Source organism: Paraburkholderia sp. J94, assembly GCF_905220285.1.
Classification (GTDB): domain Bacteria; phylum Pseudomonadota; class Gammaproteobacteria; order Burkholderiales; family Burkholderiaceae; genus Paraburkholderia; species Paraburkholderia tropica_A.
This window is the reverse complement of the sequence record NZ_CAJMZH010000010.1, coordinates 170876-286218: the sequence shown is the minus strand read 5'-3', so window position 1 is coordinate 286218 and position 115343 is coordinate 170876. Positions and strand designations below refer to the sequence as shown.

Below are 115343 nucleotides of genomic sequence, written 5' to 3'. Positions count from 1 at the left end.
GTCGTGCGGTAATTGATGCCGTCGTCCGCGCCCAATGCACGCGCACGCGCGAGCTTCTCATCCGACGACGATGTCACGATCACGCGCGCGCCCATCGCCTTGGCAATCTGCAACGCAATGATCGACACGCCGCCGGTGCCGAGCGTGAGCACGGTGTCGCCCGCTTTCAATTGTCCGTCGCCGACCAGCGCGCGCCATGCGGTCAGGCCGGCGGTCGTGATCGTGGCGGATTCGGCATGGCGCCAGCCGCGCGGCGCGTGCGTGAATGCGCTCGCGGGGCGCACCGCGTATTCGGCGGCGAATCCGTCGATGCCGTCGCCGGGCGTGCCCTGGAAATGGCCGACGTCGGCAAACGCAGGACCGGCAGGCCATTGCGGAAAGAAACACGACACCACGTGATCGCCGGGTTTGAATTCACTGACGCCCGCGCCCACGGCTTCCACGACGCCCGCGCCGTCGGCCATCGGCACGCGTCCGTCTGCGGTGGGAATGCCGCCGTTGGCGACCAGCAGATCGTGAAAGTTCAGCGAGGTTGCGTGCAGCTTCACGCGGATTTCACCCGCTGCCGGTTGGCCCGGATCGGGCAGGTCGGTCAGTTCCAGACGGTCGAGACCGCCCGGTGCGCGAACCACGATCGCTTTCATGTCTGTTGCTCCTTGCGCGCGACGGAAACGAATCCGTCGAGCCCGTCTTGATGACCGTCGATCATCGGATTGGGTTGGGTGTGATGCATTGCAGACGTTATCGGTGAAGCCGGACGTACCGCCTTCCGGCCAGACGATAGCATTCATTCGCATGGCATCTCGCCAATGTGTCCGCCCTCGCGGGGCCGGACGAGAATGACGCGAACCCGCAACGCACCGTATGGTGACACGTTGCCGGGAAGCGGGATGCCATGCTGGCCGCAGCGCTCAAATCGATTCAATAGCTGAATCGAATCGCCAGGGATAACGAATCAATTCAAAGCGCCGCGCAAATAAAAAACCCGGTTGCCAGGAAGGCAACCGGGTCGTCGAATCGCGGACGTCACATGGAATGTGGCACGCTCGACAAGCCCCTTACCGAGCGAGGTCATCGCTCGCGCAGGGCGACTCTCATGGTGCGATCGTTACCGATCAGATCGGCTCAGATCAGAAGCGGTGACGGATGCCGACCGTGCCAACGACCTGCGAGCTCGACGACGATGCCGAGAAGCCGACGATATCCGCGCCGATGCCCGAGTCGCCCGTGTTGCTCACGTGCTGGTAAGCCGCTTCCGCGTACACGTCGGTGCGCTTCGAGAGCGCGTAGTCCGACTGCAGCGTGATCTGGTGGTACTTCGGATCGACGCCCTTCAGGCTCGCGTCCGTGTACGTGTATGCGCCCGAGAACGTCAGCGCCGGCGTCAGGTTGTAACGCGCGTTGACTTCATAGTTCGTGAAACGCGCGCTGCCGTTGAGGCCGATGCCCGACGACGTGCCCGAGCTCGACGAGCCGATCAGCGTGGCGTTGCTCAGTTGCGTCTGCGTGAAGACGAAGCCAACGTTCGCTGCGCCGAACGCGTAGTTCACGCCCGCGCCGTAGGTGCGCTGGCGGCCTGCCGTGAAGGTGGCGTCGCTGCTGACTGCGCCGCTCGAGTTGCTCGACGAGCCCGAGCCGTTGACCTGCAGGTAGCCGGCGCCGAACTTCAGGCCGCCGAATGCGTACGAGCCGCCCACGCTGTAAGCGCGGTTGTCGGCGAAGCCGTCAGCTTCGTTCGAGAAGCCGTAGAGGGCGCCGAACTTGAAGCCGTTGTAATCGACGCTCTGGAACTTGACCGAGTTGCTGATACGGAACGAGTTGTTCAGGTTGTCGTTGTCGTACGGGTGCGAGGCGATCGTGCCGCCGTATTGCGTGCCGTTGAGTGCGAGCGGCGCGAGATAGTCGACCACGCTGTCGTACTGGCGGCCGAGCGTGAGCGAGCCGTACTGGTTGCTCGACAGGCCGACGAATGCCTGGCGGCCGAACATGCGGCTGTTCTGCTTGAGTGCGCCGCTCATGACGCTGAAACCGCTTTCGAGCGTGAAGATTGCCTTCAGGCCGCCGCCGAGGTCTTCCTGACCCTTCAGGCCGAAACGGCTGCCGTTCAGCAGGCCGCTCGCGGCTTCGAATTGGTGCGCGCCGCCCGAGTTGCTGCTATAGGCAACGCCTGCGTCGATCAAACCGTACAGCGTGACGGTGCTCTGTGCGTGGGCGACGCTGGCGAAACCGGCGACTGCGACTGCGAGAGCGGAAAGGGTAGTCTTTTTCATCGTTACTCCATGGAATTGTTATTCGCTCGATGAGAGCGAGCGCGGAGCATAACGCGATACACAAAATTGTTTTTTACGCTTGTGGCCTGTGCGCCACGATTGATATCACCGATTGTTCGTTCTTATTCCCGTTTGTTACGTGATTGCGCTTTTCGATAGAAATACGCCGTAAACAAAGGGAGTTTTCTGCGTAGATGGATAGACGAAAGCTCGCCGATGCGTGAATTTCACGTGCATTTACCCGAAATATTCGTTAATCGAGATTACGAATTATTGCGAAAAACGAATAAGGACAGGAAATGCTCGCTATTCGAAATGAACCAATCGGCCGTGCGATTTCGGCGGCGCTTTTCAATGAAATTTCGGGGAGCCTGGAGAGGGATGCAGGAGGGCTGCAAGAGGGTGGCAAGAGCGCGAATGCGCGTCGCGCTTGCGGGATGCAGCGGCCGCTGTGACTGCGGCGCAACAGGTGGCGGCATCTCGTATCGTCGTGAATTTTTACGCGCGTTTACGTGCTGATCGAGACGCTGATTCGCGCAGACGCTTGTCCCACAAGGCCCACCGGCTGGTCCCGTGCGCGCGCGGCGAATCGTAGCGCATTGAATTCTTACTGCGAGTTACGGCTTCCTCCGAATCTAACAAACCGCAAGGAGAATCATTCTCATTTGCAGTTATCATCGCGGCCTTTGATGCACATTGGGTCAATCGACCCGCCACCACGCTGCGGATAACCAACAATGAACCGAACCAACTCCTCACCCGCGCAGGCGTTTCGCCTGGCGCCGCTCGCCGCTGCGGCCATCGCCTTCGCGAGCCTGTCCGTGCAGGCCTATGCCGCCGACGCCACGACGAGCGACACCAGCAGCACGGACAACGCCCAGTCGTCGTCGGTGCTGCCCGCCGTGAGTGTGAAGGCGGATCGCGTCGCGTTGCCCAGCGACCTCGCGCCGGCGTATGCGGGCGGGCAGGTGGCGAGCGGCGCGTCGATCGGTGTGCTCGGCAAGCAGAAAATGCTCGACGTGCCGTTCTCGGTCACGAGCTACACGTCGAAGCTGATTCAGGACCAGCAGGCGCAGACGGTCGCCGATGTCGTCGCGAACGATCCGGCCGTGCGCACCGCGCTCGGCTACGGCAACTTCTCTGAGACCTACATCATCCGCGGCTTCCAGGTCTATTCCGATGACGTGGGCCTCGACGGCTTCTATGGCCTCACGCCGCGCCAGATGGTCGACACGGGCGCGATCGAGCGCGTCGATGTCTTCAAGGGCGCGAGCGCGTTCGTGAACGGCGCGGCGCCTGGCGGCTCGGGCGTGGGCGGCACGATCAACGTGCAGACCAAGGTCGCCGACGACAAGCCCATCACGCGCGTGACCGTGGAAGGCAGCGCGTCGGGCGAACTCGGCACGCACGTGGACGTGGGCCGCCGCTTCGGCGACAACGACCAGTTCGGCATTCGCGTGAACCAGACCATCGTGGGCGGCAGCACGGCCGTGCAGAATCAGGACAGCCACTCGCAGCAGACCGCGATCGCGCTCGATTATCGCGGCGACAAGTTCCGCCTGAACGCCGACTTCCTCTATCAGAAGAACAACATCACGGGCGGCCGTCCGGGCGTGTTCGTCACGGGCGACGAGATGCCGTCCACGCCTTCGGCCAGCTACAACTACGGGCAGCCGTGGTCCTACTCGAAGCAGGAAGACACGGTCGGCATGCTGCGCGGCGAATACGACATCGCGCCGAACTGGACCGTTTACGCGGGCGTCGGCTCGCGTCATACGACCGAACTCGGGCAGTACGAGACGCCCACCTACGATGCGGGCTCGACGACGGCGTACCGGATGAACACGCTGTTCAAGGAAAACGCGATCTCGGCGCAGACGGGTGTGCGCGGCAAGTTCAATCTCGGCCCGGTTTCGAACCAGGTGAATGCGGGCTGGCAGATCGAACGCATCGCGGAGTACGGCGCTTATAACTGGAGCTACGGCCTGCCGTGGTCAACGAGCCTTTACAACACGGCGACGGTTGCGATCCCGGGCACCACGTATGGCGCGGGCGACTTCTCCGATCCGGGCCTGACGAGCACGACGCTGATGCGCAGCTTCGTCGTGTCGGACACGCTTGGCTTCTTCCATGACCGCCTGCTGTTCACGGTCGGCGCGCGTCGTCAGAACATCGTCGAAAACGGCTACGGATACGGCACGGAAACGCAGGACTCGGCCTATAACGAATCGGCGACCACGCCGATTCTCGGCCTCGTCTACAAGCTTCAGCCGAATCTGTCGATCTACGCGAACCGCGCGGAAAGTCTCGTCGAAGGCGGCACCGCGCCGAGCACGGCGGCCAACGTCGGCCAGGTGCTCGCCCCGTATCGCGCGAAACAGTACGAAGCGGGCATCAAGTACGACGCGAATCATTTCGGCACGGCCTTCGCGATCTATCAGATCAAGCAGCAGGTCGCGTACACGAACAGCGTGACCAACATTTACGCGGCGGACGGCATTCAGCGCCATCGCGGCGCGGAGTTCTCGATGTACGGCGAGCCGCTCAAGGGCCTGCGCGTGATCGGCGGCGTGTCGTATATCGACGCCAAGCTGATCGACACCGGCGACGCCTCGGAAGAGGGCAATCGTCCGATCGGCGTGCCGGCGTGGACCTTCAACGCGAACCTCGAATACGACGTGCCGCAAGTGCAGGGCCTCACGCTGATGGGCCGCGCGATCTGGACCAGTTCGCAGTATCTCGACACGGCGAACACGCAGAAGATCCCGTCGTGGACGCGTTTCGACGTGGGCGCGCGCTACAAGACTCAGGTTCTCAAGCACGACACGAGCTTCAACGTGATGGTGACGAATCTCGCCAATCGCTCGTACTGGTCGTCGGCGCTCGGCGGTTATCTGACGCAGGCCGAGCCGCGCACGGCCTGGTTCTCGGTGACGACGGACTTCTAAGCGGAGCCATCCGGAGCCATCGCGCATGCCGCGCATAGCTGCTATGCGGCATGCGCGCGCCCAGCGTTCTGTGCGGTGCGGATAATTTCAGGCAATTCGAAGCGCGTGCGGCCCAGCGGCTGAGCTCGCGCGACACCTTGAACAGGGAGCCTGAACTCATGTCTGAAACCGCCCAGCCGCGCAACGGCGGCCGCATCCTCGTGGACGCGCTCGTGCGCAATGGCGTCGATACCGTCTACTGCGTGCCCGGCGAGAGCTATCTGCCGGTGCTCGACGCCTTGCACGACGCGCATGGCGTGCGCACCATCACCACGCGCCACGAAGGCGCGGCCTCGAACATGGCCGATGCCTACGGAAAGCTGACGGGCCGCCCCGGCATCTGCTTCGTGACGCGCGGCCCCGGCGCCACGCACGCGAGCAACGGCGTGCATACGGCGAGCGAAGATTCGACGCCGATGATCCTGTTCATCGGCCAGGTCGAGCAGGACTTCATCGGGCGCGGCGCGTTCCAGGAAGTCGATTACCGCCAGATGTTCGGCGGCATCGCCAAGTGGGTCACGCAGATCGAAAGCGTGGAGCGCATTCCCGAGATCCTCGCGAAGGCGTTCAGCGTGGCGCTGTCGGGCCGTCCGGGTCCGGTCGTGATCGCGCTGCCTGAAGACGTGCTGTTCGGCTCGGCCGCCGTGGCCGACGCGCCTGCCGTGCGTATCGCGCATGCCGCGCCCGAACCTCAATCGCTCGAGACGCTGCGCGAGTTGCTCGACGCCGCCGCGCGTCCGCTGCTGGTCGTCGGCGGCACGGGCTGGGATGGCGAGTCCACGGCCGCGCTCAAGCGCTTCGTGCACGCCAACAATCTGCCGGTCGCGGCTTCGTTCCGCCGCCAGGATCTGTTCGACAATCGCGATCCGCATTACGTGGGCCAGTTGGGCCTCGGTGTGTCGCCGAAACTTTCCGAGCGCGCGAAAGACGCCGATCTGGTGATCGTCGTCGGCTCGCGTCTCGCGGAAACGACTTCGTCGGGCTACACGGTGTTCGAAAGCCCGACGCCGAAGCAGACGATGGTGCACGTCCATCCCGACGCCGAAGAACTCGGCCGCGTGTTTCAGTCGCGTCTGCCGATTCACGCTTCGCTGCGCGCGTTCGCGCTGGCGCTCGACGGCGTCGCGCCGGTCGCGGCGGCCACGCAGCAGCGCTGGCAGGCATGGACCGAGTCGGCGCGCGCGGATTACGTCGCGCATTCGACGCCGCCCGCATCGAGCGGCGAGATTCAGGGCGTCGATCTCGCGCAGGTCGTCGCGCATCTGAACGACGTGCTGCCCGACGACGCCGTGATCTCGAACGGCGCGGGCAACTACACGGTCTGGGTGCATCGCTTCTATCGCTATCGCAGTCCGTCGACGGAACTCGCGCCGACCAACGGTGCGATGGGCTACGGCTTCCCGGCGGCGATTGCAGCAAAGATCAGGAATCCGGAACGTTCGGTGGTGTGCTTCGCCGGTGACGGCTGTTTCATGATGTATCCGCAGGAACTCGCCACGGCGGTGCAGTTCGGCGCGCCGCTGATCGTCATCGTCGTGAACAACAATATGCTCGGCACGATCCGCATGCATCAGGAGCGCGAATATCCGGGCCGCGTTTCGGCCACGCAATTCGTGAATCCCGATTTCGTGGCGATGGCGCAGGCCTTCGGCGCGCATGCGGAACGCGTCGAGCGCACCGAAGACTTCGCGGCCGCGTTCGAGCGCGCGCAGCGTGCGGGCGTGGCGGCGCTCATCGAGCTTCGCACCGATCCGCTGCAGATCACTCCCGCTAACCGTTTGAGCGCATGAGCATGACAATCGACATTCAAGGCATGATGGTCATCGGCGGCACGCCGGTGAAGGGCGCCGATGGCGTGACTTACGCGCACGCGGCGCTGACCGGCGAGGCGCTCGCGCCCGCATTCGGCTGCGCGACGGCCGACGACGTCGAGCGCGCCTGCACGCTGGCGGGCGAGGCATTCGACGCTTACCGCGCCTTGCCCGACGAGCGGCGCGCCGCGTTTCTCGAAGCGATCGCGCAGGCGCTCGTCGATCTCGGCCCGAGGCTGACCGAACGCGCGCACCTCGAAACCGCGCTGCCGATGGCGCGTCTCGAAGGCGAGCGCATGCGCACGGTGAATCAGTTGAAGCTGTTCGCGTCGGTCGTGCGCGACGGCCGCTGGCACGGTGCGATCATCGATCCGGCGTTGCCGCAGCGCGCGCCGCTGCCGCGTCCCGATCTGCGTCTGCGCCGCATCGGCCTCGGGCCGGTCGCCGTGTTCGGCGCGAGCAATTTCCCGCTCGCGTTTTCGGTGGCGGGCGGCGACACGGCTTCGGCGCTGGCCGCCGGTTGTCCGGTGGTCGCCAAGGCGCACCCGGCGCACCTCGGCACCTCGGAACTCGTGGGGCACGCGATTGCCCGCGCCGCGCGCGAAACGGGGATGCCCGAGGGCGTGTTCTCGCTGCTGATCGGCGAAGGTACGGCGGTGGGCGAAGCGCTCGTGCGTCATCCCGAGATTCAGGCCGTGGGCTTCACGGGCTCGCGTCAGGGCGGGCTCGCGCTGCAGCGCATCGCGCAGGCGCGCGCCGAACCCATTCCCGTCTATGCGGAAATGAGCAGCATCAATCCGGTCGTGCTGTTGCCCGCGGCGCTCGAAGCGCGCGGCGCACAGATCGCCAGCGAGTACGCCGATTCGATCGTGCTCGGCACGGGACAGTTCTGCACGAATCCGGGCATCGTGCTCGCGCTCGAAGGCGCGGCGCTCGACGCGTTCTGCGCGACGGCGGCCGAGGCGATCAGCGCGAAAGCCGCGACGACCATGCTCACGCCGAACATCCACGCCGCGTATTGCCGGGGCGTCGATCGTTTGAGCGCGCTGGCGGAGGTGACGACGCTCGCGAACGGCCGCGAAGCGGCGGGCGCGTTCGATGCGGTGCCTGCGCTGCTGCGCACCGATGCGCGCGCGTTCCTCGCGGAAACGGAGATGCAGGAAGAGATCTTCGGGCCGAGTTCGCTGATCGTGGCGTGCCGCGACCTCGACGAACTGTGCACCGTGCTGCGCCGCATGAGCGGCCAGTTGACGGCCACCGTGCATCTCGACGAAGCCGATCACGCGCACGCGAGCGCGCTGTTGCCGACGCTCGAACGCAAGGCGGGCCGCGTGCTGTTCAACGCGTTCCCGACCGGCGTCGAAGTCAGTCACGCGATGGTGCATGGCGGCCCGTTCCCGGCCACGTCGGACACGCGTACGACCTCGGTGGGCGCAACGGCTATCGACCGCTTCCTGCGTCCGGTCTGCTATCAGTCGGTGCCCGATACGCTGCTGCCGGAAGCGCTCAAGCAGGCGAATCCGCTCGACATCTGGCGTCTTTACGATGGCGATCTGACGCGCGATTAAGGTGCGACTGAAGCACGACTAACGCCACATTGATACGCCTGGATTCAGGCGTAAAAAGCAACGCCCGCGATGGCATCTCACGATGCGCTCGCGGGCGTTTTTCATTTTGACAGCGTGTTTTTAGCGCTGAATCGCGTCAGTCTTCCATAGGCGGCAGTTCTTCAGGCGCGCCCGGCGTCAACGTGGTGCCGGGCCAGTCGCCGGTCGTCACGAGATCCGCCGCGACGTCGCGAATCATCTGCGCCACGCTCCAGACGCCATCGGGCATCGTGCGGTTCTGCGGCCAGGCAATCGCCACGTCGCGCATGACGACGGGATTATCGAGCGGCACGCATTGCAATCGACCATCGGCGACTTCCTCGATCACGGAGGCGGCGGGCAGCACCGTGCAGCCGCATTGCGCGATCACGAGGCGTTTCGTGAGTGAGATCGAGCCATCGCATTCGAGCACGATGCGCGGCGTGAAGCCGTGGCGCGCCGCGAGCGATTCGACCAGCACGCGCAAGCCGTGATGCGTGCTCGGCAAAATGAGCGGCACCTGGCCGAGCATGCTCACGTCGATCGGACCTTCGGGCAGCGCGTAATTCGCGGGCGCGACGAGACAGATCTGTTCCGCGAGCAGCGTATCGAACTGCATCGCGCCGCGATGCTCGGGCACATACATGACGGCCAGATCGATTTCGCCGTCGCTCAGACGGCCGAGAATCTGGCTCGCGAGACCTTCGATAAAACGCACACGCGTGTTCGGATAACGCGCGCGCAGCCGATGGCCGAGGCTCGCGAACATGATGCGGGCGATGGTGGGTTGAGCGGCGATGACGAGACGCGTGGGACCGCTTTCGACGCCGCTGCGCATCGCGCCGCGCGCTTCGTCGAGCGTGCGTTCGAGCGCTTGGGCATAACCGAGCAGTTGTGCGCCACGCTCGGTGAGCCCGACACCGCGGCCGCTGCGGCGAAACAGGCGCACGCCCAGTTCGGCTTCGAGCACGGCGATGCGGCGGCTGACGGTGGACTGGTTCGCGCCCAGTTCCATCGCGGTGCGCGAAATGCTGCCGGTCTTCGCGACGTGGGCGAAGACGGCGAGGTCGTCTGAGTTCATGGGCGATTCACGAGCGGGTATCGGCGGTGCCGCGCGCCAGGCCGGGCGCGGCCGATACGGATTACGCAAGTGCTCGTTATATCACGCGCGAACCGGAAGCTGACGTTTTCCTTGATGCGCAAAGGGACGCGGCGCGTGGCCGGGAATCGTTCGGAGACCCAGGCACGCGCCGCTTTCAGGCGAGGCTAAGCAGCAGCAAATCAGGCTTGCCCTTCGAGTTGCTTGTTACGCGTTTCCGGCAGGAATACGGCGACGATGAACACCACCACATACGAAGCCGCCGCCCACACGCCGATCGACTTCGCCAATCCGACCGACGCGCTCGTGATGCCGACCGCGGCGGGCACCAGCGAGCCGATGCCGCGGCCGAAGTTATACGAGAAGCCGCCCGCCGAGGCGCGGATCTGCACCGGGAACAGTTCGGTGAAGCACGCGCCCATGCCGGAGACGATGCCCGACTGGAACAGACCGAGCGGGAAGCCCAGCACCAGCAGCGCGGACAGCGGCAGATGCAGTTGCGTGTAGGCCAGCACCGTGAGCGTCGCGCCCGCTGCCGACAGCGAGAAGGTCCAGCGGCGGCCGATTGCATCGCTCAGATAGGCCATGCCCACGTAGCCGCAGAACGAGCCGAAGATATTGACCGCGAGGTACATCGTCGTGAGGTTGACGGTCAGGCTTTGCGTTTCGCGCAGGTAGGTCACGAGCCACGTGAGGATCGTGTAGTTGCCGCCGAGCGCGCCCGCTGCCATCGCCGAAGCCAGCAGGGTGCGCGGCAACACGCTGGGCGCGAAGATACGGCCGAAGGTGTCGAACAGACCGCTTTGCGCGCGGAATTCTGCTGCCGATTCGAAGGCCGCCGATTCGTCCACATTGCGGCGCATCCACAGCACGAGCAGGCCCGGCAGAATGCCCAGCAGGAACAGCAGGCGCCACGCATATTGCTCGGGCAGCGCGCTGAACAGCACCCAGTAGAGCAGCGCGGCGAGCGCATAGCCCACGGGCCAACCGCTTTGCACGCAGCCCACGGCGCGTCCGCGAATGCGCTTGTCGACGACTTCGCCGATCAGGATCGCGCCCGCCGCCCATTCGCCGCCGAAGCCGAGGCCCTGAAGGCTGCGCGTGAACAGCAGTTGATGGAAGCTGTTCGTGAAGGCCGAGAGGCCGGTGAACAGCGAGAACCACAGAATCGCGAGCTTGAGCACACGCACGCGGCCGATACGGTCGGCGAGCACGCCCGCAATCACGCCGCCCACGGCCGAGGCAACCAGTGCCGAGGTGCCGATCACGCCGGCCTGTGCCTTGGTCATGTGCCAGGCGGTGAGCAAAGTGGGAATGACGAACGCGAAGAACTGCACGTCCATGGCGTCCAGGACCCAGCCGAGAAAACAGGCCCAGAAGGTGCGCCGCTGGGAGGAATTCATGGTGCTGTACCACGTCTGCATGAGGCTGATCTCCAGCGCAGGCTGCTGCCCGCTTTGTTCTATATCGAAGGTTGGGCCAAGGATGCCCGAACCGTGAAATAACTTGTGATGGTGATTATGCGGTCATGCCCGATTGCCGCCCTTGCGTATGACGCATAGCAGATATGCGAAAAAAGATAGAGTGCGCAACGATCGCTGTGGAATGCTCAAGTTTCAATCGATGCTGCCGTAGACGGAGGCAACGGCACGAATTTGAATTCCTCTGTTCTTTCAGCGATTTCACTTTGCGATATGTTTAAAAAAATTACAATCCGCGCGCGCCTGGCTCTCGCGATGGGGTTTCTCGGCTGCCTACTGGTCATTGGCGGCTCAATGGGAATTGCAGGCGTGAGTTATAGCAATCACGATTTGCAAACGCTTTATTCGAATCAACTCGGTTCGGCTGTGGCGCTGAGCGAAACGAGCGTCGCGCTGGCGCGCAGCCGGCTCTGGCTGTTTCGCATCGGCCTGACGCCCGACGCGCCGGACATTCCGCGTTCCGAGAAGAATTCGCGCGATCAGCTCGAACATGCGCAGCACTCGTGGGACAACTATCGCAAGCTGCCGAGTTATAACGACGAGGAAGCGCGCAAGGCCGACGAGATCGACGCCAAACTGAAGCTGCTTTTGCAGGACGGCTATGAACCCGTTTATCGCGCGATCGAAACGAAGGATAGCAATCAGATTCGCTCGGCAGTCCAGAATACTTCGTCGGCGGTCTATGGCGATGTCACGAGCAGTATCGACGCCTTGCAGAAAATGCAGGCCGGTTTTGCGGTCGCCACTTACGAGCGCGCGCAGCAGCGCTTTCACTTGTTCGTGACCGTGGCCGTCGTGGGCGTGCTGTTCGCGCTGTGCGCGGCCGGGTTCGCGTGGCTTGCCTTGCAGCGCGCGATTGGCGGTCCGCTTGCGCAGGCGCTCGCGCATTTCAAGGCCATCGCGAATGGCGATCTCACCGCGCGTATCGAAGTCAAATCGCTCGACGAAATGGGGCAATTGCTCGAAGGCGTCAAGGCGATGCAGACGAATCTCGTCGATATGATCGGCCGCGTGCGTGACGGCGCGAGCGCGATCAACACCGCCGCGCGCGAAATCGCCAGCGGTAATTCGGATCTGTCACAACGCACGGAAGCGCAGGCCGCGTCGCTCGAAGAAACGGCGTCGAGCATGGAAGAATTGACCGCGACGGTGCGCCAGAACGCCGAGAACGCGCGCCAGGCCACGTCGCTCGCGGGCGCGGCATCGGACACGGCGCAGCGCGGCGGCGTGGTGGTGGGCGAAGTCGTCGAGACGATGCAGGGTATCGCGGACAGCTCGCGGCGCATGAACGAGATCATCAGCGCGATCGAGAGCATTGCGTTCCAGACCAATATTCTCGCGCTCAATGCGGCGGTCGAAGCCGCGCGCGCGGGCGATCAGGGACGCGGCTTCGCGGTCGTGGCGTCGGAAGTGCGCACGCTCGCGCAACGCGTGGCCACGGCGGCGGGAGAGATTCGCGGGCTGATCGGTCAGGCCACGTCGCGCGTCGATGCCGGTTCGAAGCTCGTCGAGGAAGCGGGCAGCACGATCGCCGACATCATTCGCGACGTCTCGCGCGTGAACGAGATTCTGAGCGAGATCGCTTCGGCGTCCGAGGAGCAGAGCACGGGCATCGGGCAGGTGAACGTGGCGGTGTCGCAGATGGATCACGTGACCCAGCAGAACGCCGCGCTGGTCGAGCAGGCATCGGCGGCGGCGCAGGCGATGGCGCAGCAGGCGAGCGGGCTCGATGAAGTGGTCGGCGTGTTCAAGGTGCGAGGTTAAGCGCCGCTTCGTCGCTTCGTCGCGCGGATTGCGGGTTGAATCGCTCGCACCTTGCCGGGCGGTTGCTCGCGCGACGCGCTGATGCCGGAAGGGATTTACGCCGTCAAGGTTTCGATAGCGTCGACGGCTCCGTGGGCTTGCCCCACACGATCGATTCCGGGTGACGCTGAAGGTAATCTGCCAGCGCGTTCACGCTCGCGAGCGTCCGGCGCAATTGCGCCGTGGCCTCGCGCACATCGGATTGCAAAGGCGAATCCGTTTCGAGCGTGGCGCGAGCAGCGGCAAAAGACGTCTGCGCAAAAGCCAGCGTGGACTGCGTTTGTGGAACGGTTTCATCGTTCAGTGTCTTGAGTAGCGCATTCGCGCCTTGAAGCGACGCATCGACGTTCCGGCCGATTTCGGCGTACGGCACGCGATCGAGTTTCGTGACGATATCGGCGAGCGTGTCCTGAAGTTCCTCGATGGTGTTGGGCACCGTGGGCAGTTCGACCGAGGCGCTGGCCGCGTCGAAATGAACCGGCGGCGCCTTCGGAAAGAAGTCGAGCGCGATATAGCGCTGGCCGGTCAGCACGCTGCCCATGCGCACCTGCCCGCGCATGCCTTGAGCGATCAGATCGCGCAACAACGTGCGGCCGCCCGGACCTTCGCCGTCGCCGAGCGCCGCGCGATAGCGCCGTCCGAGCCGGAACGGGTAGAGATTCAGGCTGACGATCATGTCGAAGCCGCCGTGAGCCGTCTCGCTGTCGACATCGATGTGCGTGACGTTGCCGATCTCGACGCCATGAAAATCGACCGGCGCGCCAACGGCGAGACCGCGCAAGGATTCGCGAAAACGCATCTGTACGGGCGCGCTGAGACCGCTGGTGCTGCGCAGCGCGTCGGCCTCGTTGTCGGCGAGCGTGAAGGCGGTGTTCTTGCGCGCGGTTTGCGGCGGCGCGGCCGTGGGCGTGTCGAACTGCACGCCGCCGCGCAGCATCGCTTCGAGCGGTTGTAGATCGAGCTGGAAGCCGCGCGAATCGAGTTGAACGTCGATGCCGCTCGCGTGCCACCAGCGCGTCGACGCCGTGACATAGCGGTCGAACGGCGCGTTCACGAACACCTCGACATCGACGGCCTGACCGTCTTTCGGCAGCGTGTAGCCGAGAATCTGCCCCACGGCGATCCGATGAAAATAGACCGGCGAGCCCGCCTGGAGCGAACCGAGCGACGCGCCGCGCAAGGTGAAGCGGCTGCCGCGCTGATCGGCGCTCACGACGGGCGGCGTTTCGAGGCCGATGAACTGACGGCACCGTGCGGGCGCGGGGCGGGTGGTGTCCACGTCCACGTCGATATAGGGCGCGCTTCGCAAGGTCTCGATGCCCGAAATCGCGCTGCCGTCGAAGCGCGGGCGCGCCACCCAGAAGCGCGTCCCGCAGGCGGCGAGGCGGGCGGCGTTCGACATCAGTTGCACCACGGCGGTGACGTGCGAGCGGTCGCGCGACAGATGCAGCGCTTCGAGTTCGCCGACCTCCACGCTGCGGTAGCGCACGCGCGTCTTGCCCGCCTGCAAGCCTTCTCCGCTGGCGAAGTCGATCGTCAGTTCCGGCCCGTGATCGAACAGCGCATGAGCGAGCAGCAGGCAAGCGGCCAGCACGGCGATAACGGGCGCGATGCCGATCAGGATGCTCATCGGCAGCGATGTCGAGCGGAGCATTTACAGCTTCCCCGCAATGACATCGCCGAACGCGCGGCAAAAGCGGCGCAAGCGGCACAGGCAGCGCGCGCACAGTTCGCGCGCGCGCTGGCATCGATCGGCGGCGCTCATGAGCGGAACCCCAATATCAGCGTCAGATAAGCGAGCGCCGCGAAGACGCCCGCCATCGTCCCGTAGTAATCGCGCGCGCCGGGGCCGAGCAGGCAATGCGCGGGAATGCCGACCGCACAATACGCAGCCGCGAAGACGAGCGTGATAGCCAAAGTGGGATGGCCCGCCGACCACGCGAATTCCGCCAGACGATTCATCATCAGGCATCCTTATTACTTACGGTACGGTGAAGTATGCAAAATCGCGTGGCCGTGCAGGTACGTCAGTGCATCTGTGCGATGAGCGCTTGCGCACCTTTATCGAGGCCGGTTTTCGCGGCGCTCAGCGAGCCGAACGCAGCGGGCAGATTCATCGCGTTCGGATACTGCTTGGTGACATAGGCTTTCAGCAGGCGGTCATCGTTGCTGTCGTACACCTCGACGGCATAGGACACCGATCCGCTGAACGCGCCCTGACCGCCGCGCACGGCCTGCACGCCGTTGTAGAGATTGCCCGCGATATCGAAATGCATCGCCTGGCCCACGAGCAGCGTGGTGCTTTCCGCGCCGGTGAGCGTCACTTTCACGCGCAGCACGCCGGGGCCGGTCTGGTTCGTCATCTGGAAGCGTTTGCCGAGGTTTTCCGTGAACGCCTGTTGCGCGTAGTGGGCGAGCGCGGTTTTGTCCTCGTCCTTCATGTCGCCGAATTGCGCGTCGGCGCCGTGGTAGACGGTGACGGGATCGAGCACGACCTGGGTATAGCGTGCCCAGGACACGGGAATGCCGTAGGCGAGGGGCACCTTGTTGCGGTCGTCGCCGTGATTGGGTTGAAGCTGGTGCGTGGCGTCGATGCCGGAATAGGCGACCGGTTGAACGCCGGCGCAGGCGGCCAACAGGAGGGACAGCGTGCCCGTGACGAGGGGGAGTGCGAGGCGTTGGACGGACATCGGAAGATTCCTTGGATAAATGAAGCAGGCGCTGAAAGGAGATGGGAGACGCGGCGAGAACCGTGTTTCACCGCGAACGCAGCGTAACGGCAATCGCGAGAAATGTAAACCGTCTACCCGGTTTGTTTATGAGGCGAGCCGAAATTGGTTACAATCACGTCCGCACCCGACCGACCGTTCGAAAGGCGCGGCCTTTCACGCCGGACAGCCGCGCCCGTTCCCCCGCCGACGCAGTCAGCCCTCGACCCGACATGGATAACCCGACCCGCTCCGAACTGTCCCGCAAGAAAGCCATCGCCGCCGCGCTGGCGATTCTGACGAGGGAGGGCGCGGGCGCGTTGACGTTCGACGCGCTGTCGCGCGAAAGCGGCATCAGCAAGGGCGGGCTGCTGCATCAGTTCCGCACCAAGAACGGCGTGCTGGAGGCGCTGCTGGAGCATCAGCTCAGCGAGTTTCATCGGATTGCCGCCGATTATCTGAGCAAGGAAGGCGCGAAAAAGGCCGAGCCCACGCTCAACGCGCAGATCGAGATTTTTCGCGAGGCGGTGAATCAGCCGAATTCAGTCGCGCGCGCGATGCTGGCGGTGATGGTGGAGTCGCCCGATATGCTCGGGCGTGTGCGTAGCAGCGACGACCGCGTCACGAAGATCATCGAGGACGAGGCGCGCGACGAGGAACTCGCGCTGCTGCGTTATTTCGCGGCGAGCGGCATGGCGTTCCATACGCTCATCGGGCTGACCGAACTGGACGGCGCGCGGCGCAATCGTCTGTTCGACCGTTTGCAGGACGAGGCAAGCTGGACGCCGCTCGAAAAGAAGGGCAAGGCGGGTAAGTAAGCTGCGCGTAAGCGGCGCGGAGTTCAGGCCCGCGCGCTTCACTCGCCTTTTGCGCGTGACGTGGCTTCGCGGCCGATCTTCGCCTGCCGGCGCGCGCGTTCGTTGATGATCTGATGCCGCCGATGGTCGGTCATCTTTTTCCAGCCGCGCGCTTCCTCGCGCGTGCGGTAACAGCCCGTGCACAAACCGGTTTTGCCATCGAACGCACAGAGTTCGATGCACGGCGATTTCACGGCCATTGCTTACTTGAAATAGCTGTGGACGACTTCGATCAGCTGCTCGGTGCCGCTGCCGTGTTCGTCGTCAGGTTCGGCATCGACGAGATGCGTGCGGATGTGATCTTCGAGCACCACGGCGAGCAGCCCGTTCATCGCGCCACGGCTGCTGGTGATCAGTTGCAGCACGTCCATGCAGCCGCGCTCCTCTTCGAGCGCGCGCTCGATGGCTTCGACTTGCCCCTTGATGCGGCGCACGCGGTTGAGCAGCTTCTGTTTTTCGCGAATCGTGTGACTCATGTCTGACCTCGACGGATGGGGTGCCCGAGTATACCGCTGCGTATAGCGAGGGGGACTATCCTAAGCTCCGCGCCGCTCAGGCCGCGAGCGCGCTCAGCCCCTGATAGCCGACGATCAAACCGACGAGCAGGATCAGCGCGCCGGAAAAATACGGCGCCTTGCGGGCGAAATCGCCGAAACCGCTCCATTTCTTCGACACGTGCTTGACGCTCAGCGCGGCCAGCGTGCCCGAGACGACCATCGTCAGCGCGAGACCGATGCTGAAGCAGAGCACGAGCGACGCGCCCAGCGCGAAGCGCTTCAGTTGCAGACACAGCAGCAGCACGGTGATCGACGCGGGGCACGGCACGAGTCCGCCAGTCAGGCCGAACATGACGATCTGGCCGGTGGTGACGTCGCGATTCGCGAAGCGGCGGCGGATGTCGTTCGCGTGGGCGCGTTCGTGGGCGTCCTGATACTCGGACGAGGCGGCGTCGAGCAGGGCGTGGTCGTGGTCGTCGCCGTGATCGTGGTCGTGGTCATGCGCGTGATCGTGGCCGTGATGGTCGTGATCGTGATCGTGGTGATGATGGTGATGGCCGTGCACGTGTCCATGTTCGTGCGCATGCGCGAGCCGCTGCTCGCGCCAGGTGCGCCAGATCATCCACGCCGCGACGCCGACGATCAGCACCGCCGACGCCACCTGAAACCACGGCTCGCTGCTCGCGGCGTTCCAGTTGCGGCCGAAGTACATCCCGGCGAGGGCGATCGCCCACACCACGGCGGTATGCGAGAGCGTCGCCGACAAGCCCAGCAGCACCGCCTGCCCGACCGTGCCGCGAATCGCGACGATGAACGCGGCCATCATCGTTTTCGAGTGGCCCGGCTCCAGGCCGTGCAGCGCGCCCAGCAGGATCGCGCTGGGAATGAACAGCCACGCGCTGGATGCGCCCTGCGAAAGAAGATGCGAGAAGTCCATCATTGCTGCGTTTTCCTTGCGTGAAACTGGGAAGGACGGCGCGCGTCCGCCTTCCGTCTCATCGAGACGAGGTTCAAATACGGTAGGGGGGTATATTACTCGATATAGGGTGAGGGGGTATACTACCGATCGCGTGGATGTGCGTGCTCGCGTTCCTGCCCGTCTCGTTGCAGGCCATTTCTCGATGCGCTTATAATCCGGGCTCTTTTCGGGGAGTCGCCGCGTCTCGCGCGCACCCGCCGTCCCCGCAATCCCAACTCCGAGCGCGCGCCGCGCCATGACGCGAGGCCATCGGCGCCAGCGGCGCGCGTCGCATCGATGTGAATTCCATGAAGAAAAAACGCTGGATCGCGCTGCTGTGCCTGATTCTTTCGGCGGCAGCGGTGGCGCACTTCCTGCGCCCGCGCTACACGCCCGCCGAGCGCGACTACTACACCGTGCTGTTCTGCCATGTGATGAGCACCGGCAGCCACGATCCGCGCAAGGACATGCGCGATGTGGTCGAGAACGGCAATGCGGATTACGCGCTGCACAAGCTCGAATACAACGCGGCGGCAGCCAACGACACGCTGGCGCGCTTCGACAAGCTCAGCGGCGAGGAGCAGCGTGCGGCGGCCCAGAGCCGCCCGGAGTGCCAGCGTCTGCTCGGTTTGAGCGCGCAGCGCTAAGCGGGCGCAAGAAGAAAAGAGAAGGGAGAAGGCGTCCGCGCGATGCAGGCGCCCGTCGGCCAGATCGCCGTGATTTATCCCTGTGCCGTGGAGAGCGGCACCGACTGCGGCTTCGCCGCCTCGCCGAACTGAAGCGCGGCCAGTTGCGCATACAGCGGCGAGCTTTCGAGCAGATCCGCGTGACGTCCTTGCGCGACGATGCGGCCATGCTCGAGCACCACGATACGATCCGCCTGCTGCACGGTCGCCAGCCGATGCGCGATCACCAGCGTCGTGCGGTTCTGCGCGGCATTGTCGAGCGCCGTTTGCACGAGCCGTTCGCTGGCCGCGTCGAGCGCGCTGGTGGCTTCGTCGAGCAACAGAATGGGCGGGTCTTTGAGAATCGCGCGCGCAATCGCGATGCGCTGACGCTGTCCGCCCGACAGCCGCACGCCGCGCTCGCCCAGAAACGTGTCATAGCCTTCCGGCAATTGCTCGATGAACCCGGCGGCAGCCGCCATGTCGGCGGCGCGACGCACCTGTTCGAGCGTGGCGTCGGGCATGCCGTAGCGGATGTTGTCGAGCACCGTCCCCGAAAAAATCACCGATTCCTGCAGCACCACGCCGATTGCCTGCCGCAACGCGTCGAGCGAGACGTCGCGCGTCGACGCGCCGTTGATCAGGATGCGGCCCGACTGCGGATCGAAAAAACGCAGCAGCAGCTGGAACAGCGTGGTCTTGCCCGCGCCCGACGGCCCGACCAGCGCGACGTGCTCGCCCGGACGCACATCGAGCGAAAAGCCCGCGAGCGCCGCGATGCCCGGACGCGACGGATACGAAAAGCCCACGTTCTCGAAGCGGATGCCGTCACCTTGCGCACCTTGAGCGGGCAGCGGCACGGGCGTTTCGGCTTCTTCCACGGGCGAGCGCGCCGCCAGCAATTGCAGCAGCCGCTCGGTCGCGCCCGCGGCGCGTTGCAGATCGCCCCAGACTTCGGCCACCGCGCCCACGGCGCCCGCCGTGAACACCGCGTAGAGAATGAACTGCGAGAGCTGGCCGCCCGTCATGCTGCCGGCCAGCACGGCTTTCGCGCCCAGCCAGAGCACGAACACGATGGCCGCGAACACGAACACGATCACCACGGCCGTGAGGCTCGCGCGCGCCCGGATGCGTGTGAGCGCGGTGTCGAACGCGGCTTCCACCGCGCCGCCGAATCGCTTCGTCTCGTAGCCTTCCTGCGTGTACGACTGCACGGTCGGCATGGCGTTGAGCACTTCGCCCGCCAGCGCGCTTGCGTTCGCGACCTTGTCCTGACTCGCGCGCGAGAGCTTGCGCACGCGCCGACCGAACAGGACGATCGGCAGGACCACCACGATCAGCGTCGCGATGATGTAGCCCGACAGCACCGGGCTCGTCGCGACCAGCATCGTCACGCCGCCGACCGTCAGCAGCGCATTGCGCAAGCCGAGCGACAGGCTGGTGCCGACCACGGCCTGGATCAGCGTGGTGTCGGTGGTGAGACGCGAGAGCACTTCGCCGGTCTGCGTGGTCTCGAAGAATTGCGGGCTCATGCGCATGACGTGCGTGTAGACCGCGCGCCGCAGATCGGCCGTCACGCGCTCGCCGAGCCAAGAGACCCAGTAGAAGCGCAGCGCGGTCGCGGCGGCGAGGATCAGCGAGACGACGAACAAGGCGATGAAGTAGCGATCGATATGCGCGCGGTTACCGCTGGCGAAACCGCGGTCGATCAGGTACTTGAACGCGACGGGCAGCGCCAGCGTCGCGCCCGCCGAGGTCAGCAGCGCGAGAAAGGCGAGCGCCCAGCGTCCGGCATACGGACGCAAGAACGGCAGCAGGGCGAACAGCGGAGCGACGCGCGACGAGCGGACGGCGGCTTCTGGCATAAAAAGTCTCGGGGTCGAGCGAAAAAGTGAAGAAAGCGTGACGATACACGGCGCGGCGCCACGGACGGCGTCAGTCCGGCTGCGGCCCGTTGCGCAGTTGCTCGCGTTCTTGTGGCGTCATGCTTTGCCACTGCTTCCACTGGCGCCATTTACCGCGCTCGCGGCAGCCGCCGTGGCCGCGGAATCCGCCGAACAGAATCCGGCACAGCACGAGCAGGCCGATGGCGCGCGGATAGTCGATGGCGTGCGCATCGACGACGAGCGTCGGCACGATCCAGTTCCACAGGCTCATGACGATCCAGCCCAGCAGCGCGACGATGGCCGCGACCACGACCAGCTTCGCAAAAATCTTGCGGCGAAATTGCATTCCCTTCTCCTTCGGTTCAGATGTCATTGCCATCCCACGACGCGCGCAGGCGCTCGCGCAGATGCAGCACCGCGTAACGCTTGCGCGCCAGCAGCGTGTTCACGCCGACGCCGGTCGCGGCGGCCAGTTCCTTGAAGCTGCGCCCGTCCAGTTCGTGCGCGATGAAGACGTCGCGCTGGCTGGCGGGCAGTTCGTCGAGCGCATCGCGCAGCGTGTCGAGCAGCGCCGCGCGCGCATACGCGGCCTCCGGCCCGGCGTCGGCCGAGGGCAGCGCGAGGTCGAGGCGGTAATCGCTGGGATCGTCGCCAGGCTCGCCGTCGCGCGCGTCGCCGCCGCCGAGATCGGCGAGCGGCACTTCCTTGCGCTTTCGAAAGCGGTCGACGATGCGGTTGCGCGCCACGCGAAACAGCCACGCGCCGACCTGTTCGATCGGCTCGGGCAGCCGCCAGGCTTCGACCAGTTCCTCGAAAACGTCCTGAAGAATGTCCTCGGCTTCGTCCTGGTCGATCACGCGGCGACGGATGAAACTGCGCAGCCTCGGACGCTCGCGGGCGACGGTGTCGGCGATGTCGCGGTCAGAATGGGGCAGCGGGTTCGGGGTGAGCGGCGGTTCCATACCCGTGATGACGATTCGGGAAGGGAAATATTGTGACATCAGCCGAAGATTGCGGCGGACCGTGGGGTTGGCGCTGCTTGGCCCAACCCCGCGCGGCATGAGAGATTACGCGGGGATTACGCCGCCGCGAAGGTTGCGGGCGTCGCGGGCGCAAGCTGCGCCGCGCTGACGAGCTTGCGCGTATAGGCGTGCGCGGGCGCGTCGAGCACCGCGAGCGTCTCGCCCGCCTCGACGATCCTGCCGCCGTGCATCACCACGAGCCGGTGCGAAACGGCGCGCAGCACGTCGATATCGTGGCTGATGAACACGTAGCTCAGCCCGTGGCGGCGTTGCAGCGCCGTCAGCAGCGCGAGAATCTGCTGCTGGATCGAGACGTCGAGCGCGCTTGTCGGTTCGTCGAGCACGAGAATGCGCGGATCGACGGCGAGCGCGCGCGCAATCGCGATGCGCTGGCGCTGGCCGCCCGAAAACGCGGCGGGCAGGCGCGAGGCGGCGTCGGCCGGCAGGCCGGTTTCGGCGAGCAGCGCCGCCACGCGCGCGCGCCGCGCGTCGGCGGACAGGTTCGGATGATGGAGCGCGAGCCCTTCCTCGACGATCTCGCCCACGGTCAGGCGTGGCGCGAGCGAGCCGAACGGGTCCTGAAACACCATCTGCACGTGCGCGGCGAGCGCGCGGCGTGAGGGCGCGCGGGGCGTGCGGGGCGTGCCGTTGCGCCTGTCAAGCGCATCGAAATCATCGACACCATCGAGCCCATCGAAGCGGATCGCGCCCGCCACCGGCTGCACGAGCCCGACGATGGACGCCGCCAGCGTCGACTTTCCGCAGCCCGATTCGCCGAGCACGCCGAGCGTTTCGCCCGCACGCAGCGTCAGGTCGATGCCGTCGAGCACCGTGCTCGTGCCCGCGCGCAGCACGCCGCGCCAGCCCGGCGCGCGTGCGCGATAGCCCGCGCGCAGGCCGTCGACGGCGAGCACGCGCGGCGCGTCGTCGGCCACTGGCGCGAGCGCGCGGCGCGGCGCGCTGTCGAACAGCTTGCGCGTGTAAGGATGATGCTGCGCCGCGAACAGCGCCTCGGTCGCGCCTTGTTCGACGATTGCGCCATGCTGCATCACGGCGACGCGATGCGCGAAGCGCCGCACCAGATGCAGATCGTGCGTGATGAGCAGCACGGCGAGGCCGCGTCCGTCGGCGTCGGCTTCCTGAAGCTCGATCAGCAGATCGACGATCTGGCGGCGCACGGTCACGTCGAGCGCGGTGGTCGGTTCGTCGGCGATCAGCAGGCGCGGGTTGCAGGCGAGCGCCATGGCGATCATCGCGCGTTGACGTTGTCCGCCCGATAGCTGATGCGGATAGCAGTCGACCTTGCGCTCGGGCTCGGCGATGCCGGTGCGCCGCAGCAGCGCAATGGCGCGTTCGCGCGCGGCCGCGCCGCGCAGATTCGCGTGCAGGCGCAGGCTTTCGCCGATCTGGCGGTCGATGCTCCAGAGCGGATTGAGCGCCGTCATCGGCTCCTGAAACACCATGGCGATGTCGCGGCCACGCACGGCGCGCCATTGCGCCTCGCGCTTGCCGAGCAATTCCTCGCCCGCGAGGCGCACGCTGCCGCTCACCTGGGCGGCATCCGCGAGACCGAGCAGCGCGAGCGCCGTGAGACTCTTGCCCGAGCCCGATTCGCCGACCAGCGCCACGCGTTCGCCGCGTGCGATGGTCAGTTGGAGATCGCGCACGATGCTTCGTGAGCCGATTCGAATGCCGAGTCCGTCGACTTCGAGAACCGCTTGCGTCATGAACGCTCCTGAGTGTGGTCGTGCGCGCGATGGCGATCCGGTGAGAGCGCTTCGCGCAGCGCGTCGCCGATAAACGTCAACAGCAGCAGCGTGACGACCAGCGCGGCAATCGCCGTCGCCGAAATCCACCACGCGTTGAGATGATCCTTGCCTTCGGCCAGCAACTCGCCGAGGCTGGGCGCGGGCGGCGGCACGCCCAGCCCCAGAAAATCGAGGCTCGCGAGCGAGAGGATCGCGGCGCTCATGCGAAACGGCAGCCACGTGATGACCGGCGTGAGGCTGTTCGGCAGAATGTGCCGCCACATGATCTGCCAGTCGGAGAGGCCGAGCGTGCGCGCGGCGCGCACATAGTCGAGCGCGCGCTTTTGCAGGAACTCGCTGCGCACGTAATCGGAGAGCGTGATCCAGCCGAACGCGGCGAGCAGCACGAACAGCAGCGCGAGGCTCGGTTCGAAGATCGACGAGAGAATGATCAGCAGATACAGATCGGGCAGCGCGTTCCAGATTTCGATCAGGCGCTGGCCGAGCAGGTCGACGCGGCCCGCGTGATAGCCCTGCAACGCGCCCGCGAGCACGCCGATCAGCGCGCCGCTGAGCGTGAGCGCGAACGCGAACAGCACGGAGCTGCGCAGGCCGTAGAGCGCGCGCGCGAACACGTCGCGTCCATAGGCGTCGGTGCCGAGCCAGTTGTGCGCCGAGGGCGGCGCGGGAAACGGACGCGCGTCGTGATAGTTCACGGTGTCGTAGCGGAACGGGCACGGCGCGTAGAGCGCGACATTGCCGTCGCGCGAAAACTGGTCGCGAATGAAAGGATCGAGATAATCGGCCTCGGTGGGCAGCGCACCGCCGAAGTCGCGATCGGCGTAGACGTGCAGCGCCGGAAACAGCCAGTGGCCGTGATAGCGCGCGACGAGCGGCCGGTCGTTGGCGATCGCGCCCGCGAAGAGGCTGGCGGCGAACAGCACGGCGAACACGATCAGGCTCGCCCAGCCGAGGCGCTGGCGGCGCAGACGCTGCCAGAAACCCGGTGCGATGGGCTGGGCGGGCGCGTGATCCGGCGCGGCGGGCGTGTCAGCGTCGTGCGCGTGCTGCGCCTCGTCGCGCAATGGTGTGATGGCTTCCATGCAGAACCCCGAAGTCAGCGGCCGTTGCCGCCGAAGTGAATGCGCGGATCGATCAGCGCGTAGGCGAGATCGCCCGCGAGCCGCGCGACGAGACTCACCACCGTGAACACGAACAGCGAGCCGAGCACGACCGGATAGTCGCGGCCCACGATGGCGTCGTACGAGAGGCGGCCCACGCCGTCGAGCGAGAACAGTGTTTCGATCAGCAGACTGCCGCTCACATAAGCGGCGATGAATGCGGCGGGTAAGCCGGTGGCGAGCGGCAGCAGCGCATTGCGCAGCACGTGACGCCAGACCACGGCGCTGCGCGCGGCGCCTTTCGCGCGCGCGGTCAGCACGTACTGGCGCGAGAGTTCGTCGAGAAACGCGTTGCGCGTGAGCAGCGAGACCACCGCGAGACTGCCCGTCACCGAAGCCGTCACTGGCAGCACCAGATGCCAGAGCCGGTCGAGCACGCGCTGCGCGAACGGCAGCGCGTCGTGGCCTTCCGAGCCGAAGCCGCCGAGCGGAAACACATGCAGGAACAGGTCGCCGCCGAACAGCATCATCAGCAGCACGCCGAGCACGAAACCGGGAATCGCATAGGCGGCCAGCAACGCGGCGCTGGTGGCGAAGTCGAACGCGCTGCCGCGATGCAGCGCCTTCGCAATGCCGAGCGGCACCGAAATCAGATACGTGAGCACGAGCGTGAAGCTGCCGAGCGTGACCGTCACGGGCAGCTTGCTGCGTATCAGTTCCCACACGGATCGATGCTGGAAGAACGACTGGCCCAGGTCGAAGCGCGCGTAATGCGCGAGCATGCGCACGTAGCGCGTGAGCGGCGGCTGATCGAAGCCGAACTCGTGGCGGATCGCCGCGATCTGCGCGGGATCGACGCCCTCGTTGCCGTGATAGCCGCCGTTGCCGCCGCCGCCCTCGCCATGCATCGACGTGCCTTGCAGGCGCGCCATCACCTGCTCGACGGGACCGCCGGGCACGAACTGCATGATGATGAAAGTGACCGTGAGCACGCCGAGCAGCGTGGGGATCATCAGCGCGAGGCGCCGGCCGATATAGGCAATCATGATGCGCTTACTCCTGTGTCTGCGCGAAAGCGGGCGCTGTCTTTGCGGTCGGCGCGCTTTGCGGCGCGGCGTGCCACCAGCCGATCACCCAGTCCATCCACGGATATTGCTTCGGCACCTGTGCGGGCGGCGCGATGCGCCGGTTCCACGCGACGCGCGCGTGCGTGATGTGCCACTCCGGCACCATGATGCGTTCGCCGCGCAGCACGCGGTCGAGTGCGCGCGCCGCTGCGATCAACGCGTGCTCGCTCCGCGCGTGCTGCACGTCGGCGATCAGCGCATCGACGGCGGGCGAACTCACGCCCGCGTAGTTTTCCGAACCGGGCGTGCGCGCGGCCTCGCTGCCGAAGCGCCGCGCGAGTTCGCCGCCGGGCACGCTCGCGGCGCGATAGCCGAGCGTCGTCATGTCGAAATCGAAATGCTTGAGCCGCTCGTTGATGACCGTCTGGTCCATGATGCGCAGGCGCGCGTCGATGCCGAGCATCCGCAGATTGCGCACGATGACCATCAGAATGCGCTGCATGCCGGTGCCGTCGTCGAGCAGTTCGATCGTGAACGGCGTGCCCGATGCATCGCGCAGCACGCCATCGCGGTAATGCCAGCCTGCGCTTTCGAGCAGCGCCTCGGCGCGCGCGAGATTGCGGCGCAGGCCGTCCTTGCCCGTGGTTTGCGGCTGCGCTGGCACGTCGCCGAACACTTCGGGCGGGAGGCTCGCGCGCAGCGGTTCGAGCAGCGCGAGTTCGTCCGCGCCGGGCGTGCCGCGCGCGGCGAACTCGCTGTCGTCGAAAAAGCCCTGGCTGCGCTCGTACTGGCCGAAAAACATGTTGCGGTTGATCCACTCGTAATCGAGCGCGAGCCCCACGGCTTCGCGCACGCGCGGGTCCTGGAATTTTTTTCGGCGCAGGTTGAAGAACAGGCCTTGCGCGTCGCTGATGCCTTGCTCGGCGAATTCCTGTTTGTGCAGCGTGCCCGCCGCGAAGCCGGGGCCGCTGTAATTGCGCGTCCATTGTTCGGCGCTGCCTTCGAACATCGCGTCGATGTCGCCGGCACGGAATGCCTGGAGCGGCGCGGAGTCGTCGCTATAGAGGCGAAAGCTGATGGTGTCGAAATTGAACATGCCGCGCCGCACGGGCAGGTCCGCGCCCCAGTAATGCGGATCGCGCCGGTAGACGATCTCGCGGTTGCTCGCGCGCGAGTCGATCCGGTACGGGCCGCTCGCGATGGGCGGCACGGTCGCGAGTTGATCGAAACTGCGTGTGCCGCCTGCGGGCGTGCGCGCCCAGTCGCGCGAGAACACGTAAAGGTCGCCCGCATCGAGCACGGCGCGGCGCTGCGCCGAACGGAAGTCGAAGCGCACGGTCTGCGCGTCGAGCGCGCGCGCCGCGCGGATCAGCGCATAGCGGCCGCTGTAGAACGGCGACGTGGGCGCCTGGCTGAGGCAGTCGAACGACCAGACCACGTCGTCGGCGGTCACGGGTTTGCCGTTCGAAAAGCGCGCGGCGGGATTCAGATGGAACGTCGCGGAAAGACCGTCCGGTGCGATGGCGACGCGGTCGGCGAGCAGCGGATATTGCGTGCTCACGTCGTCGAGGCTGCGCTGCATCAGCGTCTCGAACAGCAGGGTCGGCGCGGCCGGCGCCGCGTTGCCGCGCAGCAGGAACGGATTGAGCGAGTCGTACGAGGTGACGATCGGCGTGGCGTCGATGTAGTTCGCGAGCCGCAGCGTACCGCCGCGCGGCGGCGTGTCGTCGGCGTAAGGCAGGCGCGCGGGCACGCTGGCGGGGCGCGCGTCGTCGAACAGCGCGAGCGTGGTTTGCCAGTGCGGGGCGTCGGGCGCGCTGTGAGTCGTCGGGCTCGCTGGGCTCGCGGCGAGCGTCGCCGCGTGCGCGGACGCGGACGCGGCGGCTTGCGCCAGCGCGATCGCGCACACGCCTGCCCACCGCCGCGCGCGCCGTTTTCCAGCATGTGCCAGCGCGATCATGACTGCGCCCGCTTCATGAGCGACAGCGTCGCGCGGCCCGCGTGCGCAATCGAGCGATTCGACACGGCCGCGCTCACAGGTCGAAGCGCGCGTTGAGCGCGACCGTGCGCGGGGCGCCGACGAACATATAGTCGCTCTGCAGGAAGCCCCAGTAATGGCGGTCGAAAATGTTGTCGACTTCGGCGCGCAGCGTCACGCCATGACCGGCGACCGTGGTGCGATAGCTGAGCCCGGCGTTGAAGAGGGTGAAGCTCGGCAGCACGTAGTTGTTGTTCGCGTCGGCCATCATGCTGCCGTAGTAGTGCGCTTCGGCGTTCGCGGTGAGGCCCGTCACGCCCGGAATGCGGTCGCTGAGTTGCAGCGTGGCCTGCCAGCGCGGAATGCCCTCGATGCGCTTGCCGATCAGATCGGCCTCGGTTTCGCTATACGTGCCCGCTTCCCACGCGGTGCTGGCGGCCACGCGGAAACCCGCGGGCAGATCGACGTGGCCGTCGAGTTCGAGACCGTTGATGCGCTCCTTGCCGTTCGAGACGTAGACGTTCTGCGCGTTGCCGTACTCCGCGCCGCGCTCGATGCGGAACAGCGCCGCCGACGCGCCCACATGGCGGCCGTCGTACTTCACGCCCACTTCATACTGCTTGCTCTTGATCGGATCGAGCACCTGGTTCGCGTTCGCGTAGCCTTCGGCCGCTGTGCCGCCGTCTTCGAGCGCTTCCACGTAGCTCGCGTAGAACAGCAGGTCGCTGCGCGGACGGAACATCAGCGCGAGCGTCGGCGTGACCGGATTCTGCGTGTAGCTGACCGGCGACGCGGACGGCGACGTCCACGATGTCTGGTGATAACTCGTGTAGCGAATGCCCGCGAGAATCGACCAGTATTTCAGGAAGCTCAGCGTATCGCTCGCGAAAATCGACTTCTGCTGCGAATTGAAATTGTTGTACTGCTGGCTGTAATCGTAGGTGCCGTCCCACGTGTGCTGCGTGATCGTGTCGTAGAGATTGTTCGAGCCGATATCCGTATAGAGGTAGCTGGGCACGGTCTTTTTCGTGAGCCATTGCTGGGACACGCCCAGTACGACCTGATGATCGACCGGGCCGGTCGAGAACTTGCCTTCGAGCGTGGCTTGCACGACGTCGTAAATCGACGATCCGCGCGAACGGTTCAGATACGTGTTGAAGTCGCCTTGCTCGTTGAGCAGGTCGAGCCATTGGCCGGAGTAGCTGCGCTCGTCCTTGCTATGGCTATAGTCGATGCTCGCTTTCCAGACCGGATCGATCTGCCAGTGCAGGCCGCTGCTCACGAAGTACACGTTCGAATTGAAGAACGTGTCGCCGTATGCGGAGAGATTCGTGCGGCCGCTCGGCGCGCGCGGCAGGCTCGTGCCCGTGTAGTCGCTGAGCATGACGTCCTGAATGCCGCCGTCGACCTTGCGCGACTGATAGAGGCCGTCGAAAGTCCACGTGAGCGAGCGCGTGAGGCGCGCGTCGAGCGAAAGCGACTCCGAATTGCGCAGCACGTGCGAATCGCTATACGTTTCGCCCTGTTCGTGCGTGATGTTGAAGCGATAGCCGAACATGCTGTCCGGCCCGAAGCGCCCGCCGGTGTCGATGTGCTGGCTGAAAACCGAGTCGGAGCTATAGCCCACGTCGGCGCTGAACGTGAAGGTGTCGGTCGGCTTCTTCGTCACGAAATTGATGATGCCGCCTGGCGCGCCGAATCCATACATGAAGCCCGATGCGCCCTTGAGCAACTGGATCGATTCGAACGATTCGACCGGCAATTCGACGGTCGTCATATAGAAAGGCAGGCCGTTGATCTTGTAGCCGTTGTAGTCGTCGAGCGGAATGCCGCGCACGTTGATCGAATAGGCGTTGAACGAATAGGTGTCGCCGAGCGACATCACCGCCGCGTCTTCCGCGAACACCTTGCCGAGCGATTTCACCTGGCGGTCTTCGAGTTCCTGCTGCGTGACCACGCGCGTCGAGAACGGCGTTTCCAGATCGGAACGCGTACCGAGCGCGCCGCTCGACACCTTCGGCGCCTGCTGGCGCGAGCCGTTGATCGTCACCGTGGCGAGGCTGTGGACCTTGTTGTCGGCGGCCTTGTTCGTGCCGGACGTGGCGTCGTTCGTCGCGTCGTTCGTGGCTTTTTGTGCGGTGCTGGCGGTGTCGTCGGCGTGAGCGAGGCTCGCGGTCAACGTCCCTGCGCCGATCAGCAAGGCCGGAATCACCCGCAAACGGAATATGCTTTTTCTCATACGTAGTAGTCCGATATATTTATATTGATTGCAGCCAGGCACGCCTTGGCGAGAAGGTCACATGCGACCGGGTATCAGGGAATCAGTGAATCAGGCAGTCGGCGAAGGAGCGAGCGCGAGCGGGCCTTCGATATGCGCGCCGAGCATTTCGATGAAATGCTCGAAGGCCTGATCGGGAACCGACGCATCGCGCACGAACAGTTCCTGCAGGCACAGTCCGCGAATGAAACACGCGATCACGTAGCGCGTGAGCCACGGCGCGGGCGACTGGTCGATGCGTGTGTTCGCGGGATGATGGCGCATGTCGTCGCCGATCGAATGCGTCAGCAACGCGGCGTTGAATCGCTCGCGCAGATCGGCGTCGCTGCGCAGCGCGCCGTAGAACTCCTGCGTCATCGGAAACGTCTCGCGCATTTGCGCGCGCCAGACGCGCACTTCGTCGCGCACGCTGGCGCCCGGTTCGATGCGCTGTTCAAGCGTGTCGAGCTTGCCGCTGATCCACGCCACGTAGGCCGCCACCAGCAGTTCGTTCTTGTGCGGAAAGTGATGGAGCAGGGCGCCGCGCGAGAGGCCCGCGCGCTGGCAGATTTCGCTGATCGACGTCTTCGCGAGACCGACTTCGGCGAGGCAGGCCAACGTGGCGTTGATGAGCGCGACGCGCGCCGCCGTGCTGCGTTCGTGTTGGGTGCGCCTGACGCGTGGTGCGGTATTCGGAGTGACGTTATTCATGGTGCGGGGCGGGACGGTCTCGCGGCGCGCGTTAAAGGATCGCTGCATCGCGGACATTCAAAAGGCGTTACAGCGAGATACAGTACGGTTGGTATGTTATTGACCGTGCATCACGGTGTCCAAGAAAATTCCCTCACATGCTTATCTGTTCGACAGGAACCGGCGTACGGTTTCGCACCGCGTAATCGCGTTAAGATCGTCGCCTGTCTGATTCGATGCTTCATGCCATGTCTTCGTCGCGCTCCATTCCTCCGCTACTGTCGCTGCGCGTATTCGAGGCGGTCGCGCGGCATTTGAGTTTCACCGCGGCGGCCGACGAGCTTCACGTCACGCAAAGCGCCGTGAGCCATCACATCAAGAAGCTCGAAGAGGATCTCGGGCGGCGGCTGTTCGAACGGCGCGTGCGTTCGGTGACGTTGACGAGCGACGGCCAGGCGTATTTCGAACACGTGCACGCCGCGTTCGATCTGCTACGGCGCGGCACGGACGCGATGCGTGCGCCGCGTCACGCGGCGGGCAGCTTGACGGTCGGTCTGCTGGCGTCGTTCGCGACGCGCTGGCTCGCGCCGCGTCTGCACGATTTTCACGCGGCGTTTCCCGATGTCGATCTGCGGTTGCGTCCCGATATCGCGCTCGCCGACTTTTCGCAAGGCGACGTCGACGTGGCGATTCGCTACGGACGCGGCACGTGGTCCGGCGTGCAAGCACGCAAACTGATGTCCGAGCGTCTTTCGGTGGTGGGCGCGCCGCGTTTGCTCGCCGCGCATGGTCCGTTCACGCGCGCCGACGACCTGCTGCGCCTGCCGATCCTGTTCTCGCACAGCAAGCAGCCGTTCGAATGGGATGCGTGGACGGCGCGCTTCGGCGTCGATCTGAGCGCCGCGCGCGGCGTGCATCTGCACGACTACAACATCGTCGTCGAGGCGGCGCTGGCCGGGCAGGGCGTGGCGATGGGCCGGCATCGGCTGATCGCGCCGCAGCTCGGCAGCGGCGCGCTCGTGCCCATGTTTCCGTCGATGACGCTCGACGATCCCGAGATCGGCTGGTGGCTCGTCACGCGGCCGGGCCCGCGCAGCGAAGCGGCCAGCGCGTTCTGCGACTGGCTGATCGCCGCCGCTGAAAACGACGATATCGGCGACGGCGACGCCACGCGCGCATCGACGCATTAGTTCCGCTCATGCACGGGCGGCAAGGATTGATTGGTCGCGGGCGAGGCGAATGGCTAGGATCGGTGCTCCCGAATCCAGAACCATGCATCACGAACCACGCATCGCGCAAGGAGCCTCGCCGTGAACACCGTCAACGCCTCGCTTGAATCCAGCATCGATTCGACCGTTTCTACTATTTCCGCTCGCGTCGCCGCGCTCGGCTTGACGCTCGAACCGGCCGCCGCGCCCGCCGCCAATTACGTCTCGTTCGTGCAGGACGGCCATCTGCTCCACATTTCCGGGCAGATCGCGCGACGCGGCAATGCGGTGCCGTACACGGGCCAACTGGGCGCCGACGTCACCGAAGCCGATGGCATCGAAGCGGCGCGCCTGTGCGCGCTCGGCGTCGTCGCGCAGATCGCCGCCGCGACCGGCGACCGGCTCGACCGCGTCGCGCGCGTGGTCAAGCTCGGCGTGTTCGTGGCGAGCGCGCCGGGCTTCAGCCGCCAGAGCGTGGTGGCGAACGGCGCCTCCGATCTGATCGTCGAGATCTTCGGCGAGATCGGACGGCACGCGCGCAGCGCCGTGGGCGTCGCGATGCTGCCGGCCGGCTCGGCGGTCGAAGTCGATGCCGTGGTCGCGCTGCGCGAACGTTGATCGCTGCCATCACCGGGGAGGCCGCATGACCAGACTACTGACCGATACCGACATCGACGCGCTGCGTGCCCAGACGCCCGGCACGCGCACGACGACGCATTTCAATCACGCGGGCGCATCGCTGCCCTCGTCGGCGACGTTGAGCGCGATTCACGCGCAGCTCGAACGCGAGGCGACGCGCGGGCCGATGGAAGCGGGCGTCGCCGCGAGCGCCATCACCGATGAAGCGCACGCGCTCGCCGCCACGCTGTTCAACGCGCAGCCCGACGAAATCGCGCTGACCGGCGGCAATTCGCAGGGCTGGGGCGCGGCGTTCGCGGCGCTGGGCGGCTGGAACGCGGGCGATCGCCTCCTCGTCGGACGCCACGAATGGGGCGGCAATCTGGCCGCGATGCAGTTCGCGGCGCAGCGCGCGGGCGCGACGATCGACGTGATTCCCTCGCGCGAGGACGGCACGCTCGATACGGCGGCGCTGGCGTCGATGATCGACGAGCGTGTGCGGCTGATCGCGCTGACGTGGCTGCCCGCGAACGGCGGGCTCATCAATCCGGCCGAGGCCGTGGGCGCGATTGCGCGGCGCTTCGGCATTCCCTATTTCGTCGATGCCGCGCAGGCGGCCGGACAGGTGCCGACCGACGTGCGGACAATCGGCTGCGACGTGCTCAGTGCCGCGCCGCGCAAGGCGCTGCGCGCGCCGCGCGGCACCGGGCTGCTGTATGTGCGGCGTGAGTTTCTCGAACACTTGACGCCCGCGTACGTGGACCGCTTTTCGGCGCCGCTCGACGCGCAGGGCGAGCCGCGTCTGCGCGACGACGCGGGGCGTTTCGAGTCGGCGGAAACGTCGCTGGCGCTGCGCGCCGGACTCGCGAACGCGCTGCGCGAGGCGCTGGCGATTGGCGTGCCGGCGATTCGTCAGCGTATCGATCAGGTGGCGACGACGCTGCGGCAGCGCCTGGCGCAGATCGGATCGGTCGTGTTGCTCGATGACGGTGTCGAGCGCTCCGGGCTGGTGGCGTTCAATCTCGCGGGGCACGAGCCGCAAGCGGTGCAGGCGGCGCTGGCCGGGCGGGGGATTTCGATCGGATTGAGCGGCGTGCCCTATACGCCGCTCGATATGCGGGCGCGCGGGCTCACGAGCGTCGCGCGGGCGTCGGTCAGCTATCTGACGACCGATGAGGAGATCGGGCGGTTGGTCGAGGCGATCATCGCAATCGCATAAAGCTTCTTATAAGAAGCACTTAAGACGCGCTTCACCTCTTTGTGCTACATTTATGAGGCATATAGGAGGTGAGCGGTGGAAAGCACCCTGCAGATATTCCTGGACGACCGGTGGATCGACTGCGCCCAGGTCGAATTCCGCGATGGCCGGTGCCAGTGGGAATTCCAGGTCATGTACGCCGTCGAGCATACGCACGACCCGCTGTCGCTCGTCGAACCCGTGGACACGGAATTCCGGTTCGGGCGTCAGCTTCCGGCGTTTCTGTACGACCTCGTGCCGCAGGGCGCCGGCCGGCGTTTCCTGCTGGGCGAGCTCAAGATGCAGGACGGCCCGGACGCGGACTTTCCGCTGCTCTGCGCGGGCGCGTTCAATCCGATCGGGCGCATCCGCGTCGCCGAGGCGGTCGATTACTTCGAGTCCCACGTGCGCCGACACCCGGACGCGCGTGGCTTGCCGGGCATGTCGATCGACGACGTGGTCGAGCGCAGCGCGGACTTCAAGGAGCGGATGTATCTGCACGGCATGCTCGGCACGGGCACGACGGGCGTGCAGGGCGCGGCGCCGAAATATCTGCTCACGCGCGACCAGAACGGCCTGCTGCACGGCGACGCGGTTCTGCCGGACGCGCAGGCGACCCAGCACCTGATCGCGAAGCTGCCGCGCGGCAACGCGCCCGCCGACATCAAGGTCCTGCACAACGAGGCGGCCTATATGCGGGTGGCCGCCGCGATCGGCATCCGCACGTATGAGCAGTTGCCCAGCCTGCACGGCGACGTGCTGCTGATTCCGCGCTTCGACCGGCGCGTGCGCCACGGGCGCGTCGAGCGGCTGCATCAGGAAAGCGTGGCCTCATTGCTCGGCCTTAGCGGCTTCGATCAGCGCCCGGATCTTTTCGAGGTCGTCGCGGCCATCCGCAGGGTCGCCACCGATCCGGCGGCCGAAACGCTCGAATTCATCAAGCGCGACGTGCTCAACCTGGCCATGCGCAACACCGACAATCATGCGCGCAACACGGCGATGCAACTTGTCGATGGCCGACAGCAGTTGACCCCGTTGTTCGATTTCGCGCCGATGTATCTCGACCCCGAACTGGTGCCGCGCACGCTCAGGTGGTATCGGCCGGATGCGACGCGAGTCGAACTGACGGAGTGGAGCGATGTGCTGGCTGCGCTGCCGGTTAGCGCGGATGAGCAACGGTTGCTCGGCGAGGCGCTGGGCAGGTTTGCCTCGCAGATCGAACGCCTGCCGGACATCATGCTCGCACAGGGTGTCGATCACGACATCGTCCAGTTCCTGATTCCGTCCATTGATACGCAGGTCCGGCAACTCAAGACCCTGCGTTCTGATTCCTGATTCCTTAGAGATCCAGTATGCCCCGACGTATACCGCCGAGCCGTGAGGAGCAAAACGCCCAGCGCCGGGAATTCTATGAGCGCATCGAACGCGGCGAGTTGAGCATCGCCGAAGCCATGAAGGCGATGCGCAAAATGACGGGCCTGACGCAAGCGGAATTCGCTGCCCATCGCGGCGTCAGCCGGCGCGTGATTCAGGACATCGAGCGTGGTACGGGGAATCCGACGGTGGAATCGCTAAATAGTATTGGAAAGCTGTTTGGGCTTCAGGTGGGGTTTGTGCGTTTGAGGCGGGGGGAGTCGGTTTCGAATACGGCGGAGTGAGGCGGGCTGGCCAATTTCGGCCGTTCGACAACGCCGCGTAGATCATCGACAATTCGCAGTTGTCGTGCGCTGATATTTGTAAGCTTTTAGGCGGAATCCCGAAAGGCTGACGACAAAACGCACTCAATACCGCTGCTAGTGAATCCTGCTGCGGATCTATCATACGGGGATGCACGTTTGATGTCCCGGCCCAACACAATGAATAAATTCGGGGAATTGGGATGCAGTTGAGTTCTTATCGCTGGATCGCTGCTCTCATCGTAATTCTGTCTGGGTGCACTTCAATTTCAGGTAGTTCCAGCCTGAGCAGCCGACCGTCTGTACCGGCTTCGCGCCTGAGTGTTCGGTACATTCAAAATACGTTCCGGGCAACCAACCCGCGTGCCCCCGGCATTTCCTATTCTCCTGCGGCTCTCCTCGAGAGGGATGGCTACTATGATCTTGGCAATGAAATAAGGTTTATCGCACCTGAAGTTGCAAGCGCCCGAGGCCTCGAGGCAGATGTCGACGTTTCGAATGCCGACATTCGGGGCAACAATCCATGGAACGGCGTGGGTCCCGATGCTTCCCGCGGAAACAGCACGGAACTCGTGCTATTTGTGAGGGGCGGGCAATCAACGCAAAATTCGGCCGATGTCCTGTTTGTGTTCCACGCGATTTTTCGCGACGTGCCGCGCGGCATCGAGTATTGGCATGCGGATTACCGCGTAAAGGTCAACACGCTCACTCCATGGGACCCAGCCTTTGATAGTGATACGGTGAGAAAACTTATCATCAGAGTGTTTGATGATCTTGAGAAGGATGGATTAATCGGCGGCGCGCAACAGAAAGTGACCAACGAATCTCAGCCTGAACCTCTGTTGGCGCCGTCGCAACCCATCATTTCGGAAGGCGAGGCGGCCGGTTCCCCTGAGCCGGTGCCATACATCGATGCGCGAGGACAAGAAGGCTACCGTAAATGGTTGGCCGGCGGAGCGCATGGGGCATTTGCAATATCGACTGACGGTCATTGGGGATACTCGCCGGGCGCGTCTGAAGCTTCTGAGAATGAACGGGCGGCGGAACAGCGCGCAATCTCCATTTGCCAGATATTGGCGACGACAGCGTGTTTCATCTATGCGCGGGACAGCCGGGTGATTTGGCACGGTGCCGATAGAAGCCCGGCTGCGTCAGTCAACCAGTGAGGCGGTGGGGATTCGAGGGGGATCCAGTTGACCTGGCTGGCCGCCCCCAGCTAATAGTGACGATTTCACGGTTTTCCCTCGACTGGCTTCGCAGCTAACGGCGGAGCGTTGTGTGCGTTTCTCCGCGGTCGCTTGTCGACGGAATCATAAGGCGGTACGCGGGCATCTCCCGTCGTTCGCACGCCGCATCGCTCGGCCCTTCAGACGTCGGCGCCGGACAAGCAAGCGGCCATCTGATTTGCAAAGGCGAGCACTGGCGCTCGGCCATTCCAGTCATTTGCGCTGGCTGTTACCCGCCGACCACGTATGACGTTTCGATACTTTTTTGACGTCCGGGTTGACTGTTCCATTTGAAGTAGAAAAGGTGAATTAATATCGTCCCGTACGTCAGGTTCGAGACGTCAACAAGTATGGGAAAGAAGAATGACAAACCGTTGGGACGAGACGTGGCACCGGCTTCGCGAATGGACGAACGGGCAAGCTCCATCGGAGCGCCTCGCCGCGCAAATTTTAATCAGCGAAGGTTTTTCCAACATCGACCCCAGTCACCCATTGGGCGGCAAGGATGGCGGTCGGGATGGGGCATGCACGCGGGACGGCAAGCCTTGGATCATGGCAGTCTACTTCCCTCGCGGCCAGCAGGCTATCAAGCACTTTCGAAAGAAGCTAAAGGGCGATTTGGCGAAGGTTCCTGCCGGTCAAGCCGTGGGCGTCGCGTTCGTGACAAACCAAGAACTGACGCTTTCCGAGAGACAGCGATTCATTGAAGAGGCTCGTCCCCTAGCCCTCGAAATATTCCACCTCGAGAGAATTACGGCGATTTTGGATAAGCCGAGCATGGCGGCAGTAAGAAAGCAGTTTCTGGACATCGATGTCGATTCCCACATCGTAAATTATCTCGGCGGACATGGCGGCAGCGCGCCTGGTGCGGGCGGTGGCGGCGGGGGCGCGACAGGGGAAAACGCGCAGGGTGGCGATGGTGGCCCCGGTGGAAAAACCATACACCTTCACGGATTGGACGCAACGGCGCCGGGCGCCGGCGGTGGCGGCGCTGGGGCTACTGGCCCGGGTTCGAAAGGGGGCGGCGGTGGAGGGGGCGGTGAGCATGTGATCGCCACAAATGTGCGTCTGACACCCGGCCAAACGATCCCGATCAAGATTGGGAGAGGTGGCAGACCAAACCCCACTGGGGGCGACGGCGAGGACGGCGAAGATACCGAGTTCGGCGACCTTATTCGGGCTAAGGGTGGAAAAGGCGGCAAAGCGGGATTCAGCACGTTCCAAGAGCGGGAAGTCACTGAGGTAGACCGGGCTAACGGTCTTCGCGTTAGCTCGTTGATTGCCGCGGAAGTCGTTCAAGTGCGAGACGGCCTCGGGAACCTACTTGCCGCCGGTGTCGAACACTTTTCGTTTAAAGAGCTTCCTAACGAGTGGACCTTTCCGCTATTCGGGACACTATCGGTAGGCAACGCTGCAGCAGATACGATGTTCAAGTTCGCCGCGATAATACTTGGGCCTGATGGTGCGGTGGTTTCGGAGCAAACATTCACGGTTTTTAGCGGCAACTCACGTGCAGTTTCACGCCCCACATTCGGCCTTGTCATCAATTTTCCAATTGAGCGTGAGGGAGTCTGGACTGTTTCGATTCAATCCGGCGGATTCGAGTTTGAGCGCTTGCCAATCGAAATCCGGATCACGAAAACTTGACGATACAAAATCGCGTGGGGTTCGCTTGGATTTGCCGTATGTAGACTAAGCGTGGTGAGCGGCTGCTGCAGCCGACCGCGCCAGCCAAAGCCCTGACTGAATGCCGGTTGTCGTTCGGACGCGGCCATCGGGGCCGCGCTGGGTCGAACGACGGCTCAGGGTCGGTTCCCGCCGACCGCGCCAAGTTCGGCCGTTCGCACGTAAGCTCGCACGCATTAATTCATCGGTTTCCGACGACGCTCCGTACCGTTGCACACCAATGTGTTCGGGATCTTGTGGTGTGTGGTCCAAGCCACTAATGGAGCGTCGGCGACGTCCTACGCTTGAAGCTTCTTTCAGCGCCTCAACCAAGGAGAACGACCATGCGCATGCTTTTGAACATACGAATTCCCCACGAGCCATTCAATACTTTTGTGCGCAACGGCACTATCGAGGAAGCGATGGCGAAAATACTCGAGGAGGCGAAACCGGAGGCAATCTATTTTACCGAGCAATGCGGAGGCCGCGGAGCGCTTCTCGTCATCAATCTTGACGAGCCCTCGCAGATTCCCGCACTCGCGGAGCCTTGGTTTCTCACGTTCAATGCTGACGTTGAGTTTCGCGTGGTGATGGTGCCGGAAGACCTGAAAAAATCCGGCTTGGGGACGATTGGATCAAAATGGAAATAGTGAGTAAATAAGTCCTGTTTTCATATTTTTTATATGCTTAGGAAACCGTACATCGCCCGCTTCGGCTTCCGCACTTGCACCGGCTCACAGGGCTTACGATCTGGATGACCAGGGCGTCGCACTCACTTGACACTGAGTTAATTCACGGATGCGCGGCGGCGCGTGTAGGTGACATGTGTCTTCTCCCACGCTGCCTGCCCGCTGGCACACGTGATCGGTGCACATTTCGAACCGGCCGTTCGTTGCCCGTTGATCGAACGACGGCTCCGGATCGCACTGAGCCATTCCGCCGCCGCGGCGCACGCCTCGTGGAATTCAGCGCGCAGTCATGTAGCCGTTAGCGATCTTTTACCCCTGATGCCTCGATCGCCTTACCGAGCTTGATCAGATAGTCTCTCGCTGCGTCGAGCTCTCCGCGCCAAAGCCATTTCAGGCAGTTGAAAAGCTCCCACGCCAATCCGCGGTCACCATATCGAAAAACAGTCATATTTCGATCGGCCGACGCATGCCGCTGTGAAACTCTAGACTCCAGGCACAGGCCTCGATTCACGATCTCCACGAAGGGTTGTTCTAATTCTAGTTTCGTATCAGGTGCGATCACGTGAAACTCAATCGAGGTCATATCTGCAAAAATGAGTTTCCGATAGGGGCTATCGGGACTATGTTTGCCGTCGACTGCGAAGAGTATTTCCGCTGGTGAAATTAGCTGACCTACCATGCGAAACAGCGAATGTCCTGTACCATCTGAGCAGAAAGCAATCAGGTCTATGTCGGACAGGCGATCGGCGCTTTCCTTTGCAAATGAACCGACGATGGCTGCACCGATGCATTCGGTCGACTCCTGAAGTGCAACGGCGATCCGCATAAGGAGGGCGATCTGCAGCGTCGTTGAAGGATTGCTTTCCCATCGATCGATGAATTCTTCGAATTGCATGAAGGTTGCGTTGGTAAACGAAGGGCTTGGGGGGACGCATTAATGATAAGTTTAAACAGCCCCGCTCTGCAAAGTGCCCGGTTAGAAATGCTCCATGCGATTCACATAAAACCATGCCGACAGGTTACTCACGGTTGGCGTGGCAGGCCGAAAGCGGCCACATCGACACATTCGTATGGAGTGCATCGATTGTTGGCGATCGTCACCTTCGAAATGTCAGAATCTCGTGTTTCCGACTGATGATAGGTTCCAGATGCAACCCACCTTCGAAACCCGCCGCCTGGTGCTTCGTCCCCGCACGCTGCTGGATACCGACGAGTGTCTGGCCATGGATTGCGACCCGGAGGTAACGCGTTTCGTGGACGGCCCGTGGGGTGACAGCCAACGGCATCGGGACTTCATTGAGACACGCACGCTCGCCTCTTACCCACCGGGAATGGGCTATTGGGCAATCAGGAATCGAAGCGACGCGTCCGAGTTCCTTGGGTGGATTCTTTTGATCCCCACGGATGCCCGTGACCCGGAAGTCGAAATAGGGTGGCGTTTGCCCCGCAAAGCCTGGGGATCGGGTATCGCCACTGAGGCAGCATTTCCGGTCCTTCAACACGCGACCGCAACACTCGGTTTGGTTACGGTGGTCGCAGAAATCGACATCTTGAACCTCGGATCGCTTCGAGTCGCCGAAAAGCTTGGTTTAACACGAAGGGGGGAGGTGATTGATCACGGCAGGCGAAGTGCTCGATATACGACGTAGCGGGGTTTGCCACAGAAGGAGGCTCCAGCACCCCGGTGTCGGACCTGTCGATTGAAGCGGACGATATGGACGCAGCACTTGACCGCATTAAGGCTGCGGGCTTTGCCATCGAATATGGTCCGGTTGACGAACCTTGGGGCGTCTGTCGGTTCTTCGTTCGCGATCCATTCGAGAAACTGGTTTCCGCTCAGCGCCGACCATATCCGAACGAGCAAAAAAATAGCCGGCCATAAGCAGCCACTTCCCCCCGCAACTGCCCGTCCACTCAGATGTCTGAATTACATCAATAAACAGCCAGCCCGTCTGTAACAACGAACGCAACACAGCGGTCGAGCAGGGCAGTTTCGCCAACGCATTTCCACAACGATCGGCCATCACCCTATTGGACCTAAGTCCTATTGCGCCACGCGCAAGTCTGCCAAATATTGTTGGCACGACGACGGACCAGACGCCTGACCGGATTGCAGGCCAATACCGAGGTGAGGCAATGAAACCAGCGGCTTCCGCGGGGGCTGCCCCGCATCGACTGCCCCTTTTGCAGGGGCTTTTGCCGTTCAGTTCAGCGCAACTCCCGCACGACATCGTGGCGGGGATCACGCTTGCGGCGCTCGGCATTCCCGAGGTAATGGGCTATACGAAGATCTCGGGCACGCCCACTGTCACGGGCCTTTACACCATCCTCCTGCCGCTCGTGGCGTTCGCGATCTTTGGTGCATCGCGCCAACTGGTCGTCGCCGCGGATTCCGCCACGGCCGCCATTCTTGCGGGTACGCTAACGGCCGTCGCCGCGCTGGGCAGTAAAGAATATGTCGGCCTGACCAGTACCGTCGCCTTGACGGTGGCCGTGATGCTGGTGTTTGCGCGAATCTTCCGTTTGGGCTTTCTTGCCGACTTTCTTTCTCGCAGCGCGTTAATCGGCTTTCTGACTGGCGTGGGCATCCAGGTCGCGGCAGGCGAGCTTGCGGGGCTGATCGGACTCGCGAAACAGGGACATGGTCCGCTGATGCAGATCGTGTCCGTGGTCCAGCGCGTTGCCGAGGCGAACTATCCGACCACGATACTTTCGATTGCCGTCCTGGCCGTCATCATCGGTTGCAAACGATTTGTGCCACGCGCGCCGGGAGCGCTGATCGCGGTTATCGGATCGATCGTGGCAAGTGGCGTATTCGACTTCGCCCGGCACGGCATTGCCATCACCGGTGAAGTTCCCGGCGGGCTTCCTTCGCTGTTTCTCCCGCCGCTGCATACCAACGAAATCAACCAGGTATTGGCGACCGCCGCCTCGTGTTTCATCGTCATCATCGCGCAGAGCGCCGCGACTGCGCGCGCATACGCCAACCGCTACAACGAGAAGGGCGACGACAATGCCGACATTATCGGGCTTGCGGCGGCGAACGCCGCTGCCGCGTTCACCGGCACCTTCGTCGTCAACGGGAGTCCGACCAAAACCGAGATGGTCGACGATGCTGGGGGCCGCACTCAGGTCGCCCATCTGACGACGGCGGTCATCGTGCTGCTGGTCCTGCTGTTCCTCACGAAGCCGCTGAGCCTTTTGCCGGCGGCTGTCTTGTCGGCCATCGTGTTCATGATCGGCGTGAAGCTGATCGACGTGAAGGGCATGACCGAGCTTTATCGCATGCAGAAGGACGAATTTATCGTCGCGCTGCTCACGGTGTGCGTGGTCGTGTTCGTCGATGTGATGCACGGCATTCTCGCTGCCATCGTGATGTCGCTGATCGCCCATGCCCGAAACAGCTACCACCTGCGCACACGCGTGCTCACCCGCAGTCCGGCCGGGCAGTGGGTCGCGCATCGTGTCGAACCGAATGTGCTGGCGGCGCCTGGCATGGTCGTCTACCGGTTCGAAGCCGATCTGTTCTATGCGAACGCCGGTCGTTTCTCGGAGGAAGTGCTCAGGCTCGTCAATGAGGCAAGCGCGCCATTGCGTTGGGTGATCCTCGATGCGTCGGAAATCAACAACATCGACTACACCGCCTGCAAGACCTTGATTCAGCTCGGAGGCGAACTCGACAGGCGCGGCGTGGGGTTCGCAACCGTTGCACTTCCAACTGGCGTTCGGCACGAGCTTGAACGGTATAAGGCGCTGCGCGCGCAGGACATTCATCGCGAGATCTTTGCAACCGTCGATGCCGCGATCGCCACGCTCAGCAATCGATCAGCAACGGCTCCGCCGTCCGCGCCGGGCGCCAGTGCCGGCTGAACCCACGCCTGTCGGCAACGCGCAGGAAAGCAGGAAAGGGGAGTCACACGTGTCTGAGATCGCCGCAGCGAAGCGCAAGCAATCCGCGAAAGAACCGGCCGATCCGGGAACATGGGCGGCGCATGAAGATCCGTCCGCCTTGTTCGCGGGACGCGGCTCGTTGGCCTCGCGCATCCAGCAGGGCAAAGCGGCGCGTGCGAAAGTGCCGCGTGCGAAGCTCGCTGAATGCAGGACGGATGGCCGCGATCCTCTCGTGTTGCTCGCCGCTTCCAATGTGGGGCGGGTGCCGGAGTTGATACCCATTCGCTACGGGCGCATGGTGGCGAATCCGTTCGCGTTCTATCGCGGCGCGGCGGCGGTGATGGCCTACGATCTGTCGAAACTGCCGCATTCGGACGTCAACGTCCAACTGGGCGGCGATACTCACCTGGCGAACTTCGGGCTGTTCGCGAGCCCCGAGCGGCGCATGCTGTTCGGCCCCAACGATTTTGACGAAACGCTGCCCGGTCCATTTGACTGGGATGTGCGCAGGCTCGCCGCCTCGTTTGTGATTGAAGCGCGCGAACGCGGACTCGCGATGCGTGAGCAGCGCGCGGTCGTGCGTCGGCTCTGCGAGACGTTTCGGCAACGGATCGCCGAGTTCAGCCGCATGGATACGCTCGACGTCTGGTACTACCAGTTCAGGGCAGCGAGCATGCTGGAGATTGCCGGTTCGCTGGAGGAAAGGAGAAAGGAACTCGCCGTCATTACCAAGGCTAGCCGGCAGTCGTCCCGATCGGTGATGACGCATGCGACCGAAGTCGTCAACGGTAAGCTGCGCATCAAGGACGTGCCGCCGCTCGTGTATCACATTCCCCTTGAGAGTCCGCACGATCATAAGCAATACGATGCAATGGTGAGGCGTTTTTTCGCCGACTACCGGTTGACACTGCCCGACGACAGGCGCGCGCTCTTTGATCGCTACGAGCTGGTGGATGTCGCCATTCGCGTCGTTGGCGTGGGGTCGGTCGGGACGCGCTGCTACCAGTCGCTTTTCATGGCCGATGGTGCATGTCCCTTGTTTTTGCAGTTGAAAGAGGCGCGAGCTTCGGTGCTGGAGGGATATTTGCCGCCCAGCCGTTTTCCCAATCACGGACAGCGCGTCGTGAATGGACAGCGTCTGCTGCAATCGGCCAGCGACATTTTTCTCGGATGGTCGAAAATGCGCCACACCGGCAATGACTTCTATGTGCGTCAACTGCGCGACATGAAGGGCGCATTCGATTTTTCCACATTCGATATCCATGATCTCGACGAATACGCCGTCTCCTGCGCTCACGCGCTGGCCCATGCGATGGCGAAAGCGGGCGACCCCGCGTTATTGCTCGGCTATATGGGAAAGTCGGACGCGTTCGACGAGGCCATCGAGCGATTCGCGCTCGCTTATGCCGAGCAAAACGAAGCGGATTGGACGGCTTTAAAGACGGCGGTCAAGTCGGGAGGTATCCAGGTCATTCGTGAGTGATGCGAGAGCGCACGGCCACCGGAGTCGGCTCGAAGACGGAGTCAATCATGTTGCACAACGTACTGGTCGCCACCCCGGTCATGCTGCTGTGCCTGCTGCTGCAAGGCGCGGTCGTGACCATCTGCCTGCGCCGTTACGCGGGACTGCGGCATGCTTACCAGGGCAAGGAGCCGCTGTGGATGGATGCGTTCCTGTTGTCCGCTGTGATGCTGCTGACCTTGCTCTGCAACTTCGCGCAGATGGCGATCTGGGCGGCGCTGTTTATGGTCCTTGGCGAGTTTTCCGACTTCGTCACGGCGCTATACCATTCCGGTGTCAATTTTTCCACGCTCGGCTATGGCGATATCGTCATGTCCAGACACTGGCGTATGCTCGGACCGATCGAAGCTGCGAACGGCATCTTGATGTTCGGTGTCTCGACCGCTGTGATGACGGCTGTGGTCATGGACGTGATCAAGTACCACGGGGCGCGTTTGAGGCAGGAATAGCGATGTAGACGCTACACAAAAAGTGCGCTAATTTATCTTATGTTAAATAAACCCACCGAATAACCCCCTCACCGATCCCCAGCATTTTGGCGTAACAGAACCCGGCAAAAATGACGGTAATATGTGTCACTTTTGCGACGGCGCGAGCGGCGCGCCGTTGAATCCGAGGTGATGCCCTATGTTCGGCCGGTTCATGCCCAGAGACGGTAATTTCTTCGAGATCTTCAATGCTCATGCGCGTTATATCGTCGACGGCAGTCATGCGCTCGAAAGACTGATCGAGCACATCGACGACGCGGAGAGACACCGGCGGAATATAAAAATCATCGAGAAATCCGCAGACAAACTGACCCGTGACTGCAACGACCTGTTGCACAAGACATTCATCACGCCACTGGATCGCGACCAGATCCAGCATCTGATCAATACGCTGGACGACATCATCGACGTGATTGAAGACGTCGCGAACACGATCACGCTGTACGACGTGCGAGCGCTGCCCGACGATGCGATCGAGTTTGCGCGTCTGAGCACACGAACGGCGATTCAGGTTCAGCAGGCAGTCAGCCTGCTTTCCGATATGAAACAGGCTGATCAGATCCTGCGCTGTTGCAAGCAAATCGACGAACTCGAATCGGAAGTCGACAGATTGCTGCGTATCGCGATTTCGCGGCTGTTTCGCGAGGAAGACGATGTCAAGACGCTGATTAAACTGAAAAGCGTCTATGAACTGCTCGAGACCATTACCGATAAATGCGAGGTCGCTGCCAAAATCATTCAGGGTATCGTGCTGGACAACGCCTGAAGGTATTTCCCGATACCGCTGGATCAATCGCCATTCCCCCGCTTCAACGCACCAGACGCCGATTTTTTATCCCCTCGAATAATCCCAATCTGTGTAACACTAGTGTCACATCCAGGCGCCAATCGCCAGGCGCCCTTCAACCGGGCCCATAAGTCATGCTGTAACGTCGCCTATCGTGTTGATCCTTCTGAATCTGCTTTCCGGCGTGTCGCTTCTGGTGTGGGGCACGCACATCGTCCGCACCGGCATTCTGCGCGTGCTTGGCGCCGATCTTCGCGCAATCCTCGGGCGCAGCACGGGTAGTCGGCTCAAGGCCTTCCTCGCCGGTCTGGGCGTCACCAGCCTCGTGCAAAGCAGTAACGCCACGGCGGTCATCATCTCGTCGTTCACCGCGCAAGGCATGGTGTCGCTGGCGAGCGGGCTGACCATCATGCTGGGCGCCGACGTTGGCACCGCGCTCATGGCGCGGGTGCTGACACTCGATCTCTCGTGGCTGTCGCCGCTGCTGATACTCGTCGGCGTACCGCTTTTTCTCACGCGCAAGCAGACGCGCGTCGGTCAAACGGGGCGCACGCTCATCGGCCTCGGTTTGATCCTGCTGGCCCTTCATCTGATTGTGGAAGCGGCGCAGCCCATGATGCAGGGCACCGGCGTCAGGGTGATGTTCAGCGCCCTGACCGGCGACACGATGCTCGATGCGCTGGTCGGCGCGGCCTTCGCGATGCTCTCGTATTCGAGCCTCGCCGCCGTGCTTTTGACGGCGACGCTCGCCTCTTCCGGCGTCATTTCGTTGAAGGTCGCATTGTGTCTCGTGGTCGGCGCCAATCTCGGCAGCGGTCTGCTCGCGCTGATGAGCGCGTTGCCTCAAAACGCCGCTGCCCGCCGCCTCGCCGCGGGCAGCTTCGCATTCAAGCTGCTCGGCGCGGTGATTATCCTGCCGTTCGCCTCGTTGCTCGCACGCGCATTGCCGGTCCTCATTGCGAATCCGCGCGAGGCCGTCGTCGGCTTCCATCTGATCTACAACACCGTGCGATGCTGCGCCTGTCTCACCATGGTCGACCGGGTCGCCGCCATCAGCCGTCGGTTGTTGCCGGACCGCCCATTGGTCACCGGCGAACTGCGCCCGCTGCATCTCGATCCCGCCGGGCTTGCGACGCCGGGCCTCGCGCTCGCCAACGCATCGCGCGAAGTGCTGCGGATTGGCGATATCGTCAGCGTGATGCTGGAGAACGTCTCGGAACTGCTCAGAAGCAACGATCTCGCCGTCGCGCGCGAAACGATGCGAATGGACGACGACGTCGACCAGTTGTACGCCGAAGTGAAAAACTATCTGACGCTGATCTCGCGTGAACAGCTGGATGAAGCCGAGAGCCGCCGCTGGACGGACATCATTTCTCTCACGATCAATCTCGAACATGCAGGCGATATCATCGAGCGCATCGTGAGCGACATCGAAGAGAAAAAGATTTCCCAACGGCTCGCATTCTCCGAGCAAGGTTTGGGAGAACTCGACGATCTGCACGCGCGACTGGTGAGCAATCTGCGGCTCGGGCTGTCGGTGTTTCTGAATAACGATTTGCGTTGCGCGGAACAGCTTCTGGCCGAGAAGGAACGTTTTCGCGATCTGGAGCGCGTGTATTCGCACAAGCATCTGGACCGGCTTGCGGGACAGTCGCTTCGCAGCGTGGAAACCAGCGCCTTGCATCTCGATCTGATCAGCAACATGAAGCGGCTGAATTCGCTGTTCTGTTCGACGGCCTATCCCGTACTCGACGCGGCAGGCGCCCTGCATGAAACCCGGCTGCGCAAGCGTTCGCTGGACAGTCTGCACACGAAGGAGTGACGCAGCGACCGTGCCGCGGGTACGCGCAGACGTACGTCATTCGCGTAGCACACGCGCCCTTGCGCGCGCTCACCGCGCCCGCGCAAACTCCACAAACCGGTCCGCCGCCGGGTTGTGCATCGTCGACGGATGCGCGAGATGCAGCGGTGCGCTGAGTCCATGCGCGCGGCTCAGCGGGCAAAAGACCACATTGCCGTGATCGTAGTGCCGCATCGACGCCGGGACCAGCGTCACGCCCAAACCGGCCGCGACCATATGAATGCCCGTAAGCATGCGCGGCACTTCGCGCGCGACGTGCGGTAGAAAACCCGCGCGCTTGCAGGCGGCGAGAAAATCCGCGTACATGCCGGGCGCGCCGGGACGCCGCACGAGGATGAAATCTTCGTGCGCGAGCGCTTCCAGCGGCAGCGCGGGCGGCTCGCCCTCACCGCTCGCGAGCAGCGCATGTCCGCGCGGCAGCACCACCACCATCGGCTCGTCGAGCAACTGGACGAACGACAGCTCGGCGGGCGTTTCCACGGGCTTGCGCAGAAAAGCCACGTGAATCTGGCGCGCGAGCAGACGCTCGATCAGCTCGGCGGCGTTGAGTTCCGCGAGTTCGATTTCGATGCCCGGCTGCGCCGCGCCGAACGCGCGAATGATCTGCGTCGTGAGCGGATGAAAGCCCGCCGAACTCGTCAGGCCGATCGCGATTGTCCCCAGTTCGCCGCGCGCGATCCGGCGTGCGTGCGATACGCCCTGCTGCAAGCTCTCCAGCACGAGCGTGGCGGTTTGCGCGAACGCTTCCCCGGCTGGCGTGAGTTCGACGCCGCGCGGCATCCGCACGAACAGCTCGCAGCCCACTTCTTCCTCCAGCAGCCGGATTTGCTGCGAAAGCGGCGGCTGCTGCATCGCCAGACGCTCGGCGGCGCGCGTGAACTGACGTTCCTCGGCGACGGCGAGGAAATACCGCAAATGGCGTAGCTCCATCGTTTCAGGCTTCCTGACTCTGTGACGGGATCGGCGGGCGGACCCGTGGCGTGGCTCCCATATTTTTAACGTATGGGAGGGTCATCGAATCGATATTTTACATCTATCGGACGCGCCACTACGATGCGTGGACTTCGCCCGAACGCACTCGCGATGCGGCGAAGACCAACCACGCAACGACGTCACAACAACAATCGGAGACCACCATGAAAAAGCACACCGCTGCCGCGGCCATTCTCATTTCGGGCTGGAGCGCGGCCCACGCGCAAGGCGAAATCGACGAGGCGCTGCAACTGGCGACCGGCGGCGCGGGCGCGAGCGCGGGCTCGGTCACGCTCTACGGCGTGATCGACGCGAACGTCGAGTTCCTCTCGCATGCAAGCGCCACAGGCGGCTCACTCGTGCGCGAAAACTCGGGCGGCATTCACAACTCGCGCTTCGGCGTGCGCGGCAGCGAGCCGCTCGGCGGCGGCAACAGCGCATGGTTCGTGCTGGAGTCGGGTTTCAACAGCAACGACGGCACGCAGGCGACGGCGGGCACATTGTTCAACCGCACCGCCGCCGTCGGCTTGTCGAACGACCGCTTCGGCTCGCTGTCGTTCGGCCTGCAATACACGGCGATGTACGACATTCTGTTGCGCTACGATCCGATGTCGTTTGCGCAGCAGTACACGTGGTTCCCGACGACAGGCTCGTCCGACGACTTCGCCTTTCGCGCGCGCAACAGCAATTCGGTCAAATACGTGGGCCGCCTGGGCGGTTTGACGGCCATCGCCGACTACAGCTTCGGCGGCGACGCCGACTCGTTCCAGAGCAGCGCCGCGTACGGCGGCGGACTCGACTACGATGGCGGCAGCTTCGGCGTCGCCCTCGCCTACGACTACCGCAACGGCGCGATCAATTCGAGCGGCAAGTGGACGAAGTCGCGCAACTACAGCGTGTCGGCGCGTCAGAGCATCGGCGCGATCGAACTGCTCGGCGGCTACGAACACTATCTGTACAACCCGACGAAAAGCGCATCGGAATCGCAGGCGCTGCTGTTCGCGGGCGCGCGTTATCCCGTGATGCGTCATCTCAAGTTGACGGCCGCGTATTACTACGACCTCAACAAGACGCCCGGCACCTCGAACACGTGGATGGGCGTGCTGAGCACGCAGTACGACCTGTCGAAGCGCACCTCGCTGTACGCGACCGTTGCCTACGCACAGGCGACGCGCTACGCGGATGGCACGTACACGCCGGTCGGCACCAGCGACAGCACGGCCTTCGGCCCGAACCAGACCGGCGTGACGCTCGGCATGTTTCATCGCTTTTGATGTTCGCGACGCCCGTGCAACGCGCGGATCGCACGCAACCGTTTGATGGAGTGGTACGCATGACACGAAATCCTGAGGGGCCGCCGCCGCGCGATGCGGCTGCGCAATCGCCCGCCCGCACCAAGGCGTTTGCGCGCATCGCGTTCGCCGCGGCGGCGTCGGTTGCCGTGGCGCTCGCCTTCACCGGCGCGCCCGCGCACGCGGCGCTGGCCGACGCCGCGCACGTTTATTCGCCGCATCTGCGCCCCGTCGCGCACATCTCGGACACGCGCATGCGCATCGACACGCCGGGCGGCCCCGCCGAATTCGCGCTTTACGTCTCGCGCGACTGGGACCAGCCGCAGCCCGGCGTGACGCGCGCGATCATCGTGATTCACGGCAAGCTGCGCAACGCCGACACCTATTTTCACAGCGCCGAAGCCGCACGCGACGCCGCGGCGGCCCAAGGCGCGAACACGGCCGGCACGCTGCTGATCGCGCCGCAATTCCTCGCGACGCTCGACTTCGCGGGCCGCGACGAACCCGTCGATCTGCTGCGCTGGGACGCCAACGGCTGGATGGCCGGCGACGCCGCCGTCGCGCCGCAAGCCGTCAGTTCGTATGCGGTGCTCGACGCCATCGTCGCGCGGCTCGCCGACCGCACGCGCTTTCCCAACCTGCGCCACGTGATCTTCGCAGGCCACTCGGGCGGCGGCCAGGTCGTGCAGCGCTACGCCGTCGCGGCGCGCGATCTCGGCGCGCTCGCGCAGGCAGGCATCGACGTGCGTTACGTGGTGTCGAGCCCGTCGACGTATGCGTATTTCGACGCCGAACGTCCCACGCCCGTCGACGCCCGCGCCTGCCCCGATTTCGACACCTGGAAATACGGCATGCAGCAACGCCCCGCTTACCTCGCCGACCGCACGCCCGCGCAACTCGAAGCCGCGTATGCGCGGCGCCGCGTGACCTATCTGGTCGGCGGCAAGGACGACGATCCGCAGCAAAAGGCGCTCGACCGCAGTTGTCCCGCCGAGGCGCAAGGCCCGCAGCGCGTCGCGCGCGCGCAGGCGTACTTTCGCTATTTGCAGGCGCGCCATCCGCAGGGCTTCGATCAGACGCTGCATGTCGTACCGGGCGTCGGTCATAACGGCGCGCGCATGTTGACGTCGGCGTGCGCGCTCGCGGCGATGTTCGATACGCCGGGGTGCGCGCCATGAGTTCACTTCGTTCTTCACCCACTGCGCCGGCTGCGCCCTCTGCGCTGAACGCGCTGTCTCCCACCATGGTCCGCCGCGCGATCTTTTCTTCGGTGCTCGGCAACGGACTCGAATGGTTCGATTTTCTGATCTACGCGTACTTCTCGAAGATCATCGCGCAGGTCTTTTTCCCGGCGGGCAGCGGCTTTCTCTCGCTGATGCTCGCGCTCGCGACCTTCGCGATCGGCTTCGTGGTGCGGCCGTTCGGCGGCATTCTGCTCGGCCTCTACGCGGATCGCGCGGGCCGCAGCCGCGCGCTCTCGCTGATCATCATCTCGATGGCGGTCAGCACGCTGCTGATGGGCCTCACGCCCGGTTACGCGCATATCGGCCTCGCCGCGCCCGCGCTGATCATCTGTGCGCGGCTGCTGCAAGGGCTCTCGGTGGGCGGCCAGTTCGCGACCGCCTCGGCGATGCTCGTCGAGTACGCGCCGCCTGGACGCAAGATGTTCTACGGCAGCTTCAACATGTCGGCGCAGTCGTTCGCGCTGCTGCTTTCCTCAGGCACCGGCTATCTGCTGACGACGCAGCTCACGCACGCGCAACTCGTCGCGTGGGGTTGGCGCGTGCCGTTTCTCTGCGGCGCGCTTGCGGGGCCGATCGGCTTTTATATCCGTCATCGCGTCGCCGAATCGCCGGAATTCGTCGAGCTGCGCGCGCACGAAGGCAAGCCGCCGCGCGTCACGTTGCGTCAGTTCTTCCGCGACAACGGCCGCGCCGCGCTCTGCGCGATGGGCGTGATCGCCGTCGGCGCCGCGACCAACTACGTCTGGCATTCGTATATGGCCGTCTACGTCGAGCGCGAGTTGCACTTGCCGCTCGCCGTTGCCTTGCGCGGCGCGTTCTTCTGCGGCGTGCTGAACCTGTTTCTGTTTCCGCTCGCGGGACGGTTGATGGACCGCTTCGGCGCGTACCGGCTGTTCTATCCGGTGACGATCGCGTGGATGGCGTGCGCGTATCCGCTGTTCGTCTACGTGGTCGCCGCGCCGTCGGCCGGACGGCTGTTCGTCGCGCAGGTGATCTCGACGGTCTTTCTCGCCGCGATGTCGGCCGGCCACCCCGGCATGCTCGCGACGCTCTTTCCGGTGCGCAGCCGCTCGTCGGGCGTCGCGCTCTCGTACAACGTCGCGGTGACGCTGTTCGGCGGACTCGCGCCGTTCACGATCACCGGACTCACGCGTCTCACGGGTTCGAGCCTCACGCCCGCGTTTTATCTGATTTTCGCGGGGCTGTTCTCGCTCGTGCTGGTGGCGGCGTCGCGACGCGGCCACCGTGGCGCCGACGACAGCCGCCTCGCCTCGCCACGGAGCCCTGCTGCATGACCTCGCCCACCGCTCACGACCGCGCCGAAGACTTCGCCACGGACAGCGCCCACGACGAACGCGCGCCCAACGAACGGCCCGTCGCCGTGATCGCGCCGCTGCATCTCGACGTCGACACCGCGCGCGGACGCGGCACGGTGCCGCTCTACGCGTCCGGCAACTGGGGCGCGCAGCGCAACGACGCCACGCGCGCCGTGATCCTGCTGCACGGCCGTTTGCGCAACGCCGACGCCTACTTCGAACTCGCGCAACGCGCGCGCGCGGGCGCGGCGGCGAGCGGCAACAGTACGGCGAGCGACACGCTGCTGCTCGTGCCGCAATTCCTCGCCGACGCCGACATCGACGCGCATCGCCTGCCGCCTTCGACGCTACGCTGGGACTGGACCAGCTGGATGGGCGGCGACGATGCGCATGGTCCCGCGCCGCTCAGTTCGTTCGACGTCGTCGATGCGCTGCTGGCCGCGCTCGCCGATCCGCTGCGCTTTCCGGCGCTGCGCGAAGTCGTGATCGCCGGGCATTCGGGCGGCGCGCAGGTCGTGCAGCGCTACGCGGTGCTCGCGGCTGGCGACGCGGCGCTTGCCGCGCGCGGCGTGGCGCTGCGTTATGTGATCGCGAATCCGTCGTCGTATGTGTATTTCGATGCGCAGCGGCCGGACGGCTCAGGCGGGTTCGCGCCGTTCGACGCCGCGCGCTGCCCCGGCTTCAATCGCTGGAAGTACGGGCTCGACGCGCTGCCGCCTTACGCGCACGCGACCCAGGCAAGCGGCGCGCCGCTCGATCCGCGCACGCTCGAAGCGCAGTACGCGCGCCGTCACGTGACCTTGATGCTCGGCGAGCGCGATTGCGATCCGGCGCATCCCGCGCTCGACCGTTCGTGCGAAGCGATGACGCAAGGCGAGCATCGGCTTGCACGCGGCCGCGCGTGGGCGCAATACATGCGCGCGCGGCATCCCGATGCGAGCGCGCACACGACTCACGAGATCGCGGGCGCGGGCCACGACGCCGATGCGATCTTCGGCTCGCCAGCGGGACGCGCGGCGTTGTTCGGCTGAGCGTGTTCACGCCGCGCCCGCTCGCTGATTCCACTCACACCTGCGCCATGAGCGCGCGCACGGCATCGCGCGCTTCGCGGCCGAGCGCCGCCATGTCGAGATCGGGAATGGCGTCGTCGACCACCACGGCCCGGCCCGCCGCGAACAGCGCCTTCAACGCGGGCCGCCCGCCGCTCGCGACCGGACCGATCGCCGGATCGTGCAGGCCAAAGTAGCGCGGATCGTCGAGCCGGTAGATCGCGAGGTCGGCCGGCGCGCCGGGCGCGATGCGGCCCAGCTCCGTCAAGCCCAGCACGTCCGCGCCGCCCGCGGTGCCCCAGTGGATCACGTCCTCCACGCTCGCCGCGTGCGCCCCGCCCTCGAAGCTGCCGCCCGCATACGCCGGGCGTGCCGCCATGCCCGCGCGGGCGCGCTGTGCGAGCCAAGTCATGTGCACCTCCGAGATCATGTCGGCGGCCTCGTTCGACGCCGCGCCGTCCACGCCGATCGAGACCGGCGCGCCGGCCTCCGCCAGTTCGGTCAGCGGACAGATGCCGCTGCCGAGCCGCCCGTTGCTCTGCGGACAATGCGCCACGCCCGTGCGTGTCTGGCCGAGCATGGCGATCTCGTCGGCGTCGAGTTTGACGAGATGGGCGAACCAGACGTCGTCGCCGAGCCAGTCGTATTCGCCGCAGAACGCCACCGGCGAGCAGCCATGCATCGACCGCGCGCTGTCCTGATACGAAACCGTCTCCGACAAATGGCTGTGCAGGCGCAAGCCCAGCCGCCGCGCGAACGCCGCGCTCTCGCGCATCTGCTGCGGCGAAATCGAATAGAGCACCGTGGTCGGCGCCATGACGACGCGCCTTGACGCGCGCGGCGACGGATCGTGATAGCGCGCGGCCAGCCGCTCGATGTCGGCGAGATAGTCGTCGAAGGACTCGGGGCGCAAGGCCGTCGGCAACTCGGCCTCGAGCTGACGCGTGCGCGTCGCGCCGCCGCGCAGCAGCACGAAACGCAGGCCCAGCCGTTCGGCCTCCTCGAAGAGAATCGCCGAGCTGTCGAACGGCATCTGCGGGTAATAGAGGTAGTTGTGGTCCGCGACCGTCGCGCAGCCCGAGCGCGCCAGTTCGATCAGGCCGATGCGCGCCGCCAGCCGGAACCGCGCTTCGTCGAAACCGGCGCGAAAGCGGTACGGCGTGGCCGCGAGCCAGGGCGTGAGGCTCGCGTCGAGCCCTTCGCGATCGCCCTTGAGCAGCGACTGGAACAGATGATGGTGGGTGTTGACCCACGCCGGATAGATCACGCAGTCGCTTGCGTCGATCACGCGCTCGCCGGGCAGCGGCGCGAGCGCGCCAATCGATTCGATGCTGTCGCCGCGCAGGCGGATGTCGGGGCCGGCGAGCCGCGTCGCTTCGCCCGCGCGCGGGTCGCCGCCCGTCATGATCGCGGCGGCATGGCGGATCAGCGTGGTGGGAATCGTGGATGTCATCGGGGACGCCTCATGAAATGGCCGTTGCGTTGATCGTTGTTCGTTGCTTGTGGGTTTACAGCTCGCTCTCGTGCCAGCCGCGCAGACACAGGCGCGACAGCCACACGGTCATGCCGAACAGCAGCACGCCGGTCACGGTGATCAGCAGCAGCGCCGCGAACAGACGCGGAATGTTGAGCTGAAAGCCCGCTTGCAGGATCTGGTACGCGAGCCCCGCCCCACTGCCGCCCGTACCCGCGACGAACTCGGCCACCACGGCGCCGATCAGCGAAAGTCCGCTGGAAATACGCAGCCCGCCGAAGAAATACGGCAGCGCGCTCGGAATGCGCAGGCGCACGAGCGTCTGCCAGCGCGTCGCGCGATGAATCCGAAACAGATTGACGAGCCCCGGATTCACGCTGCGCAGCCCGAGCGCCGTGTTCGAGATGACCGGAAAGAGCGCCACCAGCATCGCGCAGACGACCAGCGCCGCCGTCGTGTTCTTCACCCAGATGATGATCAGCGGCGCGATGGCTACGACCGGCGTGACCTGCAACAAGACCGCGTAGGGAAACAGGCTCGCCTCGATCAGCGGACTCTGCACGAACAGCAGCGCGATCGCCACGCCGAGCACCGTCGCCACGGCGAAAGCGAGCAGCGTGATCTTGAGCGTCGCGAGCAGGCTCGCGAACAGCATCGGCCAGTCCTGCACGAGCTGCTGCACGATCGCGGCCGGCGACGGCACGAGGTACGCCGGCACCGCGCCGAGCGTGCACCACGCCTGCCAGATGCCGAGCATCAACAGTCCCACGCACCAGGGCGCCAGCGCGCGCGCTACGCCAGGGCGACGCAGCAGCGGCACGCGCTCGCGCGCGGCGGATGTTGCGGATGTGGCCGTCGTGGCGATTTCACTGCCTGCGCGCGCCATGCGCATCGGCTGCACGGATTGTCCGCTCATGATTGCACCTCGCTGTCCTCGTCGATCTGCGACGCGGCGTGCGCGTCGGAAATGCGTTTCGAAAGCGCACACGTATGTTCGACGAACGGCGCGCTGATGCGCCAGGCGTCGTCGCGTGTGGCGGGTCCGTCGATCGGCACGTCGGCGATCACGCGGCCCGGCCGCGCCTGCATGACCACCACGCGGCTCGACAGAAACACCGCTTCCTGAATGCTGTGCGTGACGAACACCACGGTCATCGCGCGGCGCTGCCAGAGCGCGCGCAGATCGCTGTCGAGCCGGTTGCGCGTGAATTCGTCGAGCGCGCCGAAGGGTTCGTCGAGCAGCAGCAGATCGGGCTCCGTGACGAGCGCGCGGGCCAGCGACGCGCGCATCTGCATCCCGCCCGACAACTCGCGCGGCCGCGCGGCGCAGAACTTGCCGAGCCCCACGCCTTCGAGCGCCTCGCACGCGCGCGCCTGCGCTTCGCGGCGCGGCACGCCCGCGAGATCGAGCGGCAGCCGCACGTTGTCGGCGACCGTGGCCCACGGCATCAAGGTCGCTTCCTGAAACACGAACGAGAGCCGTCGCCCCGGTGCGCCCACCGTCTCGAACGGGCCGCCCCACCAGCGCAGATGGCCGTGCGTGGGCGTTTCGATGCCCGCGAACATCTTGAGCAAGGTGCTCTTGCCGCAACCCGACGGCCCCAGCAGCGAGACGAACTCGCCCGGCTCGATGTCGAGCCGCACGTCATCGAGCGCGACGGTGCCGTTCGGATAGCGCTTGTCCACGCGCTGCACTGCAAGCAAGGGAATCGACATGGTCACACCTCCGTTTCGATGCGGAACACTTCGCGCTCGCCATGCGTTTCGAGCAGTTTGAGCAACATGCGGCGCATCAGCAGGCCGGGCTGATCCGATTCCATGTGGCACTCCTGCTGACGCCGCACGTCGATGCAGGCGTCGTAATCGGTCGCTTCGAGAATGTCGCGGTCTTCGTCGGTGATCGGGCGGTCCCAGTCGATCAGCTCCTGCGTCGAGCACGCGTCCTCGGTGTCGTTGCGATAGAGCCATTGCGACAGCATGATCGTGCGGTCGTCGATCGGCGTCGCGCAGTTGTAGATGATGTGATGCACCCCGCTCGCCGGATACACGCAGCCGAAGCGCCGCGCGAACGGCATGAACCAGCGGTTCAGCAGATGGCGTTCGGTGATCTCCTCGGTCGTGCCGGTGATGCGATGGCTCGCGGCCGGATTGCGCACGGGCACGTGCGTTTCGGCTTCGAAGCCCCAGTCGTTGGGACGGAACTCGTATTTCGACGGCTTCGGGCTGCTGAACAGGCCGAAGTTCGCCTTGTGCACGAAGCTGAAATGCGAGTTGTCGAAGGAGTTCTCCATCATGCGCAGCGGGCTCGTTTCCCAGCGCTCGTAGAATTGCAGGATGCGCCGATAGCCGCCTGCGGTTTCCTCGGGAAAGTCGGGAATGGGCTGCAACGGTTCGTCGAGCGCGACCCACGCGTAGCCGTAGCGCGCCTCGCAGCGATACGCGGGCACGACGGCGCGCGAGGGAATGGCGGTGCCGTCGTTTTGCGGAATCTTCACGCAGCGGCCGCTGCAGTCGTAGGTCCAGCCGTGATAACCGCAGGCGATGTTGCCGTCGTCGTCGACGAAGCCTTTCGAGAGTTTCGCCGTGCGATGGCAGCAGCGGTCGCGCAGCGCGTGCGGCTGGCCGTCGGCGCCCTTCCAGAGCACGATCGGTTCGCCGAGCAGCGTGAACGGTTGCGGACCCGCGTCGAGTTGCGACAGCGGCATGATGGCGTACCAGAAGCGGCGCAGAACTTTCTGTTGCGTGACGAGCATGGGATTGTCCTCGTGTTGTTCTCTTGGTGTGCAAGACCGTCAGGGCATGACCTTGAGGGTGTCGACGAACTGGAGCGTGTAGGCGTTGCGGTAATCCGTATCGGACTTCAGCAGGCCCGCGTCGACCATGTAGTCGTAGGTGCGTTTCCAGCGCGCGTCGGTCATGGCGCCGATGCCGAGCGTCGCGGCGTCGCCGCCGGTGACGAGCCGCAGCTTCTTCATCTGCGCCACGCCGTAGGCGAGTTGCGCGTCGCTCATCTGCGGGTTGTCCTTCTTGATGAGCGCGTTGCCCGGCGCGGGATCGTTGAGATAGCTTTTCCAGCCTTCCATCGACGCCTTCACGAAACGCGCGACCAGCTCGGGCTTGTGCTTGAGCGTGTCGCGCATCGTCACGATCGTCGTGTTGTACGGCGGATAGCCCGCGTCGGCGAACAGGAAGAAGTGGGTTTTCACGTGCGCCGCGTCGGCCTGGAAGGTCTCCGAGGTGGGATAGGCCTGCATGGCCACGTCGCGGTCGGCGTAGAACGGTTGCAGGTTGAACGTGTAGGGGCGCGCCTGGGCGTCGCTGTAGCCGTACTTCGCCTTGAGCCACGGCCACCAGCTCGTGCGGCCCGAACCCGCGACGAGGATCGTCTTGCCCTTGAGATCGGCGAGCGTTTTCACGTCGTCGTGCGTGAGCATGCCCTGCGGATCGAACTGGAACGAAGCGGCCACCGTCGTGACGGGAATCTTCGCCTCGACGGCCGACAGCACCTGGAAGTCGTAGCCGAGAATGAAGTCGGCCTGGCCGCCCGCCAGCAGTTGCAGCCCGTTGACCTGCGGGCCGCCCATGCGGATCGTCACGTCGAGCCCGTACTTCTTGTAGATGCCGGTCGCGACGGCCTGATAGAAGCCGCCGTGCTCCGCCTGCGCATACCAGCTTGTGAGGAGCGTGACGTGATCGTCGGCACGCGCGAGGGTGGGCAAGGTCGTCATGAAAACCGGCGCAAAAACGCCGAGAAAACGCGCGAGCCGAAGCCAGCGCGCAACGCGAAGCAGATTGCTCATGGAGGCACTCCGGGTGCTGTGGGGAATGATGGAGCGAAGCCGATCCGCGGCGCGCGCAAGCGCCGGTTCGGCAACGTCGTGGTGATGAATCGTTTGGGGCCGTTGCATCGCTCGCTCCTTGTTGGCGGAACCCGACGGTTCCGGTCAAACGCCGATCGATGATCGGCGTGGGCGCACGATGCGCCCCAAGAGCAATGCCCCACGGTGCCGGCTGCCTCGAAGGCCGTGCCGGTCGCTAGCCGCTTCTACTCTGTACCGTGTTTCAAGCGAGCTTCGTGCCAGCTATGCACGAAACGTCGCACTCCTGCAATGACGGGGCGCAAAGCGCTGCGTGCGCAACGTCGTCGCCGCTGGCGGCACCTCGGCTGGGCATCGAAGCACCAGCGGCGTGCGTCCATGCCCGCTCATCCGCGAGGCTGCCGCCGCGTTCAATGCTCCGCATACACGCCCGCCATCGTCACGAAGCCTTCGAGACGCTTGATGCGCGTACACCATGTTGCCAGCGACGGATAGTCGATCGTGTCGATCTGCGCTTCGTCGAGCAGCACGACGGGCGCGAAGCACGCGATATCGGCGATCGTCGGCGTGCGGGTCGAACAGAGGAACGGCGCGCCCATCGCCTCGTTGAACCAGCAGGTTTCGTCGAGCAGGCGCAGCAAGGGCCGCGCTTCGCGATCCGCGCGAGGCAGCGGCGCGCCCACGTCGTGGAGCACGTGCTCGCGGCGCGTGAACACGATGTGCGAGAGCCGCGTCGCCACGCCGAGCCAGCGCTGGATCGCGGCGTGCGTTCGCGCGTCGTGTTCGGGCAGCCATGTGCGGTTCACGTCATACCGCGCCGCCAGCCAGACGAGGATCGCGTGGGCGTCGGCGAGCGTGGTGCCGCTGTCCTGCAACACCGGCAACGCGCCGAGCGGACTCAGCTCGCGAAACGCGGGCGCATCCTGCTGGCGCGACGGATAGCGTTCGACGCGGATGCGCTCCGCGTCCAGCCCGAGCAAGCCCAGCAGCAGTCGCGCCTTGTAGCTGTCGCCGCAGAGTTCGTCGTCGTGGAGTTTGAGCATGGGCGGCCTCACAGGTCGAGCGTCAAGGTGGGCGTGCGTGCGCGCGAGACGCACACGAGCATGCAGTCGCCAGCGGCGCGTTCGCGCGCGTCGAGCCACACGTCGCGATGCAGCGGCTCGCCGTCGAGCACGGGCGTCAGGCAGGTGCCGCAGACGCCCTGCTCGCACGACGTCGGCACTTCGACGCCATGAGCGCGCAGCGCGTCGAGCAGGCTCGTATCGGCGGGCACGTCGACGCTGCCGCCGCTGCGTGCGAGATGCACGGTGAAGGGGCTGTCTTCTTCGCTCGATGCGTGGCTCGATGCGTCGATGGCCGGTGAGATCGCGCTTGGTGCGGCGTCCATGCGCACGAGCGGCATCGTGACGGCGACGGGCGATGGCTGCGCGCGTGGTGGACGGTTTTGCGCGGGCGCTTCGGTGGACGAAGTGCGCAACGCATCGGCCTGCGCTTCTGCCAGCGCTTCACGCGCCGCTTCGAGCGCATCGCGCATGGCATTGAGCCGGACCTGATGCGCGCGCTGGAGCGCGAGCCGCTGCTCCGCGTCGAAGTCGCCAGGCACGACGCCGTGCACGCGCGTCTTGCCCGCCCGCGCGGGTTGCAGCACGAAGATCGCCGAACACGCCGCGCCGTCGAGCGACTCGATCGTGAGCGTGCCGCGTTCGCATTCGAAGGCGGCGCACTCGGCGGCATCGGCCTGCGGCAGCACATAGGCGGACAAGGCGCGCTTCACGCTCGCGAGATCGGCGTCGATCGTCGTGCTGCGCAAGGGCACGCAGGCTGGCGGCTCGGCGGCGGCGAGCGCGTCGATGAGCGGGAACGCCGCCGTTGACGCACCCGTCGCGCTTGGGCACGTCCACACGAAACCGTAGCGCTCGATCGCGGGCCACGTCGTCACGCGAATCGGCGGCGCGCTCGCCTGCGGATGCGCGGGCACCGCGCGGCACGCGCCCTCGCCGCTCGCGAACCGCCAGCCGTGATACTGGCATTGCAGCGTATCGCCGCGATGATGACCGAGCGAAAGCCGCACGCCGCGATGCGGGCAGCGGTCTTCCCACACATTGACGCGCCCGTCGTCGGCACGCCAGACGACGAGGCCTTCGCCGTGCAGTTCGGTGCGATGAATCGCGCCATTGTCCAGCGCGCCCGCCGCGCACAGCGCGTACCAGCGCGCCGGTTCCTGCCTGCGCTCAACCATGCTGCGCTCCTTGTGACGGTGAGTCCGTCGTGCCTTCGGTCGTCCCATACGTCACGCCGCGCGCGCGCAGCCAGCGCCGATACGCCACCGACATCGCATCGGCCAGCACCGGATGTTCGCTGCCCGCCGTCAGCGGCAGGCGCTTGGGCACCTGGTTGACGAGAATCTTGATGTCCTGCGCGAAAATGGTTTGCTGAAAGCCGCGCAAGGCTTCGTCGGGGCTCGCATCGTCGAGATAGCTCATGACCGTGTGCGCCACGCACCACTCTTCGTCGAGCGGCTGCACGAACAGCGCGATGACGTCGAAGCGCTCGGGCTGCGGCGGACAGGTCTTGTACAGCACGGCGATATACGGCCGCGCCACGCGATAGACGTACTGCACGTCGAGCGCCGCATCGGCGGTCATCGCCGCGCGTGGCTGATAGAAACGGCAATCGCGCGCATACAGTTCGTCGTTCGCGTCGTCGTGCTCGATGCGATACGGCGCGACTTCGGTGTAAGGCTCGACGCCCAGATAGCCCGTATGCACGAACGGGAAATGGCCCATGTCGAGAAAATTCTCGACCGCGCGCAGACCGCTCACATGCACGCGAAACGCACCGGCGTGCAGCAGGCGGCGATCCGGTTCGGCGGTCTCAGGAATCGCGACGATGTCCGCGCGCGGCTCGCCGAGGCACGCCCACACCACGCCATGCCGCGCACGCGCGTGACACGGCGTGCCGAGGTCGAGCCGCGTCACGCGCGGCCCAGTCGGCACGTTCGGCACGTTCGACGAACCGTCGCCAGGCTCGACATACAACTCGACGCCCAACAGCCGCGTGCGCCCCGCACGCAGGCCGTCGAGCGCGGCCACCGGATGCCAGTCGTTCCAGATCAGCGCGTCGCGCGCTGCGTCGCTTAACGTATCCATCTGCGCGTCTCCCAGTTCCTTTTTCGTGGTGCGCGCAAGCTCACTGCGCGAGGCTGCCCTGCACGCCGTCGACGAACCAGTCGAGCCGGTTGGCGTCCGCCGCCGACAGCGCCGTGCCCGCCGCCACGCGCGTCTGGCCCTTCTGATCCTTGATCGGCCCGGCGAAGGGATCGAGCGTGCCCGCCACGAGCGCGGCGCGGCGTTCCGCCAGCTTGCTCAGCGCCTCGGGCGGCACGGCCTGCGCGTTGACGTGCACGAGATCCGTGATGCCCTCTTTCACGCCCCAGTACACGGGCTGGTTCGTCCACGTGCCCTGGCGCACCGCCTCGATCGCCTTCACGTAATACTTGCTCCAGTCGTAGGCCACCGAGCCCAGATGCGCGTGCGGCCCCCATTGGCTCATGTCCGAGTCCCAGCCGAACGCGTGAACGTGATGCGCTTCGGCCACGCTCATCGTCGCCGTCGAGTCGGTGTTCTGCATCAGCACGTCGGCGTTCATGCCGATCAGCGTTTCGGCGGCCTGGCGCTCCTTGCCCGGATCGAACCAGCTGCTGATCCACACGACCTTCACGACCGTCTGCGGCGCGACCGAACGCGCGCCGAGCGCGAAGGCGTCGATATTGCGGATGACCTCGGGAATCGGCACGGAACCGACGAAGCCCAGCACATGCGTCTTCGACGTGTAGCCCGCGAGCACGCCGGCCAGGTACGCGGATTCGTAGACCTTGCCGTTGAAGTTGCCGAGATTGCGCGCGCTCTTGTAGCCCGAGCAATGCAGGAACACGGTGTCGGGATAGTCGCGCGCGACTTTCATCATCGCGTCCATGTAGCCGAACGAGGTGCCGATCACGACCTTGTCGCCCTTCGCCGCGCGGTCGCGGAACACGCGTTCGGCATCGGCGTTTTCGGGGACGTTTTCGATCCGCTTGAGCTGCATTTCGCCGCCGAGCACCTTCTGCGCGGCGCTGATGCCGCGTTCGTGCGCATAGGTCCAGCCCGCATCGCCGGGATTGCCCAGATAGACGATCGATACGTCGAGCGGCGCGCCGGCGGCTTGAGTCGTTGGGGCCGCTTGCGCGGCGCTGGCGTCGAGCGGGCCCGCGAGCGTGGCCGCGACGATCGCAACGAGCGAAGCGGACCGGCGCGCCAATGTCGGCACGGCGGGCATGGCGCGGCGGCGGGTTGACGGTGCAGCGGAAGGCGAAACGTTGAGGCAGGCGTTAAGGCTGGCGGGCGTCGTCATGTGGGCGTTCCATTCAGGGCGCGAGGTGAGGAAGCGGAGCGTGCGGTGCAGACAGGTCTTGATGCGTGATACCGAGTTCGGCGAGCGTTTCGCAGACGATCCGGGCGAGCGCGTCGGGCTGTGCGAGTTGCGGAACGTGGCCGCATTCGAGCGTGCGCACGCGCGCGCCGGGCACCAGCGCCTGCATGCGCCGCTGCAAGGGCAAGAGGACGGAGCGGTCGAGCGTCGCCTCGACGTAGACGCGCGGCACGCGGCCAAAGCGCGACGCGCTGAGCGTCGCGACGAGCGCGCGGCCGCCTTCGGCCTGCGGCGTGAGCAGGCTGGCCGCGCGGCGCGCGGCGTCGGGCGGGCAATCGTGCAGAAAGATATCCAGCGCGGCGTCGGCGGGGACACGCGACACGCGGCCGTCGTCGCTCCAGACCAGGTAAGGCGCGATGCCGCTCGCGTTCTCGACGTCGGCGCTCGCCGCATCGACCAGCTCGCCGTAACCCATGCCCGACGGCAGCATCATCCCGGCGACGTAGACGATCGCCGCGACGCGTTCCGGCACAGCCTCGGCCACCTGCGAGGCGATCACGCCCGCGCCGCTGTGCGCGACGAGCACGCACGGGCCGTCGACGCGATCGAGTTCTGCCCGCACGGCCTCGACATAGGTATCGAGCGTGATCCCGCCCAGCGCGGCGTCGCGCGCCGGATCGGCGCCGTTGCCGGGCAGATCGAGCGCGTGCGTGTGCCAGCCGCGCTCGCGCATCGGCGCGCGCCACGCGTCCCACGCCCACGCGCCCTGCCACGCGCCGTGGATCAGCAGCATGCCGGCCGCGCGCGTCATCCGTAGGTTCTCCGGTAGCAGGCCTGCAAGTGGTCGCCGACCGTGATCGGCGGCCAGGCCGCGGCTTCGCCCGGCGCGGCCGTGATGCAGGTGACGAGATAGTCCGGCCGGCCGGTGAAGAAGAACGGCATCGAGTAGCGCTCGCGGCCCGATACGTTGACGACGCGATGCAGCGTCGAGCGATAGCGGCCGTTGGTCCAGCGCGCGATCAGATCGCCGAGATTGACGACGAAGGTGCCCGGCAGCGGCGGCACGTGAATCCAGGCGTCGCCGTCCTCGACTTGCAGGCCGCCGTGCTCGTCCTGCCAGAGCAGCGTGAGGCAGCCGAAATCGGTGTGCGCGCCGCAGCCCTTCTGCCCCGGCAGCGCGCCCGCGGGCTGCGGCGGATAGTGGAGCAGGCGCAGCGTCGCCATCGCGTCGTCGCAGAAATCGTCGAAATGGTTTTCGGCGAGACCGAGCGCCAGCGCGAGGCCGCGCGTCAGACGTTTCGAGAGCGCGTACAGCGCGTCGAAATACGCCTGCATCGCGGGACGAAACGTCGGCGAATGGCCGGGCCACTGATTCGGGCCGCAGTTGAACGTGCCCGCCTGCACGTGCGGATGGTCATCGGCGAGTTCGTTGCCGATGTAGAAACCTTCCTTGAGATCGGGCGGCGTGCCCGCCTCCAGCACCTGGCCGCGCAGCGGCTCGTAACCCCGGTTGCAGGGCGAGAGCGCCTTGTCGACGCGGCGCTTGTCGGCCTCGTCGAGCGCGAAGAAGGCTTCGGCTTCGCGGCGCGCGGCGTCGACGAGCGCGCCATCGACGCCGTGGTTCGCGATGTAGAAGAAACCTTTGTCGGCGCAGGCGGCGTGCAGCGCCGCGCCGACCCGGGCGCGATTATCGGCGTGCGCCGAAAACAGGCCGCCGATATCGATGACCGGCAGCGTGGCCGTGGGGACGTTGCGTGCGGCGAACGGCGCCTCGGCGGGCGGGCAGACTGACATGCGAGTTCCTTGCAAAAGGATTTCAGGCAAGTCTAGCCGTGCCGCCGTGCTCAAAAAAGCAGAGAAAAGTGTCCATGGTGATGCCGTTTCGGCATCGGCTTGCGCGTGCGCGAATTGCGGCTGGCCGATGACCGCCGCCCACCCCCGCTTTCACACGAGCGGCTCGTCCTCTTCGCGTTGGGCGATGGCTTCGGCGAGCAGGCGCACGAAAGCGTCGAGCGCCGGGGTCATCGTGCGGCCGGCGCGCGCGTAGACGCCCAGTTCCGAGACGAGCGGACGCGGCGAACGCAGCGGAATATGCACGAGCGAGCCCTCCGCGAAATCGTTTTCGAGGCCGAGCCGCGTCTGGAATCCGACGCCGTGGCCGCGCGCCGCGAGACGCCGCATCAGCTCGATCGAATCGCTTTCGAGCACGGTGTCGAGCGGCTTGGCGTAGCGCCGGATCAGCGGTTCAAGCAGGCCGCCGATCGACAGCCGCGCGTTGCCGAGCAGCAGCGGAAACCGCGCGCATTGCGCGAACGTGACGCTCGCCTCGGACGCGAGCGCGTGCCCGGCCGACACGATCGCGCCCAGCTGGAAGCGGCCGACCGCGAGCTGCTGGAGATCGCCCGTGTGCGGCAGCGAAAACGCGAGGCCGAGATCGGCGTCGCCGTCGAGGATCATGCGCCGGATGGCCGCCGAGCCCGCCGTGTGCACGTGAAAGCGGATGCCCGGATAGCGCGTCAGCATGCGCTCCACCACATCGGGCAGCAGGCCCGTATTGAGCCCTTCGACGGTCACCACCGAGATCTCGCCGCGCCGGATGCCGCGCAGCGCGTCCATTTCGCTGTCGAAGCGGCGCGCGTCCTGAAGCACCGTGATGACGTGACGCGCGAACGCCTCGCCCGCCGCCGTGAGCGCGAGCCCGCCTGGCAGACGCTCGAACAGCGGCGTGCCGACTTCGGCTTCGAGCTTCAGCAATTGCCGGTTCACCGCCGACGACGCGACATGCAACTGCCGCGCCGCCTCGCGGATCGAGCGATGACGGCGGATGGCATCGAAGTAGCGCAGCGAGCGGGCGTGAATGTGCGAGGCGAGCGTGTCGGAATGGGCGGGCTTGCGCATGGGCGATCAAGTGGACGGTTCGGGCGCAAGCATCGTACCGTACCGCGCGGGGGGAATTGGAGGGGCGTTGATTGGGATGCGGGCGGATACTATTGGCAAGCTCAAGGCGCCTCAATCGCCCGACTCAACCCCGCTTCCTGACTGAACGCGACCCGGCAGCACGCAGATCCGAGGGCGAATGGCCCCCGATGCGGCGCATGGCATGCGCGAGGGCCGCGCCGCTGCCGAAGCCTACGCGAAACGCCACTTCGCCGATCGGCAGATCCGTTTCCACCAGCAACCGGCAGGCATCCCTGTAACGCGCGCGTTGCTGGAACTCGCCGATCGACAATCCGGTATGTTCGCGAAATAGCCGCGTAATGTGACGGCGCGAGATTCTGAATCGTTCGGAGAGCGCGTCGAGCGGGATCTCGCGATCGGCGTGCGCGGTGATGAAGGCTTCCAGATCGGCGACCAGCGCCATGCCGTGTTCGCCGGGAGCGTTGGCCGAGGACGTCTCGCCTGCGATGACCTCGCCAATGCACTGCATCAGCAGCGCCGACGACAAGGCCTGTCGAGTCGCGGCGAGTCCGTAACTCGGACCTTCGCTACGCAGCGAGAGATCCTGCAACGACCGGATCGCCGCCGACCGGTTGACCAGCACGGGCGTCCGCGTGCGGCGGCGGAATTCCTCGAGCGAACCCACACCGCTATCGAGCTTGCGCAGCGCTTCGTCGGTGACATAGAGCGCGACGTGCGCGTGAGACGCGCACGCGGCTTGCGTCTGATGCGCTCGCCCGGCCGGGATGACCACGAAGCGCTCCTGCGGCAGCCAGACTCCCGCGCGATGGTCTTCATGCTGGATCTCGACAGCGCCGTGAATCGGCAGCATGAACATCAGACAATCGTGCCAGTGCCACGGCATGGCGTAGCCGCCGCCGCCGGTGAGCGTTGCGTGGCCATCATCGGCCGCAACGAGCAGATCCTTGTTGGCCGGTTGGCTGACTTGATCGAACGAGCGCAACATCGAGGGACTTTCGGAAAGTGGTGTGTGTCGTGAGTATGACCGGCTCCCCGGCGAAACGGAAACCGATTCGTAAGACACTAGCACACCGTCTCGGAAGCGATGGCTAAGCGCCAAAGGCTCGCCAGCCGGGCATCCGGTGGTCAGGAATCGGGGGTTTCGACCGTTCGCTGGGGCGCGCCGGGTCTGCGTCGCCTTGCGCGCCAAAGCATGGCCCGTTCGATCAAGAGAATTGGCCCGGCCACACGCGCGGCCCCCAGGTGCTCCACGTAATCTGAGCGGATGGAAACGCATCCCCCCTCAGCGGCCGCCCGCTCCGCCATCTCGCCGCGCCAGACAGTCGAACTCGTCAGCGTGTTTGCCGCCGGTCCCGGAGGCGGCAACCCTGCGCCGAACCCGTTGGGACAGCGCGGCGTGACCTCATCGCCTGCGCCTGAACCGCAGGCGACGGATGAGACCGTGGTCCAGATCGGGACCTTGCTGGTCAATTTTGAACAACGCGATCTGCGCCGCGACGGCCGTGCCTTGCGCATCGCCGCGCCCGCTCTCGATATCCTTTCCGTCCTGTTTCGCGCCGATGGCGCAGTCGTCTCGAAGAACGACATCATCGATGCAGTCTGGCCGAGGCAAATTGTCGAGGAGAATCGGCTTCAGGTGCATATTGCGGCGTTGCGTAAAGCGCTCGGCGACGACCGTGACCTCATCAAGACGGTATCCGGGCGCGGCTATCTGCTTCTCAAGCGCGCCCACGACGCACGATCCTTGAGTCGTCCCGTTGGGTCGGCTTCGCTTCCGGTCCGCGCCGGCACGTTGATTGGCCGCGACGATGAATACGCGCGCATCCTTGCCCAACTGACCGAGCTTGAACCTGGTTCGGTGCTGACGCTGGCTGGCGAAGGCGGAGTCGGCAAGACGGCACTCGCTACCCGCGTGGCCCACGCGGTTCGCGAACGGGGCGCGTGCGTCCGCTTCGCGGCGCTCGCTTCGGCACAGACGCGCGAAGACGTCGTGACAGCGATCGCCATCGCCTGCGAGATCAGCCCCGATGTCGACGCGGGAGAATCGAGCCTGCTTTTGCAGATTCGCGAGACGTTGCGTCGCGACAGCGCGCTGACCGTGCTCGTGCTCGATAACGCCGAACAGGTGATTGAACCCGTAGCGGCGCTGGTCGAGATGCTGAGGACTCTGCGCGAATTGCGCATTTTGATCACGAGCCGCGAGCCGCTCGCGATTCGCGCGGAAACGGTCTTTCGCATCGAGCCGCTCGCGGTTCCGCCAGAGAGCGCGAGCATGCAGACGATGCTTGCGCACGGCGCTGTCGAGCTTTTTCTGCAGCGCGCCCGCCACTTCGCGCCAGACAGCGCGACCAACGAGGTGAGCATTCGACGCATTGCCGATATCTGCCGGCGTCTCGATGGTCTGCCGCTCGCCATCGAACTGGCTGCGGCGCGCGTCGCGGTACTCGGTATCGAGGGCGTCGCCTTGAGGCTGCACAAGCAGTGCGACGACCGCCTCGATTTGCTCGGGGGAGGCCTGCGATCGGCTCCGCCGCGCCATCAAACGCTGCGCGCGACCCTGGACTGGAGCTATGCGTTGCTCGACGCCAGCGCGCGCGCATTGCTCCGCAATCTCGCGCTCTTTGCGGGCGCGTTCACCCTGGACGCGTTGTGCGCGGTCGGCGCGGAACCCGGCGCGCAAGTCGCAGACGTCATGGCCACGCTGGATGACCTCGTGGCCAAGTCCTTGCTCACGGTGGAATTTCGAGGGGCGATCGCACGATACCGGCTCGGAGAATCGACCCGTGCCTATGCGATGGAGCGGTTGCGCGAAGCCGGGGCGCTGCGGCATGTTGCGGCTCGGCATCTTCGCTATCTGCACCACTTCTCGAACATCACGTATCGCTCGCGCCGCCGCGCGCGCCATTCACTCGCGAAGCGGCACCGCGCCCACGGAACCCGTCACATACGCCGTCCGACGACGTTATTGCTATCCGTGCTGGAGTGAGCAATACAGATCCGGGAGGCAAAGCGCAATGTCCAGCGGTAGCGGCGCCGCTGTATCCGATGGCGTGTGCCAAGGGAAGTAGTGGGGGAAAGGTGTGGCTCCTGGATGCGGCGCGCCCGTGGCGTCTGCAAGCTCGAACTCGGTTTCGTCCGCAGCAGCAACGCATTCTCGACTTCCTGTCACCACGATTACCGCGAATGCACAGCAGGCTATAGCGATAGTGGTATGGATTTTGACTCTCATGTCGTGGCTCCCGTTCTGTTGAATCGGATTCCTTAACAAGGTGCGGGGTTGGTGAAGTCGCTTACCCCTTACTCGTGACTTCCGCGACGTTTATGGTTGATGGTCACCCTGCGCTGCAACAACGGCCCGTAGCTTTTACGGCATCGTAGACGAATCGCTGACGGCCGAACATAACCTGAATAGGTGGCATGCCTGCGCCCCACACCACGCCACCCCACCCGGCTAGCGCTACGGCACCTAAAGTTCGCTATCGCAACTTGCCGAGCCACAGCGCGGTGAGCGTTGAACGACTCCGAACGTTGAATTTGGTGTAGATCGACTTGATGTGGACATGCGTCGTGTTCGGACTTTGGTCGAGCTTCTGCGCAATCTGCTTTTCCGTGAGTCCATCGAGCAGTTCAAGCAGCACCCTTCGTTCGGCGGACGTCAGCGGAGCGTCGGCGATGAGCAGGCCGTGGCTGAGCAATTGCTGCCGGCAATACCATCTGAGCCCATGTACCACGAAGGCCAGAAGTTCGAGATCCTGCGCAGAGAAACGCGGTGCCTGCACATCGCGAAACACAAAGAGGTGAATCCGCACGTCGTCGTTGAGCGAGCATCGCACCTGGATGCTGTCGCTGTGACCGACTTCGAGGTAGTGGCGGCGATAGTGCTCGCCATTAAACCATTCCGCGGGCATCGCCTCGAAAAGCAGATTGGCACGGAACGGCTCGTTCCCCGATGCGGCCACGACATGTGACGAGTCGACCTTGCCGGACCAGAGCGTGTCGAACTGCTCCTGCACGGAAGCGATCACCTCGGGGACCGGATGCAGCAGCCGAACCAGACGCGGACGCCAGCCAAATAAAGGATCCTTCGGCGCGGGCGAAGGCAATCGGACAACGACGGCCCAAAGCGCGTTTTTCGCCGAGACCATGGCACAGAGCGTGGCTAGCAGGTGGGTCAGCGCGGCATCGCCCTCGCCCGCCGAAAACTCGGCCAGCCGATCCCAGAGTGCAAAGACGCCATCGTGAGGCGGTGGATTGGCGCGATCCGCGAATGGATGCATGTCGTCCCCAAAAAGAATGGGCGAATCGCCCATCTTCGGTGATCTTGGCCTCGCCTGGCAAGCGGCGCTGTGCGCACGTACAGAGGTCTTCGAACATCCGGGAGTCGGCTATTTTTTCAATCTCGCGATTAACCGAAAGTGTTCTGAAAGGCCCCAGTAGTACGAGCCCGAACACGATCTCAAGAACGGTCGTGTAGTGGGTCACGACGCCTCGAAACATACAACGTTCTTACATTTATTGGACTTGTTTAGAGAAGCCTTTCGTGACAATTACTACCTTCCAGACGCGGCACTCTACCCTCTGGAAATGCCTGTAATATTCCGTAACTCTGTGATATGTTGGCGTCCTCGAAGGTGAGCCGAATGCGTTTTATCGCGTTCGCGTTGCCCGACAGTGGTTCGTAATGTCTGATATTTCGCCCCAAGCCGGGCGTGAATCCATCAGTACTACGATGTATTTATCAGGCCAACTCAGCAATCCAGCGTCGGCGCGATTTCGGCTGCAAAGCGCAACGCTGTCGCCTCTTACGCGACAGCCTCGAAGCCTGGGCCATGAATGAAATCGGATAGGGTCAATGACGTCGATCGCGGGTATTTTCCACTTGCTCTCCAGGGCTATTCCTGGGCGAAATCCCAGCGCTATCGTCCGAAGACTCCGCATCGTCATGTATGCAGTGCTCCATCCGGTTGCCGCGCGCATCTGGTTGAGTACGTTGGCGTCGAATGCCCTGCTTGGCGAGATCGCCATCCGCAACCGGCGCTATCTTGAACGCCCCTTTCGACAATTCATTCAGGCAGGCATGCGTGCCGGCGAACGCGCGGCACTCCTGCGCGGGCATTTTCGAGTCGTGCAGGAATGCTTCGGTGATGAATGGGTGCGCAGTCTTTATCTCGATGCCCAGGACCAGACGTTAGCCGTGTGCGGAAGGTACGCAGTCGTGCTGCGCGAGCCGGTACGCTGCTGGCGCGAAGGCCTGCTGACCGTCGCATGGCGTGACGTGGTCGCGCAGGTCGACCTGGCATGGGCGACCGTCAGTTTCGAGTGGCATGCCGAATCGGGCAAACGCGGAGCGCTGATCGGTGGCCTGCAAGGGCCCGCCAGCGAAGGTCGCGAGCAGGTGCGTGAAGCGACGCGCGCCTGTCACGGTTTGCGACCGAAGGCGGCTGTTCTGGAGGTCGTCTGCGCTTTGTGCAGGATTGCAGGCGTCGACGAACTGGCTGGCGTGACGAAGAAGACTCACGTTTCCTATGCCACGCAGTCTCAAATGAGCGCCGATTACGACGGCTTCTGGCAGGAAATCGGTGGTGTTGAAGCCAATGGGCGCTACGTGCTGCCGCTTCACCTGCATCACCGCGATATCAGCGAAGTTCCGTCGCACCGACGTGCTGCGTTCCGCAGGCGGCAGGCGCTCATTGCTGATTTGCTGGCGCAGATTGCTAGCGCAATGGAAACGGATCAGGCTGAAAAGGCGACGCCGACTCCGCTGAATCATCCGAAGCCCGACAACCCGATCGTTGATTTGGCTACGCTTCGCGCAATCGATCACTTTGGCGCGGAGCCGCGTATCGTCGTGGAGATTGGTGAACCGATGCAGAGCGATCCGAGGCGTCAGCAGAAAATCGCGGCCTGATACCTGATATCGGTCGTCCGATTCAAATCGCAGTGTTGTTTCGATAAGCGTTTTTGAGGAGCGGCACCGTCCCGAAGCACGGTGCCGCTCCTCGTCTCAGCGTGCTTATTCAAGCCCGCCCTGGCACAGGTACTTGATGCTCAGGTAGTCGTCGAGACCGTACTTCGAGCCTTCGCGTCCATAGCCCGATTCCTTCACGCCGCCGAACGGCGCGGCTTCGCTCGCTACCGCCCCTTCGTTGATCCCGACGATGCCCGTTTCGAGCTTGCGCGCCACGCGGTCGATGCGGCGCACGTCGTTGGTGTAGAAGTACGCAGCGAGCCCGAACGGCGTGTCGTTGGCGATGCGGATCACCTCGTCTTCATCGCTAAAGCGGAACAGCGGCGCGACCGGACCGAAGGTCTCTTCGCAGCAGAGCACCATGGCGTCGGTGGCATCGGCGAGCACAGTGGGCGCGTAATAGTTCGGCCCGAGTTCCGAAAGGCGCTTGCCGCCCGCGAGCACGCGCGCGCCGTTCGCCACGGCGTCGTCCACGTGCTTGGCGATCTTGTCGATGGCGCGCTCGTTGATCATCGGGCCGATCTGCGCCTTCGCATCCGTCGCCGGGCCCACGTGCAGCGCGCTTACGCGCTTCGCGAGCAGTTCGCCGAATTGCTCGTAGACCGATTCATGCACGTAGATGCGGTTCGGGCACACGCAGGTCTGGCCGCCGTTGCGGAACTTCGCGAGCATGAGCCCCTGAACGGCCGCTTCGAGATCGGCGTCGGCGAACACGATGAACGGCGCGTTGCCGCCCAGTTCCAGCGAGAGCTTCTTCAGCGTGCCCGCCGATTCGCGCGCGAGATGCTTGCCCACCGCCGTCGAGCCCGTGAAGGTGATCTTGCGCACGCGGTCGTCGGCGAGCCAGTCGGCCACGGCGGCGATGCCTTCGTCGCGCGCCGCCGAGATCATGTTGAGCACGCCGTCGGGCACGCCCGCTTCCTGCGCCAGTGCGGCGAGCGCGAGCGCCGTGAGCGGCGTGTCTTCGGCGGGCTTTGCCACGACCGTGCAACCGGCCGCGAGCGCCGGGGCGATCTTTCGCGCGATCATCGCGAGCGGGAAATTCCACGGCGTGATCGCCGCGACCACGCCGATCGGCTCCTTGATAGCCGTCATGCGCTTGCCGCGCTGCGTCTGCGGAATGATGTCGCCGTAAATTTTGGTCGCTTCCTCGGCGAACCACGCCACGTACGACGCGCCATACGCGACTTCGCCGCGCGCTTCGGCGAGCGGCTTGCCCTGCTCCAGCGACATCAGGCGCGCGAGGTCCTCGGTGTTCGCGAGGATGAGCGCGTGCCAGCGGTTCAGCACCGCGGCGCGTTCGCGGGGCAGCTTGTCGCGCCACGCAGGCAGCGCGCGGGCGGCGGCGTCCGTGGCCGCCCGCGCGTCGGCGGCGGCACTGTTCGCGACCTGCGCGAGCGTGGCCTGCGTGGCCGGATTCGTCACGGCGTAGCGGGCGTTACCGGCGGCGGCAATCCACTTGCCGTCGATGAAATTCTCGTGTCGAAGCAGTTCGCCTCGCGTCAACTCCAAACTCACTGCGTTCTCCTTTTCTGCAAGAGGGTTCGAGCGCCGAATGTTTTAATTCGACGCGACTTGTTCTTCCACGGCCGCTTCGGCCTTCGCTTCATCCGGCTGACGATCGAGCCACTGCGCGAGATGGAGCGCCGTGCGTCCCGTGGTATTGCGGATCTGCGATCGGCAGCTGAAGCCGTCGCTCACGATCACGGCGTCGTCCTGTAGCGCATCGATCATGGGCACGAGTTCCGACTGCGCGACCTTCTTCGCGAGATCCGCGGTCTTCTTGTGATAGCCATACGCGCCCGCCATGCCGCAGCAGCCCGTGGGCAGCACCGAACCCTTGCTCGTCGCCTGCTTGAGCAGCTGCGTTTCGGCCTTCATGCCGCCGCACGCCTTCTGATGGCAATGACCGTGCACGTGCACGTCTTCGTCGAGCTTCGGCAGCGTGACGCCGTGTTCCTGAAGCAATTCGGCGAGCGTCTTCACCGCTTTGGCGAGCGCGTGCGCGCGTGCGTCGTTCGGGAACAGCGCGCGCAATTCGTCGCGGAACACCGAGAGGCAGCTCGGTTCCAGCACGACCACGGGCAACTTCGTTTCGATCACGTTCGCCATCTCCGACATGATCGTTTCGAGGTTGCGCTTCGCTTCGTCGAGCAGACCCGCGTCGTACATCGGACGGCCGCAGCACACGTGCTTGCTCAGCAGGCGCACTTCGAAGCCCTTCGATTCGAGCACACGCACCGCCGCTTCCATCACGTCGGGCGTAAAGCCGTTGTTGAACGTGTCGGTCCACAGCAGCACAGGCGTGCGCTTATTCGTCGTGCTTGTCGTGCTCGTCGTGCTTTCAGGCTGCGCGAGCAGGCGCTTCGCGCTCGCGCCGTTACGGAAAGTCTTCGCCGCGATGGCGGGAAACTTCACGTCCTCGGCGAGACCGAATTTCGCGCTCACCTTGCGGAACGACGGATTGCGCATCAGCGCATTCGCCACGCCGCTCACATGCGTGGCGACGGGCAGCCAGTTGCCGATGCGGCTCACCATCGCGTCCATCACATGACGGCGCTTGTGCTTGTGATACTCGTAAAGAAAGTGGCTCTTGTACTTTGCGATGTCCACATGCGTGGGGCAATCGCTGCGGCAGCCCTTGCACGCGAGACAGTGATCGAGCGAATCCTTCACGGCTTCGCTTTGCCAGCCGTCCTCGATCACTTCGCCCTTGAGCAGTTCGAACAGCAGACGCGCGCGGCCGCGCGTCGAATACTTCTCTTCGCGCGACGCGCGATAGCTCGGGCACATCGTGCCGCCGCTCAGCGAACGGCACTTGCCCATGCCGATACAGCGTTCCGTCGCGCGCGCGAACGTGTCGGGCTTCGCGAGATCGCCGAACGTGAACGGGCTCGACACATCGACGCGACGATACGTCGGGCCGAGGCGCAGGTTGTCGTCCACCGGCATGGCATCGACCAGCTTGCCCGGATTCATGCGCCCGCGCGGGTCCCAGATCGCCTTGAAGGCGCGGAACGCTTCCATCAGTTCCGGCGAGTACATCAGGTGCAGCAGTTCGCCCTTCGCCTGGCCGTCGCCGTGTTCGCCCGACAGTGAGCCTTCGTACTTCACGACCAGCTTCGCAGCGTCGAACAGGAACTCGCGCCACGTCTTCACCCCTTGCGCGTTACGCAGGTCGAAGGTGATGCGCGAGTGAATGCAGCCATCGCCGAAATGGCCGTACATATTGGTTTTATAGCCGTACGATTCCACGAGCGCCGAGAATTCGCGCAGGTAGGCGCCGAGATGGCGCGGCTCCACGGCGGCGTCTTCCCAGCCCACGACCGGATCGGGCTTCGACATGTCGTCGCCGATGGAGGTGGCCGACGCACCGGTTTCGCGCACCGACCACAAGCGTTTCATGAGCGCGGCATCGTCGACGAGCCGCGCCGAAGGCGTGCCCGGCAACTCGGGCGCGAGCGCCGCCGCGCGCTGCGCGAATTCCATCGCGACGGCCTTGTCGGTCGCGCCGAATTCGACCATCAGCCACGCATTGCCTTCGGGCAATTCGGCGATGTCCGCCAGCGCGAGACCGCGTTCGCGCAAGCCGCCGACGATGCCCGTGTCGAGCCCTTCCATCGCGATCGGCGACAGCGGCAGCAGTTGCGGCACGCAATCGGCGGCATCGAAAATAGTCGGGAAACCGAACACCACGAGCAGGCGATGCACGGGGTTGGTGACGAGCGTGGTTTTCGCGCGCAGCACGGAAACGCAGGTGCCTTCCGATCCCACCAGTGCACGCGCGATGTTGAAGCCGTTCTCCGGCAGCAACTGGTCGAGGCTGTAGCCCGACACGCGGCGCTTGAGCTTGGGAAAGCCTTCGCGGATGGCGTCGCCGTATTTCTCCACGAGACCGAGCAGCCCCGAGACGATTTCCGCACGCCGTCCGCCCGCCGCGAGATGCTCGCGCAGCGCGGCGTCGTCGGTCGGGCCGACCCAGAACTGCTCGCCGTCGTAGGTCAGCACTTCGAGCGCTTCGATGTTTTCCGCGGTCTTGCCCGCCATCACCGAATGCGCGCCGCACGAGTTATTGCCGATCATGCCGCCGAGCGTGCAGCGGCTGTGCGTGGCGGGATCGGGGCCGAACGTGAGGCCCTTGAGCGCGGCGGCGTCCTTGAGCTGGTCGCAGATCACGCCCGGCTGCACCGTCGCCACGCGGCCCGTCGCGTCGATTTCCTCGATGGTCGTGAGGTACTTCGACGCGTCGATGATCACCGCCGCGTTGACCGACTGCCCGCACATCGACGTGCCCGCGCCGCGCGTGAGCACCGGCACGTCGGCCTCGCGGCACGCGCGCATGGTTTCCACCACGTCTTCGATGCTGCGCGGCACGACGATGCCGATCGGCACCTGCCGGTAGTTCGACGCTTCCGACGCATACGCGGCGCGCGTGCCCGAATCGAAGCGGACTTCGGCCTGCGTGTGGCTGGCAAGCCGGCGCTGGAGCGCGAGCAAGGCGTTGATATCGTGGCGGGGCAGATCTTTTGAATTCATGACATCACTAGCGTGGGGCGCTATTTTCTAAAGTGGGTGCGGCGGGTGCGAACCAGGCGCGGCTCAGTCTACCGTGCGCACGTCCGCGAAGTCGCGTGCGAGCTTGCGCGCCGCGTTCGCGAACATCAGGATATCCACGCCCGTCGCCACGAACGTACAGCCGAGTTCGAGGTAGTGGCGCGCGAGCGCGGGGTCGGACGTGAGCGTGCCCGCCGCCTTGCCCGATGCGACGATCGTGCGGATGGCGTTGTCGATGGCCTGCTGCACGTCGGGGTGCGTGGCCTTGCCGCGATAGCCCATCGAGGCAGCGAGATCGGCCGGGCCGATGAACACGCCATCCACGCCGTCCACTGCGCAGATCGCTTCGAGATTGCCGATCGCCGTGGTCGTTTCGGCTTGCACCAGCAGACACACTTCGTCATCCGAAACATCGAGGTAGTCGGTGCGCAGGCTCCAGCGCGACGCGCGGCCCACTGCGCTGCCCACGCCGCGAATGCCGTGCGGCGGATAACGCACGGCGGAAACCAGCGCGCGCGCTTCGTCGGCGGTATCGACCATCGGCACCAGCAGATTGCGCGCGCCGATATCGAGCAGGCGCTTGAGCAGCACGGGATCGCCGCTCGCGGGACGCACCACCGGCTCGCCCGGATACGCTGCGACTGCCTGCAATTGCGAGAGGATCGTGCGCACGTCATTGGGCGCGTGTTCGCTGTCGATCAGGAGCCAGTCGAATCCGGCGGTCGCGCTGACTTCGGCGAGATACGGATCGGCCATCGACAGCCAGAAGCCCACTTGCTTGCGCTTCGCGGCCAGTGCCGCCTTGAAGGGATTAAGCGCCGAGGTTTGCTTGTTCATGAATGCGTGTTTCCTGTGAAGGGTCGCCGAATTGAATGGGTTCCACCTTCCCGAGGAGGAACAGATAGTTGACGATCGCGATGGCGATCAGCGCCGACGAGAACAGCAGCGCGGGCACGAACGAGCCGGTCGCGCTGACAATCGCGCCCGTGATGACCGGGCCGACCACGCCGCCCAGATTCGACACCGTATTTTGCAGGCCCGCGACCATGGAAACTGCGTTGGGCGGCGCGACATCGCCGGGCAGCGCCCACACCTGCGAAGCCGCTACGGTGGTGCCCGACTTCGCGATGCACAGCAGCAGCACGGCGACCCACGCGGATTGCGCGAACGCCGCGAATCCGATGCTCGACGCCATCAACAGGCCGACCACGAGAAACAGCTTGCGCGTGGCGGTGAGCGAAAGCTTGCCGCTCGCGAACACGCGATCCGAGGCCCAGCCCGCGAGAATTTCCACGAAGATCGAGGCCAGCAGCGGCAGTGACGCCATCCAGCCCATCTGCAGCACGCTCATGCCGCGCTCCTTCATCAGATACGTGGGCAGCCACGTGATGAAGAAGTACGAGTTGTAGTTGATCATGAAGAAGCCGATGCACATCGCCCAGATGTTGCGATGCGCGAGCAGCTTGCGCCATTGTGGGCGCGCGGGAAGTTGCGTGTTCTGCGCGACCTTGTCGCTTTCGATGTGCGCGAGTTCGGCGGCACTCACACGCGGATGCTGCGCGGGCGAATCGGTGAAGCTCACGAGCCACACCACGAACCAGCCGACGCCGAGCAGACCCGTGAGCACGAAGGTCATCTTCCACTCGAACGCGGCGAGCATCCAGGCGATCAGCGGCAAGGCGATCGCGCCGCCGAGTTTCGAGCCGCTGTCGAAAATACCGGCCACGGTCGCGCGTTCCTTGCGCGGAAACCAGCGCGTGGCGATGCCCGCGTTGCTCGGGTACGCGCCCGCCTCGCCCACGCCCAGCGCCACGCGCAAGGCCACGAGCGAACGGAAGCCGCTGGCGAGGCCCGTCATCGCGGTCGCGACCGACCACCAGAGCACCGCGAAACCCAGCACCTTCTTCTGGCCGAAGCGATCGGCGAGCAGGCCTGCGGGCAATTGCAGCAGCGCATACGACCAGAAGAACGCCGACATGACGATGCCCATCTGGATCGCGTCGAGATGAAACTCCGACTGAATTTTCGGCGCGGCCGCCGAGAGCACCGTGCGATCGATGTAGTTGATCGCGATCGCGGCCCACATGAGGCCCGCGACCCACCAGCGCATGTTCGAGCGGCCCGGCCGCTGCGCAGATTGCAGCATCTGCTGTCTCCTACCTGTTTTATTGATCTGAAAGCTGTAAGCAACGCGTGAGGCTCGCGCCTTCAGCTCACGATGCCCATGTGCCAGGGCACGAATTCGTTGTCGCCGAGTCCGAGCAGTTCGCTCTTGGTGCGCTCGCCCGATGCCGCGCGCACGATCAGATCGAAAATGTCCTGACCCATTTCCTCGATGCTGCGCTCGCCGTCGATCACCAGACCGCAGTTGATGTCCATGTCCTCTTCGAGACGCGTGAACATCGGCGTGTTGCTCGCGAGCTTGAGCGTCGGCGCCGGCTTCGAGCCGAACATCGAACCGCGTCCCGTCGTGAAGCAGATGAGGTTCGCGCCGCTCGCGATCTGGCCCGTCACCGCGACCGGATCATAGCCCGGCGAGTCCATGAACACGAAGCCCGCGCGGTCGATCGGCTCCGCGTATTCATAGACCGCTTGCAGCGGCGTGGTGCCGCCTTTCATCGCCGAGCCGAGCGACTTTTCGAAGATGTTGGCGAGGCCGCCCTGCTGGTTGCCCGGCCCGACCACGCCGTTGAACTGGCCGTTATGGCCGTGCGTGTAACGCTCCCACCAGGCCAGGCGGTCGAGCAGCTTCTGGCCGACTTCCGGCGAGACGGCGCGGCGCGTGAGCATGTATTCGACGCCATGAATCTCGGGCGTTTCCGAAAGAATCGCGGTGCCGCCGTGGCGCACGAGCAGGTCCATCGCGGCGCCCAGTGCCGGGTTCGCAGTGATGCCCGAGAAGCCGTCCGAACCGCCGCATTCGAGACCGATCTTGAGATGGCTGACCGGCACCGGCGTGCGCACGATGTCGTTCGCGGCGGGCAGCATCTCCTGCACGGCCTTGATGCCCGCTTCGATCGTGGCGCGCGTGCCGCCCGCATTCTGCATGACGAGCGCGTGCACGGCCTTGCCCGTCTTGAGACCTTGCGAGTCGAGCAGATCGCCGACCTGGTTGCGCTCGCAACCGAGCCCGACGATCAGCACGCCGCCGAGATTCGGATGGCGCGCATAACCGGCGATGGTGCGGCGGAGCACGTCGAAGTGCTCGCTCGGCGAGGACATGCCGCAGCCGCTCGTTTGCGCGAAGGCGACCACACCGTCAACGTTGGGATAATCGCGCAGGCGCTCGGGCGTGAAATAATCGGCGATATGACGAATCACCGTGGCCGAGCAGTTCACCGATGCCATGATGCCGATGAAGTTGCGCGTGGCGACACGGCCGTCGGGACGCACGATGCCCTGGAAGGTCGCGCGCTGGTCGGCCGGGACATAATCCACGGGCTTCACATCGAGGCCGAAGCCCGGGTCGCGTTCGAAATCGACGAGCGTGATGTTGTGCGTGTGAACGTGGTCGCCGGGCTCGATATCGCGTGCGGCCACGCCGATCACGGTGTCGTACTTGCGGATGGGCTCGCCCGCCGCGATGCGGCGCGCCGCGACCTTGTGGCCCGCGGCAACCTGCGCGCGCAGACGGATCGCTTCGCCTTCGATGCTGACTTGATGGCCGATCGTCAGCGCTTCGCGTGCGATCAGGACGTTATCGTTCTGGTTGAGCCGGATGAGCGGCCCGTTGTAGGTCTTGCTGGACTGGAGCATTCGCCTGTCTCCGTGCTTCGAAGGGACGAGGCCGCTCCGATCACACTCATAATCATGACGCCGCGCCGGGGAATGCGCAGCCTTTTCGTTCTGGGGTCGCGTTACCGGTTAATGTAACCGGTAACATTGATGCCATCGTAGTACAGTTTTGGGATAATTGCCAACACCTTTTTGCAGCAGGAAAACCCGCGCCCGTGACCAAAAACCCGACAGAAAACGCCCTGCCCGCCGCCGCCTCCGCCGCGCGGCGAGCCCGCAAGAACACCGGCCGCGTCACGCTCAGCGATCTGGCCCAGCTGATTGGCGTCACCAAGGTCACGGTGTCGCGCGCGCTCAACAATCCCGAGCTGGTGTCGGTCGAAACGCTCGAACGCGTGCGCGAGGCGGTGCGGCAGACGGGCTACACGCCCGATCTGATCGCGGGATCGCTCGCCTCGAATCGCAGCCATCTCGTCGTGGCCCTGATTCCGGCGATGGCGGGCAGCGTGTTCCAGGAAACCGTGGCTGCGCTCACTTCGGAACTGGCCGAGGCTGGTTATCAACTGTTGCTCGGCCAGAGCGGCTATGACGAATCGCGCGAAGAGGCGCTGCTCGACGCCATCATCGGACGGCGCCCGGCCGGCATCGTGCTGACCGGCGTGATCCACTCGGAAGCTTCGCGGCAGAAGCTGCGCGCGGCGGGCATTCCGGTCGTGGAGACGTGGGACATCACGCGCTCGCCGCTCGACATGCTGATTGGCTTCTCGCACACGCGCGTGGGCGAAACGGCGGCCAACTATCTGCGCGAACGCGGCGCGCGTCATCCGGCCATCGTCACGCCGGGCGACCGCCGCGCGAAGCTGCGCGCCGATGCGTTCATCGAAACCTTCGGCGGCGACGTGCCCGTGGCGGCCACGCCCTCGCCCGCGCATCTCGGCGACGGCCGCCGCGCGCTGGCGAAGCTGCTCGACGAGCATCCGCAGATCGACGCCATCTTCTGCGGCGCCGACATCATGGCGCTCGGCGTGCTCATGGAAGCGCAGGTTCGCAAGCTCGACGTGCCGGGCCGCCTCAAGGTGATCGGCTACGGCGACCAGAATTTCGCGGGCGACACCGACCCGGCGCTCACGACCATCCGTATCGACGGCACGAAAATCGGCAAGCTCGCGGCGTCCATGCTGATCGAGAAGATCGAAACCGGCACGTGCAAGCGCGCGAAGATCGACGTCGGTTTTACGCTGATCGAGCGCGGATCGGCTTGAGGTTTTCGTCGTCGCTTGAATCGCCGCTTGAATCGTCGCTTCACGCTGCAAAAAGCAAAAAGGCCTCGCAATCGCTGCGAGGCCTTTTTTTACGGCGTTTTCTACGCTCGTTGCGTGAGCGCGCGATCAGAACTTCGTGCGGATGCCCGTGAACACATCGACCTGACGGTTCGTCGACGATGCGCCGCCCGCATACGCGATCGACGCGATCCGGCGATACGTCGAACCCACGCGCGTCGACGCATCGCCCGCCGCAAGCTGATAGGTGGCGGACACATACACGTCGGTGCGCTTCGAGAGCGCGTAATCCACGCCCAGCGTGAACTGATGCCACTTCGGATCGAGCGATGCGCCGCCCGTGCCCGGCAGATTGTTCGCGCGGCCGTCCGTGAACGTGTAGACGCCGATCAGCGTGGTGGCCGGCGTGATCAGGTAGCGCAGGTTCGCGTCGTAGTTGTTGAACTTGCGCGACGAACCATCCGTGTAATCCAGTTGCGTGTGGCTGAACGCGAAGCCCGCAATCGCCTTGCCGATCTTGTAGTTCGCACCGGCCGCCGCGATCTGCTGGCGCGCCACACCGCCGTCGAGGTTGTAGAAGAACGCGCCGCTGTAGTCGTCGCCGTTCGTGGTCGACGTGCCGCCGATTGCGCCGCTCGTGTTGGTCGTCGTGTTCGGATGATCGAGCACCACGTAGCCGCCGCCGATCGAGAACGGACCATGCACATAGTTCGCGGCGATACCCCACGCGCGGTTGTTGCCGAAGCCCGTGCCGGTGCCGCTCGCCTGGTTGCTGAACGCGTACATGCCGTCGACGGTGAAGCCTGCGATGGGGTCGCTGCGGAACTTCACAGCGTTGTTGATGCGGAAGGTCTGATTCAGGTTGTCGTTGTCGCCCACGTGCGTGGACGGCGACCAGATGCCCGAGCCCGCGTATTGCGCCACGAGGTCCGCGAGCGGTTCGTACTGGCGGCCGAGCGTGAACGTGCCCACCCCGCTCTTTGCAATGCCGACATACGCGCTGCGGCCGAACAGACGGCCGCCTTGCGCCGACGTGCCGTCGTTGGCCTTGAAGCCGCCTTCGAGCGTGAACACCGCGCTCAGGCCGCCGCCGAGATCCTCGTTACCCCTGAAGCCCCAACGGCTGCCGCTCAGACGGCCGCTCGTGGCCTGAACCACCGAACCGCCCTTGATGTTGTTGACGTAGCCGATACCGGCATCGACGATACCGTACAGCGTGACCGAGCTCTGCGCGTGCGCGACCACGGGTGCGACGGACATCAGTCCAGCCGCTGCGAAAAGTGCTTTTTTCATCCAGGAGACCTGTGAGGTTTTATTTAATTTGGATTACTACACATTCCGATTTCAGGAGAAGATCGGGAATTTTTCCATCGACTCAAACGGCGTCGATCAGACTGAATTGACGGAGCGGGATTGGGCTCGCGCTTGCAGCTGCGTGGCGGCGCCGTCGAATCCGATCGGCTCGACTTTGCCCAGCAGGAACAGATAGTTGACGATCGCGATGGCGATCAATGCCGCCGAGAACAGCAGCGCGGGCGCGAACGAACCCGTCGCGCCGACGATGGCGCCCGTGATGACCGGGCCGACCACGCCGCCGAAATTCGACACCATGTTTTGCAGGCCCGCGACCATCGAAACGGCATTGGGCGGAGCGACATCTCCGGGCAGTGCCCACACCTGCGAAGCCGCCACGGTGGTCCCCGACTTCGCGATGCACAGCAGCAGCACGGCGACCCACGCGGATTGCGCAAACGCCGCGAAACCGATGCTCGATGCCATCAACAGGCCGATCACGAGAAAGAGCTTGCGCGTGGCGGTGAGCGAGAGCTTGCCGCTCGCGAAAACGCGGTCCGAGGCCCAGCCCGCGAAAATTTCCACGACGATCGACACGAGCAGCGGCAGCGATGCGATCCAGCCCATTTCCATCATCGTCATGCCGCGCGCCTTCACCAGATACGTGGGCAGCCACGTGATGAAGAAGTACGAGTTGTAGTTGATCATGAAGAAGCCGATGCACATCGCCCAGATGTTGCGATGCTTGAGCAGCTGACGCAGCGTGGGGCGCGCGCCGCCGTGCTGGCCGCTGAGCGCGTCGCTCTCGATATGCGCGATTTCCTCGGCGTTGACCCACTTGTGCTGACGCGGCGAATCGCTGAACGTGAACTGCCAGACCACGAACCAGATCAGCCCGAGCAGACCGGTCACGGCGAACGTGAGTTTCCAGTCGAATGCCGTGAGCATCGCGGCGATGAGCGGCAGCGCGATCGCGCCGCCGAGCTTCGAGCCGCTGTCGAAAATGCCCGCGACGGTCGCGCGCTCGCGGCGCGGAAACCACTTCGAGGCGATGCCGGCATTGCTCGGATACGCGCCCGCCTCGCCGACGCCCAGCGCCACACGCAGCGCGACGAGCGACTTGAAGCCGTTGGCGAGCCCCGTGACCGCGGTCGCCAGCGACCACCACACCACCGCGAATCCGAGCACCTTTTTCTGGCCGAAGCGATCGGCGAGAAAACCGGCCGGCAGTTGCAGCAACGCATACGACCAGAAAAAAGCGGACATCACGACGCCCATTTCGACCGCCCCGAGATGGAACTCCGACTGGATGCGTGGCGCTGCCGCCGACAATACGGTGCGGTCGATGTAGTTGATTGCGATCGCCGCCCACATAAGGCCAGCAACCCACCAGCGCACCTTCGAGCGTTGACGCAAGGCGGCCTGATTCATCTGATGTCTCCTTTTTTAATATCAATATTGCGCCGCATGCGTTTTCGATGCGGCGATGGCGTCTTCGCTGGACGCTGCGGCCGTGTGCGGTTCCGCGCTGACGTTACCGGTGACTGTAACCGGTAACATTCGGCGTCATCCTAGTCTGGTTTACGAATAATTGCCAGTGCTCTTTTTCCCTGGCGTTGTGTTCGTCCAAAACGTCGTAGCCGCAGCGTGGTCGCGCGTGATTGCGCGAGCGGCGAGTACGCATCGAGCGCCATTTATGCGTGCGCGGTTCGTGCGGGAATGTGTGCAGGTGGGACGCACGCCTGATTATCGCGCTGCTCCAGCGGCGCCACGAAGGCAGCGAAATGGCTGCGGGAAGCGCGCCCTCTGCCCGCTCGTCGACTACGCGCGACACGGCACGCGCTACTGATTCCCGGGGCTATCGTCAAGCGCGGCGACGCGCGCCCGTCGCTCGCCATCGAGGCCACGATGGCATATTGCGCGTTGCTGTAGCTAAGACGTGTCTCTCGCGCTTCGCGTATCGAAATCCTTATCGCCAGTCACACGGGCTGGCGAAGTCGAGTCAGTCCATCCCTCAAATGGCGGGCGAGTTCACTTACAGCAGGGAGATTTTGTCCCGGCGACAAGTGAAGGTTGATCCCAAATCCAGGCAGTTCGGGAAGCCCGCTATCGGACGTCAAGATATCCAGTTCGGGCGGCACGGTGGAGGCAAGCCAGGCAGTCACGGCGAGATCGGAGCGCACCGTGGCGGCCGTTGTATCGATACTTCCGTTTTCGAACACGGTACGCCATGGCAGTTCGTGCTTGCGAAGTTCATCGAGCACCGTTGTCCGGAACGCACACGTCTCCGACACCATCGAGATAGGCAGAGGCCGCTTGCGATGCGCAACGCCCCCTCTTGCGCCGACCCAGACCAGGCGATCAATCGCAAGGACTTCGCCGCGGGACGACCCCGGCAACTCCTCAATCAACGCGATATCGATCTCTCCCCGCTTGAGGGCTCGCGTCAGTTCTGGCGAAGCCGCGCACACGAGGGTGAGTTCCACCTGCGGGTGGGCTTGCGCGTAGCTCTTCAGAATCGGACCGAGGAGCGTTCCGATGAGATCTTGCGGCGCGCCGAGGCGAACCGTGCCTTCCATGCTACCCGCGGTCATCTCAGTCCATAACGCGTCATGAAAGGCCAATAACCGCCGCGCGTCTCCCAGCAATCGTTCTCCCGCAGACGTGAGTCGCAGGTCGCGATGATCGCGGAAGAACAACGGACCGGACAGAGCTTCGAGCCGCGCGATTTGTTGGCTGACCGCACCTTGCGTCAGATGCAGCGCGTGACCGGCCGCGGTCATGCTGCCGTGGTCGGCGATCGTGACGAATGCGCGGAGCAGAGCGATGTCGAGATTACGTGCCATTCGTGCATTATGAACACTAATGGAAGCCATCAAAAGAATTCGCTGTTCTAATGCGTGGCGAGCGGGCAAAAATCCAGTCTTCTTGTCTGATAACCGGGAGAAGACGTGCCGCTACACGATTACCTGCCGCTGTTTCTCTTCGTTTTCGTCTCCACGGTCACGCCGGGAGGCGCAACGACCCTGGCGACGGCTTCAGGCGCCCATTTCGGCTATCAGCGATCCTTGCCCTACATCGCGGGGATAGCGGTCGCCTTGGCGTCGATGGCCGCTTGCGCCGCCGCCGGGCTCGGCGGCATCTTGCTGGCTCTGCCAGTCCTGCAACTCGGCATGAAAGCGATCGGCTCGCTTTATCTGGTGTGGCTCGCTTTGCGCATTGGACGGAGCGGTCCCCCTAATCTCGGCGCTCAACCAAGAAAGCCGACCGGATTCGCAAGTGGCGTCTGGATGTTGTGGCACAACCCAAAGGGCTGGGCGATGACGTTGGGTGCCGCAGCATCATTTGCCGCGCTTGCGCCTGATCCGCTTCGATTGGGTGCGTTGCTGGGTGTCTCGTTCGGCATTGCCGCCATGGTGTCGCTTTCGGTGTGGTGCTTTGCTGGCCTCCTGTTCGCCCGTCTGTTGCGGACTGACCTGCAATGGCGGCTACTCAACGGGGCGTTGGCGCTGCTTCTTGTGATGTCGATCATCCCGATGTGGCTCACATAGATATCGATGCGGGCCGTTTTCGAGGTGCATCAGTTTGTGTTTGTGCTTATGCGAACGCAGGACGCAGGACGCAGGACGCGGGTCGACGGGCGCGCGCTCTGCGTTGGTGATGGATCGAGTTGCGGTCGAAAGGTTGCACGAGTCATCCGGTTGCAACGGGTCGGCCAGAGCCGATCGCATCAGGCATGGGTCGGCCACAACCCGCCGTCCAGCGAGCGGACGAACCTGCCGTTGGAGCGACGGCACTACTCCGCTAGCGGCCATTGCTCGTGTGCGGCAACGAAGGGCTGGATGGGTCGCACTCGGCCGGTCGCGTCGCTACAAAGCTCGCCCCAGATCCATGCAAAACGCGTAAGTCTGTGGCCACCCAGAAGGGGACAATCGAAGTTCAGGCCAAAATCGCAGACAATTGAGATCGTGTATCGGCGTCATATGGAGCGCTTGCAGGTGCGTTTGCTGACTGCCATGCACGGATGCGATAGCAGCAATGGATGCGGCCGGCTGGGATTTAAGTTTGTTCTTTCTGGGACTGGATGATAGGCCAATAATCTGCCCTCTTGAATTCGACGAAATCAATCAAAGTAGTAACCCAATTCAAAAAGCAGACGTCATGAACCAGCCCACCATCCTCATCATCAGCGCACTCCCTGGAACCGGCCGCGCCAACGCCTGGCATTCGCCCGCATCGCGATCAGCGGCCGCCGCGAAGAAAAAGGTCACGCCCTCTCCGCCGAACTCCGCAACCTGGACGCGGAAGCGGAAATCATCCGCGCTGATGCCCGCTATGAAACCGATGTTCGCCACCTCGTCGAGCAGACCATTCAGCGCTTCGGGCGCTTGGCGTCCAAGCAACCGTGGTCCAGCCGGGCTATTTCCGCACCGACTTTCTGGATGCGTCCTCACAGGCGGCGTCGCCCAACGTGATCGACGATTAGGATAAAACCTCGTACATGGTGCGCTGCCAGGCCGCGCAGATGATTCACAACCAGCCTGGCAATCCGAAGAAGCTCGCCGCCGCCATGAAGCGAAGAACGCCCATGTGACGCAGAAAACGCAGGTGTGGAGGCATTGTCGGCGTCGATGGATTGCGGCCGGAGTGCCGATCTGACGCTTCACCAGATCCGTACGGACCTCATGTGCGGAGCCACTGACTTCGAGGAGACTAAGGCTTGCACTTCGCCTGATTGCATTTGAAAAAAGCTCTCACGGCGCCCGCAGTCTTGTAAGGAAACGTCGTCTCCTGACCCTCCTGATAACCATCCATCCCTGTCATGACGCCGTTATCAACTACGCTCTTATTTTCGATCAAACGACCCTGCCCATCCGCGACATAGGCATACACCTGGTAGTATTTTCCATATGTCCCAACTCCACGAGAATTCACATCCCAATGGACAATCGTGAAAATATTTTGCCTACCTTCGAGATTCAAGAAGAAGAGCGAATCAACGTTTGGCGCCCCACCTTCAATTGTGTATTTGGCGAAGATTGTTTTCTCGCATCCATCTGAATTTGATCTATAAATAGAAAGATTGATCGTTTGATCCGCGTCGTTCTTTTCGATTGAAACTACAGAATTCTTGTAGATTTTATCCGCGGAATAAACTCCTGCCGAGGGAGAAGCTGCGGGGCAGGCAGTAGCATCGCTCGCACTTGCATAGGCAAGCGAGGCAGAAGAAAGCAAAACCCAGCAGGCAAGGCATTCGAATAAGCGCTTAGGTCGATTCTTGCGGAAGCCCAAGAAGTGGTGCAACTCTGTTGTAAGCAATAAGTCTTTCAGCATGTCCATTTTGTCCTCCGTTGATCGCCTGCGTTACAGCTTGAACATCTCCCGTATCGGCCGCTGGATTCACATTGCGCGTGACGACCCAATAGACGAATGCAGATTCCACTCCATACTCAAGATCCGAGAGAAGAAGGTCTGGGTTATCCAGGAAATTCTTTGGATCGTCAGGAAAGCGGCGATTGTGCTCCCTGTTGAATACCTCATAGTTAGCCTTGAATGTCGTCTGGATCAGGCCACGTCCGCGATATTTATAGCCATCTCCACTCGCCTCGGAACCATTGTGATATTTGCCCGCGTAAACGAAATTAGCGAGATTCTCAGGGTTGTGCGCGTAGTGGTCAGGGTTAGCCCAGAGTTCCGGTCTGAGTTGACCGAAATTGCATACCACGTCGCCGTTGACGATGTGCGATTTGGGCGAGTGATTACCATGAGGCGGCAACTTGCAGCCATAGACTTCTTTCATCCGTTGCGCGGAATAGTCGAGCTGTTCCTGGACATTCTTGAACCCGCTCTCCACTGAAACTTGGGAAAGAAAGTGCGCAAGTCTTTTTGGAGTCGTGATTTCATACCCTTTCGCATATCGGTTCAAATAGGGCAAAATTTCTCTGTGGTAGTCGACCGATCCGCCCGGATCTACGGCACCGAGCATCTCAAGCGTGATCAAATCGGCAGCGTTCATGAAGTTTCCCACCAATCCGAGCGGATGGATATGGTAAACCGTGGCGTCAGGCGGAAAGTAGTCGATTGCTGTGGCTTCCCGCCAGAACCGAAGCGCATCGATACGTGTCTTTTCCGCTTGCCAAACCGGCAGGCCGGCCTGCATATGAGAATCGAGCGCGTCCCATTTGCCCATCTCGCCGCCCCATTCGCTCTCATACTTTACGATCAAATGGTCGATTCGATCCGCGAGCCACGGCTTCCCGAGTGCAGCCTTGAGCTCCTGCGCAGTAATTTGTCCATCGTGTTGTCCTTGCTTGTCGATGGCGTCTTCTAGCTTCTTGATGAGCTCCTCAGACTGCACACTGCCGAAGGCTTCCTGGAAACTCGTGATTTCGTCCGGCGTGCCATCCTGGGCAATGTAAAGCGCGTGTTGAAACATGTCCGAAACAGGCGCATTCAACGTTGCAAGATCGAATCCCGGCCAATCCCACGGACTCTTCAATTCGACAAGTGGATGCCCGTGATCGCACACCCAGCCGTCGACTTGCGTATCGCTTGCATCGGCAACAGTCACGCTGTACCAAATTTTGTTGCTGTTCTCTGCACACGTCGGCACTGCGTCGGTATGGATCACGCGCGCCCACGCAGCGCTCGCGCCACCGGCAGACGAGACGCTCAGGGGGAAATTTGTCCAGGCCTGTCGTACACCTGTGCCATGTAGATCCGCGCGAGAAATCCAGCATGCGTGGCCTGAAAGAGGTTGCCCCGCGGAGTTAACAGCGTGGACTTTGCACCAGGGGCCGCTGCCGGGCGAATCCGTGGTGGTTTTGAGCGATCCGCTAACAGATGTGTCCTGCTGCGCCGGCTGTACCACTTTGGCACCCGCCGAAATCAGTAATAAGGTGCGCGTTTTAGGGTCGAGTTGCTGGGCTCTTGCGCGACTCCGCGAAATATATTGAGCGATATCGTCTCCTGTAAACACCTCGACATGCATCAGGGGACGTTCGCCAAGTTTCGGGGGGAGCGTGTGATGTGCTCGCGCCTCGACGAGCCGTTGAAATTCGCCGGGCCACGCAACGACCTCGCCGGAGTGAATGCGTTGCGGCTTGGGCAGGACATAGATCCGATCTAACGCCGACGGTTGCGATTCGTGATGTGCTTGACCGATAAAAATCCAGCCAGAGGGCGCATTGGCCGGCAACGGATCACCTTCCTTGTATGAAACGATATTGCCGCTGACAAAAGCGGCTATTTGCCCCCAGCCATTGTGTTGATGCCCTATCCTGACTTTCGTCCCGCGAGCCAGCCAACCCACCGGGTTGCCATGTGCTGAAGCCGAAGGCCGCACACGCAATCCAAGGCTCGAATTGTCCGGATGCCCATCGGCAGTCAGGCGCGCATCAGATGCACCCGTACCGATGCTGTAAATATCACTTACGCCGTAGTACGCCGGCAGCGTTTTACGGTGTCCTTGGGGCGCGTCGGGTGCGTTGTAGCCTTTCAGATGCAACGTATGCATATACAGGCTGAAAAACGTCAGAACGTCTTCAGCGGGCGTCGAAGCCGGTGTCCCCTGCGAAGCGCCGTCGGCGCCAGCGGATTGCGCGGTAGCCGTCGGCAAGACTAGCCGATGGCGGACGAGAGTGAAACCGTTGGAATAGCCCGCCTTTATTCCACCCGGATATGCCACCTCTTGAAGCTCCGAATCAAGGCGGAATGCGACGACCTCGCCATCAGCAATACACTTCACGCCGCCATCCTGATTGAAACTACCGGCTGTTTCCGCTCCGAAATGAATGCCCCCGTGCCACAGTCCGTTTACGCCGATCGGATAGAACCCGTCTTGGGCTACGGCGAGACCAGCCAGATAGGCTTCTGGTGTAGGTGGGGTAATTGTGTGCTTGAGTGGAAACGGAAAGCTCCAGCTTGTGACTTTCGACGGTTGTTCTGGTTGTTGTGCCACACGCAATCCTTAATCAGTTCTTCGCGATGAGATCTTCGATGGTCGACTCCATTACCCGGAAAAATCCGAGGACCGGATTGGCGTCTCGCTGTTCCATGAGGGGAACTTTTCATCCAGACGGGTAGGACCGTTGAAGCTATGCTGTGCGCCCTTCACGTCAATATTCCCCGGCGCGTGAATTTCAATCGTGCCGTCCTTGATGCGGATATACGCTCCGCCTGATGTCAGCAGGATCTCGCCTTTCGCCACGGCTTCAATGTTCTGCGTCGCCGAAATGAGCTTGACGGTCTTTTGTGCGGTGACTTCGACGTTATCGTTATGGGCCTGAATCTCAACCTTGCCCTTTCCAGCGAACAGTTTCATGCCGGCGTTTTGTGCAAAGATGCTCAATTTCTGGGCGATGCTGGCAATCAACGACTTTCCAGTCGCGATATATGTACTCTGCCCACTAACGAAATTGAGCTGCTCTTGCGCTGCGATATGCGCGGACTGCTGTGTGGAAAGCGCAATGCCCGCCGGGCTCGCCATCAGCATCACCGGCTCTTTAAACGCATTTGCGTTCCCAGTGCCGCCGCCCGCCGTATTTCCCCCGGTTGCCTTCGCGCCTTGCGCCGTCGATTGCATCGCGCCCGCAAAATCCTTGAGCGCATTCGCGCCGTCCTGCAACGTCTCCGCCTGATGCGTTTCACTCGCCTGCGAAAGTGTGTCGATGACGTCGCGGGCGCTCGTCAACTGCGTATGCGCTTCGTTCACATCGAGCTGCTGACTCGCGGCACCTTTCGCATGTGTGCTGACGTACAGCCCTTGGCCTGCATTGATTGCGCCAAAAGCATCCGATTTCAGATCGAATCCCGTGCCCAGATACACACCGCGCGAATTCGCGTTCTGCGCGACCAGATAACCGAGATGCAACTGCGAATTCGCGCTCGTACTGTAAAGCTGCATGCGGTTCTGGCCGGTGGCGTCGTCCATCACCATCTGGTTGTAGCCGCTGCCGCCGTACTCCTTCGACTTGTAGCCCGAAAGAATGCCGTTCGAATGCCAGTGCGGATTCGTCGAGCCGTTATAGGCGCGCCCTGTCACGATGGGCCGGTCGCAGTCTCCACCGAGCCAGTTCACGATGACTTCCTCGCCCACGCGCGGCACGTGCACGCCGCCGTAGCCGCTGCCCGTATCGGACATCGCCACGCGCACCCAGCACGAGGCTTTTTCGTCACCGGCGTTCAGGCGGTCCCAGTGGAAACGCACCTTGATGCGGTTCAGCGAATCGGTGTAGATCTCTTCGTTCGCCGGCCCGACCACCATGGCCGTCTGCATCTGCATGTCCGGCTTTTGATGCTCGAACGGGCTGCGATACGGCACACTCCTGCGCTGCGCCTCAATCTGCACGAGCAGGAAGCCAACACTTCCGTCCATGCCCTTGATCGTCAGTGCATCGCTTTCACCTTGATGGGCAACCTTGATCCCCGCAAGCTCGCCGTGCAAGCTGTGCGGGAACGACGGTGCTTGCACGGTGGACACCGGCAGATTGTTCTCGATGTACCACGTCGCCTCGATCACCGCGAACTGCCGGTCCTGCGCGCTATCCGTGTCGTGCACCGGGTGGCCGTCGAGTTCGAACCAGGTGCCCGCATCGAGGCGGCGCACGGCGCCCGCGCCTTCGAAGCGTTTGGCGCGCGACTCCCATTCCTCCATGCGGATTTCGGAGAGCGCATCGCCACGCGACTGCTCACCGTAGGTATAGGCGCCGGTGTACTCATAGACTTCCGCCTGCTGCGGGAGATCGCCGTGCGTCGTGAGCATGGGCACCGACGTACCCTTCGGATTCACGGCACTCGACGGTGCCTTGTAATCGAAGGTGCGCGTGGTGAGCGTGACGCTCTGCAGGGTGCGCGTGCCGCTCCATTGCACGAGTGCGTTGGTTTCGCTATTGGCGCCTGACCGGTAAAAATTAACCGCCTGCGGATTTAACACGGGCAATGAATCGATATTATCGACAATAACGACCACATGCGATTTACCGTCTTCAGCCTGTTCGAAATAACTGAATAAGCCCTCGGACTCCATAATCCGCTGGCAGAAACTCCAGTCGTCTTCGTATTGCATGCAGAACGAGCGCGACGGCAATGCATTCTGAATGGCGAAGCGGAATGCGCCCTGGGCCTGGGGATGCGCGTTGAAGACATCGGTGAGAATGGCGTCGGCGGTTTTATCCTGCCAGATGCGGGCGTCCTTGCGGAACTTCAGGAAGTGCAGCCAGGAGGCGAATTCGAGCTGGTAGCTGGTCAAACCGCCGTCCGCGCCCAGGCGCCGCGCCGTATGGACATAGCCGTGATGCGGCAGATACGACTGATCGGTCTGCTGGAGCCAGAGCGTAACCGGCTGGGCGATGAGCCTCTTCAACTCGATACGGTCGTCGAGCGAAACGACATCGAGTGTAAAGCCATAATCGCGGCCCATCCGCGAGCGACCAATTACGCGCTGCGGCAGCAGGACATTATTACCGATTGGTGTGTCGAGTCTGAGCAGCCGGTTAGTTTGTATGAGGCCCCCGGTAATGGCCGCAATAGGATCCTGCGCCCCCATTTTCGATCCTTTTATCGTCGTTTCGAAATCAGCGCCAACATTATACACATGCCCTCACAGCCTGCGATTTCAAAAAGATCTGAATTTAAAAATCCATGCATAACGCATTGCGCATCGCGAGGCGCATTTTATGGCGGTCAGTCGGCAAACCCGATCGGACTCAATGTTTTTTGAAGAAAGCTGACGAATACGGTGCCCCGACGGCTGGACAGATCGACTACGGATAAGGATCGAATGTAAACGACTGCTTTCGGGTCGACTACGGTCCGATCCGATTCCGTCAGCGACGGACCGCTTCGGGTCGCCATGCGCCTCTCGTCCCATCCTCTGCCGCGCATGAAATGACGTTTAGTCAACCGGCATGACGCCGGGCGCATAGTGGCGACATACGCGCCTGCTGCTCAGCCTGCCGCGCCTCGCGGCAGGCGTGTCGATTCTCGAACTTGCGCTGGAGCACGGTTACGACAGCCCGAGCGCGTTCGCCCCCATGCTTCACAAGGTCCCGGGCGTGCCGCCTAACGAGTATTTGCGGGAGAAATAGCGTGTGTGCGCACCGGCCACGAGAGGTCAGAGCGTTTGTCCATTATCTAGAGACTCGTTTTATCTTTGTTTCTGGACAAGGACGACGCCTGCTCATCGCATGCCGCTTTGCTTTCTGATATCCAGTTGAATTGAGCGCCCTTCTGCGTCTATCTCAGCGTCATCGGATTGCTTCACGAGAAAGTCGTTATAGCTTTTGTTCCGAATCCAGGACGGCGCGCGACCGCGACCGCTCCAGGTCGCGCCAGTGACGGGGTCGTGATACTTCATTCGAACGGGCTTGGTGTTATAGGTGCCTCGCCGGTCGACACGTAACTGATTCGGTACAAGGTTGAAAAAGTTCATGACCTGGCGAATGTGCTCGATTGCGGCTTCCTGTTCCTGCTGCCAGGCGGCCACAATTCGTTCATCGAGTCGCGCGAGTTGCTGCTTCAACACTCTCACCTTGCTGTTCATGCTCACTTTCCGTAGTACATGGCCTGGTTAGTGCATTCGCACACCCAGTTCTTTGCCGCTGCCAGCGCCCCGCCTTCGCTCCCACACTCCACGGCCGCGATGCACGAGACTCACATTTACATTCACATATCACTTGATATTTGAATGTAATAATATCCAGTTGAAATTTAAATATCAACTGATATCCTTCCCGCCATGAAGGCCTCTTCCTCCCCGCGGCTAAGCCGCGAAGAAAGTCGATTGCAAACGCGATCCCATTTGCTTGCAGCAGCAAAGCGGTTGATTGTTGAGCGGGGCTTCGGCGCGACCTCGCTGCGGGATATCGCGGCTGAAGCGGGTTATACGCAGGGTGCGTTCTACTCGAATTTCGCGAGCAAAGAAGCGCTATTCATGGAGTTGATGCGAGCGCGATCGACGACGCAAGTCGGCGACATTGCGCAGACGCTCGGCGACCCGTCCACTTCGACGGAGGACATATTGAAAGCGCTGGAGCGCTGGGCGCAAACGCTCGACGCCGAGCCTGAGTGGTCTGTACTGGGCGTGGAGTTTAGTCTTCAGCGGCGCCGCAACCCCGACTTCGCCACGGCTTCAGAAGCGCTTCTGAACGCACACCGTGATGGCCTTGCCTATTGCATCGCGCAGCTTTTTGCTCGCGTAGGAAAGGTGCCGCCCGAATCGCCAGATGTATTGGCAACGGCCTTCATGGGGCTCTCGCACGGACTCGCATTGCAGCGACCGATGCTCTCCGAAGCACCGACTGGACGCATGATTATGGTGTTTTTGCGCAGCTTGTTGGCCTCCGCAAAGCCAACGCGCGAATCCTGATTCCCGTAGACGAGATTCGGAGCTTTGAATACCCGGTGAAATTTCGCAAAGGCCGGCACAAACTTCGCGCGCGCCGTTTATTGAAAGGACACTTGCGAAGTGGGGCTTCAAAGCAATGGATCAATTGACGGATCCAATGGCTTGAGCCCCAGCGTCGATATTTTCCGCGATTAAGCATCCGAACGCGCGCCTGAAAACGCTCGCCGGATGCGTGCAGAATCCAGCCTCACATTCAGGATTTTTTCTTGTCTTTGTCCTGATGTGCCGGCGCTTTGGCGGGCGCGTGCTGCGCCGTCACCTGCGCATGTGCGGCAACACCACCACCGCCATGTTGCTGACCGCCTGCTTGAGGGCCGGCGTGCGCGGGCCCGGCCGCCATATGCGGGTTGCCCGTTGCATGGTCCGGCAGATGGCCTTCATGATGAGCCATCACGGTATGAAGCTCGTCCCGTCGATGGAAAACATCTGCCCGATGATCGCCATGTGCATAGAGCTGGCGATGGCGCCTGCCATCCGCGCCCGTAATCCAGATGTATGTCGAGCCACCGACAAACACAACATCGCTGTCGGAAACAACGGCGATCGTCGCGTCATAAGGCATAGGGGCATAGGTATCTTCAACCACTACGGGCGGTGGCGGCGGTGCGAGCACACTCTGGATCACCGCATCGACATTGGGATCAACGACGAGTTGCCCCTGTGGGTTCGTTACACAGCCTGCAAGTAACGTAAAAGCGGCAACAGCCGCGCAGCGCATGGTCGTTATTTTCATGGTCATCCTCGATGGAATCATTTTTGGTTTTGATCCCGTATCAACGACCATCGCGCCAATTTCTTAAGAACTTGTTTACAAATGTTTATTTCTGACCGTTACAAGTCGGCCCGCGCGAGGCTGACTTTGCGATCGAATGCTTGAGCCATGAACGGCGTGACCACGCCGCTTTAGCTCAACGGCACGACGAAGTCCACCCATAGGCTGGGCATCGAAACGGCCGTCGATCTCGCCGACGACATCTGGGTCTCGGACACGCGAGCAGCATCGCGCAGGCCTCCGTGGATCGGTAATACATCCTCTGTCTCGCCATGCCGATGCCCTCCCGCGCCCGTCATCAGCATGGCGAAGACAGCGTCGCCTCACTCAACACCCGAAGCACATCGACGACGATTCGCTCCAGCGACGTATCCGGTCCAAAAATCTTCGCCACGCCGCACGCCAGCAGCGCCTCGCGATGCGCTTCGGGCACGATTCCGCCGAGCACCAGCGGCGCGCGACAGCGGTGCGCCCGCAGCGCGTCGGCGAGTTTCGGCACCAGCGTGCCATGCGCGCCCGCCAGCGTGGACACGCCGATCACATCGGGCTCGCACGCGCACGCCCACGCAGCGGCCTCTCGCGGCGTCGCGAACAGCGGCCCCATGCGGACGTCGAAGCCCGCATCCGCGAGCCCGGCGGCCACCACGCGCACGCCGCGGTCGTGTCCGTCCTGTCCGAGCTTCGCGAGCGCCATTCGCGGCGGCCGCCCCTGCATCTCGGTCCAGTGCGCCACCGCGTGCCGCGCCGCGCTCCATGCAGCGTCGCCGCCACGCGCGGTCGCGTAGACCTGTGCACCGGTTTCCAGCGCCATGTGCCAGCGCGGCCAGACACGCTCCAGCGCCGCCGTGCATTCGCCCACGGTCGCGCGGGCGCGCATCGCCTCGATCGTCATGGCCAGCAGATTGCCCGTGCCCGAGCGCGCACAGTGCGTGAGCGCGTCCAGCGCCGCGCGCGTGCGTGCGGCGTTGCGGTTAGCCCGCAACTGGCGCAGCCGATCGACCTGAACGGCGCGCACCACGCGTCCGTCCACATCGAGCCAATCGCTCTCCGTGGGCGGCGCTTCGTGATCGCGGCTCACGCCCACGATCACCTGCTCGCCCGCATCGATGCGCGCCTGCGTTCGCGTCGCCGCGCGATGCAGTTGCGATTGCGCCCAGCCGGACCGGATCGCGCCGATCACCCCGCCCTGCGCGTCGATTTCGCCGAGCATCGCCGTCACGGCTTCGATCGTGCGCGCGGTCATCGCCTCGACCATATACGCGCCGCCGAGCGGATCGACCGTATCGCACAGACCCATTTCGTGCTGGAGAATCCGTTGCGTGTCCCGCGCCACGGTCGCGGCGGCCTCGCCCGGCAGCGAAAGCGCTTCGTCCCACGCGTTCGTATGCAGCGACTGCGTGCCGCCCAGCACGGCGGCCAGCGCCTCCAGCGTCGTGCGCACGATGTTGTTGTGCGCATGCTGCGCGTGAAGGCTCGACCCGGCCGTCTGGCAATGCATGCGCAACTGCATCGCCCGCATCGAACGCGCACCGAGCGAGCGCGCCAGATCGGCCCATAACACCCGCGCCGCGCGCAGCTTCGCGATCTCGCCAAAGAAATCGCGGCCCACCGCGAAGAAGAAGCTCATTTGCGCGCAGACGCGATCGACGTCCGCGCCTGCATCGACGAGTCTGCATACATACTCGCGCGCGTTCGCCAGCGTGAGCGCCAGTTCCAGCACGCCGTCGGCGCCGGCTTCCTGAAGGTGATAGCCCGACACTGAGATCGCATTGAAATGCGGCAGATGAGCGAGCACGTGCTGCACGACGTCAGTCGCGATGCGCATCGACGGTTCCGGCGCGAAAATCCACGTATTGCGCGCCATGAACTCCTTGAGGATATCGTTCTGGATCGTCCCACGCAGGCGCGCGGCGTCGACGCCCGACTCCTCCGCCGCGACGATGAAGGCCGCGAGCACGGGCAATACCGCGCCGCTCATCGTCATCGATACGGAGACTTCGTCGAGCGCAATGCCCTCGAACAGCCGCTTCATATCTTCGACCGAATCGATCGCGACGCCCGCCATGCCCACGTCGTCGGCGATTAATTCGTCATCCGAATCATAGCCGCGATGCGTGGGCAAATCGAAGGCGACGGACAAGCCGCGCGCGCCCTGCTCTATCGCACGCCGATAAGCGAGATTCGTCGCGGATGCGTCGGCATAGCCCGCATATTGGCGGATGGTCCACGGGCGCTGCGTGTACATCGTCGCGTGGATGCCGCGCACGAACGGGAACTCGCCGGGGCGCGCATCGAGCCACGGCACATCGGGCAAATCGGCACGCGTGTAGAGCGGCTTGCGCGGCACGGAAAAGGCGTCATTCATGCGGTGTCACTCATGCGACCAGCGTTTATGAGTCACGACGTCGGCGATGCGCATGCCGTCCGCCGCGCGCGAAATCGCGCACCAGTGCGAAAGCCCCGCGTGATCGGCGTGACGCGCGCCGAACGCGAGCACGAGTTTGTCGCCGACGTTAGCGTTGCCATAGAAGGCCATCTCGCGCTCGACGAGCGAAGGCGGCGCCGAATGCTGCGTCGAGCGCCAATGCCACTCGGCGCGATCGACCATCGACTGGAAACTCGCGAAGTACAGCAAATGCGCGCCGTTGAAATCGAGCGTCGGACACGGCAAATAGTCGACCACGTGCTCGACGGCGTGCGCGGCCCGATCGAGCCGTCCGTGCTGCGTCCATTCGCCCGCACGCAAGCGCTTCGTCTGCTCAATCATGGCTTGCGCCGCGGCAGGCGTTTGCGCCGTCATGAGAGGCAGGCGATCGAACGAAGCCTTGCAGACCGAGCGGTTATCGCCGCTCGACGCGCGCCGCACGAAGGTCGACAACATCTCAACCTTCGCAATCGCATTCTCGGTCGTGAACACGCGAAACTCGCCGAAGTGACGCGCGCCCGCAATGCGGCGCACGTCGGCTTCGATGGCGAAGCGCTGGTTCTCGCTCACGTCTTCCAGCCGCGCCTCGCGCACGCGAATCGCCGTGAACGCGGCGTAGGACTTGCGGCCCTCGTCGTCGTAGAAGTCGGGCGACGCGAGGCGCGCCTGATCCGCAATCGCACTCCAGTGCAATTGTCCGCAGGTGCGCAACAGCCATTGCTCGGAGAGCCCGGCAAAAGCCAGCTCGGGCATGCCCGCGAGATAGTGCGTGCGGCCAGGCGCAGGCACCTTCACGGGCGGGACGTCACGCCGCGCGCGCATCGGGCCTCGCCTGCGCGACGATACGATCGGCCAGATACGCGGCGTCGCGCGCAATGCCGGAGAAGCGACCCGAGCCCCACGTATGCAGCCACGGCAGGCCGAGAAAATACAGCCCCTCTTGCGCGGTGACGCCGCGCGCGTGGCCCGGATAACCGCGCCCGTTGAAGATCGGCAGATCGACCCAGCTGAAGTCCGGACGAAAGCCGATACACCAGACGATGCTGCCGATGCCGCTCGACGAGAGATCGAGCGCCGTGCGTTCCTCCGCAGGCTCCCACACGGCGCGATAGGACTCGCCCGGCGGCGCATCGATGCCCTTCTGCGCGATGAACTTGTCGATCGACGCGTTGATGCGGTTATAGGTGTCGTCGGCGCTATCGAGGTTCGCGCGCAGATTCGGTTTGAAACGCAGCGCGCCATCGACGTAATCGTCGAGCACGCCGTATAGCGACATGCCCTCGCTCGCGAATTTACGCAGGTCGATATCGCGGCCGCCGTCGCGGCCCGTGACATAGTGATTGGTGTTGTCGCGCACACCTTCGCGCAGCGGGTGCTCTTCCACGGGCATGTCGTAATACTTCATGTCCGCGAGCCAGTCGACCACATCGCGGCCCCGATAAAAGCGTGCGCAACGCGGCGCTTCGCCGACCGCGAGCACGACCTTGCGTCCGGCCAGATGCAGATCTTCGGCGATCTGCGCGCCCGACTGTCCCGACCCGACCACGAGCACCGCGCCTTCGGGCAGCGCGTCGGCATTGCGATATTCCGACGACTGGATCTGCACGATCGACGACGGCAAACGCTCGGCCATGCGCGGCACAATGGGCGTGTGATAACCGCCCGCGGCCACCACGACCTGATCGGCGCTCAGCGTGCCCGCGCTCGTCTGCACGACGAAACCGCCCTGCGCCCGCCGCGTCACGCGCGTGACGGCCACGCCTTCGCGCACCGGCGCATCGACGTGCTGCACGAAGCCGTCGAGCCACGTAATGATCTCGTCCTTCTTCATGAAGCCATGCGGATCGTCGCCGCGATACGGATAATCGGGCAGCGCGCATTGCCAGTTCGGCGTGACGAGACAGAACGCGTCCCAACGCTGCTCGCGCCAGGTATGCGTGACCGTGTGCTTTTCGAGCACGACATGGTCGATGCCGTACTGCTTGAGGCCATAGCTCATCGACAGACCGGCCTGGCCGCCGCCGACGATAACAACGCTGACATGTTCGTCGCGAATGGGCGTCGACGTAGGCGCGGTTGTGGCCGCGTGCGTCTCGGTAGACATGCGTTTCTCCTTGTGAAGTTTCAGTCGATGCGCACGACAGTGACGACCTGGGCGTCCTGCGCGCGAAAGGGTTCGGCGCGGCGTTCAATCGCCGCCCATTGATCCATCGCCGACGAGCACGCGTAGCCGAACTTCTCGCGCACGCGTTCCGAGGCCGCCGCGAGCCCGTCGCGCGCGCGCGCCAGAAAGACGTCGAGCGGATAGTCGCCGGGGCGCAGGTACTCGCGCACGATGGTCGAGGGCGAATAGCAGCGTTCTTCCTCGCCGTCGGGCCAGCGCACCACGAAATGCGTTACAGGCATGGGGTTCTCCTGATTGTCAAACACGCGTTTAAACGCGCGGCGTATCCCACGCGCGGGTCGCGCGGCGGTCGGCGGGAACGATGAATTCGCCTTCGTCGAGCCGCCAGGCCGTACGTGTTTCGCCGCGCCATTGCAGATCGATCGTGGGTTCGGCGTGCACCTCGCCGATGGTTTCGCAGGCGATGCCGCGCGCGTCGAAACACGCGCGTACCGCATCGACGTTATGCGGCGCGACGCTCAGCAAGTAACCGAAGCTCGGAAAGACCTGCATCCAGCGAGAGAGCGCAACATCAGCCGGACGCGGCACCGCGCCGAGATCGATACGCACGCCCACTTGCGAGCACTCCGCGAGCATCATCGCGGTGCCCGCAATGCCGGCCATGCTGATGTCCTTGGCCGCTTCACACAGCCCTGCCTCGGCGATCTGCGCCAGCACCGCGAGATCGCCGCGAATGCGTTCGGCGGGCGCTTCCGTGGCCGCATTCCAGTACGGATACGGCTCCACGAACGCGCCGCGCAGATCGACCGCCATCATCAGCCGGTCACCCGCGCGAGCCGCGAAGCTGGAAAGCAGACGCTTCGCTTTACCCACGATCGCAACGGCAAGCTGCGTGCGTTCGCTGCGCGCGTTGCTATGCCCGCCAACGATCGGAACGCCGAGTTGCCGCGCCGCCGCTGCCATGCCTTCGAGCACCGGCGTCGCGCTCGCCAGGCCGTCGCTCCAGATCACGTCGACGACCGCGAGCGGACGGCCGCCCATCGCGCACACATCGCTCACGTTGACTAGCACCGAGCAATATCCCGCGAACCACGGCATCGCGTCGATCAGATCGCTCACCATGCCTTCGGCCGCGAACAGCAGATAGCCGTCGCCATCGGGCAGCGCGGCGCAGTCGTCGCCCGCGCCCATCACCGCGGAGCTATCGGTGTAATCGGCGCCCGCGAAGGCCGCGAGCACGGGCGCGATATCGGTCTTGTGCGCGACACCCCGGCTCGCGCGCACGCTCGCGACCAGGTCGTCGAGCGTCGTTGTGTCGAGCGTCGTGTTATCGGCCATCACGCGGCCCTCCGCTGATCGACCACGAAGCCGAGATAAGGCGTCGCGCACGGCGGATACTCCGCGAGGTCGGCCTGCATGCGGTGATGCTCGCGCCCGAACAGCATCGTCACATCGAGCGTGCGCCAATGCAGGCGGCGAAACAGCGGCGCGTTCTGCGCCTGCACGTGCGCGAGAAACGTCTCGCAGCCGAGCGCATGCGCGCTGCTGACCGCGAGCCGGATCAAGGTCGCGCCGATGCGGCCGTGTCGGCGAAAATCTTCGCTCACGGCGAGCCGCGAGCCATACCATGTCGTGCCGCAATCGGCCTCGTCGCGCCGATGAATGCGCACGGTGCCCACCACGCGCGCGTCGCAAACAGCCACCAGCAATTGCGCATGTGTGTCGACGGCATCGAGATCGTCATGCTCGAACAGGCCTTGCTCGGCGCAGAACACCTCGCGCCGCAACGCGTAAGCGCCGTCGATCTCCCAGCGTTCGCGCGCCCAGCGCACCACGATTTCCGAACTCGAATCGATGTCGTTCATGCCGCCACCTTTTCGAACGACGACAACGACGAGCACGCCCCGCACTTGCCGCAACCCGCCTTGATCTCGTCGGCGCGCAAACCGGCTTCACGCACCATCGCGCCGAGCGGCGCGAGAATCGCGCGCATGAATTCGGGCGTGGGCGGCGCGTGGTCTTCGAGCGGCGTGCCCGAGATCGGTACGAAGGGCACCACGAACGGATACACCCCGAGCGTGACGAGGCGCTGCGCCGTGTCGAGAATCAGCTCGGGCGTGTCGCCGAGGCCCGCGAGAATATAGGTGCTCACCTGGCCGCGTCCGAACACTTTCACCGCCGCCTCGAACGCCGTCATGTAGCGGCTCACAGGCACCGTCGCCTTGCCAGGCATGATGCGTTCGCGCAGCGCGTCGCCGAGCACTTCGAGATGCATGCCGAGCGTGTCGATACCCGACTCGCGCATGCGCGCGAACCACGCGTCGTCGTCGGGCGGCTCGCACTGCGCCTGGATCGGCAGATCGACGGCGCGCCGGATCGCACGCGCGCTATCGCACAGCACGGCCGCGCCGCGATCGGGCGTGGGCGGCGTGCCGGTCGTCAGCACCATATGCTTGACCTTGTCGAGCAGCACAGCCGCGCGCGCGACTTCCGCCAGTTGCTCGGGCGTCTTGTGCGCGACCGTGCGGCCCGCCGCCAGCGACTGCCCGATCGCGCAAAACTTGCACGCCTTCTTGCGGCTCTCGTAGCGAATGCAGGTTTGCAGCACCGTGGTCGCGAGCACGTCGGTGCCATGCAGCGTCGCGATGTGCGAGTACGGCACGCCGTCGAGCGTTTGCAGCTTGTAGAAGCGCGGCGTCTTCGCGAACGCGATCTGCGCGACCGGAATGGTGCCGCGCGCGAGCACGCTGACGCCGTTCGCATCGGGCGCCTCGGCCACGAACGCCGACTGATGCGCGCCATGCGTATGCACCGGCACCATCAGCGTGACGCCGTCGATCACCACGGCTTTGTGATCGGACGGCCCCGCGCCGCCGCGACGCGACAGCCCGGCGGCGTCCGGCGTGGCGAGCCGCAGGCCGCTCGACTGCAACTCAGTCAACAGTTGCAGTTTCGATTCCGGCAGATTGACGCTGGCATTCATGCTGAACACTCCATGAAGGGGCGACGCCCGCTTCGTCGAAAGAAACCACGGGCGTGGCGGGCCGCTCGTTGATCGCGAGACTGAGGAGTTCGGGGCGCGCGTAGTGGCCCACCGAATCCATCATGCGTTTGCGTTTGGTGATGAGCGCCATGTCGAGATCGGCGATCACCATGCCTTCGCCTTCGCGCAGCGGCGCGGCGAGATGCTGCCCCTCGGGCGACACGATCGCGGCATTGCAGCCGCCGCGCAGCGCTTTTTGCAGCTTGGGATCGGGCGTGATCGATTCGATCTGCGCATCGGTCAGCCACCCCGTTGCGTTCACGACGAAGCAGCCCGATTCGAGCGCGTGATGGCGAATCGTCACTTCGATCTGCTCGGCGAAGATCGGACCGACGAGCGAGCCGGGAAACTGGCTGCAATGAATCTCTTCGTGCTGCGTCATGAGCGCGTAACGCGCAAGCGGGTTGTAGTGCTCCCAGCACGCGAGCGCGCCGACGCGGCCCACCGCTGTCTGCGCGACCTTGAGACCGGCGGCGTCGCCCTGCCCCCAGATCATGCGCTCATGAAACGTCGGCGTGAGCTTGCGGCGCTTCACTTTCAACTGGCCGTCCGCGTCGAAGATCAGTTGCGTGTTGTAGAGACTGCCGTGATCGCGCTCGTTCACGCCGAGCACGATCACCATGCCGTGCTCGCGCGCCAGCGCGGCCACGGCATCGGTCACGGGACCGGGTATCGTCACCGCTTCTTCGTAGAGCCGCAGATGTTCCGCGCCCGATTGCACCGGCGGCAGCACGAACGAGAAGTACGGGTAGTACGGCAGAAAGGTTTCGGGAAACACCGCGAGCTGCACGCCCTGACGCGCGGCCTCGACGATGGCGTCGCACACGCGCGCGAGCGTGCCGGCGCCCGAGGTGAGATCCGGCGCGATCTGCACCGCGGCGGCGCGCACGATGCGCTTCGAAGATGGAGTCGACATGGCGATACCCGTGCGTGCTCAAACAGTCCAGGTATCGATCACGAGCGCGTTCGACTTGCGATGCAGCAGCTTCAGATCGAGCACGTCGAGCGGATTGATCGGGCGCACGCCTTCGATCAGCGCCTTCTCGGTCTGACCGTAGAGCGCCTGCAACGCAAAGCGGCACGCGTAGACCTTGCCGCCTTCGGCCATGAATTTCATCAGCTGGTTATTGAAGTTCAGATGACCCGGAAACGCTTCGGCGCCGAGCGTCGGAAAACCGCGCTGGACGCCGAGCATCACGCCGGGGCCGTACAGCAGGATCGACGTTTCGAAGCCCTTGCGTTGCAGACGCGTGGCCTGCAGCATGTTCACGAAGCCGATCGAGCCTTCGAAGGCAACGGTATGGAACGTGACGAGCGCTTTCTCGCCGGGTTCGGCTTTGACGTCCTCGAACACTTTCTCTTCGTAATCGACGAGAAAGTCGCCGGTCTTGTGGGCGGGCGTGTTGATGGCGGGCATTGCGTGACTCCGTTCAATGATTGAGGACTGGTCCGACCGGTGGCCGGCGTCTCTCATTTCGCAACGGCTATGCCATCAAACAGCGCGTGTCATGCGATCAATTTCCAATCATTGCCGCCTGTCGCGAATGATCCAGGCGAATTTTTCTGCGCGCCTGGCGCGCGAAGCCGGGCATGGAATCGGCGGAACGATTCACGTCATGCAATGCCCGCCCGCGCATGGGGCAGAGAATCATCGAATCGGTGCCTGCATGCATCAAATCGGATCATTCAATGCAATCAGGCGCGATCAATTGATTTATTTTTCGGCGCGCATCGTCACTAGAATGAAGAGGCCCATCCTTCACGCAATTCTTTACGCGATTGCTCGCGCACGTCCATGTCGAACGTTACCGCCCATTGGCTCAAGCGGCTCGCCGAAAGCGACAAGCCGGTTTATCAGACGATTCCCGATCTCATCGAGGAAGATGTTGCGAGCGGACGCCTGCGCCCGCGTGATCGTCTGCCTGCGTTACGCGATCTCTCCGACGCGCTGAAGATCAACTACACCACGCTCGCGCGCGGCTATGCGGAAGCGCGCAAACGCGGCCTGATCGATTCGCGCGCGGGCAGCGGCTCGTATGTGCGTGGACGCCCGCCTGCCGTGCCGCTGCGTGCGGGCACGGCGCTCGAAATGACGATGAACATGCCGCCCGAGCCACCCGACATGACGGCGCTGCTCGCGGAATCGGCGGCGCAGATTATCGGTGCCGCCGACGCGTGGTCGATGCTGCGCTATCAGGATTTTGGCGGCACGCAATTCGAGCGCGGCGTGGCGAGTCAATGGCTGCGCCATACCGTGCCTTCGCATCGCGCCGATGCCGTGCTCGTTTGTCCCGGCATTCATAACGCGCTGGTGGCGTTGCTGTTGCGGCTCGTGAAGCCTGGCGAAACGATCTGCGTCGATTGCGTCGCGTATCCGGGCCTGAAGGTCATCGCCACGCAGTTGGGCATGACGCTCGCGCCGCTGCCGCGCGACGACGAAGGGCTCGACGCCAACGCCTTCGAAACGCTCTGCAAAACCCGCAAGCCCGGCGTGCTCTACTGCAATCCCACGCTGCAAAATCCCACCACGCGCACGCTCTCGCAGAACCGCCGCGAGCATATCGCCGATATCGCCTTGCGCTACAACGTGCCGATCATCGAGGACGACGCCTACGGCATGCTCTGCGAGACGCCGCCCGTCGCGCTCGCGACGCTCGCGCCCGAACTCACTTACTACGTGACCGGGATGTCGAAGTGTTTCGGCGCGGGTTTGCGCGTGGCCTACGTGGTCGCGCCCAGTTCACGCCATGCGGAACGGCTCTCGGGCGCGCTGCGCGCGACCACCGTGATGGCGAGTCCGTATATGTCGCATCTCGCGGCGCGCTGGATCGAGAACGGCATCGCCGAGCAAATGCTCACAGCCATTCGCGACGAATGCGCGGTCCGCCAGCATATCGCCGCGCAGGTGTTCGCCTCGCGCGAGATCGAGACCTCGAAGCATTGTTTTCATCTCTGGCTCACCGTGCCGCGCGAAACGGGCTGGAGCGCCTCGGAACTCGCCTCGCATCTGCGCACGAAGCAGATTGGCGTGGTATCGGGCGCGGCCTTCAGCACCGACGGCAATCCGCCCAATGCCGTGCGGATTTGTCTGGGCGGTCCCGGCGATGCGCTCGCGATGGAAGAATCACTGCATCTCGTGGCCGATATGCTCGATCATCCCGATCATCTGCATTCGCCGATGCTCTGAGCGAAGCACCGGCGAGTGGCCAATTCAAGCGTCGCGTTATTCGCGCACGACCGATTGAAACGGCGCATCGCCCGTGACGTCGCCCTGATAAAAACCGGCGAATCGCATCAGTTGTGCGCGCGCCTCGTCGAGCGAAGCGCCGTCCTGCAGCACGGCGCTCGAAAATCCCGTGCGCGCGATCTGGAGCACCTGATCCGGCAGCACGTCGCCGCAAGCACGCAGATCGCCTTTAAAGCCGAGACGTCGGCGGATCAGATACGCCTGGCTGAATGCGCGTCCGTCGGTGAATTGCGGAAAATCCAGTTCGACGCGCTGCGCGGCAAGGATCGATTCGGCATGCTCGAAGGGATCGGCGTCGTTCGGCAGCGTCACGACTCCATCGCACCGTTCTGCATCATGCTCGGCGCGATCGAGCAGCTTGAGTTCGAGACGGGACTTCATGCGAAACTCCGCTGCTGCGTTCGCGCTTCGTTCGCGGCCGCCTTGAAGGGTTCCAGTCCGACACGCCGCACGGTATCGACAAACTTCTCCGCACCGACACCCTCGATCGGCAAGCGTGTTTGTCGATAGACGCGCAGTATCGCCTCGATCGCCTCCGGCACCTCGCTCGCGGAAAACGACGGCCCGATCACCTTGCCCGCTTGCGCTACACCGCTCGCGAGCGTGCCGTCCGAGCCGCCCAGCGTGATCTGATACCACTCCGCGCCGTCCTTATCCACGCCGAGAATGCCGATGTGTCCGCTGTGATGATGCCCGCACGAATTGATGCAGCCGCTGATGTGCAAATCCACTTCGCCGATATCTTCCAGTTCGTCGAGATCCTGATAGCGCTCCATGATCGCGTCCGCGATGGGCAGCGAGCGCGCATTCGCCAGCGCGCAAAAATCGCCGCCGGGACAAGCGATCATGTTCGTCAGCAGATCGACATTCGCGCTCGCGAGACCGGCTTGCGACGCCGCTTCCCACAACGCCAGCAAATCGTCTTCGTGCACCCACGGCAGCACGATGTTCTGCGTATGCGTCACACGCGCCTCGCCAGCGGAAAAGCGGTCGAGGAGATCGGCGACGCGTTCGAGTTGCTCCGCCGAGGCGTCGCCCGGCGCCTGATTCAGGCGCTTGAACGACAGCGTGACGATCCGCAAGGACGGCACCTTGTGCGCCGCGACGTTGCGTTCGAGCCAGCGCGCGTAACGCGGCGTTGCAGCAGCCGCAGCACGCGAATGCGCGGCGGTGTCGGGCGATGAAGCACGCTGCGCGAGCGCGGCCGGCGGCTCGAAGCAGGCACGCACGCGTTCGAGTTCGCCAGGCGGGATCGTGTGCGGGCCGCCGTCGCGCTCCACGATCTGCCGGAATTCCTCTTCGACTTCGTCGATGTAGCGCTGCCCTTCGGCCTTGACGAGCATCTTGATACGCGCCTTGTATTTATTGTCCCGCCTGCCGTACTGGTTGTAGACGCGAACAATCGCCTCGATGTAATTCATGATCTGATTCCACGGCAAGAACGTTCGAATCACGGTGCCGATCATCGGCGTGCGCCCCATGCCGCCGCCCACCCGCACACGAAATCCCAGTTCGCCTGCGGTATCGCGCACGAGTTCCAGGCCCACGTCGTGCCAGGCTGTCGCGGCGCGGTCGTCATGCGCGCCGGTGATCGCGATCTTGAACTTGCGCGGCAGAAACGCGAACTCGGGATGCAGCGTCGTCCATTGACGCATGATCTCCGCAAAGGGACGCGGGTCCTCGATCTCGTCCGGCGCCACGCCCGCCCGCTCGTCGCAGGAGATATTTCGAATGCAGTTTCCGCTCGTCTGAATGCCGTGCATATCCACGGTCGCGAGCAGATCCATGACATCCGCCGCCTTCGCGAGCGGAATCCAGTTGAACTGCACGTTGGTCCGCGTCGTGAAGTGCGCGCAATGCGTCGGCAGACGCGTCGTGCCAAGCTGCCCCTGGGCGGCCAATGCGGCCGCATAGACTTCGGCTTGGGGATCGTCGTACTCGCGAGCGACGCGCGCGAGTACGCGCAACTGCGCACTCGACAGTTCGCCGTACGGTACGGCCACGCGCAGCATGGGCGCATGCCGCTGCACGTACCAGCCGTTCTGCAGACGCAGCGGACGGAAGGCATCTTCGCCTAGCCGTCCATCGCTCCAGCGTTCCAGTTGATCTCTGAACTGCCCGGCTCGTTGCCGGAGAAAGGCACGGTCGAATTCTGTGTAGCGGTACATGTCGCGCGCGTCGAACCAAAATGGAGCCCAGAAATTACGCCGATTCGCCACGCAGTGACAGTAGCAGTTGGCGACGAAATGAGCGCAGCAGATTCGTGGCGGTTCGCCGCACACGACATGCCGCGCCCATAGAAAAAGCCCCCGGACATTGCTGTCCAGGGGCCAGGCGTTCGCCGCGCTACAGGCAAAACAGAGCCGCGAACTCTGCGGGTTTAGGTGATGAACCGGGCACTCGCGCAGTAATCCCCGCCCCGCTTGCAGAACAACCTCAATGCGGCGGAGCGCTGAACGGCATCATGCGCGCATTCGAGGTCCGCGCACAGAAGCAGTCGGCGATAAAATCGCCGTAGCAGATCGATCTCGCCAGCCTTCGCTCACACGGACACCTATGACTCGCTACGAACGCCTCGCGCAAACCATGGCGGCAGAAATACGCTCAGGCAACGTAGCCGCCGGCTCGCGCATGCCCTCGCTGCGCCAGATCATCGCCCAGCACGGCGTGAGCCAATCGACCGCCGCGCGTGCGTACCATCTGCTCGAACAATGGGGACTCGTGCTGGCCGAAGAACGCTCGGGTTACTTTGTCGCGCCGCTGCCGAAAGCGAGCAAGGCCGATACGCCCGCCGCACCCGATGAAGCCACCACGGTGGATATCAGCGAACTGGTGTTCTCCGTACTCGATGCGGCCAGGCGTCCAGGTATCGTGCCGTTGGGATCCGCGTTTCCCTCGCCAACGTTCTTTCCCATGTCCCGTCTCGCCAAGTCGCTCGGTCACGCGGCGCGCAGCGTCAGTCCGTGGAGCACGGTCGTCGACTTGCCACCCGGCAATGAGAATCTGCGCCGGCAAATTGCGTTGCGCTACATGCGTATCGGTATTTCGCAGCCCGCCGACGAGATCGTCGTGACCAATGGCGCGCTCGAAGCGCTCAATCTCTGCCTCATGGCGGTGACGCAGCCGGGCGACGTCGTCGCGGTCGAATCGCCGGGGTTTTATGCCGCGCTTCAGGCGGTCGAGCGTCTGGGCTTGCGGGCGGTCGAGATTCCCGTCGATCCGCATACCGGTCTCGATCTCGATGCGTTGGCGAACGCGCTGCGCAAGCATCCGATACGCGCCTGCTGGTTCATGACCAACTTCCACAACCCGACCGGCGTAACGCTTAGTGATGCCAGGAAAAAGGCGCTGGTCGAACTGCTCGCCCAACACGAGGTGCCGCTCATCGAAGACGATGTCTACGGCGAGCTGCACTTTTCCCCGAACTACCCCAAGCCCGCGATGGCCTTCGACCGCAACGGCCTCGTGATGCATTGCAGTTCCTTTTCGAAAACGCTTGCGCCAGGCTACCGAATCGGTTGGGTAAGCGCAGGCCGCTTCGCGGAGCGCGTGCAACGACTCAAGCTGATGACCACGCTTTCCGCGAGCATTCCTGTGCAGGCCGGTATTGCCGACTATCTGGAACATGGCGGTTACGAGCGTCATCTGAAGAAAATGCGTCTCGCGCTGCGCGAGCAGCGCGACGCCATGTCCGCCGCCATCCGCCGCTGGCTGCCTGACGATACGCAATGGACCATGCCGGAAGGCGGCTATTTTCTCTGGCTGCGCTTCGAGGAAGCGATCGACGCAATGGAATTGCATCGACGTGCGATCAGCCGCGGGATCAGCGTCGCGCCCGGCCCGATTTTTTCGGCGACGTCCGCATTCGCGCATTGCATTCGTTTGAATTTCGGCCACCCGTGGTCGCCGCGCATCGACACTGCCATTCGCACGCTTGGGGAAGTGCTCGCTGAAACGGTAAAGGGTGTTTGAAGCGGGTGCCATCGACGCGCCCTTTTGCAATTCATTGCCTCAGTGATCACGCAATATTGTCGACCTACACTGGCAGCTTGATCGTTACGTCCACCACCATGAAGATCACCGCCCAGCCCTACGACTTTCCAATCACCGGTGCACTGTCGGTCGCGTCGACCGCGCTCGTCATCATCGACATGCAACGGGACTTTTGCGATCCGCGTGGCTACATGGGCGCACGCGGCGCCGATGTCGGACCTGCACGCGCGATCGTGCCGCGCATTCAACGCGTGCGTGAACGCGCGGCCGCGCTCGGCATGAAGATCGTGCATACGCGCGAAGGACATCGGCCTGACCTCTCCGATCTTCCCGAAAGCAAGCGCCTGAAGACCGCGAACGCGGGCGCGGAAATCGGCAGCCGAGGCCCGCTCGGCAGGCTGCTGGTGCGTGGAGAAACAGGCTGGCAGATCATCGACGAACTCCAGCCGCGTGAATCTGAACTGGTGATCGACAAGCCCGGTACCGGAGCCTTTCACGCAACGGACCTGCATCACGTGCTCACGGTCTCCGGCATATCGAGGCTGATCCTGACCGGCGTGACGACCGGCGTTTGCGTGACCAGCACGGCACGCGAAGCGAGCGATCGCGGCTATGAGGTGCTCGTGCTCGAAGACTGCTGCGCCGAGCCATGCGCGAACGATCACGCCGACGCGATTCGCTTGCTGCGCATCGAGGGCGGGTATCTCGCCGCCACCGCGCGTTCGGACGACCTGCTTGCCGCACTGGAGGCGATTGCGCCGCGCGCCTGAGCGTGCGGCGCACCGATGCGCCACTGCGCGGCTCAGGCCGCCGTGCGTGTCAGTTGCTCAAGCATTTCGAGGTCGGTTTTCATGCCCGAGGTCTCGCGGATGCGCGCCAGAATCTCGCGTTTGAGCGCATTGAATTCCGGGGAGAGCTTCATCTCCGGATTGCGCGCGGCGGGCAACGGGACGGGGTAGATCGTGTCGATGCGCCCGGGCCGCGGCGCCATCAGCACGACGCGGTGGCCGAGATAGATGGCCTCTTCCACGTCGTGCGTGACGAACACGATGGTGGACTTCTCCAGTCCGTGTACGTGGAGAATCAGATCGTGCATGACCTCACGGGTCTGCGCATCGAGCGCGCCGAACGGCTCGTCCATCAACAGGATGGACGGCTTGCCCTGCAGCGCGCGCGCGATTGCCACGCGCTGCTGCATGCCGCCCGAGAGCTGGTTGGGAAACGCGTCGGCCACGTGCGAGAGCCCCATCAGACGCAGCAGCGCATCCGCGCGGCCGCTCGCCACTTCCACCGCGCTCGAAGTCAGGTTGCGCCGGTTGGTCTTGAGACGCCGCGAAAACTGGATATTCTGCCGAACCGTTAGCCACGGGTACAGGCTGTAGTGCTGGAACACCATCGCACGATCCACGCCGGGGCCTTCAATGGCTTGTCCGTCGACGCGAACCGCGCCTTCGTCGACAGTTTCCAGCCCGCCGAGAATGCGCAGCAAGGTGGATTTGCCGCAACCCGATGCCCCCACCAGCGTGACGAACTCGTTTTCCTGCACGTTGAGTTCGATGCCGGCAAGCGCACGCACCTGTTCGCTGCCGCGCCCAAAGTACTTCGATACGTGTTCGATCGAGACTTTCGAGGAAGAATTGATCATCGCTTGGCCATCCATTTTCCAAAACAAAGCCGGTGAACGAGCCGGAATAACTGATCGATCAGGAGTCCGATAAGGCCGATCAGCAGAATGCCGCCAAATATCCGGTCAGTTTGTAGATAGCGTTGTGCCTTCAGGATCGCATAGCCGAGCCCTGAGTTGGCCGCCACGAGTTCAGCGACCACGAGATACGTCCAGGCCCATCCCATCGTGATGCGCAAGGTGTCCAGGATGGCCGGACGCGACGACGGAAAGATCACGAGGCGTATCATCTCCTCGCGCGTCGCGCCCATGGTTTGCGCGGCTTCGATCTGCGTGATCGGCACCGCGCGCACATTCTCGGCGATCATCAGCACCATCTGGAAGAACGTGCCGATAAAGATAATCGCGACCTTCGATCCTTCGTCAATGCCGATCCACAGCATCACGAGCGGGATGAACGCCACAGCGGGCATGTAGCGGATAAAGTCGGTCAGCGGCTCAAGCAATGCCTGTACCGGGCGAAACGTGCCGATCAACAGGCCGAGCGGCAGCGCAAACACGACCGAAAGCGCCCAGCCGCCCACCACGCGCAAGACGCTGATTGAGATATCGTCGGCGAGACCGTCGTCGGTCCACCAGCTCACGATCCGATGCACGACGGCGCCAGGCCCTGGCATGAATGTCGGATCGACGAGCCCGGAAACGGACAAGGCCCACCACGCGAGAATCGGCACGATCAGACCCGTCAAGGCGAATCCGATATAGACGCGGCGGCCGATCTCGCCGCGCACGGCCCACAGTGGCGCAGAGCGGATTTTTGTCGCAGCGGGCGGGACCCGCATTTCGCGAGCTGTCGCGTGTTCAGTCGTCGACATGATGGCTCCTTGAGTCATGGGTTCCGGCAAGTTCGGCAGTGTCGGCTTCCTGGTCGAGCCCGAAGGGCAAACTGCACCCCTCACGCCAGGGGTGAGTCGACAGTGCAATGACAGGCTTCAAGCCAGGGGATGCCGCGACATGCCCGAGCGATATTTCAAAATCGAGCAGCGCGCGGGCCTGTTCGAGCGAGACGGCGGGGTCGGCGACGACTTGCGCCAGCGTGCGTCCGCGATGTTGCGCCAGCCATGCCGTCGCCGTCGAAGAACGCGCACGTGCAAACATGAAGAAGCTGCCGGCGCGCGCCAGAAAGCACATCGGCTCGTCATCGTCGGCGTGCTCACGGGGCGATTCGCCCGGTGCATCGGCAGCCAGCAACGCCGCGCGCGGCAGGCGCGCCGCCCACGTCGGGCCTGCGGATTCCGGCTCGCGTTCCCAGCGCTCGTGATAGACGGCGTCCACGCCGTCTTCGAGCAGCACGTCGGGCGATTCGAAGCACATCGTGCCGATATCGCGCGTGTCGGCCGGCGGGTTGAAGTCGATTTGCCGATGCCATGTGCAAACCTCGGGCACGCCCGGCGCGATCGCGGTGAAGCCCGCGAAGCCCTGCTGTCGCGCGAGTTCGACCAGCATGTCGCGCGGCAGCGCTTCGAGTCCGCGCACGCCGTCGAAACCGGCGCGGTCCGCACGCACGCGCACGTCCACGTGGACACGCGCCGTTTGCAGCCAGAACACGCGCGTTGTGCGGTCTTCGTGCCCGGCTTCATCGCGCAACAACGTGCGCCGCCACACGCCACGGTAGCGCTGCGGAACACGATCGGCGGCGGCGGCCCGGTCGAGCCACGCGCTTGTCTCGACAACGGCTGCGTCCGTCTGATTCATCAGAGCAGTCATATCCGGCTCGCTCCCGTTTCAGGTCAGGACAGGTCCGAGAATTCCGCGCGCAATGCGGCGGCCACTCGCGCGACCACCTCCTGCGCGAGCAAGGCGCCCTTTTCGCCGCTCGCGCCGCGTGCCGACGAAAGCACACCGGAGAGCGGCACCCAGCCCGTGCGTGTCGGGTAGGTGTCGTAGGCCGGAAAATCGGCGGGCGGTTCGTCGGGAATCTTGTCGGTCGACACCAGGTCGGGGTGGTAATGCAGCATCATCGACGTTTCCATCACCGCCGCATGTTCGAGCGCAAAGCCGGGGAAGCCTTCGGGAAACACCTTGGCGAGCGTCGGCGCGGTCAGGAAATCCCAGTACTCCAGCCGGACGACACGCAGTGGCGGCGTGCGCGTGCCCTGCTGAGAGAGGTCGCGCATGGCCAGCTCGATGCCTTCCGTGAGGAACCACTGGTTCTCGTAGTGCCCGTCGATCAACGCAAGGCGACGCACACCATGCCGGGCGAATTCGCGGATCACATCGCGCGTCATCTGGCTCAGGTTGTTGCCGTCGAGACTCGTCGTGCCGCAGAAGTGCTGGCCGCCGCCGCATTTCGGCTGCGAACGGTAGCCGTAATTGAATGCGGGCGCAACGATTCCCCCAAGCTGGCGCGCAACGTCCAGCGCCACCGCGCTCGACAGGAGCGCATCGGTTCCAAGCGGAAGATGCGGGCCGTGCTGTTCAAGCGCGCCGCAAGGCAGCAGCACGATGGCCTCGTCCTCGAGGATGCGTTGTCGGTAGTCGACCCAGCTCAGATGCTGCATCAGGTGAGAATTCATTAAGCCATCCTGTGATCGGGTAACGCGTTGGTCGTTGTCGAAGGGGCGCGATGTTGCGCAAGCCGCGCCCCGACTGCGAGTCAAACTGCCGTGAGAAACGACACCCCCACCGCGCCGTAAAAGTCATCCACCTGCTTGCGTGTGATATCCATCGATCCATAGTCGGCCGAAAGCAGGCGCGTCACACGATGCCGGTGAAAGCCGCGCAGCAGTCGCGACATCGGAATGACCTGGCTGGCGTCCTCACCGTACAGTTGTCGATGTGCGCGCGGCAGGCGGTACCACGGCTCGATGGGCCGATCGTGATGCGCGTTGTGATACGAGAAGTTCAACAGCAGGAGGTTGAGCGCCGGAAAGCGCACCGAAACGAGGTTCGAGTAGGTATTGCGCTGCTCGTACGCGCGGTCGCGCATCTTGCCATCGGCAATCGCGGCGTCGCCGTCCAGCAC

At 64.0% G+C, this 115343-nt stretch carries 97 protein-coding genes and 3 pseudogenes (2 of these 100 running past the window's edge); 34 read left to right on the top strand and 66 right to left on the bottom strand.

Annotated features, from left to right (window positions below):
- Together U4Y88_RS23125 and U4Y88_RS23120 are read right to left on the bottom strand one after the other, a co-directional pair.
- On the bottom strand, positions 1 to 644 hold the 5' portion of the coding sequence (locus tag U4Y88_RS23125) for an NAD(P)-dependent alcohol dehydrogenase (RefSeq protein ID WP_321786654.1). 370 nt of this gene lie to the left of the window's left edge; 644 of the gene's 1014 nt are visible here — the first part of the coding sequence; it begins with the start codon at positions 642 to 644; its stop codon lies beyond the left edge, outside the window.
- A 486-nt stretch (positions 645 to 1130) separates the two neighbouring features.
- Positions 1131 to 2270 carry a porin gene (locus U4Y88_RS23120; protein ID WP_321786652.1) on the bottom strand — a complete coding sequence of 380 codons (1140 nt, stop codon included), beginning with the start codon at positions 2268 to 2270 and terminating at the stop codon, positions 1131 to 1133.
- Positions 2271 to 3007: 737 nt separating this feature from the next.
- On the opposite strand from U4Y88_RS23120, the gene U4Y88_RS23115 reads away from it, so the two are divergent.
- From U4Y88_RS23115 to U4Y88_RS23105, 3 genes are all read left to right on the top strand, one after another.
- Positions 3008 to 5218, top strand: a complete 2211-nt coding sequence (locus U4Y88_RS23115) for a TonB-dependent receptor (RefSeq protein ID WP_321786650.1) — start codon at positions 3008 to 3010, stop codon at positions 5216 to 5218.
- Positions 5219 to 5376: 158 nt separating this feature from the next.
- The gene (locus U4Y88_RS23110) at positions 5377 to 7047 is read left to right on the top strand and encodes a thiamine pyrophosphate-binding protein (protein WP_321786648.1); all 1671 of its coding nucleotides are present in this window, start codon (positions 5377 to 5379) and stop codon (positions 7045 to 7047) included.
- Positions 7048 to 7049: 2 nt separating this feature from the next.
- The gene (locus U4Y88_RS23105; RefSeq protein ID WP_415774486.1) at positions 7050 to 8636 is read left to right on the top strand and encodes an aldehyde dehydrogenase (NADP(+)); all 1587 of its coding nucleotides are present in this window, start codon (positions 7050 to 7052) and stop codon (positions 8634 to 8636) included.
- 136 nt (positions 8637 to 8772) lie between these two features.
- Here the strand turns inward: U4Y88_RS23105 and U4Y88_RS23100 are convergent, their stop codons facing one another.
- Both U4Y88_RS23100 and U4Y88_RS23095 read right to left on the bottom strand, forming a co-directional pair.
- On the bottom strand, positions 8773 to 9735 hold the full coding sequence (locus U4Y88_RS23100; protein WP_224011578.1) for a LysR family transcriptional regulator: 963 nt from the start codon (positions 9733 to 9735) through the stop codon (positions 8773 to 8775).
- Positions 9736 to 9935: 200 nt separating this feature from the next.
- Positions 9936 to 11177, bottom strand: a complete 1242-nt coding sequence (locus tag U4Y88_RS23095) for an MFS transporter (protein ID WP_224011579.1) — start codon at positions 11175 to 11177, stop codon at positions 9936 to 9938.
- A 270-nt stretch (positions 11178 to 11447) separates the two neighbouring features.
- Here U4Y88_RS23095 and U4Y88_RS23090 point away from each other — a divergent pair, with 270 nt between their 5' ends.
- On the top strand, positions 11448 to 12998 hold the full coding sequence (locus U4Y88_RS23090; RefSeq protein WP_290371089.1) for a methyl-accepting chemotaxis protein: 1551 nt from the start codon (positions 11448 to 11450) through the stop codon (positions 12996 to 12998).
- A gap of 103 nt (positions 12999 to 13101) precedes the next feature.
- On the opposite strand, the gene U4Y88_RS23085 is transcribed toward U4Y88_RS23090, so the two are convergent.
- The 3 genes from U4Y88_RS23085 to U4Y88_RS23075 form a co-directional block, all read right to left on the bottom strand.
- The gene (locus U4Y88_RS23085; RefSeq protein ID WP_321786646.1) at positions 13102 to 14691 is read right to left on the bottom strand and encodes an intermembrane transport protein PqiB; all 1590 of its coding nucleotides are present in this window, start codon (positions 14689 to 14691) and stop codon (positions 13102 to 13104) included.
- 107 nt (positions 14692 to 14798) lie between these two features.
- Positions 14799 to 15002 carry a hypothetical protein gene (locus U4Y88_RS23080; protein ID WP_224011581.1) on the bottom strand — a complete coding sequence of 68 codons (204 nt, stop codon included), beginning with the start codon at positions 15000 to 15002 and terminating at the stop codon, positions 14799 to 14801.
- A gap of 62 nt (positions 15003 to 15064) precedes the next feature.
- Entirely contained in the window at positions 15065 to 15727 is a 663-nt protein-coding gene (locus U4Y88_RS23075) for a DUF3313 domain-containing protein (protein WP_321786644.1), read from the bottom strand.
- Between the two features lie 251 nt (positions 15728 to 15978).
- Between U4Y88_RS23075 and U4Y88_RS23070 the strand changes: the two genes are divergently transcribed.
- Positions 15979 to 16563, top strand: a complete 585-nt coding sequence (locus U4Y88_RS23070) for a TetR/AcrR family transcriptional regulator (protein WP_321786642.1) — start codon at positions 15979 to 15981, stop codon at positions 16561 to 16563.
- 38 nt (positions 16564 to 16601) lie between these two features.
- Here U4Y88_RS23070 and U4Y88_RS23065 read toward each other — a convergent pair whose 3' ends face one another.
- The 3 genes from U4Y88_RS23065 to U4Y88_RS23055 all read right to left on the bottom strand — a co-directional run bounded on the left by U4Y88_RS23065 (position 16602) and on the right by U4Y88_RS23055 (position 18039).
- A complete protein-coding gene (locus U4Y88_RS23065; protein WP_224011583.1) occupies positions 16602 to 16802 on the bottom strand; it encodes a DUF1289 domain-containing protein in 201 nt (66 codons plus the stop codon).
- Positions 16803 to 16805: 3 nt separating this feature from the next.
- Positions 16806 to 17078, bottom strand: coding sequence for a metal/formaldehyde-sensitive transcriptional repressor (locus U4Y88_RS23060; RefSeq protein WP_028206235.1), 273 nt, complete (start codon positions 17076 to 17078; stop codon positions 16806 to 16808).
- 76 nt (positions 17079 to 17154) lie between these two features.
- Positions 17155 to 18039: a nickel/cobalt efflux transporter gene (locus tag U4Y88_RS23055; RefSeq protein WP_321786640.1), complete on the bottom strand. Its 885-nt coding sequence runs from the start codon at positions 18037 to 18039 to the stop codon at positions 17155 to 17157.
- Between the two features lie 326 nt (positions 18040 to 18365).
- Here U4Y88_RS23055 and U4Y88_RS23050 point away from each other — a divergent pair, with 326 nt between their 5' ends.
- The gene (locus U4Y88_RS23050) at positions 18366 to 18704 is read left to right on the top strand and encodes a hypothetical protein (protein WP_321786638.1); all 339 of its coding nucleotides are present in this window, start codon (positions 18366 to 18368) and stop codon (positions 18702 to 18704) included.
- A gap of 74 nt (positions 18705 to 18778) precedes the next feature.
- On the opposite strand, the gene U4Y88_RS23045 is transcribed toward U4Y88_RS23050, so the two are convergent.
- The 9 genes from U4Y88_RS23045 to U4Y88_RS23005 all read right to left on the bottom strand — a co-directional run bounded on the left by U4Y88_RS23045 (position 18779) and on the right by U4Y88_RS23005 (position 30512).
- A complete protein-coding gene (locus U4Y88_RS23045) occupies positions 18779 to 20587 on the bottom strand; it encodes an ABC transporter transmembrane domain-containing protein (RefSeq protein WP_321786636.1) in 1809 nt (602 codons plus the stop codon).
- A 70-nt stretch (positions 20588 to 20657) separates the two neighbouring features.
- The gene (locus U4Y88_RS23040; protein WP_310634189.1) at positions 20658 to 20954 is read right to left on the bottom strand and encodes a hypothetical protein; all 297 of its coding nucleotides are present in this window, start codon (positions 20952 to 20954) and stop codon (positions 20658 to 20660) included.
- 16 nt (positions 20955 to 20970) lie between these two features.
- A complete protein-coding gene (locus tag U4Y88_RS23035) occupies positions 20971 to 21570 on the bottom strand; it encodes a sigma-70 family RNA polymerase sigma factor (RefSeq protein WP_321786634.1) in 600 nt (199 codons plus the stop codon).
- Between the two features lie 116 nt (positions 21571 to 21686).
- On the bottom strand, positions 21687 to 23357 hold the full coding sequence (locus U4Y88_RS23030; protein WP_321786632.1) for a dipeptide ABC transporter ATP-binding protein: 1671 nt from the start codon (positions 23355 to 23357) through the stop codon (positions 21687 to 21689).
- On the bottom strand, positions 23354 to 24481 hold the full coding sequence (locus tag U4Y88_RS23025; RefSeq protein WP_321786630.1) for an ABC transporter permease: 1128 nt from the start codon (positions 24479 to 24481) through the stop codon (positions 23354 to 23356). The genes U4Y88_RS23030 and U4Y88_RS23025 overlap by 4 nt, the downstream gene beginning before the upstream one ends.
- Positions 24482 to 24495: 14 nt before the next feature.
- Positions 24496 to 25545 (bottom strand): ABC transporter permease subunit, encoded by a 1050-nt coding sequence (locus U4Y88_RS23020; RefSeq protein ID WP_321786628.1) that lies wholly within the window; start codon positions 25543 to 25545, stop codon positions 24496 to 24498.
- 7 nt (positions 25546 to 25552) lie between these two features.
- On the bottom strand, positions 25553 to 27475 hold the full coding sequence (locus U4Y88_RS23015) for an extracellular solute-binding protein (RefSeq protein WP_321786626.1): 1923 nt from the start codon (positions 27473 to 27475) through the stop codon (positions 25553 to 25555).
- 124 nt (positions 27476 to 27599) lie between these two features.
- Entirely contained in the window at positions 27600 to 29783 is a 2184-nt protein-coding gene (locus U4Y88_RS23010; protein WP_321786624.1) for a TonB-dependent siderophore receptor, read from the bottom strand.
- Positions 29784 to 29873: 90 nt separating this feature from the next.
- Positions 29874 to 30512, bottom strand: coding sequence for a TetR/AcrR family transcriptional regulator (locus tag U4Y88_RS23005; RefSeq protein ID WP_321786622.1), 639 nt, complete (start codon positions 30510 to 30512; stop codon positions 29874 to 29876).
- A gap of 227 nt (positions 30513 to 30739) precedes the next feature.
- Between U4Y88_RS23005 and gcvA the strand changes: the two genes are divergently transcribed.
- From gcvA to U4Y88_RS22965, 8 genes are all read left to right on the top strand, one after another.
- The gene (gene gcvA / locus U4Y88_RS23000) at positions 30740 to 31681 is read left to right on the top strand and encodes a transcriptional regulator GcvA (RefSeq protein WP_321786620.1); all 942 of its coding nucleotides are present in this window, start codon (positions 30740 to 30742) and stop codon (positions 31679 to 31681) included.
- Positions 31682 to 31801: 120 nt separating this feature from the next.
- Complete coding sequence (locus U4Y88_RS22995) at positions 31802 to 32317, top strand: RidA family protein (protein WP_321786618.1); 516 nt, start codon at positions 31802 to 31804, stop codon at positions 32315 to 32317.
- A 25-nt stretch (positions 32318 to 32342) separates the two neighbouring features.
- A complete protein-coding gene (locus U4Y88_RS22990; RefSeq protein WP_321786616.1) occupies positions 32343 to 33536 on the top strand; it encodes an aminotransferase class V-fold PLP-dependent enzyme in 1194 nt (397 codons plus the stop codon).
- A 75-nt stretch (positions 33537 to 33611) separates the two neighbouring features.
- Entirely contained in the window at positions 33612 to 34889 is a 1278-nt protein-coding gene (locus tag U4Y88_RS22985; RefSeq protein ID WP_321786614.1) for a type II toxin-antitoxin system HipA family toxin, read from the top strand.
- A 17-nt stretch (positions 34890 to 34906) separates the two neighbouring features.
- The gene (locus U4Y88_RS22980; protein WP_321786613.1) at positions 34907 to 35212 is read left to right on the top strand and encodes a helix-turn-helix domain-containing protein; all 306 of its coding nucleotides are present in this window, start codon (positions 34907 to 34909) and stop codon (positions 35210 to 35212) included.
- Between the two features lie 221 nt (positions 35213 to 35433).
- Complete coding sequence (locus U4Y88_RS22975) at positions 35434 to 36396, top strand: hypothetical protein (protein WP_321786611.1); 963 nt, start codon at positions 35434 to 35436, stop codon at positions 36394 to 36396.
- Positions 36397 to 36819: 423 nt separating this feature from the next.
- Positions 36820 to 38103, top strand: a complete 1284-nt coding sequence (locus U4Y88_RS22970; RefSeq protein ID WP_321786609.1) for a glycine-rich domain-containing protein — start codon at positions 36820 to 36822, stop codon at positions 38101 to 38103.
- Between the two features lie 362 nt (positions 38104 to 38465).
- The gene (locus tag U4Y88_RS22965) at positions 38466 to 38771 is read left to right on the top strand and encodes a panthothenate synthetase (RefSeq protein ID WP_321786607.1); all 306 of its coding nucleotides are present in this window, start codon (positions 38466 to 38468) and stop codon (positions 38769 to 38771) included.
- 337 nt (positions 38772 to 39108) lie between these two features.
- Here U4Y88_RS22965 and U4Y88_RS22960 read toward each other — a convergent pair whose 3' ends face one another.
- On the bottom strand, positions 39109 to 39705 hold the full coding sequence (locus U4Y88_RS22960) for a hypothetical protein (protein WP_321786605.1): 597 nt from the start codon (positions 39703 to 39705) through the stop codon (positions 39109 to 39111).
- A 253-nt stretch (positions 39706 to 39958) separates the two neighbouring features.
- On the opposite strand from U4Y88_RS22960, the gene U4Y88_RS22955 reads away from it, so the two are divergent.
- The 7 genes and pseudogenes from U4Y88_RS22955 to U4Y88_RS22925 all read left to right on the top strand — a co-directional run bounded on the left by U4Y88_RS22955 (position 39959) and on the right by U4Y88_RS22925 (position 47320).
- On the top strand, positions 39959 to 40459 hold the full coding sequence (locus U4Y88_RS22955) for a GNAT family N-acetyltransferase (RefSeq protein WP_321786603.1): 501 nt from the start codon (positions 39959 to 39961) through the stop codon (positions 40457 to 40459).
- Positions 40460 to 40464: 5 nt separating this feature from the next.
- Positions 40465 to 40692, top strand: a pseudogene (locus tag U4Y88_RS22950) (VOC family protein); the annotation flags it as partial.
- 254 nt (positions 40693 to 40946) lie between these two features.
- Entirely contained in the window at positions 40947 to 42680 is a 1734-nt protein-coding gene (locus U4Y88_RS22945; RefSeq protein ID WP_321786601.1) for a SulP family inorganic anion transporter, read from the top strand.
- Between the two features lie 49 nt (positions 42681 to 42729).
- Complete coding sequence (locus U4Y88_RS22940) at positions 42730 to 44184, top strand: DUF2252 domain-containing protein (protein WP_321786599.1); 1455 nt, start codon at positions 42730 to 42732, stop codon at positions 44182 to 44184.
- Between the two features lie 47 nt (positions 44185 to 44231).
- On the top strand, positions 44232 to 44672 hold the full coding sequence (locus U4Y88_RS22935) for a potassium channel family protein (protein ID WP_224017295.1): 441 nt from the start codon (positions 44232 to 44234) through the stop codon (positions 44670 to 44672).
- 178 nt (positions 44673 to 44850) lie between these two features.
- Positions 44851 to 45477, top strand: coding sequence for a DUF47 domain-containing protein (locus tag U4Y88_RS22930; protein ID WP_321786597.1), 627 nt, complete (start codon positions 44851 to 44853; stop codon positions 45475 to 45477).
- A 175-nt stretch (positions 45478 to 45652) separates the two neighbouring features.
- Entirely contained in the window at positions 45653 to 47320 is a 1668-nt protein-coding gene (locus tag U4Y88_RS22925; RefSeq protein ID WP_224017300.1) for a Na/Pi cotransporter family protein, read from the top strand.
- Between the two features lie 69 nt (positions 47321 to 47389).
- Here the strand turns inward: U4Y88_RS22925 and U4Y88_RS22920 are convergent, their stop codons facing one another.
- On the bottom strand, positions 47390 to 48289 hold the full coding sequence (locus tag U4Y88_RS22920) for a LysR family transcriptional regulator (protein WP_310631495.1): 900 nt from the start codon (positions 48287 to 48289) through the stop codon (positions 47390 to 47392).
- A 206-nt stretch (positions 48290 to 48495) separates the two neighbouring features.
- On the opposite strand from U4Y88_RS22920, the gene U4Y88_RS22915 reads away from it, so the two are divergent.
- The 4 genes from U4Y88_RS22915 to U4Y88_RS22900 are packed head-to-tail and all read left to right on the top strand — an operon-like array spanning position 48496 to position 53214.
- Positions 48496 to 49605 (top strand): porin, encoded by a 1110-nt coding sequence (locus tag U4Y88_RS22915; RefSeq protein WP_321786595.1) that lies wholly within the window; start codon positions 48496 to 48498, stop codon positions 49603 to 49605.
- Between the two features lie 59 nt (positions 49606 to 49664).
- Complete coding sequence (locus U4Y88_RS22910; RefSeq protein ID WP_321786593.1) at positions 49665 to 50801, top strand: alpha/beta hydrolase; 1137 nt, start codon at positions 49665 to 49667, stop codon at positions 50799 to 50801.
- Entirely contained in the window at positions 50798 to 52162 is a 1365-nt protein-coding gene (locus tag U4Y88_RS22905; protein ID WP_321786591.1) for an MFS transporter, read from the top strand. The genes U4Y88_RS22910 and U4Y88_RS22905 overlap by 4 nt, the downstream gene beginning before the upstream one ends.
- Positions 52159 to 53214: an alpha/beta hydrolase gene (locus U4Y88_RS22900; protein WP_321786589.1), complete on the top strand. Its 1056-nt coding sequence runs from the start codon at positions 52159 to 52161 to the stop codon at positions 53212 to 53214. The genes U4Y88_RS22905 and U4Y88_RS22900 overlap by 4 nt, the downstream gene beginning before the upstream one ends.
- Positions 53215 to 53248: 34 nt before the next feature.
- Here the strand turns inward: U4Y88_RS22900 and U4Y88_RS22895 are convergent, their stop codons facing one another.
- From U4Y88_RS22895 to U4Y88_RS22835, 13 genes are all read right to left on the bottom strand, one after another.
- Positions 53249 to 54685 (bottom strand): amidohydrolase family protein, encoded by a 1437-nt coding sequence (locus tag U4Y88_RS22895; protein ID WP_321786587.1) that lies wholly within the window; start codon positions 54683 to 54685, stop codon positions 53249 to 53251.
- A 55-nt stretch (positions 54686 to 54740) separates the two neighbouring features.
- Entirely contained in the window at positions 54741 to 55463 is a 723-nt protein-coding gene (locus U4Y88_RS22890) for an ABC transporter permease (protein WP_321786716.1), read from the bottom strand.
- 155 nt (positions 55464 to 55618) lie between these two features.
- Positions 55619 to 56422, bottom strand: a complete 804-nt coding sequence (locus U4Y88_RS22885; protein WP_310631501.1) for an ABC transporter ATP-binding protein — start codon at positions 56420 to 56422, stop codon at positions 55619 to 55621.
- Positions 56423 to 56424: 2 nt separating this feature from the next.
- A complete protein-coding gene (locus tag U4Y88_RS22880) occupies positions 56425 to 57459 on the bottom strand; it encodes an aromatic ring-hydroxylating oxygenase subunit alpha (RefSeq protein WP_224017316.1) in 1035 nt (344 codons plus the stop codon).
- Between the two features lie 39 nt (positions 57460 to 57498).
- On the bottom strand, positions 57499 to 58434 hold the full coding sequence (locus U4Y88_RS22875; RefSeq protein ID WP_321786714.1) for an ABC transporter substrate-binding protein: 936 nt from the start codon (positions 58432 to 58434) through the stop codon (positions 57499 to 57501).
- 500 nt (positions 58435 to 58934) lie between these two features.
- Positions 58935 to 59567 (bottom strand): glutathione S-transferase family protein, encoded by a 633-nt coding sequence (locus U4Y88_RS22870; RefSeq protein WP_321786585.1) that lies wholly within the window; start codon positions 59565 to 59567, stop codon positions 58935 to 58937.
- 8 nt (positions 59568 to 59575) lie between these two features.
- Positions 59576 to 60763, bottom strand: a complete 1188-nt coding sequence (locus tag U4Y88_RS22865) for a Rieske 2Fe-2S domain-containing protein (RefSeq protein WP_321786583.1) — start codon at positions 60761 to 60763, stop codon at positions 59576 to 59578.
- Positions 60756 to 61673, bottom strand: a complete 918-nt coding sequence (locus U4Y88_RS22860) for an aromatic ring-hydroxylating dioxygenase subunit alpha (protein WP_321786581.1) — start codon at positions 61671 to 61673, stop codon at positions 60756 to 60758. The genes U4Y88_RS22865 and U4Y88_RS22860 overlap by 8 nt, the downstream gene beginning before the upstream one ends.
- A 40-nt stretch (positions 61674 to 61713) precedes the next feature.
- Positions 61714 to 62841, bottom strand: a complete 1128-nt coding sequence (locus U4Y88_RS22855) for a BMP family ABC transporter substrate-binding protein (RefSeq protein ID WP_321786712.1) — start codon at positions 62839 to 62841, stop codon at positions 61714 to 61716.
- An 88-nt stretch (positions 62842 to 62929) separates the two neighbouring features.
- On the bottom strand, positions 62930 to 63745 hold the full coding sequence (locus tag U4Y88_RS22850; protein ID WP_321786579.1) for an alpha/beta fold hydrolase: 816 nt from the start codon (positions 63743 to 63745) through the stop codon (positions 62930 to 62932).
- The gene (locus tag U4Y88_RS22845) at positions 63742 to 64728 is read right to left on the bottom strand and encodes an isopenicillin N synthase family dioxygenase (RefSeq protein WP_321786577.1); all 987 of its coding nucleotides are present in this window, start codon (positions 64726 to 64728) and stop codon (positions 63742 to 63744) included. Before U4Y88_RS22845 ends, U4Y88_RS22850 begins: the two co-directional genes overlap by 4 nt.
- Before the next feature lie 150 nt (positions 64729 to 64878).
- Entirely contained in the window at positions 64879 to 65832 is a 954-nt protein-coding gene (locus tag U4Y88_RS22840; RefSeq protein ID WP_224017330.1) for a LysR family transcriptional regulator, read from the bottom strand.
- Positions 65833 to 65956: 124 nt separating this feature from the next.
- On the bottom strand, positions 65957 to 66709 hold the full coding sequence (locus tag U4Y88_RS22835) for an AraC family transcriptional regulator (RefSeq protein ID WP_321786575.1): 753 nt from the start codon (positions 66707 to 66709) through the stop codon (positions 65957 to 65959).
- Between the two features lie 408 nt (positions 66710 to 67117).
- On the opposite strand from U4Y88_RS22835, the gene U4Y88_RS22830 reads away from it, so the two are divergent.
- On the top strand, positions 67118 to 68839 hold the full coding sequence (locus U4Y88_RS22830; protein WP_321786573.1) for an ATP-binding protein: 1722 nt from the start codon (positions 67118 to 67120) through the stop codon (positions 68837 to 68839).
- A 490-nt stretch (positions 68840 to 69329) separates the two neighbouring features.
- Here the strand turns inward: U4Y88_RS22830 and U4Y88_RS22825 are convergent, their stop codons facing one another.
- Positions 69330 to 70163 carry a helix-turn-helix transcriptional regulator gene (locus U4Y88_RS22825; protein ID WP_321786571.1) on the bottom strand — a complete coding sequence of 278 codons (834 nt, stop codon included), beginning with the start codon at positions 70161 to 70163 and terminating at the stop codon, positions 69330 to 69332.
- A 542-nt stretch (positions 70164 to 70705) separates the two neighbouring features.
- On the opposite strand from U4Y88_RS22825, the gene U4Y88_RS22820 reads away from it, so the two are divergent.
- Positions 70706 to 71761, top strand: a complete 1056-nt coding sequence (locus U4Y88_RS22820) for a VirK/YbjX family protein (RefSeq protein ID WP_321786569.1) — start codon at positions 70706 to 70708, stop codon at positions 71759 to 71761.
- A 105-nt stretch (positions 71762 to 71866) separates the two neighbouring features.
- Here the strand turns inward: U4Y88_RS22820 and U4Y88_RS22815 are convergent, their stop codons facing one another.
- From U4Y88_RS22815 to U4Y88_RS22795, 5 genes are all read right to left on the bottom strand, one after another.
- Complete coding sequence (locus U4Y88_RS22815; protein ID WP_321786567.1) at positions 71867 to 73339, bottom strand: NAD-dependent succinate-semialdehyde dehydrogenase; 1473 nt, start codon at positions 73337 to 73339, stop codon at positions 71867 to 71869.
- A 42-nt stretch (positions 73340 to 73381) separates the two neighbouring features.
- A complete protein-coding gene (locus tag U4Y88_RS22810) occupies positions 73382 to 76357 on the bottom strand; it encodes an FAD-binding and (Fe-S)-binding domain-containing protein (protein WP_321786565.1) in 2976 nt (991 codons plus the stop codon).
- 63 nt (positions 76358 to 76420) lie between these two features.
- Entirely contained in the window at positions 76421 to 77212 is a 792-nt protein-coding gene (gene hpaI / locus U4Y88_RS22805) for a 4-hydroxy-2-oxoheptanedioate aldolase (protein ID WP_224017340.1), read from the bottom strand.
- Positions 77187 to 78521: an MFS transporter gene (locus U4Y88_RS22800; RefSeq protein ID WP_321786563.1), complete on the bottom strand. Its 1335-nt coding sequence runs from the start codon at positions 78519 to 78521 to the stop codon at positions 77187 to 77189. The genes hpaI and U4Y88_RS22800 overlap by 26 nt, the downstream gene beginning before the upstream one ends.
- A gap of 62 nt (positions 78522 to 78583) precedes the next feature.
- The gene (locus U4Y88_RS22795) at positions 78584 to 80131 is read right to left on the bottom strand and encodes an altronate dehydratase family protein (protein ID WP_321786561.1); all 1548 of its coding nucleotides are present in this window, start codon (positions 80129 to 80131) and stop codon (positions 78584 to 78586) included.
- A 221-nt stretch (positions 80132 to 80352) separates the two neighbouring features.
- Between U4Y88_RS22795 and U4Y88_RS22790 the strand changes: the two genes are divergently transcribed.
- Complete coding sequence (locus U4Y88_RS22790) at positions 80353 to 81372, top strand: LacI family DNA-binding transcriptional regulator (RefSeq protein WP_415774489.1); 1020 nt, start codon at positions 80353 to 80355, stop codon at positions 81370 to 81372.
- A 126-nt stretch (positions 81373 to 81498) separates the two neighbouring features.
- On the opposite strand, the gene U4Y88_RS22785 is transcribed toward U4Y88_RS22790, so the two are convergent.
- From U4Y88_RS22785 to U4Y88_RS22775, 3 genes are all read right to left on the bottom strand, one after another.
- Positions 81499 to 82683 (bottom strand): porin, encoded by a 1185-nt coding sequence (locus tag U4Y88_RS22785; protein WP_321786558.1) that lies wholly within the window; start codon positions 82681 to 82683, stop codon positions 81499 to 81501.
- 96 nt (positions 82684 to 82779) lie between these two features.
- Positions 82780 to 84114 (bottom strand): MFS transporter, encoded by a 1335-nt coding sequence (locus U4Y88_RS22780; RefSeq protein WP_224017349.1) that lies wholly within the window; start codon positions 84112 to 84114, stop codon positions 82780 to 82782.
- A 548-nt stretch (positions 84115 to 84662) separates the two neighbouring features.
- Positions 84663 to 85529: a LysR substrate-binding domain-containing protein gene (locus U4Y88_RS22775; protein ID WP_321786556.1), complete on the bottom strand. Its 867-nt coding sequence runs from the start codon at positions 85527 to 85529 to the stop codon at positions 84663 to 84665.
- 105 nt (positions 85530 to 85634) lie between these two features.
- Between U4Y88_RS22775 and U4Y88_RS22770 the strand changes: the two genes are divergently transcribed.
- A complete protein-coding gene (locus tag U4Y88_RS22770) occupies positions 85635 to 86234 on the top strand; it encodes a LysE family translocator (RefSeq protein ID WP_310634241.1) in 600 nt (199 codons plus the stop codon).
- A 594-nt stretch (positions 86235 to 86828) separates the two neighbouring features.
- Here the strand turns inward: U4Y88_RS22770 and U4Y88_RS22765 are convergent.
- The 4 genes and pseudogenes from U4Y88_RS22765 to U4Y88_RS22750 form a co-directional block, all read right to left on the bottom strand.
- Complete coding sequence (locus tag U4Y88_RS22765; RefSeq protein ID WP_321786554.1) at positions 86829 to 87086, bottom strand: hypothetical protein; 258 nt, start codon at positions 87084 to 87086, stop codon at positions 86829 to 86831.
- 310 nt (positions 87087 to 87396) lie between these two features.
- On the bottom strand, positions 87397 to 88023 hold the full coding sequence (locus U4Y88_RS22760; protein WP_321786552.1) for a hypothetical protein: 627 nt from the start codon (positions 88021 to 88023) through the stop codon (positions 87397 to 87399).
- Positions 87950 to 90643 carry a hypothetical protein gene (locus U4Y88_RS22755; protein ID WP_321786550.1) on the bottom strand — a complete coding sequence of 898 codons (2694 nt, stop codon included), beginning with the start codon at positions 90641 to 90643 and terminating at the stop codon, positions 87950 to 87952. Before U4Y88_RS22755 ends, U4Y88_RS22760 begins: the two co-directional genes overlap by 74 nt.
- Positions 90644 to 90721: 78 nt before the next feature.
- Positions 90722 to 93229: pseudogene (locus U4Y88_RS22750) on the bottom strand (type VI secretion system Vgr family protein); the annotation flags it as partial.
- A gap of 355 nt (positions 93230 to 93584) precedes the next feature.
- Between U4Y88_RS22750 and U4Y88_RS22745 the strand changes: the two are divergent.
- Positions 93585 to 93770, top strand: a pseudogene (locus U4Y88_RS22745) (helix-turn-helix domain-containing protein); the annotation flags it as partial.
- Positions 93771 to 93862: 92 nt separating this feature from the next.
- Here the strand turns inward: U4Y88_RS22745 and U4Y88_RS22740 are convergent.
- Positions 93863 to 94225: an H-NS histone family protein gene (locus U4Y88_RS22740; protein WP_321786548.1), complete on the bottom strand. Its 363-nt coding sequence runs from the start codon at positions 94223 to 94225 to the stop codon at positions 93863 to 93865.
- A gap of 195 nt (positions 94226 to 94420) precedes the next feature.
- Here U4Y88_RS22740 and U4Y88_RS22735 point away from each other — a divergent pair, with 195 nt between their 5' ends.
- The gene (locus U4Y88_RS22735; protein ID WP_321786546.1) at positions 94421 to 95050 is read left to right on the top strand and encodes a helix-turn-helix domain-containing protein; all 630 of its coding nucleotides are present in this window, start codon (positions 94421 to 94423) and stop codon (positions 95048 to 95050) included.
- A 232-nt stretch (positions 95051 to 95282) separates the two neighbouring features.
- On the opposite strand, the gene U4Y88_RS22730 is transcribed toward U4Y88_RS22735, so the two are convergent.
- The 11 genes from U4Y88_RS22730 to U4Y88_RS22680 all read right to left on the bottom strand — a co-directional run bounded on the left by U4Y88_RS22730 (position 95283) and on the right by U4Y88_RS22680 (position 105127).
- Positions 95283 to 95873 carry a hypothetical protein gene (locus tag U4Y88_RS22730; protein WP_321786544.1) on the bottom strand — a complete coding sequence of 197 codons (591 nt, stop codon included), beginning with the start codon at positions 95871 to 95873 and terminating at the stop codon, positions 95283 to 95285.
- 286 nt (positions 95874 to 96159) lie between these two features.
- Positions 96160 to 98226: a methylmalonyl-CoA mutase gene (gene scpA, locus U4Y88_RS22725; protein WP_321786542.1), complete on the bottom strand. Its 2067-nt coding sequence runs from the start codon at positions 98224 to 98226 to the stop codon at positions 96160 to 96162.
- 6 nt (positions 98227 to 98232) lie between these two features.
- Complete coding sequence (locus tag U4Y88_RS22720) at positions 98233 to 99108, bottom strand: Pnap_2097 family protein (protein ID WP_321786540.1); 876 nt, start codon at positions 99106 to 99108, stop codon at positions 98233 to 98235.
- Positions 99092 to 100390, bottom strand: coding sequence for an MSMEG_0569 family flavin-dependent oxidoreductase (locus U4Y88_RS22715; protein WP_321786538.1), 1299 nt, complete (start codon positions 100388 to 100390; stop codon positions 99092 to 99094). The genes U4Y88_RS22720 and U4Y88_RS22715 overlap by 17 nt, the downstream gene beginning before the upstream one ends.
- A gap of 20 nt (positions 100391 to 100410) precedes the next feature.
- On the bottom strand, positions 100411 to 100692 hold the full coding sequence (locus U4Y88_RS22710; RefSeq protein WP_321786536.1) for an MSMEG_0570 family nitrogen starvation response protein: 282 nt from the start codon (positions 100690 to 100692) through the stop codon (positions 100411 to 100413).
- A 28-nt stretch (positions 100693 to 100720) separates the two neighbouring features.
- Positions 100721 to 101749 carry a sll0787 family AIR synthase-like protein gene (locus tag U4Y88_RS22705; RefSeq protein ID WP_321786534.1) on the bottom strand — a complete coding sequence of 343 codons (1029 nt, stop codon included), beginning with the start codon at positions 101747 to 101749 and terminating at the stop codon, positions 100721 to 100723.
- Positions 101749 to 102276 (bottom strand): MSMEG_0567/Sll0786 family nitrogen starvation N-acetyltransferase, encoded by a 528-nt coding sequence (locus tag U4Y88_RS22700; RefSeq protein WP_321786532.1) that lies wholly within the window; start codon positions 102274 to 102276, stop codon positions 101749 to 101751. Before U4Y88_RS22700 ends, U4Y88_RS22705 begins: the two co-directional genes overlap by 1 nt.
- The gene (locus tag U4Y88_RS22695; RefSeq protein ID WP_321786530.1) at positions 102273 to 103394 is read right to left on the bottom strand and encodes an MSMEG_0568 family radical SAM protein; all 1122 of its coding nucleotides are present in this window, start codon (positions 103392 to 103394) and stop codon (positions 102273 to 102275) included. The genes U4Y88_RS22700 and U4Y88_RS22695 overlap by 4 nt, the downstream gene beginning before the upstream one ends.
- A complete protein-coding gene (locus tag U4Y88_RS22690; RefSeq protein WP_224017373.1) occupies positions 103345 to 104370 on the bottom strand; it encodes a Nit6803 family nitrilase in 1026 nt (341 codons plus the stop codon). Before U4Y88_RS22690 ends, U4Y88_RS22695 begins: the two co-directional genes overlap by 50 nt.
- An 18-nt stretch (positions 104371 to 104388) precedes the next feature.
- Complete coding sequence (locus U4Y88_RS22685) at positions 104389 to 104871, bottom strand: MSMEG_0572/Sll0783 family nitrogen starvation response protein (RefSeq protein WP_224017375.1); 483 nt, start codon at positions 104869 to 104871, stop codon at positions 104389 to 104391.
- 97 nt (positions 104872 to 104968) lie between these two features.
- Positions 104969 to 105127: a hypothetical protein gene (locus tag U4Y88_RS22680; RefSeq protein WP_321786528.1), complete on the bottom strand. Its 159-nt coding sequence runs from the start codon at positions 105125 to 105127 to the stop codon at positions 104969 to 104971.
- Between the two features lie 122 nt (positions 105128 to 105249).
- Here U4Y88_RS22680 and U4Y88_RS22675 point away from each other — a divergent pair, with 122 nt between their 5' ends.
- Complete coding sequence (locus tag U4Y88_RS22675; RefSeq protein ID WP_224017381.1) at positions 105250 to 106641, top strand: PLP-dependent aminotransferase family protein; 1392 nt, start codon at positions 105250 to 105252, stop codon at positions 106639 to 106641.
- A gap of 36 nt (positions 106642 to 106677) precedes the next feature.
- Here the strand turns inward: U4Y88_RS22675 and U4Y88_RS22670 are convergent, their stop codons facing one another.
- Together U4Y88_RS22670 and U4Y88_RS22665 are read right to left on the bottom strand one after the other, a co-directional pair.
- On the bottom strand, positions 106678 to 107082 hold the full coding sequence (locus tag U4Y88_RS22670; RefSeq protein WP_321786526.1) for a DUF934 domain-containing protein: 405 nt from the start codon (positions 107080 to 107082) through the stop codon (positions 106678 to 106680).
- Positions 107079 to 108869 (bottom strand): nitrite/sulfite reductase, encoded by a 1791-nt coding sequence (locus tag U4Y88_RS22665; protein ID WP_321786524.1) that lies wholly within the window; start codon positions 108867 to 108869, stop codon positions 107079 to 107081. Before U4Y88_RS22665 ends, U4Y88_RS22670 begins: the two co-directional genes overlap by 4 nt.
- A 388-nt stretch (positions 108870 to 109257) precedes the next feature.
- On the opposite strand from U4Y88_RS22665, the gene U4Y88_RS22660 reads away from it, so the two are divergent.
- A complete protein-coding gene (locus U4Y88_RS22660) occupies positions 109258 to 110673 on the top strand; it encodes a PLP-dependent aminotransferase family protein (RefSeq protein WP_321786522.1) in 1416 nt (471 codons plus the stop codon).
- 98 nt (positions 110674 to 110771) lie between these two features.
- The gene (locus U4Y88_RS22655; protein ID WP_321786520.1) at positions 110772 to 111464 is read left to right on the top strand and encodes an isochorismatase family cysteine hydrolase; all 693 of its coding nucleotides are present in this window, start codon (positions 110772 to 110774) and stop codon (positions 111462 to 111464) included.
- A gap of 32 nt (positions 111465 to 111496) precedes the next feature.
- Here the strand turns inward: U4Y88_RS22655 and U4Y88_RS22650 are convergent, their stop codons facing one another.
- From U4Y88_RS22650 to U4Y88_RS22630, 5 genes are all read right to left on the bottom strand, one after another.
- Complete coding sequence (locus U4Y88_RS22650; RefSeq protein ID WP_321786518.1) at positions 111497 to 112339, bottom strand: ABC transporter ATP-binding protein; 843 nt, start codon at positions 112337 to 112339, stop codon at positions 111497 to 111499.
- The gene (locus tag U4Y88_RS22645) at positions 112336 to 113223 is read right to left on the bottom strand and encodes an ABC transporter permease (protein ID WP_321786516.1); all 888 of its coding nucleotides are present in this window, start codon (positions 113221 to 113223) and stop codon (positions 112336 to 112338) included. Before U4Y88_RS22645 ends, U4Y88_RS22650 begins: the two co-directional genes overlap by 4 nt.
- Positions 113180 to 113824 (bottom strand): hypothetical protein, encoded by a 645-nt coding sequence (locus tag U4Y88_RS22640; protein ID WP_321786514.1) that lies wholly within the window; start codon positions 113822 to 113824, stop codon positions 113180 to 113182. The genes U4Y88_RS22645 and U4Y88_RS22640 overlap by 44 nt, the downstream gene beginning before the upstream one ends.
- Positions 113825 to 114108: 284 nt before the next feature.
- Positions 114109 to 114894, bottom strand: a complete 786-nt coding sequence (locus tag U4Y88_RS22635) for a creatininase (RefSeq protein ID WP_321786512.1) — start codon at positions 114892 to 114894, stop codon at positions 114109 to 114111.
- A gap of 80 nt (positions 114895 to 114974) precedes the next feature.
- Positions 114975 to 115343: the end of a fatty acid desaturase family protein gene (locus U4Y88_RS22630; protein WP_321786510.1), read on the bottom strand. It continues 642 nt past the right edge of the window; only the last 369 of its 1011 coding nucleotides appear in the window; the start codon falls outside the window, past its right edge; its stop codon occupies positions 114975 to 114977.

Excerpts from the sequence above, each read along its gene's own strand:
- U4Y88_RS22965 (WP_321786607.1), top strand. The coding sequence starts at position 38,466 with ATGCGCATGCTTTTGAACATACGAATTCCCCACGAGCCATTCAATACT.
- U4Y88_RS23110 (WP_321786648.1), top strand. The coding sequence starts at position 5,377 with ATGTCTGAAACCGCCCAGCCGCGCAACGGCGGCCGCATCCTCGTGGAC.
- U4Y88_RS23055 (WP_321786640.1), bottom strand. The coding sequence starts at position 18,039 with ATGATGGACTTCTCGCATCTTCTTTCGCAGGGCGCATCCAGCGCGTGG.
- U4Y88_RS23035 (WP_321786634.1), bottom strand. The coding sequence starts at position 21,570 with ATGGAACCGCCGCTCACCCCGAACCCGCTGCCCCATTCTGACCGCGAC.
- gcvA (WP_321786620.1), top strand. The coding sequence starts at position 30,740 with ATGTCTTCGTCGCGCTCCATTCCTCCGCTACTGTCGCTGCGCGTATTC.
- U4Y88_RS22835 (WP_321786575.1), bottom strand. The coding sequence starts at position 66,709 with ATGTTCATGCTGCCGATTCACGGCGCTGTCGAGATCCAGCATGAAGAC.
- U4Y88_RS22740 (WP_321786548.1), bottom strand. The coding sequence starts at position 94,225 with ATGAACAGCAAGGTGAGAGTGTTGAAGCAGCAACTCGCGCGACTCGAT.
- U4Y88_RS23095 (WP_224011579.1), bottom strand. The coding sequence starts at position 11,177 with ATGCAGACGTGGTACAGCACCATGAATTCCTCCCAGCGGCGCACCTTC.
- U4Y88_RS22830 (WP_321786573.1), top strand. The coding sequence starts at position 67,118 with ATGGAAACGCATCCCCCCTCAGCGGCCGCCCGCTCCGCCATCTCGCCG.
- U4Y88_RS22810 (WP_321786565.1), bottom strand. The coding sequence starts at position 76,357 with ATGAATTCAAAAGATCTGCCCCGCCACGATATCAACGCCTTGCTCGCG.
- U4Y88_RS22780 (WP_224017349.1), bottom strand. The coding sequence starts at position 84,114 with ATGAATCAGGCCGCCTTGCGTCAACGCTCGAAGGTGCGCTGGTGGGTT.
- U4Y88_RS22955 (WP_321786603.1), top strand. The coding sequence starts at position 39,959 with ATGCAACCCACCTTCGAAACCCGCCGCCTGGTGCTTCGTCCCCGCACG.
- U4Y88_RS22700 (WP_321786532.1), bottom strand. The coding sequence starts at position 102,276 with ATGAACGACATCGATTCGAGTTCGGAAATCGTGGTGCGCTGGGCGCGC.
- U4Y88_RS23090 (WP_290371089.1), top strand. The coding sequence starts at position 11,448 with ATGTTTAAAAAAATTACAATCCGCGCGCGCCTGGCTCTCGCGATGGGG.
- U4Y88_RS22785 (WP_321786558.1), bottom strand. The coding sequence starts at position 82,683 with ATGAAAAAAGCACTTTTCGCAGCGGCTGGACTGATGTCCGTCGCACCC.
- U4Y88_RS23065 (WP_224011583.1), bottom strand. The coding sequence starts at position 16,802 with ATGGCCGTGAAATCGCCGTGCATCGAACTCTGTGCGTTCGATGGCAAA.
- U4Y88_RS23085 (WP_321786646.1), bottom strand. The coding sequence starts at position 14,691 with ATGCTCCGCTCGACATCGCTGCCGATGAGCATCCTGATCGGCATCGCG.
- U4Y88_RS23005 (WP_321786622.1), bottom strand. The coding sequence starts at position 30,512 with ATGAATAACGTCACTCCGAATACCGCACCACGCGTCAGGCGCACCCAA.
- U4Y88_RS22885 (WP_310631501.1), bottom strand. The coding sequence starts at position 56,422 with ATGTCGATTCCCTTGCTTGCAGTGCAGCGCGTGGACAAGCGCTATCCG.
- U4Y88_RS23120 (WP_321786652.1), bottom strand. The coding sequence starts at position 2,270 with ATGAAAAAGACTACCCTTTCCGCTCTCGCAGTCGCAGTCGCCGGTTTC.
- U4Y88_RS22970 (WP_321786609.1), top strand. The coding sequence starts at position 36,820 with ATGACAAACCGTTGGGACGAGACGTGGCACCGGCTTCGCGAATGGACG.
- U4Y88_RS23025 (WP_321786630.1), bottom strand. The coding sequence starts at position 24,481 with ATGGAAGCCATCACACCATTGCGCGACGAGGCGCAGCACGCGCACGAC.
- U4Y88_RS22900 (WP_321786589.1), top strand. The coding sequence starts at position 52,159 with ATGACCTCGCCCACCGCTCACGACCGCGCCGAAGACTTCGCCACGGAC.
- U4Y88_RS22945 (WP_321786601.1), top strand. The coding sequence starts at position 40,947 with ATGAAACCAGCGGCTTCCGCGGGGGCTGCCCCGCATCGACTGCCCCTT.
- U4Y88_RS22935 (WP_224017295.1), top strand. The coding sequence starts at position 44,232 with ATGTTGCACAACGTACTGGTCGCCACCCCGGTCATGCTGCTGTGCCTG.
- U4Y88_RS22665 (WP_321786524.1), bottom strand. The coding sequence starts at position 108,869 with ATGTACCGCTACACAGAATTCGACCGTGCCTTTCTCCGGCAACGAGCC.
- U4Y88_RS22840 (WP_224017330.1), bottom strand. The coding sequence starts at position 65,832 with ATGCGCAAGCCCGCCCATTCCGACACGCTCGCCTCGCACATTCACGCC.
- U4Y88_RS22720 (WP_321786540.1), bottom strand. The coding sequence starts at position 99,108 with ATGCGCGCGCGGCGTGACGTCCCGCCCGTGAAGGTGCCTGCGCCTGGC.
- U4Y88_RS22905 (WP_321786591.1), top strand. The coding sequence starts at position 50,798 with ATGAGTTCACTTCGTTCTTCACCCACTGCGCCGGCTGCGCCCTCTGCG.
- U4Y88_RS22890 (WP_321786716.1), bottom strand. The coding sequence starts at position 55,463 with ATGCTCGGCATCTGGCAGGCGTGGTGCACGCTCGGCGCGGTGCCGGCG.
- U4Y88_RS23080 (WP_224011581.1), bottom strand. The coding sequence starts at position 15,002 with ATGATGAATCGTCTGGCGGAATTCGCGTGGTCGGCGGGCCATCCCACT.
- U4Y88_RS22820 (WP_321786569.1), top strand. The coding sequence starts at position 70,706 with ATGACGTCGATCGCGGGTATTTTCCACTTGCTCTCCAGGGCTATTCCT.
- U4Y88_RS22705 (WP_321786534.1), bottom strand. The coding sequence starts at position 101,749 with ATGGCCGATAACACGACGCTCGACACAACGACGCTCGACGACCTGGTC.
- U4Y88_RS23030 (WP_321786632.1), bottom strand. The coding sequence starts at position 23,357 with ATGACGCAAGCGGTTCTCGAAGTCGACGGACTCGGCATTCGAATCGGC.
- U4Y88_RS22710 (WP_321786536.1), bottom strand. The coding sequence starts at position 100,692 with ATGCCTGTAACGCATTTCGTGGTGCGCTGGCCCGACGGCGAGGAAGAA.
- U4Y88_RS23115 (WP_321786650.1), top strand. The coding sequence starts at position 3,008 with ATGAACCGAACCAACTCCTCACCCGCGCAGGCGTTTCGCCTGGCGCCG.
- U4Y88_RS22915 (WP_321786595.1), top strand. The coding sequence starts at position 48,496 with ATGAAAAAGCACACCGCTGCCGCGGCCATTCTCATTTCGGGCTGGAGC.
- U4Y88_RS23100 (WP_224011578.1), bottom strand. The coding sequence starts at position 9,735 with ATGAACTCAGACGACCTCGCCGTCTTCGCCCACGTCGCGAAGACCGGC.
- U4Y88_RS22675 (WP_224017381.1), top strand. The coding sequence starts at position 105,250 with ATGTCGAACGTTACCGCCCATTGGCTCAAGCGGCTCGCCGAAAGCGAC.
- U4Y88_RS22640 (WP_321786514.1), bottom strand. The coding sequence starts at position 113,824 with ATGCTGGTCGAACTCGCGCGACAGCAGGGCTTCGCGGGCTTCACCGCG.
- U4Y88_RS22910 (WP_321786593.1), top strand. The coding sequence starts at position 49,665 with ATGACACGAAATCCTGAGGGGCCGCCGCCGCGCGATGCGGCTGCGCAA.
- U4Y88_RS22735 (WP_321786546.1), top strand. The coding sequence starts at position 94,421 with ATGAAGGCCTCTTCCTCCCCGCGGCTAAGCCGCGAAGAAAGTCGATTG.
- U4Y88_RS23045 (WP_321786636.1), bottom strand. The coding sequence starts at position 20,587 with ATGCCAGAAGCCGCCGTCCGCTCGTCGCGCGTCGCTCCGCTGTTCGCC.
- U4Y88_RS22775 (WP_321786556.1), bottom strand. The coding sequence starts at position 85,529 with ATGGCACGTAATCTCGACATCGCTCTGCTCCGCGCATTCGTCACGATC.
- U4Y88_RS22980 (WP_321786613.1), top strand. The coding sequence starts at position 34,907 with ATGCCCCGACGTATACCGCCGAGCCGTGAGGAGCAAAACGCCCAGCGC.
- U4Y88_RS23060 (WP_028206235.1), bottom strand. The coding sequence starts at position 17,078 with ATGAGTCACACGATTCGCGAAAAACAGAAGCTGCTCAACCGCGTGCGC.
- U4Y88_RS22920 (WP_310631495.1), bottom strand. The coding sequence starts at position 48,289 with ATGGAGCTACGCCATTTGCGGTATTTCCTCGCCGTCGCCGAGGAACGT.
- U4Y88_RS22670 (WP_321786526.1), bottom strand. The coding sequence starts at position 107,082 with ATGAAGTCCCGTCTCGAACTCAAGCTGCTCGATCGCGCCGAGCATGAT.
- hpaI (WP_224017340.1), bottom strand. The coding sequence starts at position 77,212 with ATGAACAAGCAAACCTCGGCGCTTAATCCCTTCAAGGCGGCACTGGCC.
- U4Y88_RS22680 (WP_321786528.1), bottom strand. The coding sequence starts at position 105,127 with ATGCATGCAGGCACCGATTCGATGATTCTCTGCCCCATGCGCGGGCGG.
- U4Y88_RS23040 (WP_310634189.1), bottom strand. The coding sequence starts at position 20,954 with ATGCAATTTCGCCGCAAGATTTTTGCGAAGCTGGTCGTGGTCGCGGCC.
- U4Y88_RS23050 (WP_321786638.1), top strand. The coding sequence starts at position 18,366 with ATGAAGAAAAAACGCTGGATCGCGCTGCTGTGCCTGATTCTTTCGGCG.
- U4Y88_RS22695 (WP_321786530.1), bottom strand. The coding sequence starts at position 103,394 with ATGAATGCCAGCGTCAATCTGCCGGAATCGAAACTGCAACTGTTGACT.
- U4Y88_RS22870 (WP_321786585.1), bottom strand. The coding sequence starts at position 59,567 with ATGCTCAAACTCCACGACGACGAACTCTGCGGCGACAGCTACAAGGCG.
- U4Y88_RS22960 (WP_321786605.1), bottom strand. The coding sequence starts at position 39,705 with ATGCAATTCGAAGAATTCATCGATCGATGGGAAAGCAATCCTTCAACG.
- U4Y88_RS22795 (WP_321786561.1), bottom strand. The coding sequence starts at position 80,131 with ATGCTCCAGTCCAGCAAGACCTACAACGGGCCGCTCATCCGGCTCAAC.
- U4Y88_RS22660 (WP_321786522.1), top strand. The coding sequence starts at position 109,258 with ATGACTCGCTACGAACGCCTCGCGCAAACCATGGCGGCAGAAATACGC.
- scpA (WP_321786542.1), bottom strand. The coding sequence starts at position 98,226 with ATGAATGACGCCTTTTCCGTGCCGCGCAAGCCGCTCTACACGCGTGCC.
- U4Y88_RS22760 (WP_321786552.1), bottom strand. The coding sequence starts at position 88,023 with ATGGACATGCTGAAAGACTTATTGCTTACAACAGAGTTGCACCACTTC.
- U4Y88_RS22730 (WP_321786544.1), bottom strand. The coding sequence starts at position 95,873 with ATGGTCGTTGATACGGGATCAAAACCAAAAATGATTCCATCGAGGATG.
- U4Y88_RS23010 (WP_321786624.1), bottom strand. The coding sequence starts at position 29,783 with ATGAGAAAAAGCATATTCCGTTTGCGGGTGATTCCGGCCTTGCTGATC.
- U4Y88_RS22880 (WP_224017316.1), bottom strand. The coding sequence starts at position 57,459 with ATGCTCGTCACGCAACAGAAAGTTCTGCGCCGCTTCTGGTACGCCATC.
- U4Y88_RS22860 (WP_321786581.1), bottom strand. The coding sequence starts at position 61,673 with ATGGATACGTTAAGCGACGCAGCGCGCGACGCGCTGATCTGGAACGAC.
- U4Y88_RS23020 (WP_321786628.1), bottom strand. The coding sequence starts at position 25,545 with ATGATTGCCTATATCGGCCGGCGCCTCGCGCTGATGATCCCCACGCTG.
- U4Y88_RS22635 (WP_321786512.1), bottom strand. The coding sequence starts at position 114,894 with ATGAATTCTCACCTGATGCAGCATCTGAGCTGGGTCGACTACCGACAA.
- U4Y88_RS22930 (WP_321786597.1), top strand. The coding sequence starts at position 44,851 with ATGTTCGGCCGGTTCATGCCCAGAGACGGTAATTTCTTCGAGATCTTC.
- U4Y88_RS22655 (WP_321786520.1), top strand. The coding sequence starts at position 110,772 with ATGAAGATCACCGCCCAGCCCTACGACTTTCCAATCACCGGTGCACTG.
- U4Y88_RS22685 (WP_224017375.1), bottom strand. The coding sequence starts at position 104,871 with ATGCCCGCCATCAACACGCCCGCCCACAAGACCGGCGACTTTCTCGTC.
- U4Y88_RS23105 (WP_415774486.1), top strand. The coding sequence starts at position 7,050 with ATGACAATCGACATTCAAGGCATGATGGTCATCGGCGGCACGCCGGTG.
- U4Y88_RS22990 (WP_321786616.1), top strand. The coding sequence starts at position 32,343 with ATGACCAGACTACTGACCGATACCGACATCGACGCGCTGCGTGCCCAG.
- U4Y88_RS22825 (WP_321786571.1), bottom strand. The coding sequence starts at position 70,163 with ATGGGCGATTCGCCCATTCTTTTTGGGGACGACATGCATCCATTCGCG.
- U4Y88_RS23070 (WP_321786642.1), top strand. The coding sequence starts at position 15,979 with ATGGATAACCCGACCCGCTCCGAACTGTCCCGCAAGAAAGCCATCGCC.
- U4Y88_RS22865 (WP_321786583.1), bottom strand. The coding sequence starts at position 60,763 with ATGGTTGAGCGCAGGCAGGAACCGGCGCGCTGGTACGCGCTGTGCGCG.
- U4Y88_RS22800 (WP_321786563.1), bottom strand. The coding sequence starts at position 78,521 with ATGCTGCAATCTGCGCAGCGGCCGGGCCGCTCGAACATGCGCTGGTGG.
- U4Y88_RS22690 (WP_224017373.1), bottom strand. The coding sequence starts at position 104,370 with ATGTCGACTCCATCTTCGAAGCGCATCGTGCGCGCCGCCGCGGTGCAG.
- U4Y88_RS22845 (WP_321786577.1), bottom strand. The coding sequence starts at position 64,728 with ATGTCAGTCTGCCCGCCCGCCGAGGCGCCGTTCGCCGCACGCAACGTC.
- U4Y88_RS22895 (WP_321786587.1), bottom strand. The coding sequence starts at position 54,685 with ATGACATCCACGATTCCCACCACGCTGATCCGCCATGCCGCCGCGATC.
- U4Y88_RS22875 (WP_321786714.1), bottom strand. The coding sequence starts at position 58,434 with ATGACGACCTTGCCCACCCTCGCGCGTGCCGACGATCACGTCACGCTC.
- U4Y88_RS22855 (WP_321786712.1), bottom strand. The coding sequence starts at position 62,841 with ATGCCCGCCGTGCCGACATTGGCGCGCCGGTCCGCTTCGCTCGTTGCG.
- U4Y88_RS23075 (WP_321786644.1), bottom strand. The coding sequence starts at position 15,727 with ATGTCCGTCCAACGCCTCGCACTCCCCCTCGTCACGGGCACGCTGTCC.
- U4Y88_RS22850 (WP_321786579.1), bottom strand. The coding sequence starts at position 63,745 with ATGACGCGCGCGGCCGGCATGCTGCTGATCCACGGCGCGTGGCAGGGC.
- U4Y88_RS22715 (WP_321786538.1), bottom strand. The coding sequence starts at position 100,390 with ATGTCTACCGAGACGCACGCGGCCACAACCGCGCCTACGTCGACGCCC.
- U4Y88_RS22650 (WP_321786518.1), bottom strand. The coding sequence starts at position 112,339 with ATGATCAATTCTTCCTCGAAAGTCTCGATCGAACACGTATCGAAGTAC.
- U4Y88_RS22975 (WP_321786611.1), top strand. The coding sequence starts at position 35,434 with ATGCAGTTGAGTTCTTATCGCTGGATCGCTGCTCTCATCGTAATTCTG.